This window comes from Castellaniella sp., assembly GCF_049671645.1.
Lineage (GTDB): Bacteria > Pseudomonadota > Gammaproteobacteria > Burkholderiales > Burkholderiaceae_B > Castellaniella.
The window spans coordinates 1-112,354 of record NZ_JBATVG010000016.1 but is presented as its reverse complement, the minus strand read 5'-3'; the positions used below and the strand labels follow the sequence as shown (position 1 = coordinate 112,354).

Here is a 112,354-nt window from a genome sequence, read left to right as displayed (position 1 = left end):
CTGTGAAAGTAGGTCATCGTCAGGCTTTTATACCGCAAAGCCCCTGCAGAGTCTCTCTGCAGGGGCTTTGTCTTGGGTAAAACCAAAGCAAGACCAACGATATCGCCCGCTGCGCAACCGCGCGCCGCGGGGCCCCGGGCCGCCTGCAGCAGGCGGCCTTGGACGCCACCCCTAGAACAGCTTCCCGAGCTGGTCGATCAGCACACAGGCTGCGCCGCGTGGGGGCCTTGCTTTCGGGCGCCGGATCGCCCGGAATCGGCTCAAGATCCAATTACTGCCTGTGAAAGCAGGTTAGAATGAAATCCACTTGAACAGCGGCGCGCAGGCGCTCCCAGCAGGAGGTTTCATGACTCAAGGCGAAGATACCCCCGATACCGACAAAGGGCTGACGCAACGTCAGCTCATTCATCTGATGTATGCCTTGTTCGCGGTGGGGATTCTCTCTGCGGGATTCCTGGGGGCTGCCGCCGTCGCGGCTGTCGTCCTGGCCTATCTGAAACGAGGCGACATGGTGGGCACGGTCTATGCCGGCCACATCGACTGGATCATCCGTACGTTCTGGTGGGGCCTGCTGTGGCTGGTACTCAGCGCCCTGGCCGCGTTCATCTTCGTCGGCTTCGTCACAGGCGTGGTGGCCATGGTCTGGATCATCTATCGCCTGGCCAAGGGCTGGCTGGCGCATTGCGCCGGAGAAACCCCGCTGCCGGGGTTGTAGCCCCAGATGAGGCAGCGGCCGGATATCGGCCTGCTCGTCCGGTGCGGGCGCCCCGTGGGATCGCCCGCCGTCGAGTCCGGGCGGACCCGACCCGAATTCCGCTTATTTCAGATGCTGGCTGACCAGTTTGGTCAGTTCGAACATCGATACCTGGTCTTTGCCAAACAGGGGACGCAGTTTGGCATCCGCATTGATGTTGCGGCGATTTGCCGGGTCTTGCAGGTCGTGCTTCTTGATGTAGTCCCAGATGCGCTTGGTCACTTCGGTGCGGGGAACGGCGTCTTTGCCGATAACCGCGGCCAGGGTGGCGCTAGGCGTCAGGGGCTTCATGAAAGCCGCATTGGGCTTGCGTCCGGATTTTTCGGTGGTTGCCATGAATACAGGCTCCTACTTGATTGAGTGAATAGCCCCCGAAGCTTACCGCGTGTTTCCCTCAAAGACAAAGCGAAGCCGTGAAAAATTTTTAAGGAATGTAGTCTGTGACCCAAGAGAGCCACTTCACCCGTTCGCCCTCCGCGCCTCCGGCGACCCTGCAGCCTGGGTCGGCCCGCGATGCGGGCGGCCCGCGGACCCTGACGCTGACGCGCCCCGATGACTGGCATCTGCATCTGCGCGACGGGGCCGTGCTGCAAAGCGTGGTCCTGGATTCCGCCCGGCAATTCGGCCGCGCCATCATCATGCCGAACCTGAAGCCGCCCGTCGTGACCACGGCGGATGCGCAGGCCTATAGGGACAGAATCCTGGCGGCCCTGCGCCAGGCAGGGGTGCCGGATGGCGCCTTCCAGCCTTTGATGACGCTGTACCTGACCGACAATACGCCCCCGGAGGAAATCCGCCGGGCCAGGCAGTCCGGCCTGGTCCATGGCGTGAAGCTGTATCCCGCCGGGGCCACGACGCATTCCGATGCCGGCGTGACGGATTTGCTGAAGCACTGCCGCGCCGCGCTGGACGCCATGCAGGATTGCGGGATGCCCTTGCTGGTGCACGGGGAAGTCACGGACCCGGACGTCGACCTGTTCGACCGTGAGGCGGTCTTCATCGATCGGGTGATGCGGCCGCTGCGGCAGGCGTATCCGGCCCTGAAGGTCGTTTTCGAGCACCTGACGACAGCCGATGGGGTGGCCTATGTGCGCGAGGCCTCCGGACCGGTCGCGGCGACGATCACGGCCCACCATCTGCTGTACAACCGCAATGCGCTCTTCAAGGGCGGCTTGCGCCCCCATTGGTATTGCCTGCCGGTGCTCAAGCGCGAACGCCATCGGCTGGCGCTGGTCGATGCCGCCACCAGCGGCGATGCCCGGTTTTTCCTGGGAACCGACAGCGCGCCCCATTCGCGGGGCGCGAAAGAGCAGGATTGCGGTTGCGCGGGCTGCTATACCGCCCGTCACGCCATGGCCCTGTATGCCGCAGCCTTCGAGGCCGCTGACCGCCTGGACAGGCTGGAAGCCTTTGCCAGCCTGAACGGGCCGGCTTTCTATGGCCTGCCGCCCAATGAGGGCGTCCTGACGCTGGAGCGGGTGCCGGAACGGATTCCGGATGCGCTGCCGCTGGCCGGTGACGAGGTCGTTCCTCTGGCGGCGGGCGAGTCCCTGGCCTGGCGGCTGCAGGCCAGGTAGGATCGGCCGGGCGCGGGGTTCGATGCCGGGCCCGGCCGTCGGATCGGCAGGCGCGCGATCACAGCTGCTCAGTCGCCGCGCTTTTCTTCCAATGCGGCCCAGCGTTCGAACAGCGCGTCGAGGCGCTCACCGACCGTCGCCAGCGCCTGCTGGATGCGTTCCGCCTCGGCGGATCCGTCGCGGTACAGGTCCGGCGCGGACAGGGCGGCTGCCCATTGCGCCTGCTCGGCTTCCAGCGCGGCGATGCGGTCCGGCAGGCCGTCCAGTTCCTCGGCCTCCCAGGGGGCCAGGCGGTTCTTGCGAGCCCGGGCTGGCTGGCCGGCCGGCGCGGGGGCGTCCGCCAGGTCGGGCGCGGCGGCCTTGCCGGATTCCCCGGACGTCGTTGCCGCACGGGCTGCGTCGGCCCCGCCCGGTTCGGAGCGCGGGCGCTGGGCTTCCCATTCGGCGTAGCCGCCCACGTATTCCTGCCAATGCCCCTGGCCTTCGGCGGCGATGGTCTGGGTGACGACATTGTCCAGGAAACTGCGGTCGTGGCTGACCAGCAGCACGGTCCCCGTATAGTCCTGCAAGAGGCTTTCCAGCAGTTCCAGCGTGTCGATGTCCAGGTCGTTGGTGGGTTCGTCCAGCACCAGCACGTTATGGGGCTGGGCGAACATGCGGGCCAGGGCCAGGCGGGCGCGTTCGCCTCCCGACAGGCTGGACACCGGGGAATGCGCGCGGGCGGCCGGGAACAGGAAGTCCTCCAGGTAGCTCATGACGTGCTTGCGCTGCCCGCCGATCTCCACCCATTCGCTGCCCGGGCTGATGGTGTCGGCCAAAGTGGCGGATTCGTCCAGGCGGTCGCGCATCTGGTCGAAATAGCCGATGGAGAGATTGGTGCCCAGGCGCACCGCGCCCTGGTCCGGCTGCAGTTCGCCCAGCAGGATGCGCAGCAGCGTGGTCTTGCCGGCGCCGTTGGGGCCGATCAGGCCGATCCGGTCGCCGCGCAGGATCAGGGTGCTGAAGTCGCGAATCAGGGTATGGCCGCTGTATCCGTGCGTGACGTTCTGGAGTTCGGCCACCTGCTTGCCGGAGCGCTGGCCGTCGGCCAGGGCGAAGCGGACCTGCCCCTGCTGGTCCCGGCGGGCGGCGCGTTCGCGGCGCAGGGCTTCCAGGCGTCGGACGCGGCCTTCGTTGCGGGTGCGGCGGGCTTCGACGCCCTTGCGGATCCAGACCTCTTCCTGGGACAGAAGCTTGTCGAAGCGGGCGTTGGCCTGTTGCTCGGCTTCCAGCCATTGGGCCTTGCGGGCCTGCCAGGCGGAAAAGTTGCCCGGGAAGCTGAACAGCTGGCCGCGATCCAGTTCGATGATGCGGGTGGCGACAGCGTCCAGGAAGCGCCGGTCGTGGGTGATCAGCACGATGGTCAGGCGGGACTTGGCCAGCAAGTCTTCCAGCCAGGCGATGCCGGTGAAGTCCAGGTGGTTGGTGGGCTCGTCCAGCAGCAGCAGATCGGGTTCCTCGACCAGGGCGCGGGCCAGGGCCACCCGTTTGCGGGTGCCGCCCGACAATCCGGCGATGAGCAGGTCGGGGTCCAGTCCCAGGGTGTCGATCAGGGCCGCCGCCCGGGCGCTGCGCGACCAGTCTTCCGAGGCCAGCATGTCGCCGCTGAGGACCTGCAGGACCGTCTGGTCTTCGGGCAGCTCGGGTTCCTGTTCCACCGTGGCGATGCGCAGGCCCTTTTGCCGGCGGATCTCGCCGTCGTCCAGCAGGGTGCGGCCATCCAGGATGCGCAACAGGGACGATTTGCCCGCGCCGTTGCGGCCGATCAGGCCGATGCGTTCCCCCGCCAGGAGCGCCAGGTCGGCATGGTCGAGCAGGGGATGGTGTCCATAGGCCAGCTGGGCCTGGTTCAGGGCGAGAATCGTGTCGGGCATAAGGGCGGAACGGGGATCGGAGAGGTCAGGGCGACGGCCGGCCGGCAAGGACATTGCGGCGGGCCACCCCCTATTGTCGCAGTTTGACGGTGGCGCTGCCCGCGCCGACGCCGTTGCGTAGTGGGGCGCGGCTTGCCGTACAATGCCGGGGCGGGGCAGATCGGGCAATCGCGGTGCCAAGGCATCGAGGAAGGTCCGGACTCCATCGGGCGCGATAGCGGCTAACGGCCGTCCGGCGATCCCTACGGGGCAAGCCGAGGAATAGGGCCACAGAGACGAGTCTGCCACGCGGGTGCCGCTTTCGGGCGGCACTCCGGTACGGCCACTCCGTACTGCCTGCCGGCCTGGCCGCGCAGGGCGTGGCAGGGTGAAACGCGGCAACCTCTATCGGGAGCAACATCAAATAGGCATGCGCCGGCTTCGTGCCGACAGGGCGGCCCGCCCGAGCATGCGGGTAGATGGCTAGAGCGATCCAGCAATGGATCGACCAGAGGAATGATTGCCCGCCGGGGCGACCCGGCGTACAAAATCCGGCCTATAGATCTGTTCCGCTTCTTTCACGACGCCACCTCGCGTATCCGGGGCGCATGCCGGCCGCGAGGCGGGCGGCCATAGGGAATTATGCGCATACGGCCGCCGCGCCGGCTGTGATACTCTGGCAACACCTTTCGAACCGACGGCCTGTGCAGAAGCACGTGGCAGGTACGCCGGCGGGATTCCCACCCTGGAAATCCAGCAGGAGACATCGGTGACAGATTCGACAGCATCATCCCTGTCGGGGCCTTCCGACAATCAGCAATCCCCATTGCTCGAAGTCCGGGATCTGGCGAAAAGCTTCGGCGGCCTGCGGGCCGTGGACCATTGTTCCTTTCAGGTGCAGCGCGGCACCATCACGGGGCTGATCGGCCCCAATGGCGCGGGCAAGACCACCGTCTTCAACCTCATCACCGGATTCATTCCGCCCGATTCGGGGCGCATCGTGCTCGATGGCCAGGATATCGGCCACTTGCGTCCCGACCAGATTTTCGCCCGCGGCCTGTGCCGCACCTTCCAGATCCCCCGCGAACACGGCACCATGAGCGTCCTGGAAAACCTGATGCTGGTGCCGGCGGGCCAGTCGGGGGAACACTGGTGGAATGCGATGCTGCGCCCAGGGCAGGTGCGGGCGGAAGAATCCCGCAATCTGCTCAAGGCCCGCGAAGTCCTGGACTACCTGCAGCTGACGCACGTGCAGCACGAATATGCGGCCAATCTGTCGGGCGGCCAGAAAAAGCTGCTGGAAATGGGGCGGATGCTGATGGCCGATCCGCAGATCATCCTGCTCGACGAGCCTGCTGCCGGGGTCAACCGCACCTTGTTGCAAAGCATCATCTCCAACATCCAGGCCCTGGCGCGTGATCGCGGCATCACGTTCCTGCTGATCGAGCACGACATGAACATGGTCATGAGCCTCTGCGACCCCGTGATTGTCATGAGCGACGGCCGCAAGCTGGCCGAGGGCGACCCCGAATCCGTGCGCAGCAATCGGGCTGTGCTGGAAGCCTACCTGGGAGGGCAATATGCCGCTGCTGCAGGTTGATGCCGTGACCGCGGGATACGGAGACACCGAGATCCTGCGCAGCCTGTCCATCGAGGTCGAGTCCGACGAGGTCGTTTCCATCATCGGGCCCAATGGGGCGGGCAAATCCACCTTGATGAAAACCATCTTCGGGCTGCTGCATCCCCGCCAGGGGTCGATCAGCTTCGATGGCCATGACATCACCCAGGTGGCTCCCCATCGGATCGTGCGCCTGGGCATGTGTTACGTCCCGCAGGTGGCCAACGTCTTCACGTCGCTGACCGTGGAAGAAAACCTGGAAATGGGCGCGTTCCCGCTGGGCAAGGCGGACCTTGCCGATCACAAGGCCCGCGTCTATGACATGTTTCCGAAACTGCGGCAGCGCCGTCGGCAACTGGCGGGCAAGATGTCAGGCGGGGAACGGCAGATGGTCGCCATGGGCAGCGCCCTGATGATGAATCCCAAACTGCTGCTGCTCGACGAGCCCACGGCGGCCCTGTCGCCCAAGCTGGTGGACGAAATCTTCGAGCGCATCGCGCGCATCAATGAAACCGGCATTGGCGTGCTCATGGTCGAACAGAATGCCCGGCAATCCTTGAGCATGGCTCATCGCGGCTATGTCCTGGCCAATGGCGAGAACCGTCACGAGGGTTCCGGCCGCGATCTGCTCGACGACCCCAATGTCGGGCGTCTCTATCTGGGGGGGTGAACCGATGGTCGATTCAGCGCAGTCCGCAGTCTCTGAAACACCCCTGGATTCCCCGACCGCCGCCGTCGACGCGCGGGATACCGGAGGCGCGCGCAGCACCCGCTTCGTCGGCGGCGTGCTGGCGCTGGTGTTGGCCGGCATGTGGGTCGCCGGCTGGCTGTCCGGGACGAATGCCCAGGAAATGCTGTCCCTGACGGCATGGGGCGTGATGCTGGGCGGCATCATCGCGCTGGGGGGCATCGGCCTGACCCTCTGCTATGGGGTCCTGAAATTCCCCAATTTCGCCCATGGGGAATTCCTCACGCTGGGGGCCTACGTCACCTACGGCGTGGTGCTGACTCTGCCGCAGTCCAATCCGATCTGGCGCTTTTCCTTCGGGTGGGAACTGCTGGTCGGCCTGGCGTTGGCGGCGGTCGTCACCGCCATCGTGGCCATCGTGATCGACCGGCTGCTGTATCGTCCCTTGCGCAAGCACCAGTCGCCGCTGGTGCTGCTGGCCATGGCGTCGCTGGGCATGGAATTCCTGCTGCGCGGCATCGTCTATCTGATCTGGGGGTCGGATTTCCACTTTTACTATTCGGGGCGATCCAATCCCGCGCTGTCCCTGCCTCTGGGGCTGCGCCTGCAGGCCGATCAGTTGTTCGTCTTCGCCCTGGCCCTGATCCTGGTGGTCCTTCTATATTGGATGCTGACGCGCACGCGCATCGGCAAGGCCATGCGGGCGACCGCGGACAACCCCGATCTGGCCCAGGTGCGCGGCATCAATACCGAGCAGGTCATTGCCTGGACCTGGGCCATCGGGGCCGCGCTCGCCTCCGTCGGCGGCGTCATGTACGGCCTGGCGTCCCAGATGCGCCCGGACATGGGTTTCGTGTTGCTGCTGCCGCTGTTTGCCGCCGTCATCATGGGGGGGATCGGCAGCGCCTGGGGCGCCCTGGTCGGCGCCATCATCATCGGGGTGGCCATGCAATTGACCTCGGCCTTCCTGAATCCGGCCTACGGGCCGGCCGTCGCGTTCATTCTGATGGTCCTTGTGCTGCTGATGCGGCCCCAGGGGCTGTTCGCTCAACGCTAGGAAACCTCGCCATGGATTCTGCGCACCTGCTCAAAGCCTGCTTCCTGCTGGTCCCCGCTTTCTTGTTCGGGTGCCTGCTGTTTTCCCGCCAGCGCTGGCTGATGCGGTTGCCGGCAGCCATCGTGCTGGGGGGCGTGCTGGCTTTCGGGGTCGCGGGGTGGTTGCCGGGCGTGATGGATTACCTGGTGTCCTTTTGCATCATGGCCACGATCTACTCGATCCTGTCGCTGGGCCTGAATGCGCAATGGGGGTATAACGGCCATCTGAATTTCGGGATCGCGGGCTTCTTCGCCGTGGGGGCCTTCACCATGGCCCTGTTCGTCACATTGCCGCCCTCGGGCGCCATGGCCGCCTATGCCCAGCAATGGTTCGGCCTCGGCGCTCCCTTCCTGGTGGGGGTCGTCGCGGCGGGCATCGTTTCAGGGGTGGTGGGCTATTTGATCGCCCAACCGATCCTGCACCTGCGGGCGGATTTCCTGGCGATCGCCACCCTGGGCATCGCCGAGATCATCCGGCTCATCTTCCAGAACGAACGCTGGCTGGCCAATGGGCCTCAGCCGCTGTCGGGCATTACGCAACCCCTGTCCTGCGTGTTCGACACGGGCGGCTGCGCCTGGCTGCCCGACGCCGTGGGCCGGGCCTTGTCCACGCTGCAGCCCCGGGATTACAGCTATCTGTACCTGGTCATCGTGACGCTCAGCCTGGCGGTGGTGTATATCGTGCTGGAAGCCATGGTGCGGTCTCCCTGGGGGCGGGCATTGCGCGCGGTCCGGGACGAGGAAGAATCGGCGGCGATGAATGGCAAGCACGTCAAATCGCTGCGGGTCCAGTCCTTTGTGCTGGGCGCGGTCGTCATCGGCGTGGCGGGGGCCCTGTATGCGCCCTACATGGTGACCATCGACTACAGCCACTTCAAGCCCCTGTTCGCCACGTTCCTGGTCTGGGTGATGCTCATGCTGGGGGGCAGTGGCAACAACAAGGGCGCGATCCTGGGCGCGTTCGTCATCTGGGCGGTCTGGAGCGGCACCGGCTTCGTCACCGATTACCTGCAGGTGGCCCTGCAGGGGGTCGCGCCCGATGTGGCGTCGCGGATGTCCTTCTTGCGCTGGGCCTTCGTGGGCCTGCTGCTGGCCCTGATCGTGCTGTTCCGGCCGCAGGGCATCCTGCCCGAGAAAAAACGCGTGTCCCGGTTCTTGCGGGACGTGCCGGAAGACTGATCCAGCGCCCGCCGGGAAAGCCGGCGCGGGCATCGGACGCAACGATGCCGGATTGCGCCGCGTCCCAGAGCCCCGGGCTCATCCCCCAAGGGCGGCCTCGCGGCGGCCCTGCAGCAAGCAAACAAAAGGCCTGAGCCCGGTATCGGGCTCAGGCCTTTTTCGCGTCGCGGCGCGTGGGTCAGCTGGCCGGGATGTCCTTGGCGGCGACCATCTTGACGGTTTCGATCTTGTCGCCCGAGTACTTCCAGATGTTGACGGGCGTGATGACGTCGCCATTCTTGTCGAAGTCGCAGGGGCCGGCCACCCCGTTGTAGTTGATCTTCTTCCCGGCTTTCAAGGCCTTCAGCATGTCGGTGACGCGGCCCTGGTCGCCGCCGTCGATCATGTCCCCCGGCGGGTTGGCGACCTTGCGCAGCTCATCGCGCAGGACCGTGCCCGTGATCTTCGAGGCGTCCGTGGCGCCTGCGGCCACAGCAGCCGCCATGGCCAGCCCCGCCACCAGGCCGGCATCGTAAGAGCATGTGGTGAAGGGCGGGAAGTGATCGTATTTGTACGTGGACAGGTAGACCTTGGAGAAGTCCTTGTAGGACTGCGTGCTGGTGTCTTCGCCGGGAGCCGTGCCGTAGAGGCCGTCCATGTTCTTGGCGCCGACTTCCTTGATGATGTCGATGCTGGCGTTGCCGTCGGTGAACTGCCACTTCGTGAAATTGAAGGTGTCGCGGGATTCCTTGCAGATGGCGATGGTGTGCGCCGGATAGCTGACGATGAGCAGCAGGTCGGGCTTGTCCTTCAGGGCCTGCGACAGCATGGATTTGTAGGTGGGCTGGACTTCCTCGGGGTGGGGGACCTGCGCCAGGACCGTGCCCCCGCGTTTCTTGAAGGCGTTGGCGAAGGCGTCGGCCAGACCTTGCCCGTATGGGTTGTTGATGTAGATGGTCGAGACGCGCTTGAACTTGTAGTTCGGATCGATTTCGCCGTTGACGAACTGGGCCGCCACGACGCCCTGCATGGCGTCGGATGCGCTGGTGCGAAATAGCAGGTCGGCCTTGGCGTCGGCGGGCAGCACGCTGACCAGCGGCGAGGTGGTGCCGTTGCCGATCTGCAGTACCCCGGCGGGAATGGTGACCGACGTGGCGATGGCGACCGTGACCCCGCTGGACCAGCCATTGATGATGACCGGCGTGTGCTGGGTGTCGACCATCTGCCGGGCCGCCTGGACGCCCACGGTGGGCAAGGTTGCGCTGTCGGCCGTGACGTGGTGGGCGATGATGGGGCCGCCGAAGACTTCCTTGGCGGCGGTGTTGATCTGGTTGACGGCCAGCCCGACCGCATCGCGATAGTAGGGGCCGAATTCCGCAGCCGAGCCTGTCATGGGCAGCACCTGGCCCAGGTTGATGGCGGGAGGCGTCCCCGCCGCGAAGGCGCGGGCGAAGGGCAAGGTGTTGCTGAGCGCCAGCGAACCGCCGGCGAGCCCCAATGTGGTCAGGAACTGGCGGCGGGATGCGGGATGGGATGGGTGATCCGACATGAGGAGACTCCTTTTGGTTGGCTAGCACGAGACAGGCAAACACGGAAAAGGCTCGGATGCTTTCGAGTCTGGCACCTTGGGTGCCGGTACTGCTGCCCGAGGTCGGGCATTATTTCATTACATCGGCTGGCAGGACCCCTGTCAATCAGGGATTGGCGCAGGTTCCATCGGGGCGCCGGACGGCGGCTGGAAACCCTCTTGGTGATAAAGGACTTTCAGTTTGGTTTGCAATCCATTGATTTTTCAGCGATTTATTTATAGGCCAATTGTTAAAATTAGTTGTAAGTGCTTGTTGTCATTGAAGAAATTTCGATTTTCTCCTTGACCGGCTTTCAGGTATCCCGTAGAGTGGGGCGAAGTAGATTTTTGTGTCATGAAGTGGGAGAACCTCCTCGTGTTTCAGGGAAGCAGCGCGTTGACCTTGGATGCCAAGGGCCGGATGTCGATTCCGGCCCGGTATCGTGACGCCCTGCTGGCCGAGGAACAGGGATGCCTCACTCTGACCCGCCACCCCGATGGGTGTCTGATGCTGTATCCGCGCGCCACCTGGGAAATCAAACGCGCCCAGATCGCCGCCCTGCCGGCGGTGGCGCGGCCCTTGCAGCGCTTGCTGCTGGGCAGCGCCCAGGATGTCGAAATGGACAGCGCGGGCCGCATCCTGGTGGCGCCGGAATTGCGCGATGCCGCCGGGTTGGCACGCGATGTCATGTTGCTGGGCCTTGGCTCGCATTTCGAGCTGTGGGACCGCGAGCAGTGGGAAGCCCGCAGCCTGCAGGATGTGAGCCAGCTGGATCCGGCCATTCTTGAGCAGATTTCTTTCTGAGTCCCGCCCATGGCGTATTCCCACCGTACCGTTCTGCTGGAACCGGCTATCGACGCATTGTTGAGCCCCGTGTTCGGCCGCGGTTCGGGGGCATCGCAGGCGCCGGCGCTCGATGGGGTGTATGTCGACGGAACCTTCGGCCGGGGCGGTCACAGCCGCTTGCTGCTGCAGCGCCTGGCGCCGCAGGCCCGCCTGCTGGTCTTTGACAAGGACCCCGAAGCCATTGCCGTGGCGCAGGACCTGAGCCGGGCGGACGCCCGCGTCCAGGTCGTGCACGACGGCTTTGCCACCTTGGCGGAGCAGCTCGACCGCCTGGCTATTCCCGCCGTGGATGGCGTCTTGCTGGATCTGGGCATCTCGTCGCCCCAGATCGATGATGCAACGCGGGGGTTTTCTTTCATGCACGATGGTCCGTTGGACATGCGCATGGACACGACGCGGGGGCAGACGGCCGCCGACTGGCTGGCCGAAGCCGACCAGGAACAGATCAAGGAGGTCATCGCACATTATGGCGAAGAACGGTTTGCTTTCCAGATTGCAAAGGCGATTGTTGCGGGCCGCCAATCCCGGCCGTTGCGCACCACGGGCGAATTGGCCCAGCTCGTCGCCGGTGTCGTCCGTACGCGCGAAAAGGGTCAACACCCGGCCACAAGGACCTTTCAAGCTATACGGATTCACATCAATGCGGAACTTGCGCAGCTCGCGCACACCCTCCCGGCCGCTTTGAGCCATCTGCGGCCCGGGGGGCGGCTGGTGGTGATCAGCTTCCATTCCCTGGAAGACCGCATGGTCAAGCAATGCCTGGCGGCCGCCGCCAGGCCGGGCCAGGCGCAGGCCCGACTGCCCATTCCCGAAAAAGACATGCCCCGGCCCTGGGTGACGTTGCTCGGTCGCGTCCAGGCTGACGACGCCGAAGTGCGGGACAACGTGCGTTCGCGCTCGGCCGTGTTGCGGGTGGCGCAGCGCACCGATGAGCCCTTGTCGCCGACGCAGGCCGCCGCCCTGGTGCGCCTGCCCGGACAAGCGCCGGCCCGGCGCGGCGGGAGGCCATCCCGATGATCCGGATCACGCTGGTTCTGGCCTTGCTGCTGATGGCGTCCGCCATCTCCCTGGTGACGGTGCGCTTCCAGACCCGCGAATTGTTCGTGGCCTCGGAACGCCTGAAGTCGCAAGCCCACGAGCTGGATACGGAGTGGCGCCGCCTGCAGCTGGAGCGGGCCGAGCTGGCGCGTAATGCCCGCATCGATTCCTTGGCCCGCACCGAACTGCACCTGGTCCCCGTGACGCCGGATCGCACGATCTATCTGCAGGAACCGGCGGCGGGGCGGACACCGGCGGGGGGGCGGCCATGAAGCGGTTCGGCTTCCATGAAAGCCCCGTCCTGTCCACGCGCCCGGCCTTCTGGCGCGCGCGCCTGGTCGTGATCGTGCTGATGCTCGGCTTCGTCGCGCTGGCGGCCAAGGCGTTGAATCTGCAGATCCTGTCCAACGAATTCCTGCAGCGCCAGGGCGAACGCCGCTACGAGCGCACGTTGGTGCTGCCGGCGTCGCGGGGCAAGATCTTCGACCGGAACGGATCGGTAGTGCTGGCATCCAGCGTGCCGGCCCGGGCCATCTGGGTGATTCCGGAAGATTTCCACAAGGCCTCGGACGAACAGGTCGGCGCGCTGGCCAATTTGCTGGGTATGAAGGCGGACGACATCCGCCAGCGCACTCGCGACGAGGACAAGAATTTCGTCTACCTGCAGCGCCAGGTGGCGCTGGATGTGGCCGACCAGATTCGCCGCCTGAAGATTCCCGGTGTGCAGCAGTTGCCCGAAACGCGCCGCTATTATCCGGAAGGCGAGGTCATGGCGCATGTCGTGGGCTTCACCAATATCGAAGACCGGGGCATCGAAGGCATCGAATTGGCCTTCAATGATCGCTTGTCCGGTCAGCCGGGGTCGCGGCGCGTCATCAAGGACCGGTTGGGGCGGGTCGTGGAAGACGTCCAGGCCGTGGTGCCTCCGGTCGACGGGCAGAATCTGCAGTTGTCCATCGACGCCGGTATCCAGTTCGACACGTATACCGCCCTGAAGGCCGCCCTGGAACAGCACAAGGCGCGCGCCGGCGCGGCCATCGTCCTGGATGCCCGCACAGGTGAAATCCTGGCCATGGTCAATCTGCCGTCCTATGACCCCAACGATACGCTGCAGCGCACCGGGCAGGCCCTGCGCAACCGGGTCATGACCGATACCTTCGAGCCCGGGTCGATCATGAAGCCGTTCACCGCGGCGTTGGCGCTGGACGAAGGCAAGATCACCACGAGCACGCGCTTTGACACTGGCAATGGCCGCTACCGCTATCAGGGCGCCTTGATTTCCGATGTCGGGCATTACGGGGTGTTGAACGTGGGCGGCATCATCCAGCATTCCAGCAATGTGGGCATGACGATGATTTCGGAATTGCTCGACTCGCGGGACATGTGGACGAAGTTTTCCGAATTGGGCTTCGGCCGTGTGCCGCAGACGAATTTTCCGGGCATGGCATCGGGACGTCTGCGCCCCTGGCAGCGGTGGCGCCCCATCGAGCGCGCCACCATGGCTTATGGCTATGGCCTGTCGGTGTCGCTGATCCAGGTGGCGCATGCCTACACGGCCTTTGCGCGCAATGGCGACATGGTGTCCCTGTCGCTCCTGCGGCGCGAGGGGCAGCCCACCAGCGTCCAGGTGTATTCCCCCCAGGTGACGCAACTGATGCGCGGCATGCTGGAAGCCGCCGCCGGGCCGGACGGGGCCCGCCGTGCCCAGGTGCAGGGCTACCGGGTGGCGGGCAAGAGCGGGACGGCCCGCAAGATCGTCAACGGGCAGTACAGCAAGACCAAATATCGGGGGTCTTTCGTGGGATTGGCTCCCGTGTCCGATCCCCGCGTCGTGGTGGCCGTGTCGATCGATGAACCGAGCGCGGGGGGGTATTATGGCGGCGCCGTGGCCGCACCCGTATTTTCCGATATTGTTTCCAGTACCCTGCGCCGTCTTGGGGTACGGCCCGATGCTCCGGTGGATTCCCTGGTGGCTGTGGCGGATCAGGGGGGGCGCACACGATGAATACGATAGACATTCTGACCTGGCTGGACGAGCGGGTCGAGCGCCAGGCGGATCTGTGCCTGGATTCCCGGCAGGTTCGCCCGGGCGATGTGTTTTTTGCCTGTCCCGGGATCGCCACCGATGGCCGCGCCTACATGGATCAGGCGGTGGCGGCTGGCGCGGCGGCGATCGTCTGCAGCGCCGGCGGTTCGCAGGCGCTGCCCGGACAGATTCCGGTCCTGGCCGTGGACGGCCTGAACGCCCTGCTGGGTGAAATCGCCCATCTCTGGTACGGACGGCCGTCCGACGCCCTGGCCGTGATCGCGGTCACGGGCACCAATGGCAAGACCTCGACCACGCGCTGGCTGGCCGACGCCCTGAATGCCGAAGACATGCCCTGCGGCACGGTGGGCACCCTGGGGGTGACGCTGGCCGACGGCCGCAATCTGGGCGGCGTGCTGACGACGCCCGATGTGCTGACCCTGCACCGCAGCCTGGCTGCCATCGTGCGTGCGGGCGGGCAGGCGGCCGCGATCGAGGCCTCGTCCATCGGCATCGAGCAGGGGCGCCTGGATGGGGTGCGCATCCAGGTGGCCGGATTCACCAACCTGACACGCGATCATCTGGATTATCACGGCACCGTCGAACGCTACAAACAGGCCAAGTTCGCCCTGTTCTCGCGGGCCGGCCTGCGCAGCGCCGTCATCAATGCCGACGATGCCGCCGGCATGGAACTGCTGGCCGGCGCGGCGCCGTCCGGGCACCGGGTAGGCTACAGCCTGCAAGGCGGCCAGCCGGCGGCTTTCCGGGCCGAGGACATCCAGCATGGCGCCGATGGCCTGGTCTTCAATCTGGTGACGCCCGACGGGCGCGCTCAGATTCTGACCCACCTGGTGGGCGAGCACAATATTTCCAATCTGCTGCTGGTGGCGGGGGTTCTGCGCGAGCTGGGCTGGGGCCTGAGCCGTATTGCCCGGTCGCTGGCGGTGCTGCATCCCGTGCCGGGACGACTGCAGGTGGTTTCGGCCATGAGCGGCGCCAGCGCCGCCCGGCCGCAGCCGCTGGTGGTGGTGGATTACGCGCATACGCCCGATGCGCTGGAGCGCGTGCTGCTGGCCTTGCGTCCGGTGGCGCAGGAACGCGGCGGGCGGCTGCTGTGCGTGTTCGGCTGCGGCGGCGATCGCGATGTCGGCAAGCGTCCTTTGATGGGCGCGGCGGCCGCGCGGTTGGCGGATGCGGTCGTGGTGACGACGGACAATCCGCGCACGGAAGCGCCCGATGCCATCATCGAGGCCATCGTGGCGGGCATGCCGGTCCGCCCGACCGTGCAGGCGGACCGGGCCAAGGCCATTCTGGACACCATCTGGCGGGCGGGCGAGCGCGACGTCGTGCTGCTGGCCGGCAAGGGGCATGAAACCTATCAGGAAGTCCAGCACGCGCGCAGCGCCTTCGACGATCGGGAATGGGCCCGTTTCGCATTGAGCTGGCAACAGGGCGCCGCGCTGTCCACGGATACGCGCAGCCTGCCGGCCGGCGCTTTGTTCCTGGCCCTGCGGGGGGAACAGTTCGACGGCCACGATTATCTGGATGCCGCCGCGCAGGCGGGCGCGCGCGCCGCTATCGTGGCGCAAGCCGTGCCTCAATCCGCGCTGCCGCAGATCGTGCTGGGCGACACCCATCAGGCCTTGATCCGCATCGCCACTGTGTGGCGCGGGCTGTTCGATCTGCCGGTGATCGCCGTGACCGGCAGCAACGGCAAGACCACCACCAAGGAAATGATCAGCGCCATCCTGGCCGCCTGGTGGGGGGAGGAAGGGCGTCTGGCGACACGGGGCAATTTCAACAATGACATCGGCCTGCCGTTGACGGTCCTGCGCTTGCGCAGCCATCATCGCGCCGCTGTCCTGGAACTGGGGATGAATCATCCCGGCGAAATCTCCGTGCTGGCGGCCATTGCCCAACCCACGGTGGCGCTGGTCAACAATGCCCAGCGCGAGCACCAGGAATTCATGAGTTCCGTCGACGCGGTGGCGCGCGAGAACGGCGCGGTGTTGCAGGCCTTGCCCCCCGACGGCGTGGCTGTCTTCCCGGCGGACGAGGCCTATGGCGGTTTGTGGCAGGAACTGGCCGGCGATCGGTCCGTGCGGCGTTTCGGCTTCGCCGAGACCGCGACTGTCCATGCCGCGCAGATCCGCGCGGGGACCGACCGCACCGAATTCCGCCTGCACGTGGGCCGCGATGCAGCCGCCGTCACCTTGCATGCTCCGGGGCGGCACAATCTGCGCAATGCCCTGGCCGCGGCCAGTTGCGCCAGCGCGGCGGGAGCCCCGCTGACGGCCATCGTGGCAGGGCTGACGGCCTTTGCGCCGGTGGGCGGCCGGATGCGGCCGGAGGCGCTGGCCGACGGCTTCCAGCTCATCGACGATACCTACAACGCCAATCCCGATTCCGTGCGGGCGGCCATCGATGTGCTGGCGGGCCTGGATGGCCGGCGCATTCTGGTGCTGGGCGACATGGCCGAGGTCGGCGATCAGGGGCCGGCCATGCATGCCGAAGTCGGGGCTTATGCCCGGCAGTGCGGGGTGCACGTGCTGCTGACGTTGGGAACGGCCTGCCGCGAAGCGGTCCGGGCCTTCGGCGACGGGGCTCAAGCCTTCGACACGCTCGATGCCCTGCTGCCCGTGCTGCTGGCCGCCCGGCCAGCGCACATTCTGGTCAAGGGCTCGCGCAGCATGCGCATGGAGCGCGTGGTGCAGTCCCTGCATGCCAACGGCGCCGCCGAGGAGGGCCATCATGCTGCTTGAACTGGCGCGCTGGCTGGCCGATCACCACTTCCGCGCCTTCGGCGTGGTCGAATACATTACGTTCCGGGCCTTGCTGGCCTCCGCGACCGCCTTGGCCATCGGCCTGCTGGCCGGTCCCTGGCTGATTCGCCGTTTGACGGCCCTGAAGATCGGCCAGGCGGTGCGCAGCTACGGGCCGCAGACCCACCTGCAGAAAAACGGCACGCCCACCATGGGCGGGGCCTTGATCCTGATCGGCATCGGCATCAGCACCCTGTTGTGGGCCGACTGGACCAACCGCTTCGTCTGGGTGGTGCTGCTGGTGACGTTCGGCTTCGGCTGGATCGGCTGGGCCGATGACTATCGCAAGGTCGTGCACCACGACCCGGAAGGCATGCCTGCCCGCCAGAAATTCTTCTGGCAGGCGCTGATCGGCGCGGTGGCGGCCGTCTATCTCAGTTTCGCCGTCGCGGTGCCGGCCAACACCGACCTGTGGCCGCTGTTCCGCGATTGGGTGCTCAGCGGCTTTTCGATGCCCCTGCCGGCGCGGGCCGACCTGATCGTGCCGTTCTTCAAGTCCGTCAGCTATCCCTTGGGGGTGTTCGGCTTCGTGGCCCTGACCTGGCTGGTGATCGTGGGCACCAGCAATGCCGTCAACCTGACCGACGGTCTGGACGGCCTGGCCATCATGCCGACGGTGATGATCGGTTCGGCGCTGGGGATTTTCGCCTACGTCGTCGGCCGCGTGGACTATTCCAAATATCTGTTGTTCCCCTACATTCCCGGCGCCTCCGAACTGATGGTGCTGTGCGCCGCCATCGCGGGGGCCGGGCTGGCGTTCCTGTGGTTCAACACGTACCCCGCCCAGGTGTTCATGGGCGACGTCGGCGCCCTCGCGCTGGGCGGCGCCTTGGGCACCATCGCGGTGATCGTGCGCCAGGAAATCGTGCTCTTCATCATGGGGGGCGTGTTCGTGGTGGAAACCCTGTCGGTGATGCTACAGGTCAGTTGGTTCAAATACACCAAGAAACGATACGGCGAAGGACGGAGAATCTTTCGCATGGCGCCGCTGCACCATCATTTCGAGGTCAGCGGCTGGAAGGAAACCCAGGTGGTGGTCCGTTTCTGGATCATCACCATGATGCTGGTCCTGATCGGGCTGTCGAGCCTGAAGCTGCGATGAGCGCCGCCTACCAATTCCCCTCTCTGCGCCGCGACGGCCTGACCCTGATCCTGGGGTTGGGGGAAACCGGCGTCGCCGCCGCCCGCTGGTGCGCCGCCCAGGGTGCATCGTTGCGCGTGCTGGATACGCGCGCCGAGCCCGGCGGGCTGGCCGCCCTGCGGGATGCGGGGATTGTCGCCGATCTGCATCTGGGGCCGCAGGCTCTGGATGCCGCCGCCCTGGATGGCGTGGGAACGCTGGTGCTCAGCCCGGGGTTGAATCCGCGTGACGAACCGGTCGCCAGCTTGCTGGCCGCCGCCCGCGCGCGCGACATCGATGTCCTGGGGGAGATCGAGCTCTTCGCCCGGGCGCTGGCGGACCTGCGGCCGCAGGGTTACACGCCTGCCGTGCTGGCCGTCACCGGGACGAACGGCAAGACCACCGTCACATCGCTGACGCGCCATCTGGCGCAGGGCTGCGGAATGCGGGCGCGGGCTGCGGGCAACATCAGTCCGGCCGCCCTGGGCAGCCTGCTGGAGGCCTTGCAAAACGACGATCTGCCGGACGTCTGGGTGCTGGAACTGTCCAGCTTCCAATTGGAAGCCACCCGTTCACTGATGGCCGATGCCGCCGTGGTGCTGAACGTCACCCAGGATCATCTGGACTGGCACGGCACCATGCAGGCCTATGCCGCCGCCAAGGCGCGGCTGCTGGACATGGCGAAGGTGCGCGTCGTGAATCGCGCCGATGCGCGGGTGCGCGCGATGGTCCAGGATCTGGCCGCCCCAGACGTGCGCAGCTTCGGCGCGGATGCGCCTGCGCTGGCGGGCGATCTGGGGCTGTTGATTCAGCATGACCTCGCCTGGCTGGCGTCGGCGCCGGCCGCCGAGACGGATCCCGCCGCGCCGCGCCGCAAGACGCGGCAAGCGGCTGAAACGCCGGCCCGGCCTCAGGCTGCGGCGCAGGCGCTGATGCCCGCCGACGCCCTGCAGATCCGGGGCCGGCACAATGCGCTCAATGCTTTGGCAGCCCTGGCTCTGGGCGCCGCCATCGGGCTGGACTGGGCCCGCATGCTGCATGCCTTGCGCGACTATCGCGGCGAGGCGCATCGCACCGAATTCATCCAGACCATTGCCGGGATCGATTTCATCGACGATAGCAAGGGCACCAACGTGGGCGCCACCCTGGCCGCCCTGCAGGGCCTGGGGCGCCCGGTGGTGCTGATCGCCGGCGGGCTGGGCAAGGGCCAGGACTTCTCTCCCCTGGCGGGGGCGGTGCGCGCCCATGCGAGGGCCGTGATGCTGATCGGCCAGGACGGCCCTCTCATCGGCCAGGCCCTGGCCGGGTGCGACGTGCCGCTGGTGGCTTGCGAGACGCTGGAGCAGGCCGTGCGCGAAGGCCTGGAACAGGCCCTGCCGGGCGATGCCGTGCTGTTGTCGCCGGCGTGCGCCAGCATGGACATGTTCCGTAATTACGTCCACCGCAGCGCGTGCTTCGTCGAGGCCGTGCGCGATCTGGCGTCGGATCGGGGGGAGGTCGCATGAGCGTGATCGCGGATCTCAGCGCCAGCCTGAATGCCGTGCGGCCGGGACGCACGACCATGCCGACGGTGGACGTCAGCCTGATCGTCGCGATCAGCGCCCTGGTGCTGTTCGGCCTGCTGATGGTGTATTCCGCGTCGATCGCGCTGGCGGACGGGCCGCGCTACGAAAGCTATGGCCGCTTTTATTTCGTCGGGCGCCACGCGGTCTTCATTCTCGTCGGCCTGCTGGCCGCCCTGTTCACGGCCAGCGTGCCGATGAGGGTCTGGCAGAAACTGGCGCTGCCGCTGTTCGCCCTGGCGCTGCTGATGCTGCTGGTGGTGCTGGTGCCCGGCATCGGGCGCGAGGTCAACGGCGCGCGCCGCTGGCTGCCGCTGGGGCCGCTGAATTTCCAGCCTTCGGAATTGATGAAATTCGCCGTGATTCTCTATGCCGCGGATTACGTGGTGCGCAAGCAGGCGCACCTGCAGGGGTTCCTGCGCGGCTTCCTGCCCATGGCGATGGCCCTGGCGCTGCTCGGCCTGCTGCTGCTGATGGAACCTGATCTGGGGGCCTTCATCGTCATCGGCGCGATCGCCGTCGGGGTGCTGTTCATCGGCGGCATCAATCTTAAATTGTTCACCACCCTGCTGACGGCGGTGATGTCGTGTTTCCTGCTGCTGATCTGGCTGTCGCCGTGGCGCAGGGAACGCCTGTTCGTCTATCTGGATCCCTGGAACCCGGACAACGCCTATGGCAGCGCCTATCAGCTGTCCCATTCCCTGATCGCCCTGGGGCGCGGCGAATGGTTCGGCGTGGGCCTGGGCGCCAGCATCGAGAAGCTGCACTACCTGCCCGAGGCCCATACCGACTTCATCGTGGCCGTGATCGGCGAGGAACTGGGTTTCGTCGGGGTGATGTGCCTGGTGGCAGTCTTCGTCTTCATTGTCTTGCGCGGGTTTGAAATCGCCCGCAAGGCCATGGTGCTGGACCGTGTGTTCGACGGCCTGGCCGCCCAGGGGGTCGCTTTGTGGATGGGCGTGCAGGCCTTCATCAACGTCGGCGTGTGCCTGGGGCTGCTGCCGACCAAGGGCCTGACCCTGCCGCTGGTCAGCTACGGCGGCTCGGGCATCGTGCTGAATCTGGTGGCGATCGCCTTGCTGCTGCGCGTGGATTACGAGACGCGCTGCATGATGCGGGGGAAGCGGCGATGACACAGCCTGTGATCCTCATCATGGCGGGCGGCACGGGCGGGCACATCATGCCGGGGCTGGCCGTGGCCAAGGCGCTGCAGGCCCTGGGGTGGCAGGTGCTGTGGCTGGGCAACCCGGACCGCATGGAAGGGCGCCTGGTCCCCGCGCAGGACATTGAATTGCTGCCCCTGCGTTTTGGCGGGGTGCGCGGCAAAGGCCCGCTTGCCTTGTTGAAATTGCCGTTCACGCTGGCGGCCGCCTGCCTGCAGGCCCGCCGGCTGTTGCGCCAGCGTCGTCCGGACGTGGTGCTGGGCATGGGCGGGTATGCCGCCGTGCCCGGCGGGCTGATGGCCCGCCTCGGCGGAATCCCCCTGGTGATTCATGAGCAGAATGCGGTGGCGGGGTCCGCCAACCGGCTGCTGGCGCGCCTGGCGGCCCGGGTGCTGACCGGCTTTCCGGGCGCCTTGCCGACGGCCTTGATGGTAGGCAATCCGGTGCGCGGGGATTTGCTGGCGGTCGAGCCGGCGGCCCAGCGCTACGCGGTTCGCCAGGGACCGCTGCGCCTGCTGGTGCTGGGCGGCAGCCTGGGCGCGGCTCGCATCAATGAACTGGTGCCCGAGGCCCTGGCGCGGATGCCGGCCGACCGCCGTCCGCAGGTCCACCATCAGGCCGGCGAACGCCACGCGGATGCCGTGCGCCAGCACTATGACCGTCTGGGGCTGCAGGCGCAGGTGTCCGCCTTCATCCAGGACATGGCGCAGGCCCTGGCCGAGACCGATCTGGTGATCTGCCGCGCGGGCGCCATGACGGTGGCCGAAGTCGCGGCCGTCGGGGTGGCCGCGGTCTTCATTCCGTTGCCTCATGCCATCGACGACCACCAGACGGCCAACGCCCGTTATCTGTCCGAATGTGGCGGCGGCTGGCTGATGCCGCAGGCCGATCTGGACGCGGGCCGCCTGGCCGACTGGCTGTCGGCCTGCGAGCGCCCGGAACTGGCCGCCGTGGCTGTCCACGCCCACGAACATGCAAGCTTGAACGCTACGCAGCTGATTGCCGAAGCCTGCGTCCATACCAAAGAGGAATCGGCATGAAACACCGGATACGCAACCTTCACTTCGTCGGTATCGGGGGCGCCGGGATGAGCGGCATCGCCGAGGTCCTGCTGAATCTGGGGTATGCCATCAGCGGGTCCGACGTGCAGGAAACCGCCGTCACCCGACGCCTGGCCGCTTTGGGCGCGCGGGTCGCCATCGGCCATGCGGCCGAACATATCCAGGGGGCCGGGGCCATCGTCACGTCCACCGCCATTCATGCCGACAATCCGGAAGTCCTGGCCGCCCGCGCCGCGCATATTCCCGTGGTGCCCCGCGCCTTGATGCTGGCCGAATTGATGCGCCTGAAGCGCGGCATCGCCGTGGCCGGCACGCATGGCAAGACCACCACCACCAGCCTGGTCGCCAGCGTGCTGGCGGCCGGCGGCCTGGATCCGACCTTCGTGATCGGCGGGCGGCTGAACGCCGCCGACGCCAACGCCCGGCTGGGCCAGGGAGAATACATCGTCGTCGAGGCCGATGAATCCGATGCGTCCTTTCTGAATCTGTTGCCGGTGATGGCCATCGTCACCAACATCGATCTTGACCATATGGATACCTATGGTCATGACGTGGCGCGCCTGAAAAGCGCCTTCGTCGAGTTCACCCAGCGTCTGCCGTTCTACGGCAGCGCGGTGCTGTGCCTGGATGACTCCAATGTGCGCGAGATCATCCCCTTCGTGTCGCGCCCCATCACCACCTACGGCATCGATATGCCGGCCCAGGTGCGGGCGCATGACTTGCGCGCCGAGGGCGCCACGATGGCGTTCACCGTGGAGCGCCAGAGCCTGCAGGGCGCCTTGCCGCCGCTGGCGGTGCGCCTGAACCTGCCGGGCCGCCACAATGTGCTCAATGCCCTGGCGACGATCGCCGTGGCGACCGAGCTGGGCGTGCCCGACGACGCCATCGTCGAATCCCTGGCGCAGTTCCGGGGGGTGGGGCGGCGCTTCACGCAGATCGGCAATTTTCCTGTGTCGGAGCGCAGTGGCGGCGGCACGTATGCCGTCGTCGACGACTACGGCCACCATCCGGTGGAGATGGCCGCCACCCTGGCCGCCGCCCGGGGCGCCTGGCCGGACCGCCGGGTAGTGCTGGCATTCCAGCCGCACCGCTATACGCGGACACGCGACTGCTTCGAGGATTTCGTGCGCGTCCTCAGCTCGGCGGACGCGGTCCTGCTGACCGAAGTCTATCCGGCCGGCGAGGCGCCGCTGATCGCCGCCGACGGCCGGGCGCTGGCCCGGGGGTTGCGCGTGGCGGGCAAGGTCGAGCCGGTCTTCGTCGAGCAGGTGGCCGACATGGCCGGCGCCATCCAGGATTTCGCCCGTGACGGCGATGTGGTGATCATCATGGGGGCCGGGTCCATCAGCCGGGTCCCCGCGCAATTGGGGAGCCCGCTATGAACCAGACCTTCGGCCGGGTGGGCGTGCTGTATGGCGGGCTGTCCGCTGAAAGGGAAGTCTCTCTGATGTCGGGGGCGGGCGTGTGCGCGGCCCTGCGCGAGTCCGGGGTGGACGCCCATCTCTTCGATACCGGGCGCCAGAGCATGGCCGAACTGGCTGCCGCCGGTTTCGACCGGGTCTTCATCGCCCTGCATGGCCGTTTCGGCGAAGACGGCACCATCCAGGGAGCGCTGGAGTTGCTGGGCATCCCCTATACGGGCAGCGGGCTGCTGGCATCCAGCCTGGCGATGGACAAGATCGCCACCAAACGCCTGTGGCTGCAGCACGGTCTGCCGACGCCGCGGTTCGCCGTGCTGGATTGCCAGGCCGATCCGGCGGCGCTGGCCGGGGAATTGGGCTTGCCGCTGATCGTCAAGCCGCCGCATGAAGGGTCCACGCTGGGCGTGACCCGCGTGCAGTCGGCCGACCAGCTGCCAGAGGCCTTGGCGCTGGCCTGCCAGCATGACGAACAGGTGCTGGCCGAACAATTCATCCAGGGGCGCGAACTGACCGTGCCGGTGCTGGGCCGCGGCGACGACGCCAGGGCCTTGCCGATCATCGAGATCATCGCTCCCCAGGGCAATTACGACTACGAGCACAAATACGTGTCCAACGACACGCGGTACGTCTGCCCCGCCGATTTGCCCGAGGCCTTGAGCCGGGAGATCCAGGATCTGTCGGTGCGGGCCTATCGCGCGCTCGGTTGCGAGGGCTGGGGCCGGGCGGATCTGATGCTGGATGCGCAGGACCGGCCCTGGCTGCTGGAAATGAATACGTCCCCCGGCATGACCAGCCATTCGCTGGTGCCGATGGGGGCCAAGGCCCTGGGCATGAGCTACGCCCGGTTGTGCATCGAGATTCTGGCGACGGCGCGCTGCAAAGTGCGCCGCCCCGCCGGCCACTAGGAGCCCCATGTGTTCGCGGACGCCCGTCTGACCAATCTGATCGCCAATCTGCTGGCTTTGCTGGCGGTATTGGCCATGGTCGCGGGCGCCCTGACCTGGGTGGTCCGGCGTCCCTATTTCTCGATCCAGCAGATCCAGCTGGCTCCGATGGCCGGCGCCAATCTGCAATACGTCAGCCCCACCAGTCTGCAGACGGCGCTGGCGGGTCAGGTGCGGGGCAATTTCTTCCTGTTGAACCTGGATCAGGTGCGCCGCCGCATCGAGACCGTGCCCTGGGTGCGGCATGCGGCGATCCGGCGTGTCTGGCCGTCCACCTTGCTGGTGCGCATCGAGGAACAGCAGCCCCTGGCGCTCTGGAACGAAAACCAGATGATCAATACCTGGGGCGAGGCCTTTACCGCCAACCCCGGCGAATTGCCGGACGACCTGCATTTGCCGCAATTGAACGGGCCCGGCAATTCCGAACGCCTGGTCGTGCAACGCTACGCCGAAATCGCCCGCTGGTTCGCGCCTTTGGGCCTGAGCGTGCGCGAGGCCACGTTGTCGCCGCGCTATGCCTGGGAAGTGTCCCTGTCCGACGGCGTGCGGCTGACGCTGGGCCGCGATCCGGCCGCCGACGTGGCCGACCCGCATGGCCGTTCCGGGGCATTGCCCTTTGCCGCCCGCATTGAACGTTTTGTCCAGGCATGGCCGGCCCTGTCCCAGCGCCTGGGCAACCGAATGATCGCCAGTGCCGATTTGCGCTATCCGAACGGATTCGCCATCACGCTGGCCCCTGAAACCTCTGCTTCTTCACGATCGCCCAAACCATGACCCGTGACATCAAAGACCTGATCGTTGCACTCGATATCGGCACCAGCAAAGTGGTGGCCGTCGTGGCCGAGATTTTGCCCGACGGCGGCTTCGAAGTGCTGGGCCTGGGCCAGCACGAGTCCGAAGGGATGCGCAAGGGCGTCGTCGTCAACATCGAGTCCACCGTCAATTCCATCCAGCGGGCGCTGGAGGAAGCCGAATTGATGGCCGACTGCAAGATCCGCGAGGTCTATACCGGCATCGCCGGCAGCCACATCACCAGCTTCAATTCCAGCGGCATGGTCGCGGTCAAGGACAAGGAAGTCACCGCGACCGACGTGGCCCGCGTGATCGAGACGGCCAAGGCCGTCAACATTCCCACGGACCAGCAGGTGCTGCATGTGCTGACCCAGGAATTCATCGTGGACGCCCAGGAAGACATCCGCGAGCCCATCGGCATGAGCGGCATGCGCCTGGAAGTGCGCGTGCACATCGTCACGGGGGCCGTCAGCGCCGCCCAGAACATCGTCAAGTGCGTGCGCCGCTGCGGCCTGGAAGTGCAGGACTTGATCCTGCAGCCGCTGGCCTCCAGCCTGTCGTGCCTGACGGCCGACGAAAAGGAACTGGGCGTGGTGCTGGTGGACATCGGCGGGGGCACCAGCGACATCGCCATCTACACCGGCGGCGCGATCCGCCATACCTCGGTCATTCCCATCGCCGGCGACCAGGTCACCAGCGACATCGCGGCCATGCTGCGCACGCCCACGCCGGATGCCGAGGAGATCAAGCTGCGCTACGGCGTGGCCAAGCAGATCCTGGTCGATGCCGAGGAAATGATCGAAGTGCCGGGCCTGGGGGATCGCCCCAATCGCAGCGTCAAGCGCCAGGCCCTGGGGGCGGTGATCGAGCCGCGCATGGAGGAATTGTTCGGATTCGTGCAGCAGGTGGTGCGCGAGTCCGGTTATGAGGAACTGCTGTCGTCCGGGGTCGTGCTGACCGGCGGGACGGCGCTCATGCCGGGCATGGTCGAGCTGGCCGAGGACGTGTTCCTCAAGCCGGTGCGGGTGGCCGTGCCCATGTATGAAGGCAGTCTGGCCGACGTGATGCGCAATCCGCGCTTCGCGACGGTGATGGGTTTGCTGACCGAGGCCCGCATGCAGCGGGCGCGCGGTCGCAAAGTGGCGCAACAGAAGGGGGCAGTCAAGTCCATTCTGACGCGCATGAAGGAGTGGTTCATGAACTGACCCGCCGTCAGGCGGGCAGCCATGGATCATCAGGGGATTGTTCTGTTTTTCCGTATGTGAGGGAGTCAACCATGATGAATTTTGAAATGCTGGATACCAGCAGAAACGGGACGGTGATCAAGGTGGTCGGCGTCGGCGGGGCGGGCGGCAATGCCGTGGCCCATATGATCCATTCAGGGGTCCAGGGCGTGGAGTTCATCTGCGCCAACACGGATTCCCAGGCACTGTTGGCCAGCGAGGCCCCGGTGCAGATCCGCCTGGGCCGCAGCGGCCTGGGCGCGGGCGCCAAGCCCGACCAGGGGCGCGCGGCCGCCGAGACGGCCCGCGAGGAGATCCGCACGGCGTTGAGCGGTGCGCATATGGTGTTCATCACCGCGGGCATGGGGGGCGGCACCGGCACGGGCGCGGGTCCGGTGGTGGCGGAAGTCGCCAAGGAACTGGGCATCCTGACGGTGGGCGTCGTGACCAAGCCGTTCGTGTTCGAAGGCAACAAGCGCATGCGCCTGGCCGAGGAAGGGATCCGCGAACTGTCCCGGCACGTGCATTCCCTGGTCGTGGTGCTGAACGAAAACCTGTATGAGCTGATGGACGAGGACGCCACCCAGGAAGATTGCTTCCAGGCGGCCGACGACGTGCTGCACAATGCCTGCGCCGGGATCGCCGAGATCATCAACGTCGAAGGCAATGTCAACGTCGACTTCGAGGACGTCAAGACGATCATGGGCGAACAGGGGCAGGCCATGATGGGCACGTCCATGGCGGGCGGCGCCGATCGCGCGCGGATCGCAGCCGAACAGGCCATCGCCTGCCCCTTGCTCGAAGGCGTCGATCTGCATGGCGCTCGGGGCATCCTGGTGAACATCACGGCCAGCCGTTCGCTGAAAATGCGCGAAACCCGCGAAATCATGGACACCATCCGCAGCTACGCCTCGGAAGATGCCACTGTGATCTTCGGCACGGCCTATGATGATGCCATGGGCGAAAACCTGCGTGTGACCGTAGTGGCCACCGGTCTGGGGGCTTCCGTGACGGCTTCCAAGCCGACCCTGGTTCCGCACCCGGTCGAGGCGCAGCGCACCGGCACCGATAATCAGCCGATCCACATGGGTCATGATTTTTCGGGGACGGACGTGCCCTCGGTCATCCGCAATCCGCGTTCCAACGCATCGGCCCAGGTGCGAGCGCTGGAAGGCGCCGGCATGGATCATTTCGACATTCCGGCTTTCCTGCGTAAACAGGCCGACTGACCGCGTAGTCCGCATTACCTCACATCGCGGCTGCTGTCACGCCGGTCGCGGCGCCTGGCGCATTCGCCCCTTCCCCTGGGGGCGGGTGCGCCTTCGCATGTCGGCTTCGTCCGCATACAGTCGTTTGCACAATTAAAGTCGTGGAAAACCCGTAGAGCCGTTACAATGGCAGGATTAGCCGTGTCTGCCGGGTTCCCGGCCGCAGGGCAGCTGCCGTCGACCACGAAATCTCATGCTCTTACAGCGCACCCTCAAACAAGCGATCTCCACCAAAGGCGTTGGCCTGCATTCCGGCCGCCGTGTAGAGATCACGCTGCGCCCCGCCGAGCCCAATACCGGGATCGTGTTTCATCGCGTCGATCTCCCCGAAATCGTCGATCTGCCCGCTCGCGCCGATGCCGTGGGCGACACGCGCATGGCCTCGGTGCTGCAGCAAGGATCGGTGCGCGTGTCCACCGTTGAACACCTGATGTCCGCCCTGGCCGGGCTGGGGGTCGACAACCTGCACATCGACCTGGATGCCGAGGAAGTCCCCATCATGGATGGCAGCGCCGGCACCTTCGTCTATCTGCTGCGCAGCGCCGGCCTGCAGGAACAGCCGGCCGCCAAACACTTCATCCGGGTGCTGAAAACTGTCGAAGTCCGCGAGGGCGAAGGCCCTGCCGCCAAATGGGCGCGGCTGGAACCCTACGATGGCTTCGCGCTGTCGTTCGCCATCGATTTCCGCCATCCGGCCATCGATTCCACGGCCAATCGGGCCGAGGTCGATTTCGCCCGCGATTCCTACGTCAAGACCATCGCCCGGGCGCGCACCTTCGGCTTCGCCAGCGAAGTCGAGGCCCTGCGGTCCATGGGCCTGGCCCGGGGCGGCAGCCTGGACAATGCCATCGTCATGGACGAATACCGCGTGCTCAATGCCGATGGCCTGCGCTATGACGACGAATTCGTCAAACACAAGATCCTCGATGCCATCGGGGATCTGTACCTGGCCGGCAAGCCCCTGGTGGCTCGCTATGTGGCCTGCAAATCGGGCCATGGCCTGAATAATCAGCTGATACGGGCCTTGCTTGCCCAGCAGGATTGCTGGGAACTCGTCAGCTACGATTCGCCGGAAACCGCGCCGGCGGCCTATACCCGCGATTGGCAGTTCGCCTGAAATCCGAACCGCTTGCCCGCGGCGAGGTGCGCGAGCAACGCGGCAGACCGCCTGAATCCGCGGGTGCGCATGGCGCGACGGCTTGCTCAGGGATCCCCTGTCGGATCAGCGGCGATGATGCTGCAGCAATCGCGCAATGGCATCGGCCAGGGGGCTGGGGGCCAGTTGCTGCTGCAGATCCTCGAACGACTGCAGCGCCTGTTCATTCAGGGGCTGGGTTTCCCGAGTGGGCTTTTGTGTCCCGCCGCGGCCCATGGCGGCGTCGATCCGCACGACAATCGTATCGACCGGCCAGCCGGCGTCTCTCAACCGGTGCGCGGTGTCGTCCGTCAGCTGGCGCAGGCGGGCGGCATGCGCCGGGCCGGGAACCATGACCGTGATCTGGTGTCCATCTACACGGGCCACCTGGATGCGGCGACCCAGGGCGGGCGGCAGGATGCGCGCCAGCTCTGTCTGCAGGGCCAGCAGTTCGTGCGCCGTCTGCAGCAGACGCGCCCCCTGGGGGTGGTGGCTCAGCCAGCTCAGGGCCGGGATCCCGGATGAACGGCTGCGGTGGTGCGAGGCCGATGACATGAAGGAAGGAATGGATGAAAAGATGGATCAGGATACCAGGGGCGGTCAAGCCGTCCGGACATTCTAGCGTGCGGCTGGCAAAGGGCGGCGGGCTGGTGCTGGCCTTGGCGCTGGCTGCCTGGGGCGGCGCGCAATGGCAGTCCTGGCAGACGCGCGGGCTGGATGCGGGGCAACGGCAGGCGCTGGATGCCCGCTTGCAGCAGGAATCCGCCACCTTGCAGGGCAATCTGTCCGGCTTGGCCGGAAAAGTCGGCGAACTTCAGGGCCGGGTGCTGGCCATGGAAGCGGTGCGCAGCCGGATCGCCACGGCGGCCGGTCTGAACTACAGCGCCCCGGAACTGGCGCCGGCCGGCCGCGTGACGGCCGATGGGCTGCCGCAGGCCGATGCTTCGCAGGTGCTGGATGACATTCCCGAGCAGGACGCGGCGCTGCCGTCGGTCGGCTCGGCCGAACAGTTGGGGCGGCATATCGACGCCCTGGGCCAGCGGCTGGCGAATCAGGAAGACGCCTACGCCCTGGTGGATGCCGCCTTGTCGAAGCAGGCCGGTTTCCAGGCCAGCCTGCCGACCTTGTCGCCCGTCGATTATCCGGCGCTCAGCTCCTCGTTCGGCTGGCGGCGCAATCCGGTCAGTGGCCGCAACACCATGCATGAGGGCCTGGATTTCGTGGCCCCTCGGGGGGCGCCGATCCGGGCCGCATCCGGCGGCTTGGTGGTGCGGGCGGGGACCCAGCGCGGTTACGGCAAGATGGTTGAAATCGACCACGGCAACGGTTTGCGCACGCGCTATGCGCATGCGTCCAGCCTGTTGGTCAAAGCGGGCGACATCGTGCGTCAGGGCGATCTGATCGCCCGGGTCGGCAGCACCGGCCGCTCGACGGGCTCGCATCTGCACTTTGAAATCCGCATGGCCGACTACCCGCTGGACCCGACGCTGTTCATTCAGCCCGGCAGGCAGCCGCTGGAAGCGTCCGGGCCCCTGCGCCTGGCGGCGACCGGCAACGCGGCCAAAGCGGGTGGTCCCCAGCTGCGTTAAACTGCATCGTTTACCTGCGGTCACTGTTCAGTGACCGTGCCTGACAATCTTCCGGTTGCCGGCCCTGCCCGATGCAGGACCGGCCCGCAGCGACGACATACTATGGTTTCTCTGCTCAAAAAAATCATTGGCAGCCGTAATGACCGGCTGCTGAAGCAGTACCGCAAGCAGGTCGTACAGATCAATGCGCTCGAGCCCTCCGTTCAGGCGCTGTCCGACGACGAATTGAAGGCCAAGACCGCCGAATTCCGTCAACGCATTGCCGATGGGAAGTCCTTGAATTCCCTGCTGCCGGAGGCCTTTGCCGTCGTGCGCGAGTCCAGCAAGCGGGTCTTCGGCATGCGCCACTTCGACGTGCAGATGCTGGGCGCCATCGCGCTGCATAACGGCAAGATCGCTGAAATGCGCACTGGCGAAGGCAAGACCCTGATGGCCACCCTGGCGGTGTACCTGAATGCGTTGCCGGGACGCGGCGTGCACGTGGTGACGGTCAACGATTACCTGGCCCGGCGCGATGCCGAGTGGATGGGGCGCCTGTACGGTTTCCTGGGCATGACGACGGGGGTTGTCGTGCCGCAGCAGGAAAACGAGGAAAAGCGCGCCGCCTACCAGGCCGACATTACTTACGGCACGAACAACGAATACGGCTTCGACTACCTGCGCGACAATATGGAATTCCGTCCGGAAGACCGCCGCCAGCGCAGCCTGTCCTATGCCATTGTGGACGAGGTCGACTCCATCCTGATCGACGAGGCCCGCACGCCTTTGATCATTTCCGGCCAGGCGGAAGACAATACCGAACTCTACGTGCGCATGAACGCGGTGCCGCCGCTGCTGACGCGCATGACGGAAGAGCCCAAGCCGCACGAACCCGAACCGGAAGGCGATTTCTGGGTCGACGAAAAGGCCCAGCAGGTTCACTTGTCCGAGGCCGGGCAGATCAAGGCCGAGCAGATCATGTCCCAGCAGGGCATTCTGCCGGAAGGCGAATCCCTGTACGACCCGCGCCATATTTCCCTGATGCATCACCTGTTGGTGGCGCTGCGGGCGCACAATCTGTTCCACCGCGATCAGCAGTACGTGGTGCAGGACGGCGAGGTTGTGATCGTGGACGAATTCACCGGCCGCCTGATGGCCGGGCGCCGCTGGTCCGACGGTCTGCATCAGGCGGTCGAGGCCAAGGAAGGCGTGCGCATCCAGAACGAAAACCAGACGCTGGCCTCGATCACGTTCCAGAATTATTTCCGCATGTACGACAAGCTGGCGGGCATGACGGGGACGGCCGACACCGAGGCCTATGAGTTCCAGGAGATCTACGGCCTGGAAACGGTCATCATCCCGACCAACCGGCCGATGGCCCGCAAAGACCAGAACGACCAGGTCTTCAAGACGGATGCGGAAAAATACCAGGCGATCCTGGCGGACATTGTCGATTGCCACAAGCGCGGCCAGCCGGTGCTGGTGGGCACCACCAGCATCGAAAACTCCGAACTGCTGTCCAATGCCCTGAAAAAGGACGGTCTACCGCACGATGTGCTGAACGCCAAGCAGCACGCTCGCGAGGCCGAGATCGTGGCCGAGGCCGGCAAGCCGGGCCACATCACGATCGCCACCAATATGGCCGGCCGCGGGACCGATATCGTGCTGGGCGGCAGTGTCGACAAACAGGTGGACCTGGTCCGCGCCGATCCCGATCTGAGTCCGGAAGAAAAGGACGCCCGCGTCGCTGCAATCCGCGCCGAATGGGCGCCGGCCAACGAGGCCGTGAAGGCGGCCGGGGGCCTGCGCATCATCGGCACGGAACGCCATGAATCGCGCCGTATCGACAATCAGCTGCGCGGCCGGGCCGGCCGCCAGGGGGACCCGGGCTCGTCGCGTTTCTATCTGTCGCTGGACGATTCCCTGATGCGCATTTTCGCGGGCGACCGGGTCCGCGCCATCATGGACCGCCTGCGCCTGCCGGAAGGCGAACCGATCGAGGCCCGCATGGTGTCGCGTTCGATCGAGTCCGCTCAGCGCAAGGTCGAGGGCCGCAACTTCGACATCCGCAAGCAATTGCTGGAATACGATGACGTAGCCAACGATCAGCGCAAGGTGCTGTACGGCCAGCGCAACGAGGTGCTGGAATCGGCCTCGGTGGCCGAGACGATCGCCAATCTGCGCGATGCGGAAATCACGGCCGTCTTCCGCCGCTACGTTCCAGAGGAAACGATGGAAGAGCAGTGGGATATCCCGGGTCTGCAGACGACGCTGGAGTCGGACTGGGCGATGCCGATGCCGCTGGCCGACATGCTGGAGAAGGAACCCAACCTGACGGACGATGATCTGCTGGAACGCGTTCTGGCCGAGTCCAAGCGTCTGTACGATGAAAAGGTCGCCCTGGTGGGGGCCGAGGGCTGGGGGCCGTTCGAGCGCTCTGTGTTGCTGCAGGCGCTGGACAGCAACTGGCGGTCGCACCTGGCGTCGCTGGATCACTTGCGGCAGGGGATTCATCTGCGCGGCTATGCCCAGGTGGACCCGAAGCAGGCCTACAAGCGCGAGGCTTTCACGCTGTTTTCGGATATGCTGGACCGGATCCGCAATGAGACGATCCGCGTGCTGATGACGGTGCGGATCCAGTCGGCGGAGCAGGTGGAGGTCGAGGAACCTGCCTCTCCGGCGCTGGAAAACGTGCGCTATCACCATGCGGATTACGACGCGGCGTTGCGCGGGGATGACCCGGGGCTGGATCAGGCTCCCGGTGCTTCCGACAGCATGCCTGCGGGGGCGGTGCCCCGGGTGGGGCGCAATGATCCTTGTCCATGCGGCAGCGGGAAGAAGTACAAGCACTGCCACGGTAAATTGGCGTAGTGCTTCAAAAGGCCGGGATTGGATCCCGGCCTTTTTCTTGCGTTAGAGCTCGGCACCGCCCCAGGGCACCGCCTGACGAAGGGGGCGCGGTCGCCTGACCTATTGGCGCTGGTCTCTCCTTGCCGCTAGACTGCACAGGATGCATCCCGACGCAGGAGTCAAGCTATGCCGCTAGATCCACCTGACGAGGCACGCTCGCGAGCCCATCCGGACACGTTGGCGCCCAGGCCGAATCCGCAGCTCGAGCGCAGCCGATTCGGCGGCACGCAGCGCCGCCCCGAGCGTTTGGCCGAAGATGACGGGCCGGTTTCGCGCAGCGATCTCAGCAGGGGGCCTCAGGAAATCCTTGAACTCCCGGTGGCGCATGTCAACTGGCGGGTCTTGCTGCTCTCGTCGGTGGTGATCCTGGCGTTCTCGATATGGGCCATCCTCGTTCCCGACGATGCTCGCATCGAGATGAAAGCCGCCGTCGACTGGATCGCGATAAACCTCGGCTGGTATTACGTGCTTACCATGACGCTCGTGATCGGCTTCGTGCTTTGGGTCGCGCTTTCCAAGGAGGGCAGTGTGCGGCTCGGCCCCGATGACTCTCGACCGCAGTACGGGCTGGGGACTTGGGTCGCGATGCTGTTTGCCGCCGGTGTCGGGATCGACCTGCTGTTCTTCTCCGTTACCGGCCCGGTCGTGCAGTACCTGCATCCGCCCTCCGGCGAGGGCGGCACGGCCGCCGCCCTGCAGAATGCGGTCGTCTGGACCATGTTCCACTATGGCATCGCGGGCTGGTCGATGTATGCGCTGCTCGGCATGGCGATGGGATATTTCGCCTACCGGTGGAGCATGCCTCTGTCGATTCGCGCGGCGCTCTATCCGCTGCTCGGCAAGCGCACGCGTGGCCTGTTGGGCGACGGCATCAGCCTCGTCGCCCTGGTCGGCACCGTGTTCGGCGTCGCCACGTCGATGGGCATCGGCGTCGTCCTGCTGAGTGTGGGGTTTTCGTTGCTCTTCGGCCTGGAACAGGGCCTGGCGCTGCAGATCGCGCTGGTCATCGGCGCGGTGGTCCTGACTGTCCTGGCCACCACGTCCGGTGTCGACCGCGGCATCCGTTGGATCTCCGAATTGAACCTCTGGAGCGCCGTGGCGATGATGATCTACATTCTCCTCACCGGGCAGACGGCTTTCCTCTTGAACGCCCTGGTCGAGAACATCGGCCAGTTCATTGTCACGTTCCCCGCGCGCACGTTGCAGACCTTCGCCTACGAGCCTGGCGGCTCCCAGTGGATGGCTGGGTGGACACTGTTCTTCTGGGCATTCTGGCTCGCGTGGGGACCATTCGTCGGCGTCTTTCTCGCCCGCATCTCGCGCGGTCGCACGCTGCGCGAGTTCGTCATCGCGGCGATCACCGCCCCCGTGCTGTGCGATTTCATCATTGTTTCACTCTTCGGGAATTCGGCGCTGTTCCAGGTCTTGCAGGGCAACACCGCCTTCGCCGAACTCGCGGTCCGGAGTCCGGAGCGAGGCTGGTACGCGTTGCTGGAAATGTTCCCGGGGGCGATGTTCCTGATCGGGTTGGCGACGTTTTCCGGGTTGCTGTTCTATCTCACGAGCGCCAACTCGGGCGCGATGGTGACGGCGAATTTTTCGGCCTCGATCCCGGATCCGTCGCACGACGGGCCGAAATGGCTGCGCATCTTCTGGGCCGTGCTCACCGCGGTGCTCACCGTGGCGATGCTGCTCGCGGGGGGCGTGACGACGATGGAGTACGCCACTCTTATCTTCGCGCTGCCGGTGACGATAATCGCCTACCTGGTCATGGCATCCTTCTACAAAGCGTTGCGGATGGAGCGGGCGGAGCGCGAGGGGCAGGTGTTGCGCAGGCGGACTGTCGCCCCGATCGGCGGTCTGGTGCCGGAGCGATCGTGGAAGCAACGGCTTGAGCAGATGCTCATGTTCCCTTCCTTGCGCCAGGTCGCCCAGTTTCTAGGGCGCACGGTGCGGCCGGCCCTGGACGAGGTCGCCGCCGAGTTCCGCAACCAGGGCTATGAGGTCGAACGCAGCGTGGTGACCAACGCCGGTGGCGTCGAGGAGCCGCTGCTGCGGGTGTCGATGGATGCCTTCAGCGCCTTTCAATACCACGTCGCCGTCGTCGAGGCGCGGGTGCCGATGTTCAGTGGCCGGATGTCGCGCGAGACCGACGTCTACTATCGGTTGGAAGTGTTGACCCCGACCGGGTCGGGCGGCTATGACCTGATGGGCCTGACCAAGCAGCAGGTGATCGACGACATACTCGAACGCTACGAGGCGCACTTGTCGTCGCTCACGAGCGCTACTGCGTGATGAGTGGTGTGGCGTGGGTGGGGTTTTGCCAGGGGCTCCCGGCGTTTCCTATCGGGGGGCAGTCGGGCTCGGGGTGTCCCTGTGGGTGTCTTCGGTAGGGGCTTGACGGGGTTCTTGCGCTGGATCTCGGCGGTGTCCTGGGGCGGGGCTTGTGGTGTGTTATTGGAGGCGGCTCCTCGGCTTGCCTGGGGGAGCCAGCGTCGCCGTGGTGGCCTGACCGAGTTGCTGCACAAGAAAAATTACAGCAGGAACAGGGTCGCCAGCCCCAGAAACAGGAAAAAACCCAGCGAATCCGTGGCGAAGGTCAGCAGCACCGATGACCCCATGGCGGGGTCCTTGCCGAAGCGGTCGCGCAGCAGCGGGATCAGCACGCCCAGGGTGGCGCCGATCAGCATATTGCCCACCATCGCGGCCATCATCACGGCGGCGATCGCGTAGGAATCCGAAATCATCCAGGCGAATGTCGCGGCGACCAGGCTGCCGCAGGTGCCCACCATGAAGGTCACCTGCAGTTCGCGCTTCACCAGTTGCCAGATATTGGCGCCTGTCACGCGGCCCGTGGCCATGGCGCGGATGATCATGGTCATCGTCTGGTTGCCCGAATTGCCGCCGATCCCGGCGACGATGGACATCAGGAAGGCCAGGATCACGATGTGGCTGACCGTGTCCTCGAAGCGCGAGGCGACCAGCGATGCGATCGATGCCGTGCACAGGTTGACCAGCAGCCAGGGCGCGCGGTTGCGCAGCGCCGACAGGACGGGGGCGAAGATGTCTTCTTCCTGCAGGCCGGCGCGGGACAGTTCCTGTTCCTGGGAGTCTTCCTGCAGCACGTCCACCACTTCGTCGATGGTGACGCGGCCGATCAGGCGGCCCTGCTCGTCCACCACGGGGGCGGATACCAGGTCGTAGCGTTCGAAGGCGCTGGCGGCGTCGGCGTCCGAATCCATGGGATTCAGGCTGAGCACGTCGGGTTCCATGACGGCATTGACCAGAGTGTCGGGTTCGCTGAGCAGCAGGCGCGACAACGACAGGGTGCCGCGCAATTGGTCGGCGCGGTCCACGACGAAGATCTGGTCGGTGTGGTCGGGCAGCTCGTGCAGGCGGCGCAGGTAGCGCAGCACGACTTCCAGCGTGATGTCCTCGCGCACCCGCACCATGTCGAAGTCCATGATGGCGCCGACGGTGTCTTCCGGGTAGCCCATGGCTGCGATCAGCTGGGCGCGCTCCGCGTCGGTCAGGCCTTTCTGGACCTCGGCGATGACATCGGCGGGCAGGTCGGGCGCCAGGTCCGCGATCTCGTCGGCGTCCATGTTGCCGGTGGCCGCGATCAGGTCCTCGTGGTCCATGGACTCGATCAGCGACTCGCGGACCCAGTCTTCGACTTCCAGCAGCACGTCGGCGTCGTATTCCTGGCTGACCAGTTGCCAGACGACCTGGCGCTGCGTGACCGGGAGGGACTCCAGGATGAAGGCGATGTCGGCCGGGTGCAGGACGTTGATGATCTGCCGGATCTCGTCCTCGTGCTGCCGCTGCAGCATGCCCTCCAGCAGGTTGGAGCCGTCTTCGTCCTCGGTGTCGTGCTGGCGCTGGGCGAGCGAATCCACCACTTCCTGGCGCTTCAGGATGGATTGCAGTTCCTGCAAGGCCAACTGCGCATCTTCCGGATCCAGGCGGCGGGGGATCACGACGGATGTGGGGGTTTCGAGCACCGGCTGATCGGCCATGGCGTCCTCAGATCGGCGGCAGGGGGCGGCTGTGGCGGTGTTCGTCGGTGGCCACGTAGGTCAGGGTGGCCTCGGTGACTTTGACGACCTCGGCTTCCAGCCGCTGGCGCTCGGCGTAGACCTCGACCGACACGGTGACCGACGTGCGGCCCGTATGGGTGATGGTGGCGTAGAAGCTGAGCAGATCGCCGACGAAGACGGGCTGTTTGAAGGTGAAGGCGTTCACGGCCACGGTGGCCACGCGCCCCGCGGCGCGGCGGGTCGCCGGGATGGAGCCGGCAATGTCGACCTGGGACATGATCCAGCCGCCGAAGACGTCGCCGTGGATGTTGGCATCGGCCGGCATGGGCATGACGCGCAGCACGGCAGGATAGTTGTGCGGGGGCAGGGTGGTTGACATGGCGTCCTCGGCGGATGGGTGGCGCGGGCGGGCGGCCCTGGCTCCGGGCGTATTTTACGGCAAGCGCCTGGCAAGGTTCGATGTCCGGGCTTCCCCGGGCATCGGCGGGCGGGTCCGCCGCGGGCCACGCGGCTTATGAGGCGGACAAATAGCGCTGCGCCAGCAGGATCCAGTAGGCGGCGCCCAGCGGGATCAGGTCGTCGTTGAAGTCGTAGCTGCCGTTGTGCAGCGTGCAGGGGCCCAGCCCGTGGCCGGCGCTGCGGTGATCGCCGTCGCCGTTCCCGATCCAGATGTAGCACCCCGGGCGGGCCTGCAGCATGAAGGCGAAATCCTCGGCGCCCATGGACGGGCGCACTGCCGTGCGCACCTGGTCCGCGCCCACCAGGTCGTTCAGCACCTGGGTGCTGAGGGCTGTTTCCGCCGGGTGGTTGATGGTGGCCGGGTATTCGCGGCTGAACTGGAACTCGGCCGTGCAGCGCAGGGCCGCGGCCAGGTGCTGCGTCATGTCGCGCATGCGCGATTCGATCAGGTCCAGCACCGGGGTGGACAGGGTGCGCACCGTGCCGCGCAGCACCGCCTGGTCGGGGATGACGTTATCGGCCGATCCGGCGTGGATCTGGGTCACGCTGATGACGCCGGCGTCCAGCGGATCCTGGTCGCGGGTCAGGATGGTCTGGAATGCCAGCGTCAGTTGGGCGGCGGCCACGACCGGGTCGACCCCCAGGTGCGGCATGGCGCCGTGGGCGCCGCGCCCTTGCAGCGTGATCTGGAAGCGGTTGCTGGATGCCATGATGGGACCTTCGGTCAGGCCGAAGGTGCCGACCGGCAGCCCCGGCCAGTTGTGCATGCCGAAGACGGCGTCCATGGGGAATTGATCGAACAGGCCGTCCTCGATCATGTGCCGGGCGCCGCCCCCGCCTTCTTCGGCGGGCTGGAAGATCACCTGCACAGTGCCCGGGAAATCGCGGTGTTGCGCCAGATAGCGGGCGGCGGCCAGCAGCATGGTCGTGTGGCCGTCATGGCCGCACGCGTGCATGACGCCTGGGTTGCGGCTGGCATGGGGGAAGGTATTGGCCTCGGGCATGGGCAGCGCATCCATGTCGGCCCGCAGGCCGATGGATCGGCCCGCCTGGGCGCCCGCGATGCGGCCCACGACCCCGGTTTCCCCCAGGCCCCGGTGGGTTTCGATGCCCCATGATTCCAGCAGGCGGGCCACAGTATCGGCGGTGCGGACTTCCTGGAAGGCCAGTTCGGGCCAGGCGTGGATGGACCGCCGGATGTCGGTCATGTCGGGCAGCCAGTCGCCCAGAGTGTCGAGGATCGCTTGTTTCATAGATGTCGGGTGATGAGTGCATCCAGGGCCAGGGCGATGTGCGGGTTGGCGGCAATGACATAGCCGCCCTGGGGCCAGGGGTCCTGGCGGCGCAGGTCTTCGCAGACGCCGCCGGCGGCCCGGACCAGGACCGTGCCCGCTGCGACGTCCCAGGGGGCCAGGCCCATTTCCCAATAGCCATCGTAACGCCCGCACGCCGTCCAGGCCAGGTCCAGGGAGGCCGCCCCCAGCCGACGCACGCCGCGGGTCTGGTGCATGGCGTCCAGGAAGCCTGGCATGTATTGCGGTTCGAAGGAAAAATCCCGGAAGGGGAAGCCGGTGGCCAGCACGGACTGGTCCAGGGATTCTGTATGCGAGCACTGGATGCGTCGGCCGTTGAGCCAAGCCCCGATGCCGTGCAGGGCGGAGAACAGTTCCTGGCGGTTGGGGTCGTAGACGACGCCGATCAGGGGCGTGTCCTGGGGCAGAGGCGTCTGGCCGTCGGGTTTGCAGCCGGCATGTCCGATCAGGGCGATGGACACCGCATAATGCGGGATGCCGCTGAGGAAATTGGTCGTTCCGTCCAGGGGGTCGATGCACCAGGTGGCCTGGCTGCCCGGCTGCCCGCCCGATTCTTCGGCGATGATGCCGATGTCCGGCGTGCGTTCCCGCAGGATGGCGATGATGGCCTGTTCGGCCTCGCGGTCGGCCTGGGAAACCAGGTCGTTGCGTTGCTTGGTGTCGATGACCAGCTCGCTGCGGTGCAGGGCGTGGGTTTGTAAAATGGCTGCCGCTGCGTGGGCGGCCGTGACGGCGGCGTCCAGAGAGTCGGCCGACAGGAGATGCGGTGTCAACATGTCAGTATCGTTCCTGTGCTGCGCCCACGAGGCCGCCAGCCGGCCTGCGTGGCGTGTTTCATTGTACGTGAGCATCCAGAGAGTGTCCCGCCATGTCCGGCCCTTATGAAAGATTGACCCCCGCCCGGTGGAGCGAAGATGCGCAGGGCGTCCCGCGCAGCGAATGCTATGGCGATGTGTATCACGGTCAGGCGGGGGCGGTGGCGCAGGCCCGCCATGTCTTTCTGCGGGGCAATGATCTGCCGCAGCGCTGGCAGGGACGCGAGGCTTTCACGATCTGCGAAACCGGTTTTGGCTTGGGGCAGAATTTCCTGACCGCCTGGCAGGCCTGGCGTGACGATCCGCGCCGCAGCGCCCGCCTGCATTATCTGGCCTTCGAGGCACACCCGTTTTCAGTGCCGGACCTGCGCCGCGCCTGGGATCGACTGCCCGGCGACATGCAGCCGCTGGCCGACGAACTGGCGGCCGGCTGGCCGGCGCTGCTGCCGGGGGTGCATCGCCTGGATCTGGCGGACGGGCGCGTGAGCCTGACCTTGTATTTCGGGGATATCAGGCGTACCGCCCGGCAGGCGCAGGCCACGGTCGATGCCTTCTTCCTGGACGGCTTTGCGCCTCGGGTCAATCCCGACATGTGGTCGCCCATGGTCTTCGGGCAATTGCGGCGGTTGTCCAGGGTCGGGGCGACGGCAGCCAGCTGGTGTTCCGCCGGCCAGGTGAGGCGCGACCTGCGCGATGCCGGATTCCTGGTCCGCAAGATTCCGGGGCTGGCGGGCAAGCACGAAACGATGGTGGCCGTGCTGCGTCCCAACCTGGGGGTGTCGCCGCCTCCGTGGCGCCGGCAGACCGTGGCGGTCGTCGGCGCGGGCCTGGCCGGGGCGGGGGTGGCCCAGGCCTTGGCCTTGCGGGGGCACGATGTGCAGGTCTGGGATCCATGCTGCGCACTGGACGTGGATGCGGGGATTCGGCAACGGGGGGCCGCCGCCCTGGTGCCCGCCTTGAGCCCGGATGACGATACGCGCTCCCGTCTCAGCCGCGCGGGCCTGAGTCGCGCCTGGGCGCGGTGGCGAGGCTTGGATGACGAGGCGCGGCCCGATCCCTGCGGGGCTCTGGTCTGCGCGCAGACGGCGGATCATGCCGGGGCGCAGCGCCTGGCGCTGTCGGGATTGCAGTTCCCCGAGGCATGGGTGCGCTGGCTGGACGCGGCCGAGGCCGGCCGCCAGGCGAGCGTGCCCTTGCAGCACGGCGGCTTGTGGTTTCCCAGGGCCTTGCGTGTCTGCCCCGGTGCGCTGACCGCAGCCTTGCTGTCGCGGCCCGGCGTGACGCGCCACGCCGCACGGGTGGGGAGCCTGCGGCCCGCGCCAGAGGACGGCTGGACGCTGTTGGGCGACGATGGCGCCGTGCTGGGGCGGGCCGACCAGGTCGTGCTGGCCAATGCCCGGCATGCCGGGCCGTTGCTGGCGGCCTGCGCGCCCCTGTCCGGTTGGCCGGTGCTGGCGGGAATGACGCCGCTGGCCGGGCAGGTCAGTCTCTACCCGGTGGCGCCGTCCGAGTCCGGGATGCCGTCGTGCATTGTGTCGGGCAATGGCTATTGCCTGCCGCCGCGCCACGGCTGGGCCGTGGCCGGCAGCACCTATCGGCCGGGAGGCGCCGATAGCGTGGTGGATCCGGAGGGGCACCGCGAAATTCTGGAGCGGCTCGGCGCATGGCTGCCGGCCGGGGCGTTGCCCTGGCTGGGGCGCGATGCCCCGCTGGGCTGGGCAGGCTGGAGGGCGGCGACGCGCGACCATCTGCCCATCATTGATGCCGTTCCCGGGTTGCCGGGGGTGTGGCTGGCATGCGCCTACGGGTCCAGAGGCTTGAGCTGGTCGGCGCTGGCCGGCGACCTGATCGCGGCCCGGCTGGATCTGGAGCCCTGGCCGATCGAACGTGAATTGCAGCACCGGATTCGTGCGCGCTGACGCGGATCGGTAGCGTCATGCGGGCGAAATCGCCTGGAAATCGGGTGTGAACGGCGGTTTTTGGGCCTGAACCGCAGTCGGATTTTATTTTATGGCGCAAATCCGTCAGAATAATGTCTTTTACAAGACTCATGTGGGCGCATCGCCCAGAGGATCACGCTGTGTCGCCCACCATCGAATTGGCGGACCAACTGTTCGAGACTGGCCCGGTCACCACGACGTCGTCCTGCGTCGAATGGGCCTACCATTCTGATGAATGGTGTTTACGCATTGAAGCCCACGCACCCGGTGTCTACCGTCTGCGTTGCGGCCCGCGCGCCTGGCTGGAACCTGGGAAACTGACGGCGCGGGCGCAGCGCCAGGCCGATATGCTGCTGGCCCGGCACGAAGCCGTCGGCGAATTCGACTGCCAGTCCCCCGAACCCGGGGTCTGGCGCCTGACGCAGGGGGATACCAGCCTGCAGATCGGTGGGGCCGAACCCTCCATCCAGTTGCTGCGCCAGGATCTGCGCGTGGCGCGGGCCCGGGTGTCCTTTCAACCCGCCGTCGGGGATGATGGCGTGCGCATGTGGTCGATCGACTGGTCTTTGGGGGATACCGAAGGCCTGTTCGGACTGGGCGAAACCCAGGGGGATCCCGATCGGCGCGGCAGTCTTCTGGTGTCGGACAGGCCGGCCGATCGCAGCCTGCCGCTGGCCTGGACGCCGGGTGGCTGGGGGGCGGCGGCCAACACGCTGGATCAGGTCGAACACGATACGCGCACGCCTGGCCGCTACCGGGTGCGGGTGCGCGGGGCCGGCCTGGACGTCTTCCTGTTCGTCGGCGATCCGTCTGAAATCCTCAATCAATATACGGCCCTGACCGGGCGCGCCGGCCAGCCGAATCTCTGGCCCATGGGGGTCTGGCTGGATCAGGCCGCCGGGCAGACCGTCGACGACAGCCTGCAACAGATCCGCAGCCTGCGGTCGCAGGGCCTGGCGCTGGATGTCTTGCGCCTGGCCGACCCGGCCATCGTGGGCTTCCAGGCGGACAAGCCGGTCTTTGAATGGTCCGGCCGCGTCCCCGATTGGCGCGCCCTGGTCTCGTCCGCCGAATCCCTGGATATTCATCTGGCCGGCAGCGCCATTCCCGGGGTGCTGCAGGGCACCGCCCTGTTCGATGAATGGGAAGACCGGGGCTGGTTGTTGTGCGACGCCGATGGGGCTGCCTGGGTGTGTCCCGGCACGCCGGCGTCGGGCGGCCAGCCCTTCGGGCTGCTGGATCTGACGCACAAGGACGCTGCCCGGCTGTGGACCGAGCGCCATCAGCAGGCGTTGGAAGACGGCCTGGATGCCCCCGTCTGTCAGGCGCAATTCGATTTTCCGCCGGATGTCGAGGCCAGGGGCGGCGAGTCCGGCGCGGTGCTGCGCACTGCCTATCCGCACCTCGCCCGGCGCGCTCTGTTCGATGCCGTGGCCGGGCCGCGCACGCCCCAGGAAGGCGTCATGCTCAGCCGCGACCTGTTCCCGGGCTCGCAGCGGTTTGCCTGGCAGCAGGGGCCGGACGTGGACAACACCTGGGACGGGTATGCCCGCACCTTGCATGCCGCGCTGTCGGTCGGCAACAGCGGGGTGGCCGTGCAGACGCATGGGCTGGGCAGCGTCTTGCATGCAAGCCGGGACATGTCTCCGGAGCTGTACCTGCGCTGGCTGGCGATGTGCGTGTTTTCCGCCAATTTCAGCTTCCAGGGCCGCCCTGACCTGATGCCGGACGCCTTCGACGCGGACACCCGCGCCATCGTCAAACATTGGCTGCAGTGGCGCTATCGCCTGCTGCCGTACGTGGCCGGCATCATCGACGACGCCGTGCGCACCGGTCTGCCGGTGCAGCGCTCCATGGTGCAGGCGTACCCGGCCGATCCGGATGCGCATGTCTGGGATACGCAGTATCTGCTGGGGCCGGCGCTGCTGGTGGCCCCCGTCATGCAGCCGGGGGGGGAAACCGAGGTCTATCTGCCCAAGGGCGACGCCTGGTGGGACCTGAGCACGGGCTGGCGCTACGAAGGCGGCACCCGCTGGACCGTGAGCGCCGGGCTGGATTCCCTGCCGGTGTTTGGCCGCGAAGGGCATATGCTGTGCCTGGGGCCGGTGGCCCAGCATACCGGCGAAATCAATTCCGCCCGCATCCTGGAAGAAGTTTGGATGTTCGGCATGCCGGAACACAACCCGGTCGTCATGCGCAACAAGATCCGCGTCATGCAGATGCAGGGGTCCAGCTACATCAAGGGGCTGGAGGGCTTGAAAATCCTGCCGTCCGAGGGCCTGGAAGTCAAACGCCGCGGCGCGGAAGTGCGGATTTCACGGGCGCGATGATTCGGTGATCGGCACTTCGACGCGCAGCCCGGGGTTGAAGGCCGGGTTCTCGTCGACCCCGTCGCGGCAGTAGCCCCGGGGGTTGCACAGGACACGGGTGCCGCGCACGACATAATCGAAGCTGTCGTGCGTGTGGCCGTGCACCCACAGGCAGGCGCGGCCCATCAGCCCCGTGCAGTCGGATACGAAGCCGGCGCTGATCAGGGAGTCCTCGAAGCGCGGGTGGACGCTGCGCAAGCTGGGCGCATGGTGCGTGATGACGACGGTCGGCCCGTCGAACGGTTCGTCCAGCATCGTGTCCAGCCAGTCGTATTGCTGCCGGAACAAGGCCGCTGCGTCTTGCGGCGTGAAGCGCGATCCGTCGCCGTTGCGGATGACCTGGAAATCGCGCATGAATTGCCCGGTCTGGTCCATGGCATGGTCGCGCTGGTCGGTGCCGAACAGCTCGAAATCCGTCCAGAGCGTGACGCCCAGGAAACGGACCCCGCTGATGACCGCGGTCCCCTGGTCCAGCAGTGCGATGCCGTGCCGGGATGCGGCTTGCGCCAGTTGCGCCCGCACCCCCGGAATGTCCCCGCCGTAGAATTCATGGTTGCCTGGCACGTACAGGACAGGGCGCGGAATCTGCGCCGCCCATTGCATCGCGGCCAGCGGGCGGGCGATGTCGCCCGCCAGGATGGTGACGTCGGCCTGGATGTCGGGCAGGGCCAGGCCCTGCATGCTGAGATGCAAGTCGGATACGATGTGCAGCCGCAGGGCTGCGGGATCATGGGATTCTGACATGGCGGTCAGCCCTCCCTGGGCTACTTGACGAGATTTTCATATGATGTCAAAATTTAATGCTTAGGTTGGGTCGTTAGCTCAGTCGGTAGAGCACCGGACTTTTAATCCGTTGGTCGCGCGTTCGAGCCGCGCACGACCCACCAATTCTTCCTGGATTCATCCATCACTTCGCCGAATGGGCTGCCAGGCCCGCGATCAATTCGGTCACCCCCGCGCCTTTCTTGTCGCATGCCTGCCTGAAGCAGCAAACATCCCTATGGATATTCTGCGGCCAGATTCAAGGCGTGTGAATATGTGTTTCCCCGCATTCCAAAGCACGCCGTTCCAGGCGTGCCGGATCCCGGCCAGGCGCTGCCGCGCCCTTCGGGCGCGACGTCCCCGGACCGCTCATTGCGTGTTTTGTGTGTTTCCGTGCTGTCACGCCGCTTGGACGGCCGGGCTGGCCGTGCGCGGGTCGCACCGGGCCGCAGCGATAGCGACCGCCGTGGTCCGTCTGGGCGGCGCATCCGTCCGGATTGAACTGTACGGATCAACCGGACGGCGCGTTAGCGTCCGATGCCGTGGCCGTATACCAGCCGGCCGCCCAGCCAGCCGCCGGCCGCCAGCGCGGCAAAGCCGAGAGCGTCGATCGCCAGCGCCAGGGCGTCCGGGGCCAGCGGCTGCAAATGGTCCTGGCCGATCAGCAGGCGGGCGGTGAAGAGCGCGAACGCCGCCAGCATGATGCCCATATGCCAATACGTGTCCCGCAAAGCGGGCCCATCGGGGATCCGGGCCAGCTCCATGAGCCCCGCCGTCATGGCGGCCAGGGCCGTGAGACAGCCGACCGCCAGCAGCCCGGCGGACCATTGCCAGGCGGTTTCACCGAACCACAGGCCGGCGAAGTCGGCCAGCGTGGCCAGCGACCAACAGGCGACGGGGAAGTGCACCAGCGCGGGATGAAGAGGATGGCGCATGGCGTTACAGGGCGAGGCTCAGCAGGGTCAGGAAGCCGATGACTGCCAGTGCCGCGTGCAGGATCACGACAGCCTTGGGCGGCAGGGTCTTGCGCAGATGGAAGGACGCCAGAAAGAACCCGCCCAAGGCGGCGATCAGCAGGATGATGAAGCCGGTCAGCACCTGCTGGGCGGTATTGCCCTGCACCAGCATGGTGATCAGCAGGATCAGGCCGATGGCGCCCAGCAGCGCGTGCAGCACGGATAGCGCCCAGGGCGCGAATTTGCCGCGCAGGACGTGCGCGGCAAGGATCAGACCGCCGACGGCGGCGATGGCAAAGACCAGTAGGGTTGCGGTCAACATTTGGATTTTCTCCTGATGGGGTCATGGCCGGTTATGGCGCGTGCTCTTCCGGCCTTGCCCAATAGATGCTGCTTCGCCCTCATTCGTTTCACGCGGGCTGTCCGCTACCCTCGTGGAGGGACGCCTTGTAGAATCCAGGGATGTTCGACATGCCGCCAGGGAGGGTTTGATGGCACTGCGAGATGCGCCGGGCGCATGGCTTGCCGGGGGCATGCGCCGCTTGCCCCGGGGCTTTCCATGAATCGCCGTCGCGCAGTCCTGGCGGGCGCCTGGTGCCTGCTGGTAGTCCTGACGGCCGTCGCCGTCGCGCTTTGGCAGTGGCAGGTCCAGAGACAGCGCTTCGTGCAGGAAAGCACGGCCTTGTTGCGGCAGGCCTCTCAGCTGGTGGGCCAGCATGATGCCCATTTGACGACTTTGTCCGCGGTCGCGCTGGCGCCCGATGATCCGGACCACCACCTGTTCCTGGAAGTCGCCCAGTCCGTGCGTCGCTATTACCCCCGGATCAGGGAGATCTGGCTGGTCCCCCTGGCCGGCCCTTTGAGGGCGGTCGGGCTGGGCGCGCCGGACCAGGCGGTGTGGGCGGCGGTGCGGCATGCCGCCCTGGGTTCGACGGGGCAGCCGGCGCTGATTCCGTATCCCGGGCGATCCGATGGCTATCTGCTGGTCAAGCGCAGCCCCAATACGGCGGAGGCCCGGTATGGGCTGGCCCTGGGGGTCGATACGGCGCAATTGATCCAGGGAAACGATGGGTATTGGGACCAGGATCGCGCTGCAAAACGATTGATGCTGCCGGGCGGCAGGACACCGGACGAGTTACGGGGCGGGTGGCTGAATCTTCATTTTTCTCAGGAGCTGGGCAGCGCGTCCCAGGCGCTCGTGCTGGATACGGCATTTCGGATCCAGCCGGCCGCCTTGCTGGACCCCGCTGTGCTGGCCTTGGCTGTTTTGCTGGTCAGCGCGGTAGGCGCGGGGCTGGCGCTGATCCGGCAAAGCCGCGCCCGGGCCCGCGCCGCGCTTGAACAGGCGCGGATCAGCGCGCTGGATTCGCGCCTGGCCCATGCGCATCGTGTCAATGCCATGGGCGAGATGGCCAGCGGTCTGGCGCACGAATTGACGCAGCCGCTGACCTCGATCCTGGCGCTCGCCCAGGCTGGCCGCAGGCTGTTGGCGCAGGGCGACCCGGTCAGGGCGACGCAGGCGCTGGATGATGTGGTGGTTCAGGCCAAGCGGGGCGCCGCCCTGCTGGAACGCTTCCGTCACTGGTCGCGCCCCCGGAGCCAGCCACCCGCCGTGGTGGACGTGCGCCGGGTGCTGGATCATGTCCATACGCTGCTGGCATCGGAATTGGCCGCGCATCGGGTGCGGTTGCGGATCCAGGCGCCCGATGAGCCTGTCGGCATTCGCGCCGATGCGGTCCAGATGGAGCAGGTGGTCTTCAATCTGCTGCGAAATGCGCTGGATGCCGTCGGCGCCCTGGAAAACGAGGCCCATATCGAAGTGACGCTATCCCAACGGAACGGCCGGGTCATCCTGCTGATCCGGGATAATGGGCCGGGGGTGCCCGAGCCATTGCGAGCGCAACTGTTTTCGCCCTTTGTCACGGGGCGCGAGGGGGGTACAGGCCTGGGCCTGGCTCTGTGCCGCCGCCTGGTCGAGCGGGTCGATGGCGAGATCACCCTGGTCGACGACGGGGCTGCCGCAGGGGCCTGTTTCAGGGTCGAGTGGCCTGCCTGTCCGTTTCCGGGGCGTTCCGAGGGAGATGACTGATGGCCCATCCGGTCTATCTGGTGGATGACGATGATGCCGTGCGCCAGGCGTTGATGCTGCTGCTGTCCACGGTCGGCATCGAGGCGCAGGGCTTTGCGGATCCGCAGCGGTTCCTGGCGCAGCGCGGGCGCCTGGCGCCCGGCTGTCTGGTGCTGGACATCCGCATGCCGCAGGTGTCGGGGCTCAAGCTGCAGCAGCAGCTGGTCGATGAGGGCCTGGACTGGCCCGTGATCATCATGTCGGGTCATGGCGACATCGAGGCCTGCAGAAAGGCCTTTCGCCAGGGGGCCGTGGATTATCTGTCCAAGCCGATCGATGAGCAGGACCTGATCGATGCCATCCAGAAGGCGCAGGACATGCTGTCGGCGCGCCTGCGGCGCCAGGCGGAGTTGTCCGAACTGCGATCGCTGCTGCAGGCGCTCACGCCGCGTGAGCGTCAGATCCTGGACCGTGTCGCGGCCGGCTATACCAGCCGGGAGATTGCCGAGGGCCTGGGCCTGTCCGTGCGCACGGTGGAAAGCCATCGCGCCGCGATCGGCGCCAAGCTGGGCACGACGTCGCAGGTCGAAATGAGCCGTCTCTGGCTGGAGGGGCAGGGGCTGTTGTCCGCGGGCGCCCGGCGGGAAGCCTGACCGGTGTCTGCGTAGATCTACGGAGATCCGCGCCAGGCCTACGAATATCGCTGAAACGGCTGCGATCTTAAGATTTCCCTCACTACTTCTCTGGAGAAATCTCATGATCCGTTCGTTTGCCGTCGCTGTCGCCCTGCTGTCCCCCTTCGCCGTTTCCGCCAAGGATCTGCCGACGCAGCCTTATCTGCCTCTGGACCTGGCGGTCAAGGCGGCCGATGTCGCGGTCAAGACCTGCGCCGCCAAGGGCTTCAACGTCAGCGCCGTCGTGGTCGGTCGCGACGGTTCGACTCAAGTCGTGCTGAAGGCGGACCGCTCGGGCCCGCACACGGTCAGCAGCGCCCAGGGCAAGGCGTTCACCTCGGCCGCCATGGGCCGCGATACGGCAGGCCTGGCTGACTTCATCGCCTCCAAGCCGGCCAATGACGGCCTGCGCGACATGGATCCCCGCATGGTGATCCAGGCGGGCGGGCTGCCCGTCAAGTTCGAGAAAGCCTTGGTGGCCGGTATCGGTGTCGGCGGCGCCCCCTCGGGGGATATCGATGCCGCTTGCGCGACCGAAGGTCTGAAAGCTATCGGCGCCACGCTGTAAATCCGTTCCGGATCATGCAGGGGAGCTTTCCGGGCGGCGTGTTTCCGCCCGGATGACGATGGCCAGGCCGGCCAGCAAGGCCGCCAGGCCCGCGTAGGCCGGCGCGTCGGGCCGTTCTCCCACCACCAGGATGGCCAACAGAAAGGCGGTCACCGGTTCCATCAGCGCCAGCGACACGCCGCTGGCCGCGCTGATGCTGCGCAAACCCGTGGTGAACAGCAGATAGGCGATGCCCGTGGCGGCCACTCCCAGGAAGCCGACCACCAGCCAGCCGGATGAGGTGATCTGCAGCGGCCCGGCCTGCAGCCATGCGGCTGGCAGCGCCAGCACCGCGCCCACCGAGAACACGCCCAATGTCGTGACGGAAGGCGCCGACCGGTGGACCAGTTTCTTGTTGATCAGCGCATACAGCGCGTAGGTCAGACCGGATGCCAGGCACAGGCTGATGCCCAGCGGATCCGCCAGCACGTCGCCGCCGCGGCCGGACACCAACAACACGCCGCCGCCCACCGCCAGCAGGGTGCCCAGCCACCAGCCCCGGCTCGGCCGCGCGCCCGACAGGATCTGCAGCAGCCCTGCCCAGATCGGACCGCTGCCCAGCGCCAGCGCCGTGCCGACCGCCACGCCAGTGATCTTGACCCCCGCGAAGAACGTCAGGTTGTAGCCTGCCATGCAGGCGCCCGCCCAGATGGCCTGTTTCCAGCACAGATCGGACAGCTCGCGGCCCAGGCGGGCCGGACCCAGAAGCCAGCCGGCATAGGCCAGGAAAAAGAGCGCCGCCACCAGCAGGCGCAGGGCCCCCACCCAGTAGGGGGACAGCGCCGCGTCGGAGAAGCTCTGGGCGGTGCCCGTCGTGCCCCAGCACAGGCCTGCTGCCAGTACCAGCAGGGCGCCGCGCAAGGGGGTTCCCGGGGCCGTGGATGAGGGGGATGACGAGTTCGTGTGTGCGTTCATGGCACGATGATGGCTGCTTTCCGGCAGGTGAACTGTCGAGAAACGCGCGTGGATGGCGAGCGGGGCGGCCGTGTCGCAGGGTGGTCGGCGCGGGCGCCTGAGGGGCGTCAGTCCCGGGATTGGCGCAAGGTCCTGGCCGTGGCGCCGAGGTCGCGCCGCAGCGCGTAGGCAAGGGCGCTGGCGGATCGGTAGCCGACCCGCGCGGAGACTGCCTCCAGGGTGACCCCCCGGGCCAGCAGGCGGCTGGCCTGCTTGAGCCGCAGCGCGCGCAGGTAGTCGCCGGGTGTGCTGCCGCTCAGTTCCAGCAGGCGCGCATGAAAGCGCTGCGGGCTGAGATGGAAAATCGCCGCCATGCGGGCGGTGTTCCAGGATTCGTCCAGGGCTGGGGCGAGGGCGGCATCCAGACGGGCCAGATCGAGCCCCCGGCGCGAGGGCAGCACGGCCGGCAGGCCCAGCAACAGGGCAAGTTGCCGGCCGGCGTCGCCGTGCTCGTCCAGGGCGCTGCAGGCCGGTGTGAGCGCGAAGCGGCGCAGCCGTGCCAGACCCGCTGATTCGGGGGCGTCGATCACCAGGATGCGGGTGCCGGGCCGCGCCTGGTAGGCATGCCGGGCCCCGGCTGGAATGATCAGGCCGCAGGAGGGGTCCGTGAACGCCGCGTGCCCGTCGATGTCCAGTTCCATGCGCCCAGCCAGCGGCACCATGACCTGGACGTGCTCGTGCGTGTGGGCATGGGCTTGTCCGTCGTAGTGGCGCAGGGAATTGACGGGTTCTGTGAGCGACATGGCGCGGCGCGGGCTTCAGGGCGGGGAGCTTGTATCGCCTGTAGCTTACTATTCATTTCTCCGATCGTCTGCGGTCCCCTCGTCCTCTTGCTGAAATCATGCTGGCATTGATTATTTTCGCGGTCACTTTGGTCCTGGTGGTCTGGCAGCCTCGCGGCCTGGGCATCGGCTGGACCGCCCTGGGCGGCGCCCTGATCGCGCTGCTGTCGGGCGTCGTCCAGTGGGCGGACATCGCGACGGTCTGGGACATTGTCTGGGACGCCACCTTCACCTTTGTCGCGCTGATCATCATTTCCCTGATTCTGGACGAGGCGGGGTTCTTTTCCTGGGCGGCGCTGCATGTCGCCCGGTGGGGGGCGGGCCATGGGCGCCGGCTGTTCGTCCTGATCATCGTCCTGGGCGCAGTCATTGCCGCCTTTTTCGCCAACGATGGCGCCGCATTGCTGCTGACACCCATCGTCATCGCCATTCTGGCTCGTCTTCGGTTCGCGCCTAACGCAACCCTGGCATTCATCATCGCGACCGGCTTCGTCGCCGACACCACCAGTCTGCCCCTGATCATCTCCAACCTGGTCAATATCGTCAGCGCCAATTATTTCGGCGTGGGGTTCGGGCGGTATGCGGCCGTCATGGCGCCGGTGAATCTGGTGTCGCTGGCTGCTACCCTTGGGGTCCTGTGGCTGGCCTTCCGCCGCCAGGTGCCGGCATCTTATCGGGTGGATGAACTGGAGCCGCCCCGATCCGCCATCCGGGATGCCTTGATTTTCCGCGCGGCGCCGCCTTTGCTGGCCCTCTTGCTCCTGGCCTATTTCATCACCGCGCCGTTCGGCATTCCCGTGTCGTTCGTGACCGGCACGGCCGCGCTGCTGCTGATGGCCATTGCGGGCCGGTGGTGGCGGGCCGGCCGTGGCGCCGTGGTGTCGGTGGCATCCGCCTTGCGTCATGCCCCGTGGCAGATTGTGCTGTTTTCCATCGGTATGTACCTGGTGGTCTACGGGCTGGGCAAGGCCGGCCTGACCGACAGCGGCGCCGGCGCGCTCGGCTGGCTTGCCCGGCAAGGGGATTTCCTCGCCACCGTGGGAACCGGGTTCCTGTCGGCTGTCGTGGCCTCGGTGATGAACAATCTGCCGTCCACCCTGATCGGGGCGCTGGCCGTCGGCCAGGCGCATGTGTCCCCCCATACCCGGGAACTGATGGTCTACGCCAATGTCATCGGCAACGACCTGGGGCCGAAGTTCACCCCGATCGGCAGCCTGGCCACCCTGTTGTGGCTGCATGTGCTGGCGGGCAAGGGCTATGGGATCAGTTGGGGGCGGTACATGCGGATCGGCATCCTGATCACCCCGCCGGTCCTGCTGCTGACGCTGACGGCCTTGTATGGATGGCTGGCCCTGATCGGCCCGGCGGCCTGATCCCCGAAAACGCCTCGGCCCGGCAGGGGCGCGCCGGTCGGCGCGGAGAACCGCCCTTCAGGGCTCGATCAATTCTCTGGGCTCGTCCGCCCAACGTTCCTTGAATATCAGGATGTCCGGCAGGCAGCGCTCGAAGGCCTCGACGAGCGCGGGTTCGAAGTGGCGGCCGCTTTGCTGCCGGATGTGGTCCATGGCCTCGTCCACGGGCCAGGCGGGTTTGTAGGGGCGGATGCTGGTCAGGGCGTCGAACACATCCGCCAGGGCCACGATGCGGGCCGCCTGGGGAATGGACGGGCCGGCCAGGCCGTGAGGGTAGCCGCTGCCATCCCATTTTTCATGATGGTGCAGGGCGATGCTGGCGGCAAGCCGCAGCAGGCCGGAGGGGTGTTCGCCGATGATGCGGGCCCCGATGATGGGGTGCTGGCGCATGATGGCCCATTCGGCTGCGTCCAGCTTGCCGGGCTTGAGCAGGACGCCGTCCGGGATGCCGATCTTGCCGACGTCGTGCATCGGAGCGGCATGCAGCAGCTCGTCGGCGGCTTCGTCGCTGTAGCCGATCTCGCGCGCCAGACGCCAGGCGTAATGGCTCATGCGCACGATGTGCAGGCCGGTCTCGTTGTCCCGGTATTCCGCGGCGGCCCCCAGGCAGCGGATGATCTGCAGCCGGGTTTCGCGCACTTCGGTGGCCTGCACCAGGGACAGATGCGTGCGCACGCGGGCCTGGACGATGGGCGGGCTGAACGGCTTGGCGATATAGTCCACGGCGCCCAGTTCCAGCCCTTTCTGCTCATCCGAGGCTTCATTGAGCGCCGTGACGAAGATGACGGGAATCGGGCGGGTGACGTCGTCGCGTTTCAGCGCGGCGCAGACTTCGTAGCCCGACATGCCGGGCATCATGATGTCCAGCAGGATCAGGTCGGGCCGGTCCTTGGCGACCAGCGACAGGGCCGTAGGGCCGTCCTTGGCGAACAACAGGCGGTAATCGGCCTGCAGCGTGTGGCGCAATACCTGCAGGTTCGTGGATTCGTCGTCCACCAGCAGCAGGGTGCGGCGCATGTCGAGCGGCGTGTTCATGCGGGCGTTTCCTCGTCCAGCCAAGCGCCCAGCAGGGCGCTGGCGCGGTCGAAGTCGAAGCTGTCGATGGCTTCGCGCAGCGCCTGGGATCGGGTGTGGTGGCCGTGCGCGCTCAGGCCGGCGCAGACCGTGTCCAGGGCCGGGTCGTCCAATTCGTGTCTAGCCAGCACGGCGCGCAGCGCAGTCATGGTGTCCAGCAGTTTCGCGGGCGGAGCTGCCGGGGATGGGGTCGTGGCTGCCCGAGGGGCGGAGGTTTCGATGGCGGAGCGGGCTTCCCGGTGAGCGGCGTCCATCAGGGCCCGCAGATGCGGGATGCGGGCCTGGGCGACATGGGCCAGGCCCGCCCGCGTCTGGTCGTCCAGGTCCGCCGCGCAGCGGGCCACCGCCGCCAGGGCCAGGTTGCCGGCGGCGCCCCGCAGGCCGTGCAGGCTGAAGTGCAGGGCGTCCGGGTCGACCGCCGCGTCGTCGGCGGCGGGCAGGGGGTATTGGGCGGCCGCCTGGTCCAGGAAGCCCAGGACCCGTTCGGCCAGGCGTTCCCGGGTATCCCAGAGCGCGACGCCCCGGGCCCAGTCGATTGCCGGTTCGGCGGCGGCGGGGCGCGGCCGGGCAGCCGCCGCGACCGCCGCCGGCTGTCCGGTCGTCACCCGGGCCATTTCGGCGAACAGGCGCGGCGCATCCAGCGGTTTGACGGCAAAGCCGTTCATCCCGGCCTGCTGCGCCTGTTGACGGTCGTGGGCCATGACGCTGGCCGTCAGGGCGATGACGGGGGTGGGCCGCAGGTCGTGTCGTCTTTCGTGCTGCCGGATCAGGCGGGTGGCCTGCAGCCCGTCGGTGCCCGGCATGTGGACGTCCATCAGTACGACGTCGAATGCGCCCGCCATGAATTTTTCAAGAGCTTCCTGGCCGTCCCGGGCCGGCGTCACCTGGTGGCCCTGAGCCTGCAGCGTCAGGGTCAGAAGCTCCAGGTTCAAGTCGATGTCGTCGGCGATCAGCACGTGCAGCGGGGGCAACGCGGTCGGCTTGTCGGCGGAGGGTTCGTGGACGGGCGCTTTGCCCAGCGGCAGCGGCAGCCAGATGTGGAAGGTGCTGCCCTGGCCGGGAATGCTGCTGACCTCGATCCGGCCTCCCATGGACTGCACCAGTTGCCGGGCGATGGTCGTGCCCAGGCCCGTGCCGCCGAAACGCCGGCTGATCGAGGCGTCGGCCTGGGTGAATGGGTCGAAGATCGCCCGGATCTGATCCGGGCTCATGCCGATCCCGGTGTCCCGCACCTGTGCGTGCACGATGCCCTGTTCATACGCGAAATACAGCTCGACCCCGCCGGTTTCCGTGAATTTGATGGCATTGCCCACCAGATTGGTCAGGATTTGCAGCAAGCGCAGCGTGTCGCCCTGGAAGTACTCCGGCATGCTGTCGGGATAGTGGGTGCTCAGGCTCAGGGCTTTGGCCTGGGCGCCCAGCCGCAGGGATGATTCGATCTGGTGCGCCAGGGCTTTCAGGGAAAAGTCCCTGCTTTCCAGTTCCACCCGGCCATGCTCCAGTTTCGTGGTGTCCAGGATGTCGTTGATCAGCCGCAGCAGCGTGCGCGAGGACTGGCCGACCGTATTCAGGTAATTGCGCTGGATGGGGGTCAGGTCGGTCTGTTGCAGGAGTTCGGCGAAGCCGATGATGGAGTTCATGGGGGTGCGGATTTCGTGGCTCATGTTGGCCAGGAACCGGGTCTTGGCGGCGGCGGCCTGTTCCGCCCGCTGCGCGGCGTCGCGCAGGGACGCTTCCAGGGCTTGGCGGTCGCTGATGTCGGTCAGCATGCCGACGTAGAGCCGTTCCGTGCCGATCAGGTTCACCCGGCCGACGGCCAGGCGCAAGGGCATCTGCGTGCCGTCCTTGCGTCGACCGGTGACTTCGCGGCCCGTGCCGATGATGTGGGCTTCGCCCGTGGCGTGATAGCGTCGCAGGTAGCCGTCGTGCTCCGAATGATAAGGCTCCGGCATCAGCATCTTGACGTTGCGGCCGACGACCTCGTCGGCGGCGTAGCCGAACAGGCGTTCGGCCGACGGGCTGAATTCCTGCACCGTGCCGTGGCCATCGATGGTGATGAGGGCATCCACCGCCGTGTCGACGATGGCCCGCAGGCGCGACTTGCTCAGCTCCATCTCGCGATACAGCTCGCGGGTGTGGATCAGGCCGTTCAGCGCCGCCACCAGCACGCCGATGGTGAGGGTCAGGGACGACAGGGCCAGGGCGCCGTAGGTGGCGTCCACGCGGATGGTGTTGTCGGCCAGGCTGGGTTCGCCCAGGAAGCGCGCGGCCGCCATGCCGGTGTAGTGCATGCCGGCGATGGCCACGCCCATGATGACGCCGCTCAGGACGAAGCGCAGGCGCCCGTCCAGCCGGGTCTGCTGCAGTCCGAAGCGGATCCACAGCGCCAGCATGGCCAGTCCCACGGCGACCCCGATGGAGAGCGCGAACAGGGTGGGATCGTAGCGCATGGCCAGCGGCGTCATCATCGCCATCATGCCGGTGTAGTGCATCAGGCCGATGCCGGCCCCCATCAGGGCCCCGCTGATGACCAGCAGACTGCGCGGCAGCACCTGGCGCGACAGCATGTACAGGGCCAGCCAGGAGGCCGCCCAGCCCGGCAGCAGCGACAGCAGGGTCAGCCCCATGTCGTAGTGCACCGGGGCCGGCAGCGTGAAGGCCAGCATGCCGATGAAATGCATGGCCCAGATGCCCCCGCCCAGGGCGATGCCGCCCATGGCGATGGCGATGTGGCGATAGGACCGGTTCTGGGTGCTCAGGGCGATGTGCGCCGTGTGCAGCGCCATCAGGGACAGGCAGACCGGGACCAGGACCGACAGCAAGACCAGGCCGGGCTGATAGGTGCCCTGGACGAAATGCGTCCCGTCGGCTGCCGTCAGAAAAAAGGAATCCATCATCATGGTCATGGCGCTGTGGGGTGGGGGCGGCAAAGAGAAAGGGAGATCACGGTACGGGTTTACGGCAGCGGCGGTCGAAGCTTAAACCATCGGAGAGCCGTGCGGCGCGCGAAGGGTGTCGGATATGGCATGCCCGGGGCTGGCCAAGACTCATCAGCGTGACCGGCGGCATCCGGGTAAACTGCATCACGACTTCATTTGTAATATATTTTTTCATCTACTGATGACTCTGAGATCCTTGCGCGTCTCGCTGGTCCTGCCTTACGTGTTGCTGCTGGCCCTGGTCGCAGCCGCATTGGGGGGGACGTTCTACTGGGCGGCCAGCCGCAACATCGGTCTGTTTTCCGATCAGTACATGCGGGCGATCGCATCGCGCATCGCGCAGGCCGTGCATTTCCACGTGCGTGGCTCGGCCTCCGTCCTGGAGGCCGCCTTTCCGGAAGGGATGCCGGTGCAGTCGGATCTTGCGCCGCAGCTGGCCGAATTGCGCACCCGGTTCTGGGTGGCCACGTCCATGTTCACCAATCCCAATAATTACGTTTATTACGGCAACGAGGCCGGGCAGAGCATCGCGCTCAAGCGCCTGAGCGAGCAGGAGGCCGAATTGCGCCTGAAGCTGCGCCCGGAACTGCATCGCCTGTACTACCGTTATCGGGGGGTCCAGGGCAAACCGCGTCTGGTCGGACAGGAGCCCGGGCTGTTCGATCCGCGCGAACGGGTCTGGTATCAATTGGCCCGACAGACCAGCATGCAGGTCTGGACGACGGTCTACATCGATTTTTCCTCGCAGGATCTGGTGGTCACCCGCGCGCGGCGCGTGCTGGGCGCCGATGGCCTGTTCCAGGGCGTGGTGGCCACGGATGTGTCGCTGCAGGAAATCAATCGCTTCGTCGGCGGGCTGGATGTCGGCGACCGGGGCCGCGCCTTCGTGGTGGAGCGCGACGGCAAGCTGATCGCCGCCACGGGGGCGGCGAACCTGGGCCTGAGCGTCGATGGCAAGCCGCTGCGGGTCAATGCGGCCAACAGCGACGATCCGGTCATCCAGGCGGCGTATCGGGGCATGGCCCGGCTGGTGGGCGAATCCCGGGCCGACTCGCGGCTGGACGACAATCGGGAATACCGCTTGCTGGTGCAAGATGACGAGGGCGACACCATCACCGTGGCGGCTCGCCGGGTGGTGGACGATGCGGGCATGGACTGGCTGGCCATCGTCGCCATCCCGCGTACGGCGATCTTCACCGGCATCCACCAACAGCTTGGCATCGCACTGGGCATCGGCCTGCTGGCCGTGCTCCTGACCATCCTGATCGGCACCCGCATTTTCGGTCGCATCGCTCAGGAGGTCATTGCCCTGTCGCAAGCCGTCGACCGCATTCGTTCCGGCGACCCCTCGGTGGCCATCGCCACCCGGCGCCAGGACGAGCTGGGCGATCTGGCCCGTAATTTCAGCGCCATGCAGCGGGACCTGTTCACGGACCGCCTGACCGGGGCGGCCAGCCGGATGGCGCTCGACAGCTTGTTGGCGCGGCTGACGGCTGATCGCCGCGCGACGCCTTTCGCGGTCCTGTTCATCGACTTGAATGATTTCAAGCCGCTCAACGACCAGTTTGGACATGATAATGGCGACCATGCGCTGCTTGAAATCGCCGGCCGGATCAAGGCGTGCTTGCGGGCGGAAGATCTGCTGGCCCGGCGCAGCGGCGACGAATTCATCGTGGTGGCCATGGGGGTGTCGTCGGCCGACGCGCTGGACAGCCTGAAGACCAAATTGAGGGTCCGGATCACCGCTCCCCTGGAGACCTTGACGAACATCCCGCCGGGCCGTGTCGTGCGCCTGGGCGTCGCCATCGGCGCAGCCTGCTGGCCCGCCGACGCCCGGGATGCCGAAGCTCTGTTGAAGCAGGCCGACGAGGCCATGTATCGCGACAAGCCTGCGGGACGGCGTTGATCGGGGGGCGAGCTATAATTTTTCGCTATATGCTACACAGCTAACCCTGTGAATCGGCATGGTAAATTCTCGGCTTGAGGGACATTGCCACAGGGTCCCCGCATCCTGCTGATCCAGGATCCCGCCTTTTAAGTGACTCCGCATCTTGATCGATCTCGAGAACATCCGTAAAACTTTTGAATCGGCCGGCCGTTCCGTGCATGCGCTGGCCGATGTCAATCTGAACGTCCGCGAAGGCGAGGTCTTCGGCATCATCGGCCGCTCGGGGGCCGGCAAGAGCACGCTCATCCGCATGCTGAACCTGCTGGAACGGCCCACCGAAGGCATCGTGCGCGTGGACGGCCACGACATCACCGCGTATTCCGACGCGCAGCTGCGCGAATACCGGCGCAGCGTGGGCATGGTGTTTCAGCATTTCAATCTGCTGCGAGCCCGCACGGTCATGGACAACGTCTGTTTTCCGCTGCGGTTGTCGGGCATGTCGCGCGCGGCCCGCGAGGCCCGCGCCCGCGAGGTGCTGAATCTGGTCGGCCTGGCGGATCAGGCGCACAAGTATCCCGGCCAGCTCTCGGGCGGCCAACAGCAGCGGGTGGGCATCGCCCGGGCGCTGGCGAGCAAGCCGCGCCTGCTGCTGTGCGACGAGGCCACGTCCGCGCTGGACCCTGAAACCACGCAGTCCATCCTGCGGCTGCTGGGGGACATCAACCAGCGCCTGGGCCTGACCATTGTGCTGATCACGCACAGCATGGATGTGATCCGCGCCGTCTGCGATCGGGTGGCGGTGATCGAAGCCGGGCGCATCGTGGAATCCGGCCAGGTGTTGGAAGTCTTCCTGCACCCGCGGCATGATGCGACGCGGTCGCTGCTGTCGGAAAGCGGGCTGGATGGCGGCGAAGGCTGGCGGGCCATGGCCGAAGGCCTGTCGGGCCGCCTGCTGCGACTGAGCTTCCGGGGCGATGCCACAGGCACGCCGCTGCTCAGCCGGCTCAGCCGGGACCTGAACCTGGATCTCAGCATCCTGCAGGGTTCGGTCGGGCGCATCAAGGACACGCCCTACGGCCAGCTGGTCGTGGCGGCGCAAGGCGCCGATGCCGACCTGGATGCGCTGGGCGGCGCCCTGGATCAGGCCGGCGTGCACTACGAGGTATTGCGGACATGATGGCCAATGTGGATTGGTGGATGATCGGCGAAGCCACGATCGACACCTTGCTGATGACGGGCTTTTCCTTGCTGTTCACCGTGCTGATCGGCCTGCCGGTGGGCGTGCTGCTGTTTCTGACCAGCCCCGGGCAGGTGATGAGCCATCGGGGTCTCTACCAAAGCACGGCCTTCATCGTCAATGTGCTGCGGTCCGTGCCCTTCCTGATTTTGCTGATCGTCATGATCCCGATGTCCCGCCTGCTTGTGGGAACGGCGCTGGGCGTGCAGGGCTCGATCCCGCCGCTGGTGGCCAGCGCCGCGCCGTTTTTCGCGCGCCTGGTGGAAAATGTGCTGCGCGAACTCGATCCCGGGGTCAGCGAGGCCTGCCGGTCGATGGGCGCGACTTCGCGCCAGACCGTGCTGTGGGCCTTGCTGCCGGAAGCCACCACCGGCATCCTGGCCGCCATTGTCGTCACGGCGATCACGCTGGTCGGCTATTCGGCCATGTCGGGGGTGATCGGCGGCGGCGGCCTGGGCGACCTGGCCGTGCGCTATGGCTATCAGCGCTATCAGGGCGACGTGATGGCGGTGACCGTGGTGATCCTGGTCATCATGGTGCAGGTGTTTCAGGTGCTGGGCGACCGCTGGGTGGCCCGGCTGAATCGGAAGTAATCATATTGTGATGACTCAGGAGGTTTTACTCATGTTCAAGAAGTTCGTGCCGGCGCTGGCGCTGGCTTTGCCGCTGGCCTTCGCCACTCCCGCCCATGCCGTCAAGCTGTCGGTCGCGGCCACTCCCGTGCCGCACGCCGAGCTGCTGGAATTCGTCAAACCGGATCTGGCCAAGGAAGGCGTGGATCTGGACATCAAGGTCTTCACCGACTACGTGCAGCCCAACCTGCAGGTCGCCGACAAGCAGATCGATGCCAATTTCTTCCAGCACCAGCCGTATCTGGATTCCTTCAACAAGGAACACGACACCAAGCTGGTGTCGGTCGGCGCCGTGCACGTGGAGCCCTTTGGCGCCTATTCGCAGAAGATCAAGAACATCAAGGACCTGAAGGACGGTTCTCTGGTGGCCATCCCCAATGACCCGTCCAATGGCGCCCGCGCCTTGCTGCTGCTGCAGAAACAGGGCCTGATCAAGCTGAAGGATCCCAGCAACATCCTGGCCACGGCCCGCGACGTGTCGGACAATCCCAAGCACCTGAAATTCCGTGAACTGGAAGCCGCCACACTGCCGCGCGTGCTGCCCGACGTGGATCTGGCCCTGATCAACACCAACTATGCGCTGGAAGCCGGCCTGAACCCGATCAAGGACGCCTTGTTCATCGAAGACAAGCATTCGCCCTATGCGAATCTGGTGGTGACCCGCGCCGATCGCAAGGACGATCCGGCGATCCGCAAATTGGTGGCGGCGCTGCAATCCGACAAGGTGCGCGACTTCATCCTGAAGCAGTACAAGGGCGCGATCGTGCCGGCGTTCTAAGCGCGCCCGTGCGTCGGAAATCTCCGGGAAGTTCTAGGGGATTTCCCCAAAAATGACCGGAAGGCCCGGGGTTTTCGCCGTTTTTCAGGCGGAGATCCCGGGCCTTTCAGTTAAGATAGGCCCCTGGCGCGACCGGCTGGCCGCTGGAAAAACATCCCACAAGGAGACTCCCATCATGTTGCCCAAATCCCTGAAAGCCGCCCTGCTTGGACTGGCCTTTACCCTGGCCCTGCCGACCGCTCAGGCGGCGGATAAGGAACTGGTTGTCGCGACCGACACCGCCTTCGTGCCGTTCGAATTCAAACAAGATGGCAAATACACCGGGTTCGACATCCAGTTGTGGGACGCCATCGCCAAGCAGGCCCATCTGAAATACCGTTTGCAGCCCATGGACTTCAACGGCATCATCCCGGGCCTGCAGACGCACAACATCGATGTGGCGCTGGCGGGCATCACCATTCGCGCGGACCGCGCCAAGGTCATCGATTTCTCCGACCCCTACTATGAATCCGGCCTGGCCATCCTGGTGTCCAAGGACAGTCCCATCAAGACCGCCAAAGACCTGGAAAACAAGACCGTCGCCGTGAAGATCGGCACCGCCACGGTGGACTACATGAAGGCCAACGTGCCGTCGGCCAAGCTGAAGCTCTTCCCCAATATCGACAACGCCTTCCTGGAACTGGCGACCGGCCGCGTGGATGCCGTGGTGCACGATACGCCCAATGTCCAGTACTACGCCAAAACAGCCGGACAAGGCAAGGTCAAGGTCGTGGGTTCCCTGAAAAGCGGCGATTTCTACGGCATTGCCTTTCCGAAAGACAGCAAGCTGGTGCCCGTCGTCAACAAGGCCCTGGCCGATCTGAAGGCCAACGGCACCTACGACAAGCTGTACGAAACCTGGTTCGGCAAGAAACCCGACTAAACCGGATCGGAACTTATCGTGACGTTTGAATGGTCTGCAATCTGGGCGGCCTGGCCCGATCTGATGGCCGGCGCCTGGATGACCGTCCAGATCACGGTGCTGGGCCTGGTGGGGGGAACGATCATCGGCGGCCTGGCCGGGGTGGTCGTCACCTATGTGCCGGTGCCGGTGACGCGCCGTTCGCTGGCATGGGGGGTGGTCGGCCTGGTGGTCCTGTATGTCCTGCTGCGGCTGTTGTCCTGGCTGGGCGATGGGCCGCTGGCCGGGGTGCCGGATCCGGTCTGGTGGGTGGTTCAGCTGGCAGTGCTGGCGCTGGTGGTCTGGCGGTGCCTGGCCTGGGTGCCGGTGGCCTTGTCCGTGGTCTCCCAGATCTACATCCTGCTGATGCGCGGCACCCCGATCGTGGTGCAGGTGATGTTCATTTACTTCGCCTTGCCGCTGCTGGTCAATCTGCGGATCGACGGCTTTACCGCCGCCACCGTCACCTTGATGATCAATTCAGGGGCTTACATCGCGGAAATCGTGCGCGGCGGCCTGCTGTCGGTGCCCAAAGGCCTCCAGGAAGCCGGCCAGGCCATGGGGCTGCCGTTCTACAAGATCCTGGCCCACATCATCGGGCCGGTGGCCTTGCGGCGCATGATTCCCACCATGGGCAATCAGTGCATCATCAGCCTTAAGGATTCCTCGCTGTTCATCGTCATCGGGGTCGCCGAACTGACCCGTCAGGGGCAGGAAATCATCGCCGGCAACTTTCGCGCGGTGGAAATCTGGGGGGCGGTCGCGGTGATTTACCTGATCATGACCGGTTTCATCGCCCTGGTGCTCAAATTCATTGAACACAGGACCCGCATCGTATGAGCATCGTCGAATTCAAGAACGTCACCAAGCGGTTCGGCGACAACGTCGTGCTCGACGGCATCGATCTGTCCATCGAGTCCGGCGAGGTCGTGGTGGTGGTCGGGCCGTCCGGTTCGGGGAAGTCCACGTTCTTGCGCTGCATCAACGTGCTGGAAACCATCCAGGGCGGCGACATCGTGGTCAACGGGCACAGCGTGCTGGGCAAGACGTCCCAGATTCTCGAATTGCGCCGCGAAGCCGGCATGGTGTTCCAGCAGTTCAATCTGTTTCCCCAGCTGACAGCGTTGGAAAATGTCATGTTCGGCCCGGTTCATACGCGGGGCACGCCCAAGGCCCAGGCGCGCCAACAGGCCAAGGATCTGTTGGACAAGGTCGGCCTGGCCGAACGCGCCGGCCATTACCCGGGGCAGTTGTCGGGCGGGCAGCAGCAACGGGTGGCCATCGCCCGCGCGCTGGCCATCAAGCCCCTGTTGATGCTGTTTGACGAACCCACCTCGGCGCTGGATCCGGAATTGCGCCACGAGGTCCTGCGCGTCATGCAGGACGTGGCCGAGGAAGGCATGACCATGATCGTGGTCACGCATGAAATGGAATTCGCCCGCAAAGTCGGCAGCCGGCTGATTTTCATGGATCAAGGCAAGATCGCCGAAGACGGCGCTCCCGAAGCGCTGCTCAATGATCCGCCCAGCCAGCGTTTGAAAGACTTCCTGCAGCACGTCTCCTGATCGGCGCCATCCCGTCCGCATGGCAGGGGGGCCGGCAGGCCCCCCGCGTTCCGTCGTGCGGAGCCGCCGCTTATCGGCGCGCCGCCGTGGCTCGCACCGTGCGTGTGGCGATGATCTTGTCCGACCCTTCCGCCATGATCTGGACCGTGACCTGGTGCAGGCGATAGGCCTTGGGCAGTTCGGTCTGGCCGTTGATCACTGTGTAGCGTCCCATGTCCAGCGCCTGCGTGCCCAGGCCCACGTAGGCTGTGTTGCCGTTGGGATAGGTGCCGATGCCGACCAGCTTGACCTCGCCGCGCAGATTGGGGACTTCGGTTTCGCCCTTGGGGGGCTCCTGGATCAGCAAGACCTGGTAATGCAGGCCGTCATCCTGCAGGACCATGTCGGCGCTGCGGATGCCGGGCGACGTGCCGCGCGGGTCGGGAGGGATCGCGGCGATCAGGCTGGAGACGCCGGCTTCCATATCGGCAACATGCTTGCGGAGCTGCTCCACCTGGGCGCTCTGGTCTTTCTGCGCGGTCTGGGCCTTGTCGATGCCCTGGTGCAGGACCTTGGATTCGTTGGTCAGGCGCTGGTTTTCCAGGTTGGCCGTGTTCAGGTCCATGCGCAGCTGCTCGGATTGTTCCACCGTCAGGCGCTGCGGACCGTAGCTGCGCTGCAGGAAGAGAACGCCGCCGGCGCCCAGTACGATGCCGGTGACCAGCAGCAGCAACCAGCGCGGGATGCCGCGGCTGCGGCGGGTGTATCCGTAGGGGGTGGGCTTGAACGTGGGACGGTTGGAACCGAGAGACATGACGAAATTCCTGAAGCGGCAAGGCACGGTGCAAGGCACCAAAGTCCGTTAGCATAAACGGTTTGCCGCCGCCATCGCCGCAAGGCCTACAGACGGTTGCGAATTGCCAGAACTGGACAGAAGGTGCCGGAATCGGAGCCTGAGGCCCGGCCTGCCGGGTGGCTCGATTCATCGCTTATTTTAACAGCCCGCTGTTTCAGGCGGTCGCTGAGCGGCGCAGGGCCCGGTCCAGCGCCTGGAGGCGTTCCGGGGTGCCGACGTCCGTCCAGCGCCCCGGGTGATGCGAGCCCAGGACGGCGCCCCGCGCCATGGCCTGGCGCAGGACGGGCGCCAGCGCAGCGGGCCGGTCGGGGGGCGTGGCGGCGAACAGGGCGGGGCGGTATACGCCGACGCCGGCAAACGTCAGTGTGGCATCGCCCGCCCCCGGCGGCGCGAGCCGGCCATCTGCCCGTAGATGGAAGTCCCCGGCGGGGTGGTGGTCGGGATTGTCCACCATCAGCAGATGGGCCAGTGCATCGGCGGGCAGTTGCGCCGCCCAGTCGCCGGATTGGGCGGGGTCCCAGTCGCACCAGATGTCGCCGTTGACGACCAGAAAAGGCTGATCCTGGAAAAACGGCAGCGCGCGGGCGATGCCGCCGGCGGTTTCCAGTGCGGACGATTCGGCGGAATAGCGCAGGCGCACCCCCCATGATCCGCCGTCGCCCAGGGCATTTTCGATCTGCGCGCCCAGCCAGGCGTGATTGATCAGGATGTCGGTGAAGCCCGCCTGCGCCAGGCGTCGCAGATGCCAGACGATCAGGGGCTGGCCGCCCGCGGCCAGCAGGGGTTTGGGGCAGGAGTCGGTCAGCGGACGCATGCGTTCACCGCGTCCGGCGGCCAGGATCATGGCTCGCATCAGAAGGAATATCCGTTTTGCAGCGGGACCTGTTCAGCCTGATCCAGCAGGCGCAGCAGCGGGTGGAAAACGGTGTAGCGGCCCGCCACCTGCCGGACGTACGCCTGGACCCTGGGCATGTGATCCAGGTAGTGGTGTTTGCCGTCCCGGTGCGACAGTCGGGCGAATACGCCCAGAATGCGCAGGTTGCGCTGCAGGCCCATCCATTCGTACTGCTGATGGAACTGGGCGAAGTCGGCCGGCACCGGCAGCTGGGCGGCGCGTGCGTACTCCCAGTAACGGATGGCCCAGTCCAGTTGCTGGGGCTCGTCCCAGGTGGTGCGCGCATCCATGACCAGCGAGGCGATGTCATAGCTGATGGGGCCCAGCAGGGCGTCCTGGAAATCGATCACCCCCGGGGGGAAATCGGGCGCGCCCGGACCCATCATCAGATTGGGCGAATGGTAGTCGCGGTGGACGAATACCCGCGGCTGGGCGGCCGCCTGGCCAGCCAGCAGGTCGAAGAGGCGGTCCAGCGCAGCTTGGGCGTCGGCGCCGGGGGCATGGCCCAGATGCGTCCGCAGGTACCACTGGGGGAAAAGATCCAGTTCCTGTCGCAGGCGGGCCTGGTCGTAGACGGGCAGGCCGTCGGTCGGGCATTGCTGCAGTTGTGTCAGCGCCCTCAGCGCCCCGCGCATGTGCTGTTGCCAGGCCGTGTCGTCCCGGGTCTGGCCGGCCTGGATGGCTTCGTAGAAGGTCTGGGGGCCCAGATCGGTCAGCAGCAGGAATCCCTGGTCCAGGTCCTGGGCCAGGATGGCCGGTACGCGCAGGCCGGCGGCCGCCAGGCGCTGCGCGATGTCCACGAAGGGCCCGCAGTTCTCTTGGGGGGGCGGGGCGTCCATCACGATCCGCGCGCCGCCGGGCGCCTGGATGCGGAAATAGCGGCGAAAGCTGGCATCCCCCGAAACCGGGGTCAGTGTATCGGGCTGCAGGCCCTGGGCGGCGGCATGGGATTCCAGCCAATGGCGCAGGGCCGCCAGGCGGGCGTCCGGGGTGTGGGTGTCGGTCATGAGGGGGTCGTGGCAATGAAAACGGCGGATTGCACGCGGTCGGCGCGGCTTCTCTATAATACTGGGTCGCTGATCAATGTGGTGCGCAGGTCAGTCCATTTTCTCATTTCACCCCAGAGGGCCCGGTCTTCGTGCATTGGATCAGCCGCATCATCCTCTTGAGCGCCGTTTTGTCGGCCCCGACCCTGGCTGCGGAAACTTCGGCGCCGGCCAGCGAATTGCGCATGGTGGGCAGCCTGCGCCTGCATCCGGTGCCGCAGGGGGATGAACTGCCCTCCTTCCTGATCGGGGATGACATCACACGCCATTCGGATGGCCGGATTACGTTGCAGGGCCATGCCCAGGTCCGCCGTCTGGACGGGGTGGTGAAAGGCGACCGCATCGATTACGACCAGACGACGGGCGACACCGAAGTCCAGGGCGACGGCCTGCTGGCGCGCGATGGCAATATCGTGCGGGGGCCGCATCTGCGCTACAACACCCGGACCAGCCAGGGCGTGATCCAGGCGCCGCAATTCTGGCTGGGGGCGTCCGCCGGCAAGGGCCGGGCGGAACATGCGGATATCCTGGGCCGCCAGCACATGCGCCTGACCGACGTGCGTTATACCGGCTGGTCGGGGCCGGATCCCGCCTGGTACATCGACGCCACCCGCGTGGATCTGTATCTGGACAAAAACGAGGGCGCGGCCCGCAATGGCGTGCTGCGCTTCAAGGGCGTGCCGATCCTGTATTCCCCCTACCTGACCTTTCCGCTGGGCCGGGATCGCAAGACCGGTTTCCTGACCCCCACCTACGGAACCTCGTCCAATGGGGGGATCGAGCTGACGACCCCGTATTACCTGAACCTGGCGCCCAATTACGATGCCACCCTGTTTCCGCGCTACCTGAGCAAGCGCGGCCTGCTGCTGGGGACCGAGTTCCGGCATCTGGGGGATTCCTCGCATTCGGAACTGTTTGGCACCTACATCATGCGCGACCGCCAGACCGGCGACAAGCGCTGGATGTATTCGGTCCAGCACACCCGGGACCTGGGCCATGGCCTGCAGGCCTACCTGGATGCCCGCAAGGTGTCGGACGATGATTATTTCCGGGATTTCTCGTCGTTCGGGCTGACGGATGCCGCCATCACCTACATGCCCAGTCAGGCTTTGCTGAGCTGGTCCGGCGGTCCGCATTTCAGCGGCTCGCTGCAGTTCTACCGCTACCAGACCCTGCAGGACAGCACGGGGTCGTTCCTGGCGCCTCCCTACGACAAGCTGCCGGAACTGCACTTCCAGGCCCAGCATTATGGCTGGCATGGCCTGGATGTGGTGTCCGACAACTACGCCACGCGGTTTGTGGCGCCCATCTATCACGGCAGCGCCTTCCCCGACGAAGCCGGGAAGCGGCTGATGCCCAATGGCACCCGGCTGACGTCCTACACCACGATTTCCAGGCCCTTCGTGCTGCCCGGCGCCTACCTGACCCCCAAGGTCGGCCTGCACATGAGCCAGTACGACACCGACTGGTTCTACGGCAGCATCCAGGGGCTGCCGCCCGAACTGCTGGGGCGCTCCCGCGTGCAGACGCGGGTGCTGCCCATCGCCTCGGTGGATGCCGGCCTGACCCTGGAACGCGACTCTTCCTGGTTCGGCAATGCGGCCGTCCAGACACTGGAGCCGCGCTTGTACTATCTATACGTGCCGTACCGGGATCAGTCCGGCTTGCCGGTGTTCGATACGGGCATGGCGTCCTTCAGCTACCAGCAGGCCTTCGATGAAAACATCTTCAGCGGCGGTTGGGATCGCATCGCCAACGCCAACCAATTGACGGCCGGCCTGACCACCCGGTGGCTGGATGCCGACACGGGCTTCGAGCGCCTGTCCCTGTCGGTCGCGCAGCGTTTTTATTTCGACGACCAGAAGGTGACGCTGCCCAGCCAGACGCCGCGCAACGCCACGGAATCCGACTATCTGCTGGGGGCCAAGGCGGCCCTGACGGACCGCTTCTCCGTGTATTTCGACGGCCAGTTCGACCACGATACGCAGAAACGCAACCGCCTCAGTTCGGGCGTGCGCTGGACGCCCAAGCGCCTGGCGACGGTGTCCTTGTCCTATCGCTACGAACGCGACCCCAATCTGTATACCGACCCCTATCGCATCCTGCCGGCCGGCACCGAACTGCAGTCGCGCGAGCAGATCAGCCTCAGCAGCCAATGGCCGCTGGCGCGGCGCTGGTTCGGGGTGGGCCGCTATGATTATTCCCTGGCCGAGAAACGCAATACCCAGTCCATCGTGGGCCTGGAATACCGGGGCGACGGCGGTTGGGCCGCCCGCGCGGTGCTGCAGCGTTACGCGGTCTCCGCGGAAAAGACCAACACGGCGCTCTTCCTGCAGCTGGAACTCACCGGCCTGGGATCGCTGGGTACCGATCCCATGTCCATGTTGTCCGAACGGATCACGGGGTATCAGTCCACGACCCCTCCCACACCTGACAAAACTGTTTTCGAGAGGTACGAATGATGTCTGGCTTGCGTCATCCCGCCGGTGTGCTTTCGCTGGCTCTGCTGCTGGGCGGCAGCGCGCTGGTGCCGCCGGCGCTGGCCGCCGGCAAAACCCGTCCGGCCGCCGCGCCTGCCCAGCAGACCGCGCCCGCTGAGCAATTCGTGGATGGCATCGCCGCCATCGTCAACAAACAGGTCATCACCCTGGGGCAGCTGGCCGACAAGCAGGCCCAGGTGCGCCGCCAGATGCAGCAACAGCAGATTCCTGTGCCCGAGGACGCCGTGTTCAAGCGCCAGGTGCTGCAGCAGATGATCAATGCCGCGCTGCAGGACCAGGAGGCCCAGCGCACCGGCATCCGCGTGTCCGATGCCCAGGTCGAGCGGGCCATCCAGACCGTGGCGCAGCGCAATCGCCTGACCGTCGAGCAGATGAAAAAGGAAATCCTGGCCGGCGGCATGAGCTGGGATCAGTATCGCGAAGAATTGCGTTCGCAGATCCAGGACGACAGGCTGCGCCAGCGCTTCGTCGAGGATCGCATCAGCATCAGCGACAGCGACGTCGACGCGTTCCTGCAAACTCAGGGCGATCGGCCCTTGCCTCCCCCGGAGCAGGCGCGGCAGCCCCAGGCGCCCGAGACGCCCGAACCCGCCACGGTGCCGACCGGCCCCGAGCTGGTGGAATTGGCCCAGATTCTGATCGAGGTCCCGGACTACGCGGCCAATTCCGTCGTGGCGGAAAAACGCAAGCAGGCGGAAGCGGTCCTGCGCAAGCTGCAATCCGGCGCGGACTTTGCCGGGGTGGCAGCGGCGTCGTCCAATGGTCCGCAGGCCCTGCAGGGCGGCGACATGGGCATCCGGCCCCTGAAAGACTGGCCCGATCTGTTCGTGCAGGCGGTGACCGACGTGCCCGCAGGCGGCATCACAGGGATCCTCCAGAGCGGCCGGGGCTTTCATATCCTGAAGGTGCTGCGTCGCGGCTATGCGCAGCGTCCGGCGCCGAAAAAGGCGCCCGCGGCGGCGCCGGCGGCGCCTCCCGCGACCACCCAGCCGGCGCCTGCGGCGTCCGGCCCCATGATGGTTACGCAGACCCATGCGCGGCATATTCTCATCAAGACCAGCAAGGTCGTCAGTGACGACAAGGCGCGCAGCACGCTGGAGAGCCTGCGCCAGCGCATCGAACATGGCGAATCCTTCGCCGAACTGGCAAAACGCTATTCGCAGGACGCTTCGGCGCCGCAGGGCGGCGACCTGGGCTGGTTGAATCCGGGTGAAACCGTGCCGGCATTCGAGCAGGCCATGAATGCCCTGCAGGACGGCCAGGTCAGCGAGCCTGTCAAATCGCCGTTCGGCTGGCACCTGATCCAGGTGGAAGGCCGCCGCACCAAGAACATGGAACAGGAATTCCGCCGCATGCAGGCGCGTCGCGAGCTGATGCAACGCCGTATCGGCCCGGCGTACGAGGATTGGCTGGATCAGTTGCGCAGCGAGGCCTACGTCGACAATCGGCTGGAACACACCCGCAGCGGCGTCCAGTCATCGCAATGACGCACCAGGCCCGTAAACGCTTCGGCCAGCATTTCCTGAGCGACGAGTCGGTCGTCGATGCCATCGTGCGGGCGATCGACCCGCAGGCCGACGACTGCATGGTGGAGATCGGCCCGGGCTTGTCCGCCCTGACGGCGCCCTTGCTGGATCGGCTGGGCCGGCTGACCGCCGTGGAACTGGATCGCGACCTGGCGCGGCGCCTGCGCGCGCGGTGGGGGGACGATCGCCTGAACGTGGTCGAGGCCGATGCCTTGACGGTCGATTTTTCCGCTCTGATTCCTGCCGGCGATGAGGGGCAGGCGGGCGACGCGGGGGCCGGTGTCCCGGCCCATCCCCGTCTGCGCATCGTCGGCAATCTGCCTTACAACATCTCCACCCCCCTGCTGTTTCACCTGATGCAGTGGGCGGGCCATGTGCGGGATCAGCATTTCATGCTGCAGCGGGAGGTCATCGACCGCATGGTGGCGCGGCCGGGCGACAGTCAGTATGGGCGTCTGTCCGTCATGCTTCAGGCCCGCTACAGGATGGCGCATCTGTTCGACGTGCCGCCGGATGCGTTCGACCCGCCGCCCAAGGTCATGTCGGCCATTGTGCGCATGCGCCCCCTGGCTGCGGACGCCTGGCGGCAACCCGGCAACCCGGCGGTCTTTGAGCGGCTGGTCTCGCGGGTGTTCGAACACCGGCGCAAGATGATACGGGGCAGTTTGGGCGACTGGACGGAACGGCTGGATTGGGATGCCCTGGGCATCGCCCCGACCGTGCGGCCCCAGGAATTGTCGGTGACGCAATTCCTGGACATGGCCGATGCCCTGGCGGCGGCCGGGGTCGCGTGAAGCCGGCTTAGTCCGCCCGGCTGTTGCGCTGGATCAGTTCGATCTTGTAGCCGTCGGGATCCTGCACGAAGGCGATGATGGTCGAGCCGTGCTTCATGGGGCCGGCCTCGCGCACCACCAGTCCGCCGCGGGCCTTGATGGTGGCGCAGGTGTCATAGGCGTCTTCGACTTCGATCGCGATGTGGCCGTATCCGGTGCCGATGTCGTAGGAGTCCGTGTCCCAGTTATGGGTCAGTTCGAGCACGGCGCCTTCGGATTCGTCCTGGTAGCCGACGAAGGCCAGGGTGAAGCGGCCTTCGGGATAGTCTTTGCGGCGCAGCAGGCGCATGCCCAGGATATCGGTGTAGAACATCAGGGCGCGGTCCAGATTGCCGACGCGCAGCATGGTGTGAAGTAGTCGCATGGTGAATTCCTGGGATCGAGAAGAGACGATCCACCTATCATACGCAAAACCGGGAGTGCCCGGGCAGCCCCGGCCTAGAACAGCGGCAGGCTGGTCGGGTGGTGCCGGGCGAGGGCATCGCGGGCCGCTTTGAAGTCGGGGCACAGCCGCTCGACTTCGCGCCAGAAGGCGGGGCTGTGGTTCATTTCCTTCAGGTGCGCGACCTCGTGCGCAACCACATAATCGATCAGTGACGGCGGCAGGTGGATCAGGCGCCAATTCAGGCGGATGCGCCGCTGGCTGGTGCACGACCCCCAGCGGCCCTGGGCGGCGGAAAGCGCCCAGCCATGGATCTGCTGCTCCGCCAGGGCCAGGCTGCGTTGCAGCCGGGTGTCGAAGTCCTGCCGGGCCTGTTCCTGCAGCCAGGCTTGGGCCCGTTCCTGGATGCGGCCGCCGTCGGCGCCATCGGGCAGCGGCAGGAACAGCAGGTCGCAGTCCCGCGGATGGCGGGGGTCGCCCTCGAAGCGGGCCTCCCGGCTGCCGTCCAGCCGCAATTCGATCATGACGCCCAGATAGGGGATGCGCCCGCCCGGACGCCATTGGGTGTCCTGCAGGGCCAGCAGGGCCATGCGTTCCTGGTTGATCCTCATCTTGTCCCGGATCCAGCGGGACTTTTCCTGGATGACTTCTTCGATCTGCCGACGTGTCGCCCAGGTGGGCGCCTGGATGAGCAGGCGGGCATCGCGGATGGTCAGGCCGATGGTTTTGCGCCGGGATCGGCGCAGGCGGTAGGCCAGTGGCTGGTCCTGCAGGTGGATTTCGTGCCGGGTGTAGCCGGGGGGCTCCGGGGTGGCCGGGGGCAGGCCCGCAGCCGGGGTCGGCCCCGGAGCGGCAGTCCCTGGAGACGATCCGTCGAACAGACTGAGCTGGCGAGGCTTACCGATCGGCATACCGTTCGGGATTCAGGACTCGCATTTCGGCTTCGATCCAGTCGCGCACGGCGCTGTTCAGAGTCACCGGATTGTATTGGGATGGATCCAGCGGCGGACCGAAGGATACCGTCACCAGGCCGGGGGTCTTCAGGAAGGCGTTGCGCGGCCAGCGTTCCCCCGCGTTGTGGGCCACCGGGATGACCGGCACGCCGGTCTTGCAGGCCAATAGCGTGCCACCTTGTTTATAGCGCCCGACCTCGCCGGGGGCGACGCGGGTGCCTTCGGGGAACAGCACGGGCCAGCGACCTTCCTGCAGCCGCTGGCTGCCGATGCGCACCACCTGGTCAAAGGCCTCGCGGCCTTTGGCACGGTCGATGGGGATCATGCTGAGCAAGGCCAGGCTCCAGCCGAAAAAGGGCACGTGGTGCAGTTCCTTTTTGTAGACGAAGACCACGTCGCGGGGTAGCTTGACGGCGAAATACAGGGTTTCCCAGGCCGATTGGTGCTTGGACAGGATGATGGCCGGGCCGTCGGGCAGGTGTTCCGTGCCCTGCGTCCGGTAGCGGATGCCCAGGATCCAGCGGGCGCCCCAGAGCGCCAGCCGCGGCCAGCCCAGTGTCAGACGGTAGCGCCAGACCAGGGGCAAAGGCGCCCACAGGACGCAGCACAGAGCGTACGGGATGACTGTCACGACCAGGAAGGCCATGTACAGCGCGGAGCGCAGAAAGGTCATGGATGTGCCTTGAGGAGGGCGTCGGCCACTGCAGCCAGATCGTTGCGGACTTCGGTGCCGGCGGGCAGTTCGCCGCTGGTGCCGGACGTCTCCCAGGTCTTGTGACCCTTGCCCGTCAGCACCAGCCAGGGTGCGCAGCCTGCCGCGGCTGCGGCCTGCAGGTCGCGCAGGCTGTCGCCTACCAGAGGGATGCCGTTCAGATGAATGTCCAGCCGCTGGGCGATGTCGTGCAGCATCCCGGGCAATGGCTTGCGGCAGGTGCAGCCGTCTTCAGGTCCGTGGGGGCAGAAGAAGATCGCGTCGATGCGCCCGCCGGCATCCGCTGCGGCCTGCCGCATCCGGGCGTGGATGGCGCCCAGGGTTTCCATGGAAAACAGCCCGCGCGCGATGCCCGACTGGTTGCTGGCGACGACGATCCGCCAGCCGGCCTGGCTCAGCCGTCCGATGGCTTCCAGGCTGCCGGGGATGGGGATCCATTCGTCGGGCGACTTGATGAAGGCGTCGCTGTCGTGGTTGATGACGCCGTCGCGGTCCAGGATGATGAGTTTCACGTGGCCAGCCTGGACAGGTCGGCAACCTGATTCATCAGGCGATGCAGGGATTGCAGCAGCGCCAGCCGGTTGTCGCGGATGCGCGGGTCGTCGGCCATCACCATGACGTCGGTGAAAAAGCCGTCCACCGCCGTGCGGGCCCGGGCCAGGATGGCCAGGCTGGCGGTGAAGTCGCCCGCCTGCAAAGCGGCCTGCGCCTGTGGCGCCAGTTGTCCGATGGTGTCGGAAAGCTGCCGTTCGGCAGGTTCCGTCAGCAGGCCGGCGTCGAATGCGGGCAAATCGCCTTCGGCCTTTTTCAGCAGGTTGCTGACCCGCTTGTTGGCGGCGGCCAGGGATTCGGCTTCGGGCAGGACTGTGAATTCCATGCAGGCCTGCACGCGGGCAGCCACCTGATGCAGGGGCGGGCGCAAGGCCAGGACGGCGTCGATGGCTGCCCGGTCGCAGGTGGCCGCCAACTGGTTGCGGTAGCGCTCGTAGACGAAATCCAGCACGGCGTCGACCGTGCCGTGGGCCAGCGTGCCTGCGCTGAAATTGCCGGCCGCCTGCTCCAGCAGCGCGGCCAGGCGGGCCGGGGAGTCCTGGCTGGCCTGCAAGTAGCCGCCGGCCGTGAGCTGTTCGTAGGCGCTGATCAGGCCCAGGGCCGCGCGGCGCAGCCCATAGGGATCGCGTTCGCCGGTCGGGGCCAGGCCGATCCCCCAGATGCCGATCAGGGTTTCGGCGCGCTCGGCCATGAACAGCACCGCGGCGATCAAGGTATCGTCGCTGACGGGTTCGTCCAGACGGATGCGATATTGGTCGCGCAGGGCGCGCGCGACCGCTGGCGGTTCTTCGTCGTGCTGGGCGTAATAGGCGCCCATGATGCCTTGCAGTTCGGGAAATTCACCCACCATCAGGGTGCCCAGGTCTGCATGGGCCAGCATGGCGGCCCGGGCGGCGACCAGGGGCTGCCCCCCCAGAAGCGGCGCAAGCCAGCGCGCAATCTTGCGGACGCGTTCCGTGCGTTCGAGCTGCGTCCCCAGCTTGTTGTGGTAGACGCTGTGGGCCAGGTCGGCGACGCGATCGGCCAGGGGGGTCTTCAGGTCGGTCTGGTAGAAGAACTGCGCATCGGCCAGACGGGGCCGCACCACCCGCTGGTTGCCCTGGATGATGGCGGACGGGTCCTGCGGCTGCATGTTGCTGACGATCAGGAATCGGTGGGTCAGCGCCCCCGTGGCCGGGTCGAACAGCGGGAAGTATTTCTGGTTCAGCCGCATGGTCAGGATCAGGCATTCCGGGGGCACGGCCAGGAAGGCTTCCTCGAAGGCGCCGACGTAGACCGTGGGCCATTCCACCAGCGCCGTGACTTCGTCCAGCAGCGCATCGACTTCAGGGTCCGAACCGATGGTGGTCCCCAGCGTGGCCGAGGTTTCCGCCAGTTGCCGGGCGATGCGGGCCCGCCGTTCGGCAAACGCCGGGATGACGTAGCCCGATCCTGTCAGGCGAGCCGCCCAGTCGTCGGCCGAGGCGATCGACAGCGGTTCCTGGCACAGGAAACGGTGCCCGCGCGAGATCCGGTCCGCCCGCAGCCCCAGGGCCTGCACCGGGATCACGTCGTCGCCCCAGAGGGCCAGCAGATGATGCGCGGGCCGCACGAATTTCACGCTGGTGCGCCCGTCGGCCAGTTGGTACTGCATGACTTTGGGAATGGGCAGGTGGGTGATGGCATGGTCCAGCGCCTGCTGCAGGCCGTCGGCCAGGGCCGCGCCGGGGGCGGTCCCTTCGGCGTAGAGCACGTCCTGCTTGCCGTCGTTGCGGCGGGCCAGGTCGGTCGGGACCAGGTGGCCCAGGTTCTTGGCCTGCAGTTTCTTCAGCAGGGCGGGGGTGGCGGCTCCCTGGGCATCCAGGCCGATGGCGGCCGGCATCAGTTTTTCGCTGTAGGACTGATCCGGGGCCTGCCCCAGCACGGCGCTGAGGTGCACCGCCAGCCGGCGCGGAGTGGCGTAGGCGGTGCTGATGCAGGAGTCCGCCAGCAGGTGCTGGCCCTGCAGGGTTTTGCGGATGCCGTCGGCGAAGGCGTTGCCCAGCGCATTCAGGGCTTTGGGCGGCAGTTCTTCGGTCAGCAGTTCGACGATCAGGGGACGGGTGCTCATGCCTGGGCCTCCACCTGGGTCTCCAGCATGGGGAAGCCCAGCCGTTCACGGGATTCGTAGTAGGCCTGAGCCACGGCCCGCGACAGGTTGCGGATGCGGCCGATGTAGGTGGCCCGCTCGGTGACGCTGATGGCGCCCCGGGCGTCGAGCAGGTTGAAGGTATGGGCGGCCTTCAGGGTGGCCTCGTAGGCGGGCAGGGCCAGGGGGACTTCGATCAGGCGCTTGGCCTCGGTCTCGTAGTCGTTGAAATGGTTGAACAGCATGGGGGTGGCGGCGTATTCGAAATTGTAGGTGGACTGTTCGACCTCGTTCTGGTGGAACACGTCGCGGTAGAAGACGCGGCGGCCGTCGGGGGCCTCGGTCCAGACCAGGTCGTAGACGGATTCCACGCCCTGCAGGTACATGGCCAGGCGCTCCAGCCCGTAGGTGATTTCGCCCATGGTCGGGTTGCAGTCCAGACCGCCGACCTGCTGGAAGTAGGTGAACTGCGTGACTTCCATGCCGTTCAACCAGACTTCCCAGCCTAGGCCCCATGCGCCCAGCGTGGGGTTTTCCCAGTCGTCTTCGACGAAGCGGATGTCGTGCTGTTGCGGATCGATGCCGACGGCCTTCAGGGACCCCAGGTACAGGTCCAGGATGTTCAGCGGGGCGGGTTTCAGGACTACCTGGAACTGATAATAGTGCTGCAGCCGGTTGGGATTGTCGCCATAGCGCCCGTCCTTGGGGCGCCGGGACGGCTGGACGTAGGCCGCCCGCCAGGGTTCCGGGCCGATGGCGCGCAGAAACGTGGCGGTGTGGGACGTCCCCGCCCCGACTTCCATGTCGTAGGGCTGCAGCAGGGTGCAGCCTTGCCGGTCCCAGTATTGCTGGAGCGATAAAATCAGTTGTTGGAATGTAAGCATGACGTGGCGGGATGTCCGCAAAGTTCGTATCCGAAACTCGGGTACAGTGCAGACTGCGCCCGAAACGGCCATTTTATCCACTTTGTCGGAGAACACATGAGCGAGTGCCTGGAAGTCCTGCGACAGGGCGATATCCTGATCCTGCGCCTGAATCGGCCGCAGGCGCGCAATGCCGTCAATCTGGAGGCGGCGCAGGCGCTGGCGGCGGGCCTTGACGTGCTGGATGCCGATCCGCAATTGCGCCTGGGCATCCTGACCGGGGCGGGCGGGCATTTTTGCGCCGGCATGGACCTGAAGGCCTTTGCCGCCACCGGCCAGCGTCCCTATGTGGGGGATCGCGGTTTTGGCGGGCTGTGCGAACGCCCGCCGCAAAAACCCCTGATTGCCGCCGTCGAAGGCTACGCCCTGGCGGGCGGCTGCGAACTGGCCCTGGCCTGCGATCTGATCGTGGCGGCCCGCGATGCGAAATTCGGCGTGCCCGAGGTCAAGCGCGGATTGGTTCCGGGTTCGGGCGGCATGCTGCGCCTGCCTTCGCGCATTCCCTATCACGTCGCGATGGAGGCCGTGCTGACCGGCGACATGTTCCCGGCCGAGCGCTTCCATGCGCTGGGCCTGGTCAACCGCCTGGCGGAACCCGGCGGCGCGCTGGATGCCGCCCTGGTTCTGGCGCGGACCATCGCGGCCAACGGCCCGCTGGCGGTGCGCACGGCCAAGGCCATCATTTCTCAGTCGCGCAACTGGCGCCCGGACGACATGTTCGATCTGCAGCGCCCGCGCGTCGCCCATATCTTCACCTCCGAGGACGCGCGCGAAGGCGCGACTGCGTTCGCCGAAAAACGACCCCCGGTCTGGAAGGGAAAATAATGACCACCATCACCGAACACGACCTGATCCAATCCATCGAGGATGCCGTCCAGTTCATCAGCATCTATCACCCGCTGGATTACATCCATCATCTGGCCCGCGCCTATGACGTCGAGGAAAGCCCCGCCGCCCGCGACGCGATTGCGCAGATCCTGACGAATTCGCGCCTGTGCGCCGAAGGCCACCGGCCGATCTGCCAGGACACCGGCATCGTCAACGTCTTCCTGAAAATCGGCATGGACGTGCGCTTCGACACCCGCCGCAGCCTGCAGGAACTTTGCGACGAGGGCGTGCGCCGGGGCTACACGAATCCGGACAACCCCCTGCGGGCCTCGGTGCTCGACGACCCGCTGTTCGCTCGGCGCAATACCCGGGACAATACGCCCTGTGTGCTGCAGGTCGAACTGGTGCCCGGCGACACCGTCGACGTCCAGGTCGCGGCCAAGGGCGGCGGCTCTGAAAACAAGACCAAGTTCGCCATGCTCAATCCCAGCGATTCGCTGGTGGACTGGGTGCTGAAGACGGTGCCGCACATGGGCGCCGGCTGGTGTCCGCCGGGCATGCTGGGCATCGGGGTCGGGGGCACGGCCGAAAAGGCCATGCTCATGGCCAAGCAGTCGCTGATGCAGGACATCGACATGTACGAGCTGCTGCAGCGCGGCCCGCAGAACAAGCTCGAAGAACTGCGCATCGATCTGTATCGGAAGGTCAATGCGCTGGGGATCGGCGCCCAGGGCCTGGGCGGCCTGACGACGGTGCTGGACGTGAAGATCATGACCTGTGCGACCCATGCGGCGTCCAAGCCGGTCGCCATGATCCCCAACTGCGCCGCGACCCGCCACGTCCATTTCGTGCTGGATGGCAGCGGCCCGGCCGCCTTGCAGCCTCCGGCCCTGTCCGAATGGCCCGAGGTCCACTGGAAGCCCGATTACAAGGCCTCCCGCCAGGTCAATCTGGACACCCTGACGCGTGAAGAGGTCGCGTCCTGGAAACCCGGCGAACGCCTGCTGCTGTCCGGCAGCATCCTCACCGGCCGCGACGCCGCCCACAAGCGCATCCAGGACATGCTGGCGCGGGGCGAATCCCTGCCGGTGGATTTCGCCGGCCGGGTCATCTACTACGTCGGCCCGGTCGATCCGGTGCGCGACGAGGTCGTCGGCCCGGCGGGCCCGACCACCTCCACGCGGATGGATAAATTTACCGATATGATGTTGGGAAAGACCGGCTTGCTGGCCATGATCGGCAAGGCCGAACGCGGCCCGGAGGCCATCGAGTCCATCCGCAAGCATGGTTCGGCCTATCTGATGGCCGTGGGCGGTTCCGCCTACCTGGTATCCAAGGCCATCCGGGCTGCCCGCGTGGTGGGTTTCGAGGACCTGGGCATGGAAGCCATTTACGAGTTCCAGGTGCAGGACATGCCGGTGACGGTGGCCGTGGATTCCCAGGGGGTTTCCGTGCACACGACCGGGCCCAGGGAATGGCAGCAGCGGATTGCCGCCCGCCTGGTGGCCGCCGGGGCCTGATCCGCGCTTTTCACGATAGGGGGATACGATGCCTGATACCTTGATGCGCAGCGCGCTGTTCGTCCCGGCCAATCGGCCGGACCGCTTTCCCAAGGCGCTGGCCAGCGGCGCCGACGCCGTCATCGTCGACCTGGAAGATTCCGTGGCGCCCGATGCCAAATCCGCCGCGCGGGATGCGCTGGCCGCTTATGCGGCCGATCACCCGCAGGACCGGCTATGGGTGCGCATCAATGACGGCTCCACCCGCTGGTTCGAAGACGATCTGGCCCTGTGCCGCGAACTGTCCGCGGTGGCCGGCATTTTCCTGCCCAAGGCCCAGGCGGCCGAACACGTCTATAAAGTATCGGGCGCCGGCAAGCCGCTGATCCCCATCATCGAATCCGCCCAGGGGCTGCGGGTGCTGGACGACATCGCCGAGGCCAACGGCGTGGAACGCCTCACCTTCGGCATCCTCGACCTGATGGTCGAATTCGGCACCCGGCCGCAGACGGATGGCGCCCAGCGCATCCTGGACCAGGTGCGCTTCCAGATCCTGCAGGCCAGCCGCATGCACGGCCTGGCTGATCCCGTCGACACGATCTATGCGGATTTTTCCGATGAGACCGGGCTGGAGCAGGCGGCCGTGCTGGCCCGCGACATGGGGTTCGGCGGCAAGCTCTGCATCCATCCCAGGCAGGTGCCGGTGGTGCATCAGGTGTACCGGCCGCTGCCCGAAGAACTCGACTGGGCGCGTCGTGTCGTCGAACACGCCGAACGCACGGGCGAATACGCTTTTCGCCTGGACGGACGCATGGTCGATCTGCCCGTCATCGAAAGCGCCCGGCGGGTGCTGGAACGCGGCAGCCACTACGAGGCTCAGTCGGCATGAAGGCATATCTGGACCTGGTGCAGTCCATTTTCGACCAGGGGTCCTGGCAGGACAATCGCACGGGGGTGCGCACGCTCAGCCTGCCCGGCGCCTGCCTGCGCTTCGACTTGCGCGAAGGCTTCCCCGCCGTCACGACCAAGCGGCTGGCCTTCAAGTCCGCCATCGGCGAACTGGTCGGTTTTCTGCGCGGAGCGCGCAGCGCGGCGGATTTTCGCGCCCTGGGCTGCCGCGTGTGGGACCAGAATGCCAACGAAAACCAGTCCTGGCTGGACAGCCCGTGGCGCGGCGGCCCCGACGATCTGGGGCCGGTCTATGGCGCGCAATGGCGCCAGTGGCCCGCCTACAAGCTGATCGATCTGGATCGGCCGCGCAGCGACGACCAGATCGCCGACGCTCTGGGGCGCGGCTATCGGCAGGTCAGCGTGATCGACAATCCGGCAGGGCAGGGCTCGGGCCGCCAGGCCTTGCTCTACAAGGCCGTCGACCAGCTGCGCCAGTGCCTGGATACCCTGATGCGCGACCCGGGCAGCCGCCGCATTCTGTTTCATGGCTGGAACTGGGCGCAGATCGAGGAAATGGCCTTGCCTCCCTGCCATCTGCTGTATCAGTTCCTGGCCAATCCGACGACGCGCGAACTGTCCTTGTGCCTGTATATCCGCAGCAATGACGTGGGGCTGGGCACGCCCTTCAACCTGGCCGAAGGCGCCGCCCTGACGCATCTGGTGGCGCGCCTGACGGGGTACACGCCCCGCTGGTTCACGTATTTCATCGGCGATGCGCACATCTATGAAACCCACGTGGACATGCTGCGCGAGCAGTTGCGCCGGGACCCGTACCCGGCCCCTCAGTTGCGCTTGTCCGACAGAATCCCCGCCTACGCCGACACCGGCGTCTATGCGCCGGAGTGGCTGGAGCAGGTCGAGCCCGGCGATTTTGCGCTGGAAGGGTATCGCCACCATGCGCCGCTGACCGCACCGATGGCGGTGTAGGGCGGTTGCGGGAGGCTTCAAGCCGCCCGCCCCGATTGCCCGAGGGTTCCCTGAATGTTCCCTTAAGCTTCGATGACCTCGATGGAATGTGTGATTTCCGCTGTCTTTTCCAGCATGGCGACGGCGGAACAATATTTCGTGTGCGACAGTTCGACGGCGCGCTCCACGGCGGCAGGGGGCAGGGCCTTGCCCGTGATCCGGAAGGCGAAGTGGATCTTGGTGAAAACCTTGGGTTCCGTCTCGGCCCGCTCGGCGCTCAGCTTGACCTGGCAGCCGGTGATGGCATGGCGGCCGCGCTTGAGAATCAGCACGACGTCATAGGCGGCGCAGCCGCCGGCGCCGGTCAGTACGGTTTCCATGGGGCGGGCCGCCAGGTTCTGGCCGCCGCCCTCGGGGGCTCCGTCCATGGCCAGCACGTGTCCGCTGCCGGTGCGTGAAACAAACAGCATGCCCTCCGGGCCTTGCCAGTCTAGGGTGCATTCCATTGCGCTGATCCTTTAGGGTTTTCCCTTGGTGTGGCTCTATGAGCGTGCGTGCCGGGCCCGGCGGAAGCCCTCATGCGGCATGGGGGTTTATCCGTCTTGCGTAGGACACCGGATTTATCATAGATCAAAACTAACGCTACAATCATCGGTTGCCGAGATTCGGATTCTTCTGATCCGCGCTCGGGCTTCAATTGTCCTTCACTGGAAGCGCTGTGGATACCGTCACCGTACTACTCCTGACCTTTATCATGTCCGTGGCCGGACTGGGTGTTTTCATCTGGTCCCTGCGACGGAACATGTTCGATGACAACCCCGCCGCGGCCGGGGTGATCTTTTCGACCGGTGAAATCGGTCACGTCGAAGACCCCTCCGCCACGCCTGAACAGCGGGCCGGCCTGCAGCAGGTCGTCACCGAAGGCGGCAAGGCCGTCATCGATCCGTCTCTGGCTGAGAAGCTCAAGGCGGAAATGACTGAACGCATGGAAGCCGACCAATCCACGGCCTACGTGACTTTCGTCTTCCTGTCCTGTGCCATCGTCTGGCTGGTCGCTGCGTCGGCCTTCGGTCTGATCAGTTCGATCAAGCTGCACAATCCGGAATTCCTGACCGACTACGCCTGGCTGACTTTCGGCCGCACGCGGACCTTGCACCTGAACATGGTGGCCTACGGCTGGTGCCCGATGGCGGCCTTCGGGATCGCCATCTGGGTTCTGCCGCGCCTGCTGAAAACCCGCCTGTATGGCGGCCGCTTCGCGCTGCTGGGCTGCATGCTCTGGAACGCCGGCCTGATCGCCGGCCTGGGCGCGATCGCCGCCGGCATCAACGACGGCCTGGAATGGCTGGAAATCCCATGGCAGATCAGCATCCTGATCGTGATCGGCGGTTCGCTGATCGCCCTGCCGCTGGTGTTCACGCTGCGCAACCGCAAGGTCGATCACCTGTACGTGTCGATCTGGTACATGGGGGCCGCGCTGTTCTGGTTCCCGGTGCTGTATCTGGTTGGCAAGGTCCCGGGCGTGCACTTCGGCGTCGAGCAGGCGACCATGAACTGGTGGTTCGGCCATAACGTGCTGGGCCTGTACTACACCCCCATCGCCCTGGCGTCGGTGTATTACTTCCTGCCCAAGATCATCGGTCGTCCGATCCAGTCCTACAACCTGTCCCTGATCGGCTTCTGGGCGCTGGCCTTTTTCTACGGTCAGGTCGGCGGCCACCACCTGGTGGGCGGCCCGGTGCCGCACTGGCTGGTGTCGCTGTCCATCGTCCAGTCGATGATGATGATCATCCCGGTGCTGGCTTTCTCCGTGAACCAGCACCTGACGATGCGCGGTCACTTCAAGACCATGTACTACTCGCCCACGCTGCGCTTCATCGTGCTGGGCGCCATGATGTACACGCTCAGTTCCTTCGAGGGCTCCTTCGAGGCCCTGCGCAGCGTCAGCCGCGTGGCGCACTTCACGCACTTCACCGTGGCTCACGCCCACCTGGGCCTGTACGCCTTCTTCTCGATCGTCATGTTCGGCGCCATCTATTTCGTGATGCCGCGCGTGATGTCCTGGGAATGGCCGCATCCGAAACTGATCATTGTGCACTTCTGGCTGGTGACGATCGGCATGGGCGTCTACATCGTCGGCCTGTCCATCGGCGGCTGGCTGCAGGGCCTGGATATGCTTGATGCCGCCAAGCCCTTCATGGATTCCGTGCTGGTCACGATGCCCTATCTGAAAGCTCGCACGTTGGGCGGCACCCTGATGACGCTGGGCCACCTGGTCTTTGCCGTGCACTTCGTGCAGATGGCGCTGCGCTACGGCACCAATCGCGTCGGTCCCGCCTTGTTGCATAAACGTAAGTCTCAGCCTGAAGTTCAGGCGATTGCAGGTGCCTGATCATGGAAAGCGAATACAAACTCCTTAGCGGGGCGATGGTGACCCTCGCCCTGGCTACCGCCACGCTGGTCGTGCTGCCCTACATGCAGCTGTCGGACGTGCCGCCTTCGCCGGGCTTGAAGCCCTATACCGAACAGCAGCTGCGCGGCCGCCAGGTCTACATCGAAATGGGCTGCGTCTACTGCCACTCGCAGCAGCCGCGCAGCCAGTCCATGGCGCCTGATTTCCAGCGCGGCTGGGGCCGCGCTCCCGTGGCCGGCGATTATTACTATGACCGTCCGCACCTGCTGGGCACCATGCGCACCGGGCCGGATCTGTTCAACATCGGCGCCCGCCAGCCCAGCGTGGACTGGAACCTGGGTCACCTGTACGAGCCCCGCGCCTACACGCCGCACAGCAACATGCCGGCCTTCCCCTTCATGTTCAAGCTCAAGGACAAGGCCGAGCCGGGCGACAAGGTCGTCAACCTGCCTCCCAGCTACGCGCCGGCCGACGGCAAGGTCGTCGTGGCCACGCCGGAGGCGCTGGATCTGGTCGATTATCTGATCGGCTTGAACCATACCTATCCGGTCAATCCCGATGCCCAGTTGCCGACGCTGCCGGAACAGCCTGCCGAGGCTGAAGGAGCCAAGAAATGAGCAACAAATTCACCCAACAGCGCCGTGAACAGCCGGAACCCGTGGAAGGCAGCCGGCCGATCCCCAAAGCCGTGCTGGCCGTCATCGGGATTCTGCTGATCTGGGCTGTCTGGCATCTGTATGTCTCGTACACGCCCATGCCGCCCTCCGTGGGCGACGAACGCGTGGCTGCCGACTTCGCCGTGCCCACCAAGGCCGATGGCGGGCAGCTGTACACCGCCAATTGCGTGGCCTGTCACCAGGCCACGGGCGCCGGGGTGCCCGGGGTGTTCCCGCCCTTGTCCAAGTCCGAATGGGTGGATGCGGCGGACGCGGGCGTCATGGTGCGCATCGTGCTGCATGGCATCCACGGCCCGCTGACGGTCGAAGGCGCCAAGTACAACGGTGAAATGCCGCACTTCCAGGATAAGTTCTCCGACGAGGAAGTGGCCGCCATCGTCAGTCACGTGCGCACCAGCTTCGGCAACGCGGCGTCCACGATCGATGCGCAGTTCGTCGCCAAGGTCCGCGCCGACACCAAGGATCAGACCACGCCCTGGAAGGGCGACGAGGATCTGCGTCCGCTGCTGGACAAGAAATAAGCGGGCAGGCGGATCATGCGGTGGGTGCTTTCGATGGTGCTTGCCCTGGCGGCAGGCATCGGGGTTCTCTACAGCCTGACGGACGGCTTCACCGTCCTGACGGCCGAGGCCGCCCGCCGCCAGGCGATTGCCGCGCATCCCCGCGATATCCCCGCCGCCGTGCAGGTGCTGGACGATGCGGGCCGCCTGCAATCCTTGAGCCGCAATCTGCGTGACGATGGCCGCGTGGCCATCGTCAATTTTTTCTACACGCGCTGCATCGCCCTGTGTCTGGCGCAAGGCTCGCTGACCGAGCGCCTGCAGCAGGCCATCGAGGCCGAAGGCCTGCAGCGCCAGCTGCGCCTGATCAGTCTCAGTTTCGATCCCCGGGATCGGGCGGATGATCTGTCCCGCTATGCCGTGCGCATGGGGGCTGACGCGGACGTCTGGCAGTTTTTGACCTTGACCGATGCGGCGCAGCGCAGCGCCTTGCTGGACATGTTCGGCATCATGGTCGTGCCCGCCCCGCTGGGGGAATTCGAACACAACGCCGCCTTCCACGTCGTGACGCCCGACGGTCGCCTGGTGCGCATCGTCGATCTGGACGATCCGGGCTGGGCCTTGAAAGCAGCCAAGTCCTTGCTGCCGGGCCCGGCAGCGGGGCGCGCAGCCAAGGATTCGCCATGAACCGCTTATCCGTCGGGCCGGCATCCTTGCTGGCAGCGCTCTTGTGCCTCGGGGTGGCCGGCATCTGGCACGATGCGTTGACGGCGCTGATGAGCCTGCACATGGTGGTGCAGATTCCCTTGCTGGTCGCGGGTGGCGTGTTCGCCGAACAGGCCTGGCATGCCTGGCGGATCGCGCGCATGCCGGCGCCATTGCCGTCGGCGGCATCCGCCGGGCGATCCGCCCCGATGTGGCAGCCCACATCCGGCCGCGATGTCCGCTGGTCCTACAACGCCTATGGCATGCCGGGGCTGCTGCTGGTCAGCCTGGTGGGGGCGGGGTGGATGATTCCCAAAGCCCTGGATGAGGCCCTGGTGGACTGGCGCGTGGCGGCCTTCAAATATCTGGGGCTGCCCGTGTGCGGCTGGCTGCTGCGGGCGTCGGTGCGACAGGCCAACGTGGTGATCAAGCTCTTCTTCCTGGGCAACTTCTGCTGGATGAGCGCCATCGTCGGCATGGTCTACCTGGATCAGCCGATCCGCTTGTGCAACGCCTATCTGCAGGACGATCAGGACTGGGCGGGACGGGGGCTGATCGCCCTGGCCATCGTGTTACCCTCGTGCTGGTTGCTGGCCGCTGTGAAGCCGGTCTGGCGCTTCCTGAGCCGATAAAGGATCCCCATGACCTCGACGAATTCCCTGGAACCTGAATCCGCCCCGGGCGCATCCCATGCGCCTGGTACGCCTGCCCGAGCGCGGCGGTCTCCGGCCGGGTCGGCGCCGGGCCTCCCTGGCCGGTGGCGCCGCCGCGCAGGTCTGCTGGATGGCGTGCTGACGGAAATCGGCCAGGCCCTGCAGGTGCTCGATGGCACGGTATCCCATGACCGCGCCTACCCGGCGAAGCCCGCGCGGCCGGATGATCCGGCCTTGTCGGCCGATGAGGCCCGTCATGCGGCGGGGCTGATGCGGGTGAATCACGTGGGCGAGATCTGCGCTCAGGCGCTGTACCGGGGCCAGGCGCTGATGTGCCGCGATGCGTCGGTGCGCGCCGTGCTGTTGCAGGCGGCAGCCGAGGAAACCGACCATCTGGCCTGGTGTCGCCGGCGCCTGGACGAACTGCAGAGCCGTCCCAGTCTGCTCAATCCCTTGTGGTATGCCGGGTCGTTTGGCCTCGGTCTGGCCGCCAGCCGGGCGGGGGTTCCCTACAACCTGGGTTTCATGGCGGAAACCGAGCGCCAGGTCGAGGAGCATCTGGACGGACACTTGAATACCCTGCCGGCACAGGATCACCGCTCGCGCCAGGTCGTCACCCAGATGCGGGATGACGAGATCGGGCACCGCACGACGGCGGAAAACCATGGGGCGGCGCCGCTGCCCGCGCCGGTCCGGGCGGCGATGCGCCTGATGTCGCGTGTCATGACCACGACGGCGTACCGGATTTAGCCGGCTTGTGCGCGTTGCCCTGGGACCTCCGGGGCCGCTATCGCATCAGGATTACCCTTGTTTGTGATCAAAAAGCTACAGACCTATGGCTGTCATCTATTGACATCAAATAAATCTTGCATCGCAACAAAGAGTGCTTATATAATTTGCTTATCGGATGTCGAAACGTGATTGCAGCGGGAAAACCCCTAATCACGGATGGCTCAGATCCCTGATCTTAGCAGCCCGACATGCCCAGGTTGTCTCCTCCACCCTCCTCCTTTGGTGGATTTAGCCCAGGATCTTCGGATCTTGGGCTTTTTTTTCGCCTGTGCGGCCCGGCGAATCCGCGCGCCCCCGGGCGCCCCACGCTTTTGTTGCACCTGTATCCTCGTAACAACCGCACAAGTTACAAATATCGCCGATAATCTCGTTTTGTCTATCCGGGATTGCCTTGAACGCCTCCAGTTTGTCCGCTTCTCTCAGCTGGCCTCTGATCGGGATCGTGGCTTTCATGGTGGGTGGGTTGATCGTCGTATCCGAACGCTGGCACGGCCGCTATACAGGGGATACCGACTTGCACAAGCCCCAGGCCATGCACAAGCGCGCCGCCCCCCGGGTCGGCGGGTTGGCCGTCGTGGCGGGCAGCCTGGCCGGCTTGTTGATGCTGGGGCCGCGCAACATGACGGTGACCTGGCTGTGGCCGGCCCTGTTCGTGGCGGCCTTGCCGGTCTTCGTGGCGGGGCTTCTGGAAGACATCACCAAGGAAATCGGGTCCGGCAAACGCCTGCTGGCGGCCTTCATCTCCGCCGGCATCGCCTGGTGGCTGCTGGGGGGCGTGTCGCGCGTCGGTCTGTCCTGGGCCGACACTCTTCTGTCCAGTTGGCCCGTCATTTCCCTGATCTTCACCATGGTGGCCGTGGGCGGCTGCACGCACGCGCTGAACATCGTGGACGGCATGAACGGGCTGGCCGGCATGATCGCCACGCTGATGGCCGTGTCGCTGGCCCTGGTGGCTCTGCAGGTGCAGGATATTCCCATCTTTCTGATCGCGACGGCGCTGGCGGCGGCCACGCTGGGTTTCCTGGTCTGGAATTTTCCGTTCGGCCGGGTCTTCCTGGGCGACGGGGGGGCGTATTTCCTGGGTTTCATGCTGGCCGAGCTGGCCGTGCAGCTGGTGGTGCGCAATCCCGGGGTGTCGCCCTTCTATGCGCTGGCGGTGCTGTTCTATCCCGTCTTCGAGACCCTGTTTTCCATCTGGCGGCGTAAATTCAAGCGTGGCGTGCCGGTGGATCAGCCCGATGCCTTGCACCTGCATCAGTTGGTGTTCCGGCGACTGGTTCGCATCACCTTCAGCCGCGACCGCCGCCATGCGCTGCCCGCGCTGTGCAATGCCATGACGTCGCCGTATCTCTGGGTGCTGGCCCTGATCGGCCTGGTGCCCGCCACCCTGTGGTGGGACAGCGCCTGGATCCTGTGCCTCAGCATGGGGGTGTTCGCCGCAGTGTATATCTGGCTGTACGTCCGCCTGGTGACCTGGCGCCGCCCACGTTGGCTGCTGCTGCCGTCCCTGGGACGGCGCGAGCGGCGTGATTAAAATTCCTTCGATCAATACGGCCATGGAGCCGGGGAGAACCTTATGAACGTTCAGGATGTCCGTCTGGCTGTCGTTGGCCTGGGCTATGTAGGCTTGCCGCTGGCGGTCGAATTCGGCAAAAAGCGCGATGTGCTGGGGTTCGACATCAATGCCCGGCGCATCGAGGAATTGCGGGCCGGCCGCGATCACACACTGGAAGTCTCGGGGCCCGAACTGGCCGAAGCCGGGCATCTGCACTATGCCAGCGATCCGGCCGAACTGGCGGCCGCCAATGTGTTCATCGTCACGGTGCCCACCCCGATCGACCAGTACAAGCAGCCCGACCTGACCCCGCTGGAACGCGCCAGCGAAACCATCGGCCGCATCCTGAAGCGCGGCGACATCGTCATTTATGAATCGACGGTCTACCCGGGAGCGACGGAGGAAGTCTGCGTGCCGGTGCTGGAACAGACGTCCGGCTTGAAGTTCAACGTCGATTTCTATGCCGGCTACAGCCCCGAACGCATCAATCCGGGCGACAAACAGCATCGCGTGTCCACGATCCGCAAGGTGACGTCGGGCTCGACGCCGGAAGTCGCCGAGCTCGTCGATACCCTGTACCGCCAGATCATCACGGCCGGCACCCACAAGGCCTCGTCCATCAAGGTCGCGGAAGCCGCCAAGGTGATCGAGAACACCCAGCGCGACGTGAATATCGCCCTGATCAACGAGCTGGCCCTGATCTTCAATCGCCTGGGCATCGATACGCTGGACGTCCTGCAGGCGGCTGGCACCAAGTGGAATTTCCTGCCGTTCCGTCCGGGGCTGGTGGGCGGCCACTGCATCGGCGTGGACCCGTACTATCTGACGCACAAGGCCCAGTCCATCGGCTATCACCCCGAGATCATCCTGGCGGGTCGACGCCTGAATGATTCCATGGGCGGTTATGTCGTGTCGCAACTGATCAAGGCCATGACCAAGCGCCGCATCCAGGTGCAGGGTTCGCACGTGCTCGTCATGGGGCTGACCTTCAAGGAAAACTGCCCGGACCTGCGCAATACCCGTATTGTCGACATCGTGCGCGAACTGGGCGAATACAACATCGACGTGGATGTCTACGACCCGTGGGTGGATCCGGCCGAGGCGCAGCACGAATACGGCATCACGCCGGTGTCCAAGCCCACGCCGGCCGCCTATGACGGCATCATCCTGGCCGTGGCCCACGAGCAGTTCGCCGCCATGGGCGCGGCCGCCTTGCGGGCGCTGGGCAAACCGGAGCACGTCCTGTATGACTTGAAATACGTGCTCGACGCCGGTGAATCCGATCTGCGTCTATAAGTAAGGTGTGAAGTCATGAGTACCCATTTCCAGTCCCTGCAGGCAGACCTCCAGGCGCACCCCCATACCTGGCTGGTCACGGGGTGTGCCGGCTTCATCGGTTCAAACCTGCTGGAAGCTCTGCTGAAGCTGAACCAGACCGTCGTCGGGCTCGATAATTTTTCCACGGGCTACCAGCACAACCTGGACGAGGTGCAATCCCAGGTATCGGCGGACCAGTGGTCGCGGTTTCGTTTCATCGAAGGCGATATCCGTGACCTGGAAACCTGCCGCGGAGCGACCGAGGGCGTGCAGCACGTGCTGCACCAGGCCGCGCTGGGCTCGGTCCCGCGTTCGCTGAAGGACCCCCTGACCACCAACGCGGTCAATGTCGGCGGCCAGCTCAACATGCTGGTGGCGGCCCGCGACGCCCAGGTGCAGTCCTTCGTGTACGCGGCGTCCAGCTCCACCTACGGCGATCACCCGGGCCTGCCCAAGGTCGAAGACCACATCGGCAAGCCGCTGTCCCCCTACGCCGTGACCAAATTCGTCAATGAACTGTATGCCGACGTCTTTGCGCGCGCTTATGGCTTCCAGGCCGTGGGCCTGCGGTATTTCAACGTCTTCGGCCGGCGCCAGGACCCCGATGGCGCCTACGCCGCGGTGATTCCCAAATGGGTGTCCGCCATGATCCGCGACCAGGAAGTCATCATCAATGGCGATGGCGAGACCAGCCGCGATTTCTGCTACATCGATAACGTCGTGCAGGCCAACCTGCTGGCGTCGATGGCGCAGGGCGAAGGCGTCAATCAGGTCTACAACGTGGCCTTCAATGCCCGCACCAGCCTGAACCAGCTGTTTGCCTATCTGCGCGACATCCTGGGGCGCAACGGCGTGGCCTACGGGCGCGACCCGCGCTATGGGGACTTCCGCGCCGGCGATGTGCGCCATTCCCAGGCGGACGTCAGCAAGGCCCGCACGCTGCTGGGCTACGAGCCGCAGTTCGACATCCTGGGCGGTCTGGAAATCGCCATGCCCTGGTACATCCAGTTCCTGCGTTGATTGCTTTCCTGACGCGCCGGCTCGCGGCCCTGCACGCCGACCATCGGCGCATCGCCCTGGGGGCCGCCCGGGTGGCCTTTTTCCTGCTGATGGGCAAGGCTGTCGGGGCGTTCAAGGAAATGGCCGTGGCCTATCGCTACGGCATCAGCGACGTGGTGGATGCCTACCAGTTCACCCTGACCCTGGCCAATTGGCTGCCCGTCACTCTGGTGGGCGCCTGCTCGGTCGTGCTGATTCCTGCGCTGGTGCGCAGCCGCCGGGGCGATGCCGACCCGCACGGCCGCTTCCTGGGTGAATTGCTGGCCTGGGCGCTGGGATTGGGGCTGCTCATCGCCGTATTGCTGGTATTTGCCTGGCCCCTGGTGCTTCGGGTGGCCGGCCAGGGCCTGTCGCCCGAGGTGCGGGGCATGAGCAGCCTGCTGATCCTGGGATTCGCGCCGGCGGCGCTGTTCACGGTCTGGGCAGGTCTGAGCGCGGCCCGCCTGCGGGCCCACGAGCGGCACATCAACACACTGCTCGACAGTGTGCCTGCCCTGATGATCCTGATCTGGGTGCTGGCCGCTCCGGTCGATGCCGGTGTGATGCCCTTGTTGTGGGGGACGCTGCTGGGCTATGCCCTGCAGGCGTTCTGGCAGGACCGGCTGGCGCGTCGGGCCGATGGCGTGCCCGCCCGGGTGCGCTTGAGCCGCCGGTCGCCGCAGTGGTCCACCCTGGCGGCGGCGGCCGGCATCATGCTGGTGGGCCAGTTGGCCATGAGCTTCGTCGGCCCGATCGATCAGTACACGGCCGCGCAACTGGGGCAGAACGCCAATGCCACGCTGGGCTACGCCGCCCGCCTGCTGTCCCTGATGATCGGCCTGGGGGCCGCGTCGGTCGGCCGGGCGGCGCTGCCGGTGCTGGCCGACATCCAGGCGCGAGGGGACGCGGCCCATGCGCGGGCCATGGCTTTGAAATGGTCGGGCGCCATGCTGGGCATCGGCGCCGTGGCGGTGCTGCTGGGCTGGTGGCTGGCGCCCTGGATCGTGTCGCTGTTGTTCGAACGCGGCGCCTTCACCGCGCAGGACACGGCGGCCGTGGCCCAGGTGCTGCGCTGGGGGCTGTTGCAGTTGCCCTTCTTTTTCGGCGTGCTGATCCTGGTGCAGTTGCTGGCCAGCCAGAACCGCTACGGTTGGATGGCGGCGATCGCCGTGCTGAATTTTCTGATCAAGGCGGGCATGAATGCCGTGCTGGCCCCCCGCATGGGGGTGGCGGGCATCATGCTGGCGACCAGCCTGATGTATGCCCTGTCGTATGCGGCCTACCTGATCCTGGCCTTGCGTGTGCGGCCGGACGCGCAGTCCGGCAAGGAAGTGAACGGATGACACGACCCCGTATTGATCTGATGATCGTGATCCATTCCCTGCGCGGCGGCGGCGCGGAGCGGGTGGCCGTCGACATGGCCGCCTACTGGCAGTCGCGCGGCTATCGGGTCAGCCTCGTCACCCAGACGGCAGCGGATCAGGATGCCTATCCGATCCCGCCGGAGGTCGAGCGCCACGCGCTGGGTCTGGCCGCCGACAGCGCCGGGCCGCTGGGCGCGCTCTGGGGCAATGCCCGGCGGTTCTGGGCTTTGCGGCGATTGGTGCGCCGGCAGCGGCCCGCTGTCGTCCTGGGCATGATGACGCGCGGCTCCGTGCTGGGGGTGCTGGCCGCCCGGGGCGCGGGCAGCCGGGTGATCGCAACGGAACACACGCATCCGCCGACCTTGCCCTTGCCGGATACCTGGCAGCGCCTGCGGCGCTGGACCTATGCGCGCGCCGACGCCGTCGTCGCCCTGACGCGGGGCACGGCCCAGTGGCTGGACGAACAGATCCCCGGCGTGCACGCCCAGGTGATCCCCAATGCCGTGCACTGGCCCCTGGCCGACGAGGAGCCCCGGCTGGATCCGCCAAGCGCGCCCGTCCGGCGCCGCTTGCTGGCTGTGGGCCGCCTGCATCCGGTCAAGGGTTTCGATTGCCTGTTGCGGGCCTTCGCGGACCTGACTCTGATGTGCGACGATTGGGACCTGACCATCCTGGGCGAAGGATCGGAACGCGCCGCCCTGGAAGCCTTGCGCGACGAGCTGGGACTGCGGGATCGGGTCAGCCTGCCTGGCCGGGTCGGCAATATGGCGGCCTGGTACCAGGCCTCGGACCTGTACGTGCTCAGTTCCCAGGCCGAAGGCTTGTCCAATACCCTGCTGGAGGCCATGGCCAGCGGCCTGCCCTGTGTGGCTTTCGATTGCGAAAACGGCCCGCGCGAGATCATCCGCGACGGCATCGACGGGGTGCTGGTGCGGCCGGTGCAGGATCCGCAAGCATTGGCCGCCCAGCTCTGCGCCCTGATGAAGGATGCGGACCTGCGGGCGCAATACGCGGGCCGGGCGACGGACGTGCGCGACCGTTTCAGCACGGCGCGGATCATGGCCTTGTGGGAACAGGTTTTCCAGGGGCGGGAGGGCCGCTGAATGCGCATTCTGTTTCTGGTCAGCTCCATGCACGGCGGCGGCGCGGAACGGGTCGCGGCGACACTGGCCAATGCCTGGGCGCGGCGCGGCGACGAGGTCACGCTGCTGTGCTGCTACTCGGGGCGAGGTCGCTGCCTGCAGCGCCTGGAGCCGGGCGTACAGCTGTTGTGGCTGGCGGACCGGATGCGCGGGCCCGCCTGGCTGAGACCGGTAACCAAGATCCTGGCCCTGCGACGGCTGGCGCGTGAACTGCGGCCGGATCGCGTGCTGTCCTTTTTGACGAATGTGAACATCACCGCCTTGCTGGCCACCCGGGGCCTGGGCCTGCCGGTGGTGGTCAGCGAACGCACCGACCCGGCGCACAGCGTGAACCTGGAACCCGCTCTGCGGTGGTTGCGCCGACTGACGTATCCCTGGGCGCATCGGGTCGTGGTACAGACGGAGCAGAGCATTCCGCATCTGCGACAGGTGGCGCCGGGCGTGAGCCGGATCTTCGCCATTCCGAACCCCTTGCCCGACGGCCTGCCGGCGGCGCGCGCGGCGGAGCCGGTGGCCGGCCGCCGGCGCCTGGTGGCGCTGGGACGGTTCAATCCGGTCAAGCAGTTCGACCGCCTGGTCGAGGTCTTCGCCGGTCTGGCCGATGTCTGCCCGGACTGGGATCTTTGGATCTGGGGCGACGGCGCTCAGCGAGCGGCCTGCCGGCAGCGCGCGGCGGCCCTGGGCCTGGAGGATCGGATCCATCTGCCGGGATTCAGTCAGACCCCCTGGGAAGATTTGGCGACGGGGCATGGTTTCGTGCTGAATTCCCGGGTTGAAGGCTTTCCCAACGCCTTGCTGGAAGCCATGGCCCTGGGCCTGCCGTGCGTGGCTACGGACTGCCCGTCCGGTCCGGCCGAATTGACGCAGGCGGGGCAGGTGGCCACACTGGTGCCTTTGGGCGACGACGCGGCCCTGGCGCAGGCCCTGAGGCAACTGATGCAGGCTTCGCCGGCCGATCGGGAAGCCCGGGGGCGGCAGGCGTCCGCGTCCGTGCGCGGCCGCTACGGCCTGGAGACGATCCTGCAGTCCTGGGACGCGGCCTGGACCGGCAATGGGTCGGTGGCGGACCGTCCGGACTGAATCGACGTCTTGGGATGACCATAGGTCATGGGGAACATGGAACAGAATGCAATGAAGACCCGCCAGGCGTGCGAGCCGCCGGCGGCTGACTCGATGGCGGTGGATCAGCGTCCGATGGCGCCGGATGAGCCGTTGCGGGTCCTGCACATCATTTCCGGCTTGCTGCACGGCGGCGCGGAAACCGTGCTGCAGCGCCTGACGACGGCGCCCGGCACGCGCGTGCGCCATACAGTGGTGTCCATGCGCGGCGAGGGCGTCATGGGGGCATCGTTGCGGGATGCCGGGGTCGAGGTGATCTCCCTGGACATGCAGGGGGCCTGGGGGTCGGCGCGAGGCCTGTGGCGCTTGTACCGCCTGCTGCGCAGCCGCCGTCCCGACGTGGTCCAGACCTGGATGTATCACGCCGATCTGATCGGCGGGGTGCTGGCCCGTCTGGCCGGTATCCGGGCAGTGGCATGGGGCGTGCGCAATTCGGGGGTCAGTCTGGCCGAAAGCAGCCGCTCGTCGCGCGTTGCCGCCTGGCTCTGCGCCCGGGTCTCGGGCTGGGCGCCGGGCGTCATCATCGCCTGCGCCCGCCGCGCCGCCCAGGTGCACCGCGGCTGGGGCTATCGGGATGATCGCGTGCTGGTGATTCCGAATGGCTATGATCTGTCGGTCTGGCATCCCGATGATGCCGCGCGGCATGTCTGGCGCGCCGAATGGCAGGTGCCGGAAGATGCCGTGCTGCTGGGGTGCGTCGCCCGCTGGAATCCTTTGAAGGACCATGCCAATCTGCTGGCGGCCCTGGCCTTGTGCGTACGGGAGCATCCCCGATTGCGCTGCGCCCTGATCGGCCTGGGCATGTCGCGGGACAACGCCGAACTCGTGGCCCAAGCCCGTCATTACGGGCTGCTGGATCATCTGATCTTTCTGGGGCGCCGCGACGACGTGCCGGCCCTGATGCCGGCCCTGGACATTCATGTGCTGTCGAGCAAGGCCGAAGGCTTTCCCAACGTGGTCTCCGAGGCGATGGCCGCCGGGGTGGCCTGCGTCGTGACGGATGTGGGCGATGCGGCGGATATCGTCGGTGAATACGGCTGGGTGGCCCCGCGCCAGGATGCCGTCGCGCTGGCGCGGGCCATCGATCAGGCCATTGCAGCGGTCGGCGATCCGTCGTGGCGGCAGCGCCGCGAGCAGGCGCGGGATTCCGTCGCGCGGCGCTACAGCTTGCAGGCCATGGTGGACCGCTACGAAACGGTCTGGCGCCGTCTGGCGGCGGATTTCCCGACCCCGGCAGGACGGCGGGCGGGCGCCGGGCCTTCAGTGTCCGCATCTTCTTTGCGCGATGCCGACGGCGCCGGGGCGGCAACCGCAGCTCATGCGGAAGCGGCATCCTCCGTCGCGGGCCATCCCGGCAACCGGCCCCGCGTGCTGTTCTTCATCACCAATCCTGCCTTCCTGGTCTCCCATCGCCTGCCGGTGGCCGTGGCGGCGCAAGAAGCCGGCTACGAGGTGCATGTGGCATCCATGTGCGGGCCGGCGGTCGCCGGGCTGGAATCGCTGGGATTCATCCATCATTGCCTGCCCCTGTCGCGCACCAGCATGCGGCCCTGGACCGAGGCCCGCAGCCTCTGGGCCATCTGGCGTCTGTTTCGCCGGGTGCGGCCGGATCTCGTGCATGCCGTCACGCTGAAATCCGTGCTGTATGGCGGCATCGCCAGTCGCCTGGCGGGGGTGCCGGCCTATGTGGCGGCGATTTCGGGCTTGGGCTATGTCTTCATCCAGGGCTCGGGCGCGCGCGGCGTGCTCAAGCGCCTGGCCCTGATCCTGTACCGCCTGGCGCTCGGGCATTCCAACAGCCGGGTGATCTTCCAGAATCCGTCGGACCGGGACGTGCTGGTGCGGGCGGGGGCGGTGCGGCCCGGACAGGTCGTGTTGCTGAGGGGCTCGGGCGTGGACCTGGACCGTTTCGCGCCGGCCCCCTGGCCGGACGGCCCGGTGACGGTCGCCATGGCCTGCCGCCTGCTGCGCGACAAAGGCGTGCGGGAGTTCGTCGAGGCGGCCCGCCTGTCGGCGGCCCGGAGCGATGGCGTGCGTTGGCGCCTGGCGGGCAGCCTGGACCTGGACAACCCGGCGTCCGTGCAGACCGATGAACTGCAAGCCTGGCAGGCGGAAGGCGTCGTCGAATGCGTCGGTGAATGCGCCGATGTGGCCGAGCTGTACGCGCAGGCCCATATCGTGGCCTTGCCGTCCTACCGCGAAGGCCTGCCCAAATCCCTGATCGAGGCCGCAGCCTGCGGTCGCCCGGTCGTCACCACCGATGTGCCGGGCTGTCGGGATGTCGTCGAGCCCGACGTCAGCGGCCTGCTGGTCCCCGCCCGGGACGCCCAGGCCTTGGCCGACGCGGTCCGCCGGCTGGCGGCTGATGCCGGCTTGCGGGAACGCATGGGCGCGGCGGGCCGTGCTCTGGCGGAACGCGATTTCGGCCTGGAGGGCATCGTTCAGGCCCATCTGGGGATTTATGCGGATTTGCTGCGGGCCGCCCGTCGGTGAATTGACTCCGACGTCCTGACCGGCGGGCCGGGGCATCGGGCGATCGGGGTGTCGCGCTGGAATAGTCGACATCGGCTCAGTGTTTTCCCGATGGAACAACTGATAAGCATATTTGTTCCATTGACGGTACATTAGGACATCCATAAAGTTCTCTTCATGGGAACTTCACTACCGCTTCCGAAATATCACCAGATCTACCTCATCTTGCGTGAGCAGTTGCAGGAAGGGCGTTTCGATCAGGATGGCGTGCCGGGCGAACATGCCCTGGCCGGCCAGTTCAATGTGGCGCGCATTACCATCCGCAGGGCGATGGAGATGCTGGTGGCGGATGGCTTGGTGTCGCGCCGGCCCGGCCTGGGGACGCGGCCCGTGCCTGGCGTCTCGGGCGTCGGCGGCATCCCGAATGCCGACAAACAGCAAAGGGCGCACCTGACGGGCCTGCTGGAAAACATCGTCAATATGGGGCTGCGCACCTCCGTGCAGGTGATCGACAGCGCGTTGGTGTCCGCCTCTCCCAGCGTGGCGGAGGCGCTCTGCATCGCTCCTGGCACGCCGGTCTACAAGAGTTTGCGCGTCCGCAGCACCGATGCGGGGCCTCTGTCTTATATCACCACCTATGTACCGCAAGCCGTGGCCGAGTTCACTCGAGACGACCTGCAGCGCGAACCGCTGCTGATGCTGCTGGAAGCGGCCGGGGTGGAATTCGGCGGCGCGACGCAGACCATTTCCGCGCGTCTGGCGGATGCCCAGGTCGCGCGTCATCTGGATGTGTCGGTGGGCTCCGCCCTGTTGGCCGTGACGCGGGTTGTGCGCGATATGGATGATCGACCCGTGCAGTTGTTGTTGGGGCTTTACCGGCCCGATCGTTATCAATATCAGTTGCAGCTTTCACGCGTCGGCAGCATTGACGCAAAGGTCTGGGTCAGCGAAGAGCTATCGGCCCAATTTCATTGACTCCCTCGGAGATCTTCCATGAATTCGCGTCGTACCTTTCTTTATCAGTCGGCTGCCGCCGCGGCTCTTTTGTCCGCCCCCTGGATTGCTCGTTCCCAAGGCGCCGCGTCCGTGAAAGTGGGGGTGCTGCATCCCGTGACCGGGGCCTTGGCCTATTCCGGGCAACAGTGTCGTCTGGGGGCGCTGATGGCCATTGATGATGTCAACAAGGCGGGCGGCATCAAGGCCTTGGGCGGCGCGCTCCTGGAGGCTGTGCTGGGCGACGCTCAATCGCGGCCGGAGGCGGGTTCCGCGGAAGTGGAGAAAATGAATCAGGCGGGCGTGTCGGCCATCGTGGGCGCGTATGCGTCGGCAATCTGCCTGGCGACGACGCAGACGGCGGCCAAATACAATCTGCCTCATGTGGTGGATGTGGGGGTGGCGGATCAGATCGTCGAGCGCGGCCTGAAAAACACCTTCCGGTTTGGCCCCGGCTACCGCATCTGCAGCGAACGGGCCATCGCGGATCTGGCCGAGTTGAACAATGCCGCAGGCAAGCCCGCCAAGACGGTGATGATCGTGCACGAGGACTCGCTGTTCGGTTCCGGCACGGCCGCGTTGCTGTCCAAATCGCTGCCGCAGCACGGGTTCGAAGTGGTGGAAGTCGTCAAGCATCCGAACCCCACGCGGGATTTCAACAACATCGTGCTGCGGATGAAGTCGGTGAATCCGGATATCGTGATCCCGGCCAACTACTACAACGAGTACGCCCTGCTGCTGCGCGCCATGCGGCAGCAGAAAGTGCAGCCCAAGGCGATCTATTCGGTCCTAGGGGGCGCGGCGTCCAGCTACAAGTTCCTGAAGGAATTCCCCGATATCGCCAACGGCATCATCGACTGCAATCACTGGTTCAATCCCAAGGACCCGCACGTTCAGCCCCTGAAGGCCCGGGTGGAAGCCAAGGGCGCGTATTTCAGCTACGAGGTCTTCATGACCTATACCGCCGTGCTGTTGCTGGCCGATGCCCTGGAGCGGGCGAAGTCGGCGGACCGGGCCGCGATCATCGATGCGCTGGCCGCCAGCACTTTCCACGCCAATCTGATGCCGTATGGGCCTACCAAGTTCGTCGACGGCCAGAACACGGGGGCCCGGCCGCTGCTGACGCAGGTGGTCGATGGCGACATCAAGGTGATTTTCCCCGAGGAGTATCGCCAGGTCGATCCCGTCTTCCCGTTGAAGGCCTGAGCGCCGGCATGCTGGACTTCTCCATCCTTTTCTCGTCCGTGCTGAACGGGCTGACCACCGGCGCCGTCTATGCCCTGATCGCGCTGGGCCTGACCTTGATCTACGGGGTGCTGCACATCATCAACTTCGCGCATGGCGCGGCGTTGATGGTGGCGCTGTACGCCGTTTATCTGCTGAAGGACCGCCTGGGCATCGACCCTTACGCGGCCCTGCCGCTGGTGGTCGCCGGCATGTTCGTGCTGGGCTATGCGTTGCAGTGGTTCGTGATCAATCATGCCGGCAACGGCAAGGATGAGAACATTCTCCTGGTGACGCTCGGCCTGGCCATCGTGCTGGAAAACCTGGCGCTGGTCTGGTTCAAGTCGGATACGCGCACCATCGACACGGCCTACACCCTGTCGACGGTTGCGATCGGCCCGGCCATGATCGCGCTGCCCAAGGTCATTGCGTTCTGCGGTGCGCTGGCTGTCGCGGGGGTGCTGTTCTGGATCATCCACAGTACCGACCTGGGGCGTGCCATCCGGGCCGTGGCCCGCGAGAAACAGGGCGCCAGGTTGATGGGCATCCATGTGGAGAAAGTCTACGCGCTGTCTTTCGGGATCGGCATGGCGTGCCTCGGGGCCGCGGCTTGTTTCCTGATGCCCGCCTACTACGTCAATCCTCAGGTGGGCAGCGGTTTCGTGCTGATCGCCTTCACCATCGTCGTGCTGGGTGGCATGGGCAGTTTCAGCGGCGCGCTCGTGGGCGGGTTGCTGATCGGCGTGGTCGAGTCGGTCGGAGGCTTGTTTTTGGGTGATTCGCTGGGGCAGATGGGCATATTCGCGATTTTCATTGCCGTGCTGCTGTTCCGTCCGCAGGGTTTGTTCGGGTCCAGGGGGTGATCGAGATGAAACGGGACCTTTATGCAATAACCCTGTTCGGTGCGGCGGCGCTGGCGATGACGGTGCTGATCGATTCGGGGGTGTGGCTGACTTTCCTGATGATGGCGCTCTATGCCGCGCTCCTGGCCCAGGCCTGGAATATCCTCGGCGGCTATGGCGGGCAGATGTCCTTTGGCCACGCCCTGTTTTTCGGCGTGGGCGCCTATGCCCAGGCGTTGGGGCAGATGACTCTGGGACTGAACCCCTGGCTGGCGTTGCCGCTGGCGGTCGGCATGGGAGCGCTGTCGGGCCTGGCCATGGGCGGACTGACGTTCCGTTATGGGCTCAAAGGCTCGTATTTCGCGCTGGTGACCCTGGCATTTGCGGAAGTCTTCCGCATCCTGTCGGGTTCGGTGTCGTTCACCGGCGGCGGCATGGGGCTGATGGTGCCCTTGCAGGAAGGCCTGTCCAACATGCAGTTCGGGTCGCGGCGAGGCTATGTCTACCTGATGCTGGGATTCGTCTGGCTGGCGCTGCTGGCCACGGCCTGGTTGCGCCATTCCCGCTTTGGCGCCTATCTGCAGGCCGTGCGGGACAACGAAGACGCAGCCCGCGCGGTCGGCGTCGATCCCTTTCGCATCAAGCTGGGCGGGATCGCGCTGTCGGCCGCTTTCATGGGGGCCGCCGGGGCGTTTTACGTGCAGGTCTTCCAGTACATCGATCCGGGGATTGCGTTTGGTCCGGCAATTTCCGTCGAGGCCCTGGTCGGCGCCATCGTCGGCGGCCTGGGGACTCTGTGGGGGCCCTTGCTGGGCGCTGTGGTTCTGCACGCGCTGGCCGACCTGACCCGCAATCTGTTCGGCGAACTGCCCGGCATCAGCATGGTGATCTATGGTGTCGTGCTGGTCGTGATCGTGATGTTCCTGCCGCGCGGCATCAGTGGCGTCGGCCGGTCCGTGAGGCGCTTGCTGGTTTTCAAGGAGCGCGTCCGTGCCTGACATCCTGCTGCAAACACACCATGTATCCATTGCGTTCGGCGGCCTGAAGGCGGTGCAGGATGTCAGTCTGGCCGTCCCGCAGGGATCCTTGACGGCATTGGTCGGCCCTAATGGCGCGGGCAAGACGACGTTGTTCGCCCTGCTGTCCGGCTTCCTGGCGCCCGATTCCGGATCGGTGCAGTTCGCCGGCCGGGACATCACGCGTTGCGCGCCCCATGAGGCGGCGAGGCTGGGCCTGACCCGGACCTTCCAGGTGGTGCAGCCGTTCGGCGCCCAGACGGTGCGCCAGAATATCGCCGTGGGCGCGCATCTGCGCGTGGCGGATCGATCCGAGGCCCTGGCCGTCGCGGAAGCGGTGGCCGCCCGCGTCAATCTGCACGCTTCGCTGGATAAGCCCGCCGCGGACCTGACAGTCGCGGGGCGCAAACGCCTGGAACTGGCGCGCGCCCTGGCGACCCGGCCGCGTCTGCTGCTGCTCGACGAGGTGCTGGCGGGGCTCAACCCCAGCGAAATCGAGGAAATGATTCCCGTGGTGAAGAAACTGGTCGAGGATGGCGTGACTGTCCTGATGATCGAGCACGTGATGCGCGCCGTGATGCGCCTGGCCGAGCACGTGTGGGTCCTGGCGCAGGGGCGCTTGATCGCTTCCGGCACGCCCGGTGAAGTGACTCGCGATCCGGTGGTGGTCGAAGCCTATTTGGGGCACGGCGCGGCGGCCCGGCTGACGGCCCAGGAGAAACAAGGATGAGCGCGCTACTGGATATCCGCGACCTGCGCGCCGGCTATGGGCAGGTCGAAGTGCTGCGGGGGGTGGATCTGCATGTCGACGCCGGCGAGATCGTCGTGCTGCTGGGCAGCAATGGCGCCGGCAAGTCGACGTTGAACAACACGATCTGCGGCTTGTGCAAGCCGTGGGGCGGGACGGTGCTCTTCGATGGGCAGGATCTCTCGGGGCGCCATTATCGCCAGGTCGTGCAGGCCGGCCTGATCCAGGTGCCCGAAGGGCGGCGGGTGTTCCCCAATCTGTCGGTGCGCGAGAACCTGGAACTGGGGTCCTTTGCGCGGGCTCGCCAGCGGCGCGCCGCGAACCTGGAGAAAGTGCTGGCCATCTTTCCCCGGCTGCGGGAACGCCTGGCGCAACTGGCGGGCACCATGTCGGGCGGAGAGCAGCAGATGCTGGCGATCGGACGCGGCTTGATGGCCGAGCCCCGGCTGCTGATCCTGGATGAGCCGTCGCTGGGCCTGTCTCCTCTGTTGGTCGAAGATCTGTTCAGCCTGATCGGGCGCTTGCACGACGATGGCCTGGCCATTTTGCTGGTGGAACAGAACGTGGGCCAGTCTCTGGAGACGGGGCAGCGCGCCTATGTCCTGGAAAACGGAGCGGTGCGCTACAGCGGCGCCTGTCCCGATCTGTTGGCCAGCGATGATGTCCGTCGCGCGTATCTGGGGATGTGATGATGGCGCAGTCGCAAACTCTGGCTCAGAAACTGATTTCCGCCGCCTGCGGGCGCGCCGTCGTGTCCGAGGGCGAGGTCGTCACGTGCGCCGTGGATCTGGCGATGTTTCACGACTCCAGCGGTCCGAGGCGCTTGCAGCCCATGCTGGAAGAACTGGGCGCCACCCTGTGGGATCGCTCCAAGATCGTGTTGGTCATCGATCACTATGTGCCGGAGTCGGATCCCGAATCGCGGCGGATCGTGCAGATTGCGCGCGACTGGGCATCCGAGCAGCAACTGCCCAATGTCTATGACTCCGTGGGCATTTCCCATGTGGTCGTGCCGCAGCATGGGCATATCCGCCCAGGCATGTTCTGCGTGGGGGGGGATTCGCATTCTCCCACCGGGGGGGCGTTCGGCGCCTATATGTTCGGCATCGGCAGCACGGAAATGCTGGGCGTGGCCGTCACCGGCCAGATCTGGCTCAAGGTGCCCAGGACTTTGATGATGCGGTGGCATGGCCGGCTGGCGGCCGGCGTCACGGCCAAGGACATGATGTTGCACATGATCGGCCGCTTCGGCATGAATGGCGGGCGCTACCAGGCCGTGGAGTTCTGCGGCGAAGCGGTTCGCGCGCTGTCCATGCAAGAGCGCATGACGCTGTGCAATATGAGCGCCGAGTTCGGTTCGCAGGTGGGACTGATCGCTCCGGACGGGGTGACCGCGGCCTATTTGCGCGGGGCGGGCGTCGAGCAGGACATCGATCTGGATCGCTGGCGCAGCGACCCGGGCGCGGAGGCCGAACGGCATGATTTCGATGCGGCCGCGCTCGCGCCGCAGGTTGCGGCGCCGCATAGCCCCGCCAACGCGCGTGATGTCGGGCAGTATCGGGAAGTGCCGGTGCAGCTTGCCTACATTGGCGCTTGCACCGGAGCGAAGCTGGAAGATCTGCGCGCGGCCAGCCGCGTGCTGCAGGGGCGCCGCATGGCCGATGGCATGCGGTTGATCGTGGCCCCCGCCAGCCAGCAGGATCAGCAGCAGGCCGAGAGCGAGGGGCTGATGCGGATTCTGCGGGATGCGGGCGCCGAGGTGTTCCCGACGGCCTGCGGGGCCTGCGCCGGGTATGGCGGCTCGATTCCGGACGGCGCCAGCGTCATCTCGACGACTGCACGCAACTTCAAGGGCCGCATGGGCTCCGAAACGGCCCAGGTGTTCCTGGCGTCTCCCTATACCGTCGCGGCTTCGGCGGTGCGCGGGACGATCAGCGACCCTCGGGAGTTCATCGCATGACGGATCAGATCGCAACGCACCGCGTCTGGCGGGTTGGGGCGGATATCGACACGGACGCGCTGGCCCCCGGCGCCTATATGAAGTTCGGCATCGAAGAGATTGCGCGCCATTGCCTGCAGCGGGTCAGGCCTGAATTCGCGGCAGAAGTCCGGCCGGGCGACGTCCTGGTGGCAGGCCACAATTTCGGGATCGGCTCATCGCGGGAGCAGGCGGCGGCGGCTTTGGTCCGGCTGGGGGTGGCCGCCGTCATCGCGCCTTCTTTCGGCGGCCTGTTTTTTCGCAATGCATTCAATGTCGGCTTGCTGTTGCTGACCTGCGGGCAAGCCGAGGTCCTGGCCGAAGGCGAACGGATCGCATTCGACCCGATGGCGGGGCGTATCGCGCGTCCGGCCGCCGAGCCCGCCGAATTGCAGTGCGAGGCGGTTCCGGCGTTTCTCTTGGACATGGTCGCAGCCGGCGGGCTGCTGAACGTGCTCAAGCAGCGTCAACTCTCTTAGGAAGAACATCATGCTTGATCCCGTCACCCTGGCGGTTCTGAAGGGCCGCCTGGAACAGATCGCCGACGAAATGGACGCGACCTTGTATCGCAGCGCGTTCAATCCCATCATCGCCGAGGCTCATGATGCGTGCCATGGCATGTACGATGCCCGGACCGGCGCGACCCTGATCCAGGGGAAATCGGGGCTTCCGGTCTTCGTGGGCGCGATGGCGTTTGCGGTCAAGGCGGCCGCGAATGCAGCCTCCGAGCGCGGCGGCATGGTCGATGGGGATGTCTGGTTGTTCAACGATCCCTACGAGGGAGGCACGCACGCCAATGATTTCAAGCTGGTGCGGCCTGTGTTCAGGGATGGCCGGCTGTTCTGCTTTCTGGCCTCGGCCGCCCACTGGCACGATGTCGGCGGCGCGGTGCCCGGCAATTACAACCCGGCAGCCACCGAATGCTGGCAGGAAGCGGTCCAGATTCCGCCGGTGCGTATCGTGCGCGCCGGAACGCTGGACCCGGACGTGTTGGCCATCCTGAAGGCCAATACCCGGTTGCCGAACAGCCTATGGGGTGATCTGAACGGCCAGTTGGCTGCCCTGGACCTGGGCGCCCGCCGCCTGGACGGTTTATTGGGCGAGTATGGCGATGTCACCGTGCTGGAAACGCTGGATACCCTGCGTGAGCGCGCGCGCCGTCTGATGCGGGATCATATCGCCGCATTGCCCGACGGCGAATATGCCTTCGAGGATCTGCTGGACAACGATGGAGTCCGCGATGAGCCGCTGCGCATCGCACTGCGCTTGAAGATCGCGGATGGGCGGCTGGCATTGGATTTTTCCGGGACATCGCCCGCCTGCGCCGGGCCTGTGAATATCTCCCGGGCAACGGCGATTGCCGCGTGCTATGTCGCGCTGAAGCACCTCTTTCCCGATGTGCCGGCCAATGCGGGCGTGCTGGATGCGGTGGACGTCGTGTTGCCCGATGGGCTGTTGATTTCCGCCGACCGGCCGCGTCCGGTCGGCGGCTATACCGAAACCATCCTGAGAATGATCGACGTCATTTTCTGCGCGATGGCCCAGGCGGCGCCGGAGCGCGCGATGGCGCAGGCCTACGGCACCATCAATGCCTTGTCGATCGCGGGCTACCGCACCGATCCCGCCCGCAAAGGCCAGCGCTGGGTGATGTTCAGCTTCTTTGGCGGCGGCCATGGGGGCCATTCGGACGGAGACGGCTTGAGTCATGGCAACGCCCCCATTTCGACCGCCACCATTCCGCCTCTGGAAATCCTGGAGGCCGCGTATCCAGTGCGCTTCACGCAATGGGCGCTGAGGCCGGACTCGGCCGGCGATGGCGCCCATCGCGGCGGCCTGGGCGCGATCTATGAAATCGAAGTCCTCGAAGAATCGGCCGAGGCGTTCATTTTCGGCGAACGGGGGCGCAGCGCCCCCAAAGGCATCGTCGGGGGCGGGGCCGCCGCCTTGAACGTGTTCCGCTATCAGCAGGATGGCGAATGGCGCGTTCCGCCCATGCGGTCGAAGATGCTGGGCATCCAGTTGAAGCGGGGGGAACGAGTGCGTCTCGAAACGCCGGGTGGCGGCGGATACGGGGATCCAGCCCGCCGCACTGCGGCGGCGCGGGAGCATGATCGCAGGATGGGCTACGTCAGTGATGAGGGTTTGAAGGAGCAGTCGGCATGAACGCAGGGCAGGGGTTGGTCGTTGGCGTGGACGTGGGCGGTACCTTTACGGACCTGTTCGTGCTGGATGGAAAAGGCGGTTCCGCGCGCGTGGTCAAGGTGCCCTCGACCCGGGGCGAGGAGGCGCGCGGCTTCATGAATGGCGTGGCGCAGATCGCCGATGGCGCCGACGATATCGCCACCATCGTGCATGGCACGACGGTGGGCACCAACGCGCTTCTGGAGCGCAAGGTGGCGCGTACGGGCATCATCACATCGGCCGGTTTTCGGGATGTGCTGGAGATGCGTCGGCGCGATCGGCCGCAGACCTGGGGCCTGCGCGGCAACTATGAACCGGTGGTGCCGCGGGACCTGCGTCTGGAAGTGAGCGAACGCGTCCTGGCGGATGGCACGGTGCATACGCCGGTGGATCTGATTCAGGTCGAAGCGGCGGCGCGCGCCCTGTTGGATCAGGGATGCGAAGCCGTGTGCGTGTTTTTCATCAATGCCTATGCCAATTCGGTCAACGAAGCCCTGGCTGTGGCCAAGGTGCGCGAGATCTGGCCGAACGACAACGTCACCGCCGCGTCCGAGGTGCTGCCGGAGATCCGGGAATTCGAACGGTGCTCCACCGCCGTGCTGAATGCGGTGCTGCAGCCGGTGGTGGGCAGTTATCTGAATCGCCTGGAGCAGGACCTGCAGGGCCAGGGCTTCAAGGGAGAGCTGCTGATCGTGCAGAGCAATGGCGGGGTCATGTCGCGCGAGACGGCCTGCCACGTGCCGGTTCGCACGGCGCTGTCCGGGCCTGCCGCCGGCGTGATTGCGTGTGCGGCCATCGCGCGCGCGGCCGGTTTCCCGAATGTCGTGACCGGGGATATGGGCGGCACGTCGTTTGATGTCTCGCTGGTGGCGGATGGCGAGGCATCGCTGGCGGCGCAGACCGCCATCGATTTCGGCATGGTCGTGCGGGCGCCGATGATTCAGATCGAAACTATCGGCGCGGGCGGCGGATCGATCGCCAGCGTGGATGCGGGCGGCCTGCTGCAGGTGGGACCCGAGTCCGCCGGCAGCAACCCCGGCCCGGCCTGCTATGGTCGCGGCAATACCCGGCCGACGGTGACGGACGCCAATGTGCTGCTGGGCCGCATCGCCGCGGATCGCCCCTTGGGAGGCGGCCTGTTGAACGCCATGGACGCCGGTCTGGCGGGCGCGGCGATCACGGAGCACGTGGCGCAGCCCTTGGGATTGGACATGTATGCCGCTGCGGAAGCGGTCCTGACCGTGGCCAATGCCAAGATGGCGGGCGCCATCCGGCTGGTCTCCATCGAGCGGGGGCATGATCCGCGCAAGTTCGCCTATATGCCGTTTGGCGGCGGCGGCGCCCTGCATGTGTGCGCCATGATGAACGAAGTGGGCACCGCCCACGGGATCGTGCCTCGCTTTCCAGGCGTCACGTCGGCCCTGGGCTGCGTGATGGCGGATATGCGGCATGACAGCGTGCAGACTTTGAATGTCGCCCTGGACGCGCTGGATGAGGATGATTTGTTGAACCGGATCGATGAGTTGGCGCAGGGGTGTCAGGCGCGGCTCGATTCCGCCGGCGTGGCCTTCGAGGGGGTTTGCGAAAGTATCGAGCTGGATATGTTGTATGTGGGGCAAAGCCACACTGTTTCCGTGGATGTCGGTCGTTCCGCCCTGAAACGGACGGGGATTGCCGCCGCATTTGATCGGGCCTATCAGGCCGCCTTTGGACGTAGTCTCAGCGGCATTCCAGTGCGCATCCTGAATCTCCGGTATGCGCGTATCGGCCGGCGTCCCAAGTTCGACTTGGCGCTGCTGGCGCCGACCGCTCGGGACATGCCTGCCGCGCTGGGCGTCCAGGCGGTGTATCACGCGGGGAGGTGGCATGACGCCGTGCGTTACGCGCGCCTGGATTTGCCGGTGGGCGCCAGGGTGGACGGCCCGGCGATCCTGGAGCAGGCGGATACGACGATCTGGATCGAGCCGGGGTTTTTCGGCAGCGTCGACGCGCTGGGCAATCTGCTGGTCTCCCGGTCAACGCCTCAGGAGTGAGCCATGGATGCATTGGATCCTCGCAAAACCGCCCTGGTCGTCATTGATCTGCAGAACGATTTCCTGGCGCCGGGGGGCGCGTATCACCGGGGCGGCGCCGTCAGCCCGCAGGCGCGCGCCTTGCCCGCGCGGGTGGCGCCCGTGGCCCGGGCGCTGAAGGCCCGGGGGGGCTTTGTCGCCGCCAGCCAATTCACGCTGTGGCCGGATGCGGGCGGCGAACCCATGATCTCGCCGCATTTGAAACAGTTGCGTCCATTCCTCGCGAAAGGCGATTTCGCCGCCGGGTCGGCCGGCCATGCGAACGTGGCGGAACTGGATGGCCTGGTGGATGTTTCCGTCTGGAAGGTGGCGTATTCGGCCTTCTTCAATACCCAGTTGGACTGGGTATTGCGCCGTGCCGGCATCTCCAGTCTGGTCGTCGCCGGTATCGTGACCAACGGCGGCGTCGCCAGTACCGTGCGCGATGCCCATATGCGCGACTACCACGTCACTGTGTTGGCGGACGGGTGCGCCGCGCCTACCGTCGCCCAGCACGAGGCCGCGTTGGCGGACCTGAGGACTGTGGCGGATATTGCGTTGTGCCAGGACATTCTGGATAGGCTGACGCCATGAGCGCGCAGCCGCTGGTTCGCAAGGGGATGGCGCCGGACCCCGGGGCGATGCGCGTTCCCGTTGTCATCATCGGCGCCGGCGCCTGTGGTTTGACGGCGGCGCTGCGTTTGGCAGGAAGCGGTATCGATACGGTGCTGATCGAGCGTGATGCCGCGCCCGGCGGATCGTCGGCGCTCTCGTCCGGTTTCATTCCTGCGGCCGGTTCCGCCGTGCAGCGGGCGGCAGGCATCGAGGACGACGCCCGGCGTTTCGCGGCCGACATTCAGGCCAAGGCCGGCGGCGCGGCGGCGGCGCATCTGGTGGCCGCCTACACGGACGCGGCGGCGCCGGCGATGGACGAGCTTGCGCGCCACGGCCTGGCATTCGAAGTGCTGGATGGTTTCCTGTACCCGGGGCATACCGCTCGCCGCATGCATACCTTGCCCGAACGCACGGGGGCTGCCCTGGTCGCCGCCCTGGCGCGGGTGGCGACCGATGCCGGTGCGTATCTGTTGAACTCCGCGCTGGCCCGCGAGATCTGGGTGGATGGTCATGACCGGGTATCGGCCGTCGCCTGTGAGCGCCCCGACGGGACGATGGAGGTGATCGCCTGCGACGTGCTGATCCTGGCCTGTAACGGTTTTGGCGGCAATCCGTCCATGGTGCGGCGATATCTGCCTGCCATGCAGGATGCCGTCTACGGTGGCCATGCCGGCAATGACGGCAGCGCCATCGAATGGGGATTGCAGCTTGGCGCCCGTCTGGCCGACCTGAGCGCTTATCAGGGACATGGCTCCTGGGCCACGCCGCTGGGGGTGCTGGTGTCCTGGGCCGTCATGATGGGCGGCGGTGTCCAGATCAATCGGAATGGCCGGCGCTTTCACGATGAAACGCATGGGTATTCCGAAGCGGCCGTCCAGGTGCTGGCGCAGCCGGGGGGCATCGCCTGGGATGTCTTCGACGGCCAGGCGCGGGCGCTGGTGTCCGCGTTTCCAGACTTCATGCAGGCGGAGTCGAATCGGGCGGTGCGGATCTGCGCCGATCTGGCCGAACTGGCGGCTGTCATCGGGTGTGATGCGGATGTTGTGAGCCATACGCTGGGCGCCATCCGCCCGGAGGCCGTGGACCCCTATGGCCGCCATTTTGAGCGGGGCCTGAGTGCGCCTTATTACGTCGTCAAAGTGACGGGCGCCCTGTTCCATACGCAAGGCGGCCTGGACATCGATGCGCAGTGCCGTGTTCTGGGCGACGGGGGCCTGCCGTTTCCCAATCTGCTGGCTGCCGGCGGGGCCGCCCGGGGGGTGTCGGGCAACGACGTATCGGGCTATCTATCGGGCAATGGTTTGCTCAGCGCCGTGGCCGGGGGGTATATCGCCGCGGGCACGGCGGCCGCGCAGCTTGGGCGGCGCCTGGATATTGCATCGGATTAGGATCTGGACATCATGAAAACGTTGGAGCATCGGCTGGCCGCCGGCGCCGTGCTGGCCCCGGGCGTGTATGACGCCCTGTCGGCATTGCTGGCCGAACAGGCCGGATTTGACGCCTTGTATCTGTCGGGCGCATCGATCGCCTATACCCGATTGGGTCGTTCGGACATCGGGCTGACGACCTATACCGAGGTTGAAGACGCGCTGGCCCGCATCACCGAGCGCGTGTCGTCGCCGGTCATTGTCGATGCCGATACCGGGTTTGGCAATGCGCTGAACACGCAGCGCACGGTGCGCGGCTTTGAGCGTGCGGGCGCCGCCATGATCCAGCTGGAGGACCAGACGTTTCCCAAGCGCTGCGGGCACCTGGACGGCAAGACCGTCGTCCCCGGCGCAGAGATGTGCGGAAAGATACGGGCCGCCGTCGATGCGCGGACCCGCTCATCCACGTTGATTCTGGCGCGGACGGATGCGCTGGCGGCGGAGGGGCTGGAGGCCGCGTTGGATCGGGCGGAGTCCTATCTGGACGCCGGCGCGGATGCGCTGTTCATCGAAGCCTTGCGCACGCCGGAGCAGATGCGGGTCGCCTGTGAACGCTTTGCCGCCCGCGTCCCGCTTCTGGCGAACATGGTCGAGGGCGGCAAGACCCCTGTGCAGAGCGTCGATGCACTGGCGGCGCTGGGCTTTCGCATCGTCATCTTTCCGGGAGGGACGGCACGAGCCGTGGCGCACACATTGCAGGCGTATTACGGCAGCTTGCTCCAGCATGGCTCCACCCAACCCTGGAAGGACGGCATGCTGGACTTCGATGGCCTGAATGCCGTCATCGGCACGCCGGAGCTATTGGCGCAGGGGCGGCGTTATGGCGGTTGACACCCCCAGCGCGCAGGGTCTTCAGAACGGCAGTTCCCGTCCCGGCAGCAGGGCGTGGATCGCGTCGCGGAATTCCGCCTGGATCCGTGACAGGGCTTCAGGCGTATCGCCTTCGAAGCGCAGCACCACCACGGGGGTCGTGTTCGACGCCCGGGCCAGGCCGAAGCCGTCGGCGTATTCGGCGCGAATGCCGTCGATGGTGATGCGGTCCCGGGCGGTGGGAAAGCGGCCTTCGGTTTGCAGTCGGCGGACGAAAGCGTGCGGTTCGCCCTCGGCCATGGGCAGTTTCAGTTCGGGGGTGGACAGGCCCTGGGGCAGGGCTTCCAGCAACTGGCTGGGGTTGTCGCTGCGCGACAGGATTTCCAGCAGGCGCGCGCCGGCATAGAGCCCATCGTCGAAGCCGTACCAGCGTTCCTTGAAGAAGATGTGGCCGCTCATTTCGCCGGCCAGCGGCGCGCCGGTTTCGGCCAGGCGGGCCTTGATCAGGGAGTGGCCCGTCTGGGACATCTGCGGGACGCCGCCCGCGTCGCGGACGGCCTGCCCCAGGTGACGGCTGCATTTCACGTCGAAGATGATGGGGGCGCCGGGTTCGCGCTGCAGGATGTCCCGGGCGAACAGGATCATCTGGCGGTCGGGCCAGATGATCTGGCCCGATTTCGTCACGACTCCCAGGCGGTCGGCGTCGCCGTCGAAGGCCAGGCCGATGTCGCAGTCGGTGCGCTGCAGATGGTCGATCAGATCCTGCAGATTCTTGGGTTCGGCCGGGTCCGGGTGGTGATTGGGGAAATGCCCGTCCACCGTGCAGAACAGCTCGTCCACCGTGCAGCCCAGGGCGCGGAACAGGCGTCCGGCGGCCACGGCGCCCACGCCGTTGCCGCAGTCGATGGCAATGCGCAGGGGGCGGGCCAGCCGCACGTGGTCGGCGATGCGTTGCACGTAGGTGTCGATCAGGTCCCGGGATTGCGCCCGGCCCGGGGTCGCGCCCTGCGGCGGCTGGATGTCGGCCATGCGGGCGCGCAGCGCCTGGATGCCCTCGCCATGCAGGGTGCGGCCGCCCATCATCAGCTTGAAGCCGTTGTAGTCGGGCGGATTGTGGCTGCCCGTGATGGCCACGCCCGAGCCGCTGCCGTCCAGGTGAGCGGCGAAATACACCAGCGGAGTATGCACCAGACCCAGATCCACCGTGTCGATGCCGCCCGCGTGCAAACCGGCCTGCAAGGCCGACGACAGGTTCGGGCTGCTGAGCCGGCCGTCGTGGCCGATCACCAGGCTGCGGACGTTTTCCAGGCGGGCCTGGGCGGCCAGCGCCAGGCCCAGGGTGTAGGCGAATACGTCGTTCAACTGGTCGGGAACCGTGCCCCGGATGTCGTAGGCTTTGAAGACGGACTCAGGAAATGAAGTGGACACGGCGGATCTCGGGCGAAAGTGGGCAGCAGGGTCGCGGCCGGCGGCTCCCGAAAGCCCTGCCGGGCGTGCCGGGGCGGCGGCATCGTCCATTATCGCCGATTACAATGAAGGCCTCTTGGCACAGCTTACGGGATTGTCAGTTCATGGATCATCTGGATGCTTTGCGGGCGGCGGTTGGCGCATCGCACGTTCTGACCGGGTCGGATGCCCGGTCCTACGAGATCGATTGGCGCGAACGCTATCGGGGCCTGGCCCTGGCCGTGGCGCGGCCGGGCAGCACGGACGAAGTCGCGGCGGTCATGCGCTATTGCGCCCAGGCCGGGGTGCCGGTGATTCCCCAGGGGGGCAATACGGGCCTGTGCGGCGGGGCGACGCCCGACGATTCCGGCGGC

Annotated in this window: 97 protein-coding genes, 1 tRNA gene, 1 other RNA gene and 1 pseudogene; 74 read left to right on the top strand and 26 right to left on the bottom strand. The window is 66.3% G+C overall.

Annotation, left to right across the window (positions count from 1 at the left end):
* Positions 1–346 precede the first annotated feature (346 nt).
* A complete protein-coding gene (locus tag WBG56_RS07990) occupies positions 347–715 on the top strand; it encodes a DUF4870 family protein (protein WP_424267028.1) in 369 nt (122 codons plus the stop codon).
* Positions 716–817: 102 nt separating this feature from the next.
* Here the strand turns inward: WBG56_RS07990 and WBG56_RS07985 are convergent, their stop codons facing one another.
* Positions 818–1,090 carry an SWIB/MDM2 domain-containing protein gene (locus WBG56_RS07985; protein ID WP_424267026.1) on the bottom strand — a complete coding sequence of 91 codons (273 nt, stop codon included), beginning with the start codon at positions 1,088–1,090 and terminating at the stop codon, positions 818–820.
* A gap of 155 nt (positions 1,091–1,245) precedes the next feature.
* Between WBG56_RS07985 and pyrC the strand changes: the two genes are divergently transcribed.
* Complete coding sequence (gene pyrC, locus WBG56_RS07980) at positions 1,246–2,331, top strand: dihydroorotase (RefSeq protein ID WP_424267042.1); 1,086 nt, start codon at positions 1,246–1,248, stop codon at positions 2,329–2,331.
* Positions 2,332–2,399: 68 nt separating this feature from the next.
* On the opposite strand, the gene WBG56_RS07975 is transcribed toward pyrC, so the two are convergent.
* On the bottom strand, positions 2,400–4,244 hold the full coding sequence (locus WBG56_RS07975) for an ABC-F family ATP-binding cassette domain-containing protein (protein ID WP_424267024.1): 1,845 nt from the start codon (positions 4,242–4,244) through the stop codon (positions 2,400–2,402).
* A 152-nt stretch (positions 4,245–4,396) separates the two neighbouring features.
* Between WBG56_RS07975 and rnpB the strand changes: the two genes are divergently transcribed.
* From rnpB to WBG56_RS07950, 5 genes are all read left to right on the top strand, one after another.
* An RNA gene (gene rnpB / locus WBG56_RS07970) (RNase P RNA component class A) lies at positions 4,397–4,798 on the top strand.
* Between the two features lie 194 nt (positions 4,799–4,992).
* Positions 4,993–5,823, top strand: coding sequence for an ABC transporter ATP-binding protein (locus WBG56_RS07965; RefSeq protein WP_424267022.1), 831 nt, complete (start codon positions 4,993–4,995; stop codon positions 5,821–5,823).
* Positions 5,804–6,511: an ABC transporter ATP-binding protein gene (locus WBG56_RS07960; RefSeq protein ID WP_424267020.1), complete on the top strand. Its 708-nt coding sequence runs from the start codon at positions 5,804–5,806 to the stop codon at positions 6,509–6,511. Before WBG56_RS07965 ends, WBG56_RS07960 begins: the two co-directional genes overlap by 20 nt.
* A 4-nt stretch (positions 6,512–6,515) precedes the next feature.
* On the top strand, positions 6,516–7,586 hold the full coding sequence (locus tag WBG56_RS07955; RefSeq protein WP_424267018.1) for a branched-chain amino acid ABC transporter permease: 1,071 nt from the start codon (positions 6,516–6,518) through the stop codon (positions 7,584–7,586).
* A gap of 11 nt (positions 7,587–7,597) precedes the next feature.
* Positions 7,598–8,803, top strand: coding sequence for a branched-chain amino acid ABC transporter permease (locus WBG56_RS07950; protein ID WP_424267016.1), 1,206 nt, complete (start codon positions 7,598–7,600; stop codon positions 8,801–8,803).
* A gap of 178 nt (positions 8,804–8,981) precedes the next feature.
* Here WBG56_RS07950 and WBG56_RS07945 read toward each other — a convergent pair whose 3' ends face one another.
* A complete protein-coding gene (locus WBG56_RS07945; protein ID WP_424267014.1) occupies positions 8,982–10,331 on the bottom strand; it encodes an ABC transporter substrate-binding protein in 1,350 nt (449 codons plus the stop codon).
* A 394-nt stretch (positions 10,332–10,725) separates the two neighbouring features.
* On the opposite strand from WBG56_RS07945, the gene mraZ reads away from it, so the two are divergent.
* From mraZ to lpxC, 15 genes are all read left to right on the top strand, one after another.
* Positions 10,726–11,154, top strand: a complete 429-nt coding sequence (gene mraZ / locus WBG56_RS07940; protein ID WP_424267012.1) for a division/cell wall cluster transcriptional repressor MraZ — start codon at positions 10,726–10,728, stop codon at positions 11,152–11,154.
* Positions 11,155–11,163: 9 nt separating this feature from the next.
* Positions 11,164–12,213: a 16S rRNA (cytosine(1402)-N(4))-methyltransferase RsmH gene (gene rsmH, locus WBG56_RS07935; RefSeq protein ID WP_424267010.1), complete on the top strand. Its 1,050-nt coding sequence runs from the start codon at positions 11,164–11,166 to the stop codon at positions 12,211–12,213.
* Positions 12,210–12,506: a cell division protein FtsL gene (gene ftsL / locus WBG56_RS07930; RefSeq protein WP_424267008.1), complete on the top strand. Its 297-nt coding sequence runs from the start codon at positions 12,210–12,212 to the stop codon at positions 12,504–12,506. Before rsmH ends, ftsL begins: the two co-directional genes overlap by 4 nt.
* The gene (locus tag WBG56_RS07925; RefSeq protein ID WP_424267006.1) at positions 12,503–14,239 is read left to right on the top strand and encodes a peptidoglycan D,D-transpeptidase FtsI family protein; all 1,737 of its coding nucleotides are present in this window, start codon (positions 12,503–12,505) and stop codon (positions 14,237–14,239) included. The genes ftsL and WBG56_RS07925 overlap by 4 nt, the downstream gene beginning before the upstream one ends.
* The gene (murF, locus tag WBG56_RS07920; RefSeq protein ID WP_424267004.1) at positions 14,236–17,022 is read left to right on the top strand and encodes a bifunctional UDP-N-acetylmuramoyl-L-alanyl-D-glutamate--2,6-diaminopimelate ligase MurE/UDP-N-acetylmuramoyl-tripeptide--D-alanyl-D-alanine ligase MurF; all 2,787 of its coding nucleotides are present in this window, start codon (positions 14,236–14,238) and stop codon (positions 17,020–17,022) included. Before WBG56_RS07925 ends, murF begins: the two co-directional genes overlap by 4 nt.
* Positions 17,012–18,184: a phospho-N-acetylmuramoyl-pentapeptide-transferase gene (gene mraY / locus WBG56_RS07915; protein ID WP_424267002.1), complete on the top strand. Its 1,173-nt coding sequence runs from the start codon at positions 17,012–17,014 to the stop codon at positions 18,182–18,184. The genes murF and mraY overlap by 11 nt, the downstream gene beginning before the upstream one ends.
* Positions 18,181–19,707 (top strand): UDP-N-acetylmuramoyl-L-alanine--D-glutamate ligase, encoded by a 1,527-nt coding sequence (gene murD / locus WBG56_RS07910; RefSeq protein ID WP_424267000.1) that lies wholly within the window; start codon positions 18,181–18,183, stop codon positions 19,705–19,707. Before mraY ends, murD begins: the two co-directional genes overlap by 4 nt.
* Positions 19,704–20,897 (top strand): putative lipid II flippase FtsW, encoded by a 1,194-nt coding sequence (gene ftsW / locus WBG56_RS07905; RefSeq protein ID WP_424266998.1) that lies wholly within the window; start codon positions 19,704–19,706, stop codon positions 20,895–20,897. Before murD ends, ftsW begins: the two co-directional genes overlap by 4 nt.
* Complete coding sequence (gene murG / locus WBG56_RS07900; RefSeq protein ID WP_424266996.1) at positions 20,894–21,967, top strand: undecaprenyldiphospho-muramoylpentapeptide beta-N-acetylglucosaminyltransferase; 1,074 nt, start codon at positions 20,894–20,896, stop codon at positions 21,965–21,967. Before ftsW ends, murG begins: the two co-directional genes overlap by 4 nt.
* The gene (gene murC / locus WBG56_RS07895) at positions 21,964–23,370 is read left to right on the top strand and encodes a UDP-N-acetylmuramate--L-alanine ligase (RefSeq protein ID WP_424266994.1); all 1,407 of its coding nucleotides are present in this window, start codon (positions 21,964–21,966) and stop codon (positions 23,368–23,370) included. Before murG ends, murC begins: the two co-directional genes overlap by 4 nt.
* Entirely contained in the window at positions 23,367–24,314 is a 948-nt protein-coding gene (locus WBG56_RS07890) for a D-alanine--D-alanine ligase (protein ID WP_424266992.1), read from the top strand. Before murC ends, WBG56_RS07890 begins: the two co-directional genes overlap by 4 nt.
* A 9-nt stretch (positions 24,315–24,323) precedes the next feature.
* The gene (locus WBG56_RS07885; RefSeq protein WP_424266990.1) at positions 24,324–25,127 is read left to right on the top strand and encodes a cell division protein FtsQ/DivIB; all 804 of its coding nucleotides are present in this window, start codon (positions 24,324–24,326) and stop codon (positions 25,125–25,127) included.
* Entirely contained in the window at positions 25,124–26,350 is a 1,227-nt protein-coding gene (gene ftsA / locus WBG56_RS07880) for a cell division protein FtsA (protein ID WP_424266988.1), read from the top strand. Before WBG56_RS07885 ends, ftsA begins: the two co-directional genes overlap by 4 nt.
* 71 nt (positions 26,351–26,421) lie before the next feature.
* Complete coding sequence (gene ftsZ / locus WBG56_RS07875) at positions 26,422–27,597, top strand: cell division protein FtsZ (RefSeq protein ID WP_424266986.1); 1,176 nt, start codon at positions 26,422–26,424, stop codon at positions 27,595–27,597.
* Between the two features lie 232 nt (positions 27,598–27,829).
* A complete protein-coding gene (gene lpxC / locus WBG56_RS07870) occupies positions 27,830–28,753 on the top strand; it encodes a UDP-3-O-acyl-N-acetylglucosamine deacetylase (protein ID WP_424266984.1) in 924 nt (307 codons plus the stop codon).
* A gap of 105 nt (positions 28,754–28,858) precedes the next feature.
* Here the strand turns inward: lpxC and WBG56_RS07865 are convergent, their stop codons facing one another.
* Positions 28,859–29,326, bottom strand: coding sequence for a DciA family protein (locus WBG56_RS07865; RefSeq protein ID WP_424266982.1), 468 nt, complete (start codon positions 29,324–29,326; stop codon positions 28,859–28,861).
* Positions 29,327–29,394: 68 nt separating this feature from the next.
* Between WBG56_RS07865 and WBG56_RS07860 the strand changes: the two genes are divergently transcribed.
* From WBG56_RS07860 to betT, 3 genes are all read left to right on the top strand, one after another.
* On the top strand, positions 29,395–30,360 hold the full coding sequence (locus WBG56_RS07860; protein ID WP_424266980.1) for a M23 family metallopeptidase: 966 nt from the start codon (positions 29,395–29,397) through the stop codon (positions 30,358–30,360).
* Positions 30,361–30,462: 102 nt separating this feature from the next.
* Complete coding sequence (gene secA / locus WBG56_RS07855; RefSeq protein ID WP_424266978.1) at positions 30,463–33,210, top strand: preprotein translocase subunit SecA; 2,748 nt, start codon at positions 30,463–30,465, stop codon at positions 33,208–33,210.
* 165 nt (positions 33,211–33,375) lie between these two features.
* A complete protein-coding gene (gene betT, locus WBG56_RS07850; protein WP_424266976.1) occupies positions 33,376–35,544 on the top strand; it encodes a choline BCCT transporter BetT in 2,169 nt (722 codons plus the stop codon).
* A gap of 239 nt (positions 35,545–35,783) precedes the next feature.
* Here the strand turns inward: betT and mgtE are convergent, their stop codons facing one another.
* The 4 genes from mgtE to WBG56_RS07830 form a co-directional block, all read right to left on the bottom strand.
* Complete coding sequence (gene mgtE / locus WBG56_RS07845; protein WP_424266974.1) at positions 35,784–37,268, bottom strand: magnesium transporter; 1,485 nt, start codon at positions 37,266–37,268, stop codon at positions 35,784–35,786.
* 7 nt (positions 37,269–37,275) lie between these two features.
* A complete protein-coding gene (locus tag WBG56_RS07840; RefSeq protein WP_424266972.1) occupies positions 37,276–37,668 on the bottom strand; it encodes an acyl-CoA thioesterase in 393 nt (130 codons plus the stop codon).
* A gap of 133 nt (positions 37,669–37,801) precedes the next feature.
* Positions 37,802–39,001, bottom strand: coding sequence for a M20 aminoacylase family protein (locus tag WBG56_RS07835; RefSeq protein ID WP_424266970.1), 1,200 nt, complete (start codon positions 38,999–39,001; stop codon positions 37,802–37,804).
* Positions 38,998–39,837 (bottom strand): inositol monophosphatase family protein, encoded by an 840-nt coding sequence (locus tag WBG56_RS07830; protein ID WP_424266968.1) that lies wholly within the window; start codon positions 39,835–39,837, stop codon positions 38,998–39,000. Before WBG56_RS07830 ends, WBG56_RS07835 begins: the two co-directional genes overlap by 4 nt.
* Positions 39,838–39,929: 92 nt before the next feature.
* On the opposite strand from WBG56_RS07830, the gene mnmC reads away from it, so the two are divergent.
* Together mnmC and WBG56_RS07820 are read left to right on the top strand one after the other, a co-directional pair.
* Positions 39,930–41,795 carry an FAD-dependent 5-carboxymethylaminomethyl-2-thiouridine(34) oxidoreductase MnmC gene (mnmC, locus tag WBG56_RS07825; RefSeq protein ID WP_424266966.1) on the top strand — a complete coding sequence of 622 codons (1,866 nt, stop codon included), beginning with the start codon at positions 39,930–39,932 and terminating at the stop codon, positions 41,793–41,795.
* A gap of 269 nt (positions 41,796–42,064) precedes the next feature.
* Positions 42,065–44,146, top strand: a complete 2,082-nt coding sequence (locus tag WBG56_RS07820) for a glycoside hydrolase family 31 protein (protein ID WP_424267040.1) — start codon at positions 42,065–42,067, stop codon at positions 44,144–44,146.
* Here WBG56_RS07820 and WBG56_RS07815 read toward each other — a convergent pair.
* Positions 44,132–44,929 carry a metallophosphoesterase gene (locus WBG56_RS07815; protein WP_424266964.1) on the bottom strand — a complete coding sequence of 266 codons (798 nt, stop codon included), beginning with the start codon at positions 44,927–44,929 and terminating at the stop codon, positions 44,132–44,134. The two genes, WBG56_RS07820 and WBG56_RS07815, sit on opposite strands and share 15 nt — an antisense overlap.
* Positions 44,930–44,996: 67 nt before the next feature.
* Here WBG56_RS07815 and WBG56_RS07810 point away from each other — a divergent pair.
* A tRNA-Lys gene (locus WBG56_RS07810) sits at positions 44,997–45,072 on the top strand.
* 402 nt (positions 45,073–45,474) lie between these two features.
* On the opposite strand, the gene WBG56_RS07805 is transcribed toward WBG56_RS07810, so the two are convergent.
* Together WBG56_RS07805 and WBG56_RS07800 are read right to left on the bottom strand one after the other, a co-directional pair.
* Complete coding sequence (locus WBG56_RS07805; protein WP_424266962.1) at positions 45,475–45,882, bottom strand: DUF2231 domain-containing protein; 408 nt, start codon at positions 45,880–45,882, stop codon at positions 45,475–45,477.
* A gap of 4 nt (positions 45,883–45,886) precedes the next feature.
* Positions 45,887–46,225, bottom strand: coding sequence for a hypothetical protein (locus WBG56_RS07800; protein ID WP_424266960.1), 339 nt, complete (start codon positions 46,223–46,225; stop codon positions 45,887–45,889).
* Between the two features lie 237 nt (positions 46,226–46,462).
* On the opposite strand from WBG56_RS07800, the gene WBG56_RS07795 reads away from it, so the two are divergent.
* The 3 genes from WBG56_RS07795 (at position 46,463) to WBG56_RS07785 (ending at position 49,213) form a co-directional block, all read left to right on the top strand.
* Positions 46,463–47,992, top strand: a complete 1,530-nt coding sequence (locus WBG56_RS07795; RefSeq protein WP_424266958.1) for a sensor histidine kinase — start codon at positions 46,463–46,465, stop codon at positions 47,990–47,992.
* Positions 47,992–48,624, top strand: a complete 633-nt coding sequence (locus WBG56_RS07790) for a response regulator transcription factor (protein ID WP_424266956.1) — start codon at positions 47,992–47,994, stop codon at positions 48,622–48,624. Before WBG56_RS07795 ends, WBG56_RS07790 begins: the two co-directional genes overlap by 1 nt.
* 103 nt (positions 48,625–48,727) lie before the next feature.
* Positions 48,728–49,213, top strand: a complete 486-nt coding sequence (locus tag WBG56_RS07785) for a GlcG/HbpS family heme-binding protein (RefSeq protein WP_424266954.1) — start codon at positions 48,728–48,730, stop codon at positions 49,211–49,213.
* Positions 49,214–49,225: 12 nt separating this feature from the next.
* Here the strand turns inward: WBG56_RS07785 and WBG56_RS07780 are convergent, their stop codons facing one another.
* Both WBG56_RS07780 and WBG56_RS07775 read right to left on the bottom strand, forming a co-directional pair.
* Positions 49,226–50,167 carry a DMT family transporter gene (locus WBG56_RS07780; protein ID WP_424266952.1) on the bottom strand — a complete coding sequence of 314 codons (942 nt, stop codon included), beginning with the start codon at positions 50,165–50,167 and terminating at the stop codon, positions 49,226–49,228.
* Between the two features lie 107 nt (positions 50,168–50,274).
* Positions 50,275–50,949, bottom strand: a complete 675-nt coding sequence (locus tag WBG56_RS07775; RefSeq protein ID WP_424266950.1) for a helix-turn-helix domain-containing protein — start codon at positions 50,947–50,949, stop codon at positions 50,275–50,277.
* Positions 50,950–51,044: 95 nt separating this feature from the next.
* On the opposite strand from WBG56_RS07775, the gene WBG56_RS07770 reads away from it, so the two are divergent.
* Positions 51,045–52,361 carry an arsenic transporter gene (locus WBG56_RS07770; protein ID WP_424267038.1) on the top strand — a complete coding sequence of 439 codons (1,317 nt, stop codon included), beginning with the start codon at positions 51,045–51,047 and terminating at the stop codon, positions 52,359–52,361.
* Between the two features lie 57 nt (positions 52,362–52,418).
* Here WBG56_RS07770 and WBG56_RS07765 read toward each other — a convergent pair whose 3' ends face one another.
* Complete coding sequence (locus WBG56_RS07765; protein ID WP_424266948.1) at positions 52,419–53,435, bottom strand: HD domain-containing phosphohydrolase; 1,017 nt, start codon at positions 53,433–53,435, stop codon at positions 52,419–52,421.
* Positions 53,432–56,380 carry an MHYT domain-containing protein gene (locus WBG56_RS07760; RefSeq protein ID WP_424266946.1) on the bottom strand — a complete coding sequence of 983 codons (2,949 nt, stop codon included), beginning with the start codon at positions 56,378–56,380 and terminating at the stop codon, positions 53,432–53,434. Before WBG56_RS07760 ends, WBG56_RS07765 begins: the two co-directional genes overlap by 4 nt.
* Positions 56,381–56,594: 214 nt before the next feature.
* On the opposite strand from WBG56_RS07760, the gene WBG56_RS07755 reads away from it, so the two are divergent.
* The 7 genes from WBG56_RS07755 to glnQ all read left to right on the top strand — a co-directional run bounded on the left by WBG56_RS07755 (position 56,595) and on the right by glnQ (position 63,453).
* Positions 56,595–58,319 carry a diguanylate cyclase domain-containing protein gene (locus WBG56_RS07755; protein ID WP_424266944.1) on the top strand — a complete coding sequence of 575 codons (1,725 nt, stop codon included), beginning with the start codon at positions 56,595–56,597 and terminating at the stop codon, positions 58,317–58,319.
* 145 nt (positions 58,320–58,464) lie between these two features.
* Entirely contained in the window at positions 58,465–59,478 is a 1,014-nt protein-coding gene (locus WBG56_RS07750) for a methionine ABC transporter ATP-binding protein (RefSeq protein WP_424266942.1), read from the top strand.
* Complete coding sequence (locus WBG56_RS07745) at positions 59,475–60,131, top strand: methionine ABC transporter permease (RefSeq protein WP_424266940.1); 657 nt, start codon at positions 59,475–59,477, stop codon at positions 60,129–60,131. Before WBG56_RS07750 ends, WBG56_RS07745 begins: the two co-directional genes overlap by 4 nt.
* Positions 60,132–60,162: 31 nt before the next feature.
* Positions 60,163–60,948 carry a MetQ/NlpA family ABC transporter substrate-binding protein gene (locus WBG56_RS07740; protein WP_424266938.1) on the top strand — a complete coding sequence of 262 codons (786 nt, stop codon included), beginning with the start codon at positions 60,163–60,165 and terminating at the stop codon, positions 60,946–60,948.
* Between the two features lie 175 nt (positions 60,949–61,123).
* Entirely contained in the window at positions 61,124–61,870 is a 747-nt protein-coding gene (gene glnH / locus WBG56_RS07735; protein WP_424266936.1) for a glutamine ABC transporter substrate-binding protein GlnH, read from the top strand.
* A gap of 18 nt (positions 61,871–61,888) precedes the next feature.
* A complete protein-coding gene (locus tag WBG56_RS07730; RefSeq protein ID WP_424266934.1) occupies positions 61,889–62,728 on the top strand; it encodes an ABC transporter permease subunit in 840 nt (279 codons plus the stop codon).
* Positions 62,725–63,453, top strand: a complete 729-nt coding sequence (gene glnQ, locus WBG56_RS07725) for a glutamine ABC transporter ATP-binding protein GlnQ (RefSeq protein WP_424266932.1) — start codon at positions 62,725–62,727, stop codon at positions 63,451–63,453. Before WBG56_RS07730 ends, glnQ begins: the two co-directional genes overlap by 4 nt.
* A gap of 70 nt (positions 63,454–63,523) precedes the next feature.
* Here glnQ and WBG56_RS07720 read toward each other — a convergent pair whose 3' ends face one another.
* The 3 genes from WBG56_RS07720 to WBG56_RS07710 form a co-directional block, all read right to left on the bottom strand.
* Positions 63,524–64,246, bottom strand: coding sequence for a hypothetical protein (locus tag WBG56_RS07720; protein WP_424266930.1), 723 nt, complete (start codon positions 64,244–64,246; stop codon positions 63,524–63,526).
* Positions 64,247–64,442: 196 nt separating this feature from the next.
* Positions 64,443–65,141 (bottom strand): N-acetylmuramate alpha-1-phosphate uridylyltransferase MurU, encoded by a 699-nt coding sequence (gene murU / locus WBG56_RS07715; RefSeq protein WP_424266928.1) that lies wholly within the window; start codon positions 65,139–65,141, stop codon positions 64,443–64,445.
* Positions 65,141–66,190 (bottom strand): aminoglycoside phosphotransferase family protein, encoded by a 1,050-nt coding sequence (locus WBG56_RS07710; protein WP_424266926.1) that lies wholly within the window; start codon positions 66,188–66,190, stop codon positions 65,141–65,143. Before WBG56_RS07710 ends, murU begins: the two co-directional genes overlap by 1 nt.
* A 131-nt stretch (positions 66,191–66,321) precedes the next feature.
* Here WBG56_RS07710 and WBG56_RS07705 point away from each other — a divergent pair, with 131 nt between their 5' ends.
* The 3 genes from WBG56_RS07705 to rsmA are packed head-to-tail and all read left to right on the top strand — an operon-like array spanning position 66,322 to position 71,050.
* The gene (locus tag WBG56_RS07705) at positions 66,322–68,691 is read left to right on the top strand and encodes an LPS-assembly protein LptD (RefSeq protein WP_424266924.1); all 2,370 of its coding nucleotides are present in this window, start codon (positions 66,322–66,324) and stop codon (positions 68,689–68,691) included.
* Positions 68,688–70,217, top strand: a complete 1,530-nt coding sequence (locus WBG56_RS07700; RefSeq protein WP_424266922.1) for a peptidylprolyl isomerase — start codon at positions 68,688–68,690, stop codon at positions 70,215–70,217. The genes WBG56_RS07705 and WBG56_RS07700 overlap by 4 nt, the downstream gene beginning before the upstream one ends.
* The gene (gene rsmA, locus WBG56_RS07695; protein WP_424266920.1) at positions 70,214–71,050 is read left to right on the top strand and encodes a 16S rRNA (adenine(1518)-N(6)/adenine(1519)-N(6))-dimethyltransferase RsmA; all 837 of its coding nucleotides are present in this window, start codon (positions 70,214–70,216) and stop codon (positions 71,048–71,050) included. The genes WBG56_RS07700 and rsmA overlap by 4 nt, the downstream gene beginning before the upstream one ends.
* Positions 71,051–71,057: 7 nt before the next feature.
* Here the strand turns inward: rsmA and gloA are convergent, their stop codons facing one another.
* The 6 genes from gloA to glyQ all read right to left on the bottom strand — a co-directional run bounded on the left by gloA (position 71,058) and on the right by glyQ (position 76,679).
* Positions 71,058–71,453 carry a lactoylglutathione lyase gene (gloA, locus tag WBG56_RS07690; RefSeq protein WP_424266917.1) on the bottom strand — a complete coding sequence of 132 codons (396 nt, stop codon included), beginning with the start codon at positions 71,451–71,453 and terminating at the stop codon, positions 71,058–71,060.
* A gap of 74 nt (positions 71,454–71,527) precedes the next feature.
* Complete coding sequence (locus tag WBG56_RS07685; RefSeq protein ID WP_424266915.1) at positions 71,528–72,382, bottom strand: M48 family metallopeptidase; 855 nt, start codon at positions 72,380–72,382, stop codon at positions 71,528–71,530.
* Positions 72,369–73,097, bottom strand: a complete 729-nt coding sequence (locus tag WBG56_RS07680) for a lysophospholipid acyltransferase family protein (protein WP_424266913.1) — start codon at positions 73,095–73,097, stop codon at positions 72,369–72,371. The genes WBG56_RS07685 and WBG56_RS07680 overlap by 14 nt, the downstream gene beginning before the upstream one ends.
* Positions 73,094–73,648: a D-glycero-beta-D-manno-heptose 1,7-bisphosphate 7-phosphatase gene (gene gmhB, locus WBG56_RS07675; RefSeq protein ID WP_424266912.1), complete on the bottom strand. Its 555-nt coding sequence runs from the start codon at positions 73,646–73,648 to the stop codon at positions 73,094–73,096. The genes WBG56_RS07680 and gmhB overlap by 4 nt, the downstream gene beginning before the upstream one ends.
* Complete coding sequence (glyS, locus tag WBG56_RS07670) at positions 73,645–75,777, bottom strand: glycine--tRNA ligase subunit beta (RefSeq protein WP_424266910.1); 2,133 nt, start codon at positions 75,775–75,777, stop codon at positions 73,645–73,647. The genes gmhB and glyS overlap by 4 nt, the downstream gene beginning before the upstream one ends.
* Entirely contained in the window at positions 75,774–76,679 is a 906-nt protein-coding gene (gene glyQ / locus WBG56_RS07665) for a glycine--tRNA ligase subunit alpha (protein WP_424266908.1), read from the bottom strand. The genes glyS and glyQ overlap by 4 nt, the downstream gene beginning before the upstream one ends.
* A gap of 96 nt (positions 76,680–76,775) precedes the next feature.
* On the opposite strand from glyQ, the gene WBG56_RS07660 reads away from it, so the two are divergent.
* Genes WBG56_RS07660 through WBG56_RS07645 form a run of 4 tightly spaced genes read left to right on the top strand, consistent with a single transcriptional unit; the run spans position 76,776 to position 80,923 of the window.
* Positions 76,776–77,543 carry a crotonase/enoyl-CoA hydratase family protein gene (locus WBG56_RS07660; protein ID WP_424266906.1) on the top strand — a complete coding sequence of 256 codons (768 nt, stop codon included), beginning with the start codon at positions 76,776–76,778 and terminating at the stop codon, positions 77,541–77,543.
* A complete protein-coding gene (locus tag WBG56_RS07655; RefSeq protein ID WP_424266904.1) occupies positions 77,543–79,066 on the top strand; it encodes a fumarate hydratase in 1,524 nt (507 codons plus the stop codon). The genes WBG56_RS07660 and WBG56_RS07655 overlap by 1 nt, the downstream gene beginning before the upstream one ends.
* Before the next feature lie 28 nt (positions 79,067–79,094).
* Entirely contained in the window at positions 79,095–79,934 is an 840-nt protein-coding gene (locus WBG56_RS07650) for an HpcH/HpaI aldolase/citrate lyase family protein (protein ID WP_424266902.1), read from the top strand.
* On the top strand, positions 79,931–80,923 hold the full coding sequence (locus WBG56_RS07645; protein ID WP_424266900.1) for a thymidylate synthase: 993 nt from the start codon (positions 79,931–79,933) through the stop codon (positions 80,921–80,923). Before WBG56_RS07650 ends, WBG56_RS07645 begins: the two co-directional genes overlap by 4 nt.
* 62 nt (positions 80,924–80,985) lie before the next feature.
* Here WBG56_RS07645 and WBG56_RS07640 read toward each other — a convergent pair whose 3' ends face one another.
* Positions 80,986–81,408: an OsmC family protein gene (locus WBG56_RS07640; protein WP_424266898.1), complete on the bottom strand. Its 423-nt coding sequence runs from the start codon at positions 81,406–81,408 to the stop codon at positions 80,986–80,988.
* Positions 81,409–81,620: 212 nt separating this feature from the next.
* On the opposite strand from WBG56_RS07640, the gene WBG56_RS07635 reads away from it, so the two are divergent.
* From WBG56_RS07635 to WBG56_RS07505, 27 genes and pseudogenes are all read left to right on the top strand, one after another.
* Entirely contained in the window at positions 81,621–83,294 is a 1,674-nt protein-coding gene (locus WBG56_RS07635) for a cbb3-type cytochrome c oxidase subunit I (RefSeq protein WP_424266896.1), read from the top strand.
* A gap of 2 nt (positions 83,295–83,296) precedes the next feature.
* Entirely contained in the window at positions 83,297–83,932 is a 636-nt protein-coding gene (locus WBG56_RS07630) for a cbb3-type cytochrome c oxidase subunit II (protein WP_424266894.1), read from the top strand.
* The gene (locus WBG56_RS07625) at positions 83,929–84,513 is read left to right on the top strand and encodes a c-type cytochrome (RefSeq protein WP_424266892.1); all 585 of its coding nucleotides are present in this window, start codon (positions 83,929–83,931) and stop codon (positions 84,511–84,513) included. Before WBG56_RS07630 ends, WBG56_RS07625 begins: the two co-directional genes overlap by 4 nt.
* A 15-nt stretch (positions 84,514–84,528) precedes the next feature.
* Entirely contained in the window at positions 84,529–85,179 is a 651-nt protein-coding gene (locus tag WBG56_RS07620; RefSeq protein ID WP_424266889.1) for an SCO family protein, read from the top strand.
* Entirely contained in the window at positions 85,176–85,829 is a 654-nt protein-coding gene (locus tag WBG56_RS07615) for a hypothetical protein (protein ID WP_424266887.1), read from the top strand. Before WBG56_RS07620 ends, WBG56_RS07615 begins: the two co-directional genes overlap by 4 nt.
* Before the next feature lie 9 nt (positions 85,830–85,838).
* Positions 85,839–86,600, top strand: coding sequence for a 2-polyprenyl-3-methyl-6-methoxy-1,4-benzoquinone monooxygenase (coq7, locus tag WBG56_RS07610; RefSeq protein WP_424266885.1), 762 nt, complete (start codon positions 85,839–85,841; stop codon positions 86,598–86,600).
* A gap of 493 nt (positions 86,601–87,093) precedes the next feature.
* Positions 87,094–88,176 (top strand): MraY family glycosyltransferase, encoded by a 1,083-nt coding sequence (locus WBG56_RS07605; RefSeq protein ID WP_424267036.1) that lies wholly within the window; start codon positions 87,094–87,096, stop codon positions 88,174–88,176.
* 42 nt (positions 88,177–88,218) lie between these two features.
* Complete coding sequence (tviB, locus tag WBG56_RS07600) at positions 88,219–89,493, top strand: Vi polysaccharide biosynthesis UDP-N-acetylglucosamine C-6 dehydrogenase TviB (RefSeq protein WP_424266883.1); 1,275 nt, start codon at positions 88,219–88,221, stop codon at positions 89,491–89,493.
* 15 nt (positions 89,494–89,508) lie between these two features.
* Positions 89,509–90,534 (top strand): SDR family oxidoreductase, encoded by a 1,026-nt coding sequence (locus WBG56_RS07595; RefSeq protein ID WP_424266881.1) that lies wholly within the window; start codon positions 89,509–89,511, stop codon positions 90,532–90,534.
* Positions 90,534–91,895, top strand: coding sequence for a murein biosynthesis integral membrane protein MurJ (gene murJ / locus WBG56_RS07590; RefSeq protein WP_424267034.1), 1,362 nt, complete (start codon positions 90,534–90,536; stop codon positions 91,893–91,895). The genes WBG56_RS07595 and murJ overlap by 1 nt, the downstream gene beginning before the upstream one ends.
* Positions 91,892–93,019 carry a glycosyltransferase family 4 protein gene (locus WBG56_RS07585; RefSeq protein ID WP_424266879.1) on the top strand — a complete coding sequence of 376 codons (1,128 nt, stop codon included), beginning with the start codon at positions 91,892–91,894 and terminating at the stop codon, positions 93,017–93,019. Before murJ ends, WBG56_RS07585 begins: the two co-directional genes overlap by 4 nt.
* The gene (locus WBG56_RS07580) at positions 93,020–94,138 is read left to right on the top strand and encodes a glycosyltransferase family 4 protein (RefSeq protein ID WP_424266877.1); all 1,119 of its coding nucleotides are present in this window, start codon (positions 93,020–93,022) and stop codon (positions 94,136–94,138) included. It begins immediately after the preceding gene.
* A 27-nt stretch (positions 94,139–94,165) separates the two neighbouring features.
* Positions 94,166–95,263, top strand: a pseudogene (locus tag WBG56_RS07575) (glycosyltransferase); the annotation flags it as partial.
* Between the two features lie 282 nt (positions 95,264–95,545).
* Positions 95,546–96,670 carry a glycosyltransferase family 4 protein gene (locus WBG56_RS07570; protein WP_424267032.1) on the top strand — a complete coding sequence of 375 codons (1,125 nt, stop codon included), beginning with the start codon at positions 95,546–95,548 and terminating at the stop codon, positions 96,668–96,670.
* A gap of 156 nt (positions 96,671–96,826) precedes the next feature.
* Entirely contained in the window at positions 96,827–97,624 is a 798-nt protein-coding gene (locus WBG56_RS07565) for a GntR family transcriptional regulator (RefSeq protein ID WP_424266876.1), read from the top strand.
* 18 nt (positions 97,625–97,642) lie between these two features.
* Positions 97,643–98,848, top strand: a complete 1,206-nt coding sequence (locus WBG56_RS07560) for an ABC transporter substrate-binding protein (protein ID WP_424266874.1) — start codon at positions 97,643–97,645, stop codon at positions 98,846–98,848.
* A gap of 8 nt (positions 98,849–98,856) precedes the next feature.
* The gene (locus tag WBG56_RS07555) at positions 98,857–99,729 is read left to right on the top strand and encodes a branched-chain amino acid ABC transporter permease (protein ID WP_424266872.1); all 873 of its coding nucleotides are present in this window, start codon (positions 98,857–98,859) and stop codon (positions 99,727–99,729) included.
* A 5-nt stretch (positions 99,730–99,734) separates the two neighbouring features.
* A complete protein-coding gene (locus tag WBG56_RS07550) occupies positions 99,735–100,706 on the top strand; it encodes a branched-chain amino acid ABC transporter permease (RefSeq protein WP_424266870.1) in 972 nt (323 codons plus the stop codon).
* Positions 100,699–101,454: an ABC transporter ATP-binding protein gene (locus WBG56_RS07545; RefSeq protein ID WP_424266868.1), complete on the top strand. Its 756-nt coding sequence runs from the start codon at positions 100,699–100,701 to the stop codon at positions 101,452–101,454. The genes WBG56_RS07550 and WBG56_RS07545 overlap by 8 nt, the downstream gene beginning before the upstream one ends.
* Complete coding sequence (locus WBG56_RS07540) at positions 101,451–102,161, top strand: ABC transporter ATP-binding protein (protein ID WP_424266866.1); 711 nt, start codon at positions 101,451–101,453, stop codon at positions 102,159–102,161. Before WBG56_RS07545 ends, WBG56_RS07540 begins: the two co-directional genes overlap by 4 nt.
* 2 nt (positions 102,162–102,163) lie before the next feature.
* A complete protein-coding gene (locus WBG56_RS07535) occupies positions 102,164–103,432 on the top strand; it encodes a 3-isopropylmalate dehydratase large subunit (protein ID WP_424267030.1) in 1,269 nt (422 codons plus the stop codon).
* A complete protein-coding gene (locus WBG56_RS07530; RefSeq protein ID WP_424266864.1) occupies positions 103,429–103,929 on the top strand; it encodes a 3-isopropylmalate dehydratase in 501 nt (166 codons plus the stop codon). Before WBG56_RS07535 ends, WBG56_RS07530 begins: the two co-directional genes overlap by 4 nt.
* Positions 103,930–103,939: 10 nt before the next feature.
* Positions 103,940–105,613 (top strand): hydantoinase B/oxoprolinase family protein, encoded by a 1,674-nt coding sequence (locus WBG56_RS07525; RefSeq protein ID WP_424266862.1) that lies wholly within the window; start codon positions 103,940–103,942, stop codon positions 105,611–105,613.
* Positions 105,610–107,664, top strand: a complete 2,055-nt coding sequence (locus WBG56_RS07520; RefSeq protein WP_424266860.1) for a hydantoinase/oxoprolinase family protein — start codon at positions 105,610–105,612, stop codon at positions 107,662–107,664. Before WBG56_RS07525 ends, WBG56_RS07520 begins: the two co-directional genes overlap by 4 nt.
* Positions 107,665–107,667: 3 nt before the next feature.
* Positions 107,668–108,276, top strand: a complete 609-nt coding sequence (locus WBG56_RS07515) for a cysteine hydrolase family protein (RefSeq protein ID WP_424266858.1) — start codon at positions 107,668–107,670, stop codon at positions 108,274–108,276.
* Positions 108,273–109,685: an FAD-dependent oxidoreductase gene (locus WBG56_RS07510; protein ID WP_424266856.1), complete on the top strand. Its 1,413-nt coding sequence runs from the start codon at positions 108,273–108,275 to the stop codon at positions 109,683–109,685. Before WBG56_RS07515 ends, WBG56_RS07510 begins: the two co-directional genes overlap by 4 nt.
* 12 nt (positions 109,686–109,697) lie before the next feature.
* On the top strand, positions 109,698–110,555 hold the full coding sequence (locus WBG56_RS07505) for an isocitrate lyase/PEP mutase family protein (RefSeq protein ID WP_424266854.1): 858 nt from the start codon (positions 109,698–109,700) through the stop codon (positions 110,553–110,555).
* Positions 110,556–110,576: 21 nt separating this feature from the next.
* Here the strand turns inward: WBG56_RS07505 and WBG56_RS07500 are convergent, their stop codons facing one another.
* Positions 110,577–111,962, bottom strand: coding sequence for a phosphomannomutase/phosphoglucomutase (locus WBG56_RS07500; protein ID WP_424266852.1), 1,386 nt, complete (start codon positions 111,960–111,962; stop codon positions 110,577–110,579).
* A gap of 143 nt (positions 111,963–112,105) precedes the next feature.
* Here WBG56_RS07500 and WBG56_RS07495 point away from each other — a divergent pair.
* The coding region (locus WBG56_RS07495) for an FAD-binding oxidoreductase (RefSeq protein WP_424266850.1) at positions 112,106–112,354 on the top strand (249 nt) is incomplete at its 3' end.

Coding starts and splice junctions, on each gene's coding strand:
- WBG56_RS07815 (WP_424266964.1), bottom strand. CDS start 44,929: ATGTCAGAATCCCATGATCCCGCAGCCCTGCGGCTGCACATCGTATCC.
- WBG56_RS07835 (WP_424266970.1), bottom strand. CDS start 39,001: ATGAAACAAGCGATCCTCGACACTCTGGGCGACTGGCTGCCCGACATG.
- WBG56_RS07615 (WP_424266887.1), top strand. CDS start 85,176: ATGAACCGCTTATCCGTCGGGCCGGCATCCTTGCTGGCAGCGCTCTTG.
- mgtE (WP_424266974.1), bottom strand. CDS start 37,268: ATGGCCGATCAGCCGGTGCTCGAAACCCCCACATCCGTCGTGATCCCC.
- WBG56_RS07605 (WP_424267036.1), top strand. CDS start 87,094: ATGGTGGGTGGGTTGATCGTCGTATCCGAACGCTGGCACGGCCGCTAT.
- secA (WP_424266978.1), top strand. CDS start 30,463: ATGGTTTCTCTGCTCAAAAAAATCATTGGCAGCCGTAATGACCGGCTG.
- WBG56_RS07840 (WP_424266972.1), bottom strand. CDS start 37,668: ATGTCAACCACCCTGCCCCCGCACAACTATCCTGCCGTGCTGCGCGTC.
- WBG56_RS07950 (WP_424267016.1), top strand. CDS start 7,598: ATGGATTCTGCGCACCTGCTCAAAGCCTGCTTCCTGCTGGTCCCCGCT.
- WBG56_RS07745 (WP_424266940.1), top strand. CDS start 59,475: ATGATGGCCAATGTGGATTGGTGGATGATCGGCGAAGCCACGATCGAC.
- WBG56_RS07505 (WP_424266854.1), top strand. CDS start 109,698: ATGAAAACGTTGGAGCATCGGCTGGCCGCCGGCGCCGTGCTGGCCCCG.
- WBG56_RS07645 (WP_424266900.1), top strand. CDS start 79,931: ATGAAGGCATATCTGGACCTGGTGCAGTCCATTTTCGACCAGGGGTCC.
- WBG56_RS07955 (WP_424267018.1), top strand. CDS start 6,516: ATGGTCGATTCAGCGCAGTCCGCAGTCTCTGAAACACCCCTGGATTCC.
- WBG56_RS07960 (WP_424267020.1), top strand. CDS start 5,804: ATGCCGCTGCTGCAGGTTGATGCCGTGACCGCGGGATACGGAGACACC.
- glyQ (WP_424266908.1), bottom strand. CDS start 76,679: ATGCTTACATTCCAACAACTGATTTTATCGCTCCAGCAATACTGGGAC.
- WBG56_RS07775 (WP_424266950.1), bottom strand. CDS start 50,949: ATGTCGCTCACAGAACCCGTCAATTCCCTGCGCCACTACGACGGACAA.
- WBG56_RS07560 (WP_424266874.1), top strand. CDS start 97,643: ATGAATTCGCGTCGTACCTTTCTTTATCAGTCGGCTGCCGCCGCGGCT.
- WBG56_RS07700 (WP_424266922.1), top strand. CDS start 68,688: ATGATGTCTGGCTTGCGTCATCCCGCCGGTGTGCTTTCGCTGGCTCTG.
- rsmA (WP_424266920.1), top strand. CDS start 70,214: ATGACGCACCAGGCCCGTAAACGCTTCGGCCAGCATTTCCTGAGCGAC.
- murG (WP_424266996.1), top strand. CDS start 20,894: ATGACACAGCCTGTGATCCTCATCATGGCGGGCGGCACGGGCGGGCAC.
- WBG56_RS07530 (WP_424266864.1), top strand. CDS start 103,429: ATGACGGATCAGATCGCAACGCACCGCGTCTGGCGGGTTGGGGCGGAT.
- WBG56_RS07990 (WP_424267028.1), top strand. CDS start 347: ATGACTCAAGGCGAAGATACCCCCGATACCGACAAAGGGCTGACGCAA.
- WBG56_RS07800 (WP_424266960.1), bottom strand. CDS start 46,225: ATGTTGACCGCAACCCTACTGGTCTTTGCCATCGCCGCCGTCGGCGGT.
- lpxC (WP_424266984.1), top strand. CDS start 27,830: ATGCTCTTACAGCGCACCCTCAAACAAGCGATCTCCACCAAAGGCGTT.
- glnH (WP_424266936.1), top strand. CDS start 61,124: ATGTTGCCCAAATCCCTGAAAGCCGCCCTGCTTGGACTGGCCTTTACC.
- WBG56_RS07865 (WP_424266982.1), bottom strand. CDS start 29,326: ATGTCATCGGCCTCGCACCACCGCAGCCGTTCATCCGGGATCCCGGCC.
- WBG56_RS07585 (WP_424266879.1), top strand. CDS start 91,892: ATGACACGACCCCGTATTGATCTGATGATCGTGATCCATTCCCTGCGC.
- WBG56_RS07755 (WP_424266944.1), top strand. CDS start 56,595: ATGACTCTGAGATCCTTGCGCGTCTCGCTGGTCCTGCCTTACGTGTTG.
- WBG56_RS07785 (WP_424266954.1), top strand. CDS start 48,728: ATGATCCGTTCGTTTGCCGTCGCTGTCGCCCTGCTGTCCCCCTTCGCC.
- glyS (WP_424266910.1), bottom strand. CDS start 75,777: ATGAGCACCCGTCCCCTGATCGTCGAACTGCTGACCGAAGAACTGCCG.
- WBG56_RS07555 (WP_424266872.1), top strand. CDS start 98,857: ATGCTGGACTTCTCCATCCTTTTCTCGTCCGTGCTGAACGGGCTGACC.
- ftsL (WP_424267008.1), top strand. CDS start 12,210: ATGATCCGGATCACGCTGGTTCTGGCCTTGCTGCTGATGGCGTCCGCC.
- WBG56_RS07510 (WP_424266856.1), top strand. CDS start 108,273: ATGAGCGCGCAGCCGCTGGTTCGCAAGGGGATGGCGCCGGACCCCGGG.
- WBG56_RS07685 (WP_424266915.1), bottom strand. CDS start 72,382: ATGCCGATCGGTAAGCCTCGCCAGCTCAGTCTGTTCGACGGATCGTCT.
- WBG56_RS07720 (WP_424266930.1), bottom strand. CDS start 64,246: ATGTCTCTCGGTTCCAACCGTCCCACGTTCAAGCCCACCCCCTACGGA.
- WBG56_RS07680 (WP_424266913.1), bottom strand. CDS start 73,097: ATGACCTTTCTGCGCTCCGCGCTGTACATGGCCTTCCTGGTCGTGACA.
- WBG56_RS07830 (WP_424266968.1), bottom strand. CDS start 39,837: ATGTTGACACCGCATCTCCTGTCGGCCGACTCTCTGGACGCCGCCGTC.
- WBG56_RS07925 (WP_424267006.1), top strand. CDS start 12,503: ATGAAGCGGTTCGGCTTCCATGAAAGCCCCGTCCTGTCCACGCGCCCG.
- WBG56_RS07795 (WP_424266958.1), top strand. CDS start 46,463: ATGAATCGCCGTCGCGCAGTCCTGGCGGGCGCCTGGTGCCTGCTGGTA.
- WBG56_RS07620 (WP_424266889.1), top strand. CDS start 84,529: ATGCGGTGGGTGCTTTCGATGGTGCTTGCCCTGGCGGCAGGCATCGGG.
- WBG56_RS07625 (WP_424266892.1), top strand. CDS start 83,929: ATGAGCAACAAATTCACCCAACAGCGCCGTGAACAGCCGGAACCCGTG.
- WBG56_RS07640 (WP_424266898.1), bottom strand. CDS start 81,408: ATGGAATGCACCCTAGACTGGCAAGGCCCGGAGGGCATGCTGTTTGTT.
- WBG56_RS07740 (WP_424266938.1), top strand. CDS start 60,163: ATGTTCAAGAAGTTCGTGCCGGCGCTGGCGCTGGCTTTGCCGCTGGCC.
- murD (WP_424267000.1), top strand. CDS start 18,181: ATGAGCGCCGCCTACCAATTCCCCTCTCTGCGCCGCGACGGCCTGACC.
- WBG56_RS07760 (WP_424266946.1), bottom strand. CDS start 56,380: ATGACCATGATGATGGATTCCTTTTTTCTGACGGCAGCCGACGGGACG.
- murU (WP_424266928.1), bottom strand. CDS start 65,141: ATGCGAGCCATGATCCTGGCCGCCGGACGCGGTGAACGCATGCGTCCG.
- ftsA (WP_424266988.1), top strand. CDS start 25,124: ATGACCCGTGACATCAAAGACCTGATCGTTGCACTCGATATCGGCACC.
- coq7 (WP_424266885.1), top strand. CDS start 85,839: ATGACCTCGACGAATTCCCTGGAACCTGAATCCGCCCCGGGCGCATCC.
- WBG56_RS07525 (WP_424266862.1), top strand. CDS start 103,940: ATGCTTGATCCCGTCACCCTGGCGGTTCTGAAGGGCCGCCTGGAACAG.
- WBG56_RS07660 (WP_424266906.1), top strand. CDS start 76,776: ATGAGCGAGTGCCTGGAAGTCCTGCGACAGGGCGATATCCTGATCCTG.
- WBG56_RS07650 (WP_424266902.1), top strand. CDS start 79,095: ATGCCTGATACCTTGATGCGCAGCGCGCTGTTCGTCCCGGCCAATCGG.
- WBG56_RS07805 (WP_424266962.1), bottom strand. CDS start 45,882: ATGCGCCATCCTCTTCATCCCGCGCTGGTGCACTTCCCCGTCGCCTGT.
- mnmC (WP_424266966.1), top strand. CDS start 39,930: ATGTCCGGCCCTTATGAAAGATTGACCCCCGCCCGGTGGAGCGAAGAT.
- murC (WP_424266994.1), top strand. CDS start 21,964: ATGAAACACCGGATACGCAACCTTCACTTCGTCGGTATCGGGGGCGCC.
- tviB (WP_424266883.1), top strand. CDS start 88,219: ATGAACGTTCAGGATGTCCGTCTGGCTGTCGTTGGCCTGGGCTATGTA.
- WBG56_RS07540 (WP_424266866.1), top strand. CDS start 101,451: ATGAGCGCGCTACTGGATATCCGCGACCTGCGCGCCGGCTATGGGCAG.
- rsmH (WP_424267010.1), top strand. CDS start 11,164: ATGGCGTATTCCCACCGTACCGTTCTGCTGGAACCGGCTATCGACGCA.
- WBG56_RS07655 (WP_424266904.1), top strand. CDS start 77,543: ATGACCACCATCACCGAACACGACCTGATCCAATCCATCGAGGATGCC.
- WBG56_RS07945 (WP_424267014.1), bottom strand. CDS start 10,331: ATGTCGGATCACCCATCCCATCCCGCATCCCGCCGCCAGTTCCTGACC.
- betT (WP_424266976.1), top strand. CDS start 33,376: ATGCCGCTAGATCCACCTGACGAGGCACGCTCGCGAGCCCATCCGGAC.
- WBG56_RS07890 (WP_424266992.1), top strand. CDS start 23,367: ATGAACCAGACCTTCGGCCGGGTGGGCGTGCTGTATGGCGGGCTGTCC.
- WBG56_RS07765 (WP_424266948.1), bottom strand. CDS start 53,435: ATGAACACGCCGCTCGACATGCGCCGCACCCTGCTGCTGGTGGACGAC.
- WBG56_RS07565 (WP_424266876.1), top strand. CDS start 96,827: ATGGGAACTTCACTACCGCTTCCGAAATATCACCAGATCTACCTCATC.
- WBG56_RS07975 (WP_424267024.1), bottom strand. CDS start 4,244: ATGCCCGACACGATTCTCGCCCTGAACCAGGCCCAGCTGGCCTATGGA.
- ftsW (WP_424266998.1), top strand. CDS start 19,704: ATGAGCGTGATCGCGGATCTCAGCGCCAGCCTGAATGCCGTGCGGCCG.
- murF (WP_424267004.1), top strand. CDS start 14,236: ATGAATACGATAGACATTCTGACCTGGCTGGACGAGCGGGTCGAGCGC.
- WBG56_RS07790 (WP_424266956.1), top strand. CDS start 47,992: ATGGCCCATCCGGTCTATCTGGTGGATGACGATGATGCCGTGCGCCAG.
- mraY (WP_424267002.1), top strand. CDS start 17,012: ATGCTGCTTGAACTGGCGCGCTGGCTGGCCGATCACCACTTCCGCGCC.
- WBG56_RS07710 (WP_424266926.1), bottom strand. CDS start 66,190: ATGACCGACACCCACACCCCGGACGCCCGCCTGGCGGCCCTGCGCCAT.
- ftsZ (WP_424266986.1), top strand. CDS start 26,422: ATGATGAATTTTGAAATGCTGGATACCAGCAGAAACGGGACGGTGATC.
- WBG56_RS07580 (WP_424266877.1), top strand. CDS start 93,020: ATGCGCATTCTGTTTCTGGTCAGCTCCATGCACGGCGGCGGCGCGGAA.
- WBG56_RS07630 (WP_424266894.1), top strand. CDS start 83,297: ATGGAAAGCGAATACAAACTCCTTAGCGGGGCGATGGTGACCCTCGCC.
- WBG56_RS07595 (WP_424266881.1), top strand. CDS start 89,509: ATGAGTACCCATTTCCAGTCCCTGCAGGCAGACCTCCAGGCGCACCCC.
- WBG56_RS07515 (WP_424266858.1), top strand. CDS start 107,668: ATGGATGCATTGGATCCTCGCAAAACCGCCCTGGTCGTCATTGATCTG.
- WBG56_RS07780 (WP_424266952.1), bottom strand. CDS start 50,167: ATGAACGCACACACGAACTCGTCATCCCCCTCATCCACGGCCCCGGGA.
- WBG56_RS07535 (WP_424267030.1), top strand. CDS start 102,164: ATGGCGCAGTCGCAAACTCTGGCTCAGAAACTGATTTCCGCCGCCTGC.
- glnQ (WP_424266932.1), top strand. CDS start 62,725: ATGAGCATCGTCGAATTCAAGAACGTCACCAAGCGGTTCGGCGACAAC.
- gloA (WP_424266917.1), bottom strand. CDS start 71,453: ATGCGACTACTTCACACCATGCTGCGCGTCGGCAATCTGGACCGCGCC.
- WBG56_RS07550 (WP_424266870.1), top strand. CDS start 99,735: ATGAAACGGGACCTTTATGCAATAACCCTGTTCGGTGCGGCGGCGCTG.
- WBG56_RS07985 (WP_424267026.1), bottom strand. CDS start 1,090: ATGGCAACCACCGAAAAATCCGGACGCAAGCCCAATGCGGCTTTCATG.
- WBG56_RS07520 (WP_424266860.1), top strand. CDS start 105,610: ATGAACGCAGGGCAGGGGTTGGTCGTTGGCGTGGACGTGGGCGGTACC.